At 67.4% G+C, this 108,142-nt stretch carries 126 protein-coding genes (1 of these 126 cut by a window edge); 54 read left to right on the top strand and 72 right to left on the bottom strand.

Annotated features, from left to right (window positions below; genetic code table 11):
• From HRJ34_RS00620 to pbpC, 5 genes are all read left to right on the top strand, one after another.
• On the top strand, nt 1-75 hold the end of the coding sequence (locus HRJ34_RS00620) for a response regulator transcription factor (RefSeq protein WP_208633076.1). The gene continues 555 nt to the left of window position 1, outside the view; the window shows 75 of its 630 coding nt (coding positions 556-630); its start codon lies beyond the left edge, outside the window; the stop codon is at nt 73-75.
• Complete coding sequence (locus HRJ34_RS00615; RefSeq protein WP_208633075.1) at nt 72-2,561, top strand: CHASE3 domain-containing protein; 2,490 nt, start codon at nt 72-74, stop codon at nt 2,559-2,561. The genes HRJ34_RS00620 and HRJ34_RS00615 overlap by 4 nt, the downstream gene beginning before the upstream one ends.
• Entirely contained in the window at nt 2,558-2,938 is a 381-nt protein-coding gene (locus tag HRJ34_RS00610; protein ID WP_011952005.1) for a response regulator, read from the top strand. The genes HRJ34_RS00615 and HRJ34_RS00610 overlap by 4 nt, the downstream gene beginning before the upstream one ends.
• A 193-nt stretch (nt 2,939-3,131) precedes the next feature.
• Nucleotides 3,132-8,864, top strand: coding sequence for an alpha-2-macroglobulin family protein (locus tag HRJ34_RS00605; RefSeq protein WP_208633074.1), 5,733 nt, complete (start codon nt 3,132-3,134; stop codon nt 8,862-8,864).
• Between the two features lie 10 nt (nt 8,865-8,874).
• Nucleotides 8,875-10,977 (top strand): penicillin-binding protein 1C, encoded by a 2,103-nt coding sequence (gene pbpC / locus HRJ34_RS00600; protein WP_208634437.1) that lies wholly within the window; start codon nt 8,875-8,877, stop codon nt 10,975-10,977.
• A gap of 38 nt (nt 10,978-11,015) precedes the next feature.
• Here pbpC and HRJ34_RS00595 read toward each other — a convergent pair whose 3' ends face one another.
• Together HRJ34_RS00595 and HRJ34_RS00590 are read right to left on the bottom strand one after the other, a co-directional pair.
• Nucleotides 11,016-11,822 carry a SirB1 family protein gene (locus tag HRJ34_RS00595; protein ID WP_208633073.1) on the bottom strand — a complete coding sequence of 269 codons (807 nt, stop codon included), beginning with the start codon at nt 11,820-11,822 and terminating at the stop codon, nt 11,016-11,018.
• Nucleotides 11,819-12,277 carry an Lrp/AsnC family transcriptional regulator gene (locus HRJ34_RS00590; protein ID WP_081435132.1) on the bottom strand — a complete coding sequence of 153 codons (459 nt, stop codon included), beginning with the start codon at nt 12,275-12,277 and terminating at the stop codon, nt 11,819-11,821. The genes HRJ34_RS00595 and HRJ34_RS00590 overlap by 4 nt, the downstream gene beginning before the upstream one ends.
• Nucleotides 12,278-12,445: 168 nt before the next feature.
• Between HRJ34_RS00590 and HRJ34_RS00585 the strand changes: the two genes are divergently transcribed.
• The 7 genes from HRJ34_RS00585 to HRJ34_RS00560 all read left to right on the top strand — a co-directional run bounded on the left by HRJ34_RS00585 (nt 12,446) and on the right by HRJ34_RS00560 (nt 21,755).
• Entirely contained in the window at nt 12,446-14,788 is a 2,343-nt protein-coding gene (locus HRJ34_RS00585; protein WP_208634298.1) for a transketolase family protein, read from the top strand.
• A gap of 159 nt (nt 14,789-14,947) precedes the next feature.
• Nucleotides 14,948-15,952, top strand: a complete 1,005-nt coding sequence (locus HRJ34_RS00580; protein WP_016745438.1) for an AraC family transcriptional regulator — start codon at nt 14,948-14,950, stop codon at nt 15,950-15,952.
• Between the two features lie 264 nt (nt 15,953-16,216).
• Nucleotides 16,217-17,317 carry an LLM class flavin-dependent oxidoreductase gene (locus tag HRJ34_RS00575; RefSeq protein WP_208633072.1) on the top strand — a complete coding sequence of 367 codons (1,101 nt, stop codon included), beginning with the start codon at nt 16,217-16,219 and terminating at the stop codon, nt 17,315-17,317.
• A gap of 360 nt (nt 17,318-17,677) precedes the next feature.
• Nucleotides 17,678-19,888, top strand: coding sequence for a TonB-dependent receptor (locus HRJ34_RS00570; RefSeq protein WP_226948991.1), 2,211 nt, complete (start codon nt 17,678-17,680; stop codon nt 19,886-19,888).
• 21 nt (nt 19,889-19,909) lie between these two features.
• Nucleotides 19,910-20,035 carry a hypothetical protein gene (locus tag HRJ34_RS29395; RefSeq protein WP_264319413.1) on the top strand — a complete coding sequence of 42 codons (126 nt, stop codon included), beginning with the start codon at nt 19,910-19,912 and terminating at the stop codon, nt 20,033-20,035.
• 89 nt (nt 20,036-20,124) lie between these two features.
• On the top strand, nt 20,125-21,354 hold the full coding sequence (locus HRJ34_RS00565; protein ID WP_226948990.1) for a carboxylesterase family protein: 1,230 nt from the start codon (nt 20,125-20,127) through the stop codon (nt 21,352-21,354).
• The gene (locus tag HRJ34_RS00560; RefSeq protein WP_208633070.1) at nt 21,351-21,755 is read left to right on the top strand and encodes a RidA family protein; all 405 of its coding nucleotides are present in this window, start codon (nt 21,351-21,353) and stop codon (nt 21,753-21,755) included. Before HRJ34_RS00565 ends, HRJ34_RS00560 begins: the two co-directional genes overlap by 4 nt.
• 125 nt (nt 21,756-21,880) lie before the next feature.
• Here HRJ34_RS00560 and HRJ34_RS00555 read toward each other — a convergent pair whose 3' ends face one another.
• The 4 genes from HRJ34_RS00555 to HRJ34_RS00540 all read right to left on the bottom strand — a co-directional run bounded on the left by HRJ34_RS00555 (nt 21,881) and on the right by HRJ34_RS00540 (nt 24,710).
• On the bottom strand, nt 21,881-22,183 hold the full coding sequence (locus tag HRJ34_RS00555; protein WP_208633069.1) for a hypothetical protein: 303 nt from the start codon (nt 22,181-22,183) through the stop codon (nt 21,881-21,883).
• Between the two features lie 381 nt (nt 22,184-22,564).
• Nucleotides 22,565-22,750 (bottom strand): hypothetical protein, encoded by a 186-nt coding sequence (locus tag HRJ34_RS00550; RefSeq protein WP_208633068.1) that lies wholly within the window; start codon nt 22,748-22,750, stop codon nt 22,565-22,567.
• Between the two features lie 419 nt (nt 22,751-23,169).
• Nucleotides 23,170-24,057: an OmpA family protein gene (locus HRJ34_RS00545; RefSeq protein WP_029993611.1), complete on the bottom strand. Its 888-nt coding sequence runs from the start codon at nt 24,055-24,057 to the stop codon at nt 23,170-23,172.
• A gap of 173 nt (nt 24,058-24,230) precedes the next feature.
• Nucleotides 24,231-24,710, bottom strand: coding sequence for an Lrp/AsnC family transcriptional regulator (locus HRJ34_RS00540; RefSeq protein ID WP_011952017.1), 480 nt, complete (start codon nt 24,708-24,710; stop codon nt 24,231-24,233).
• 86 nt (nt 24,711-24,796) lie between these two features.
• On the opposite strand from HRJ34_RS00540, the gene HRJ34_RS00535 reads away from it, so the two are divergent.
• Genes HRJ34_RS00535 through HRJ34_RS00525 form a run of 3 tightly spaced genes read left to right on the top strand, consistent with a single transcriptional unit; the run spans nt 24,797 to nt 29,768 of the window.
• The gene (locus tag HRJ34_RS00535; protein ID WP_226948989.1) at nt 24,797-28,300 is read left to right on the top strand and encodes an indolepyruvate ferredoxin oxidoreductase family protein; all 3,504 of its coding nucleotides are present in this window, start codon (nt 24,797-24,799) and stop codon (nt 28,298-28,300) included.
• 39 nt (nt 28,301-28,339) lie between these two features.
• Nucleotides 28,340-28,741 carry a YybH family protein gene (locus tag HRJ34_RS00530; RefSeq protein WP_208633067.1) on the top strand — a complete coding sequence of 134 codons (402 nt, stop codon included), beginning with the start codon at nt 28,340-28,342 and terminating at the stop codon, nt 28,739-28,741.
• 4 nt (nt 28,742-28,745) lie between these two features.
• On the top strand, nt 28,746-29,768 hold the full coding sequence (locus tag HRJ34_RS00525) for a threonine aldolase family protein (protein ID WP_208633066.1): 1,023 nt from the start codon (nt 28,746-28,748) through the stop codon (nt 29,766-29,768).
• 149 nt (nt 29,769-29,917) lie between these two features.
• Here the strand turns inward: HRJ34_RS00525 and fghA are convergent, their stop codons facing one another.
• The 3 genes from fghA to HRJ34_RS00510 form a co-directional block, all read right to left on the bottom strand.
• Nucleotides 29,918-30,769: an S-formylglutathione hydrolase gene (gene fghA, locus HRJ34_RS00520; protein WP_029548715.1), complete on the bottom strand. Its 852-nt coding sequence runs from the start codon at nt 30,767-30,769 to the stop codon at nt 29,918-29,920.
• Nucleotides 30,770-30,834: 65 nt separating this feature from the next.
• The gene (locus tag HRJ34_RS00515; RefSeq protein WP_011952022.1) at nt 30,835-31,233 is read right to left on the bottom strand and encodes a VOC family protein; all 399 of its coding nucleotides are present in this window, start codon (nt 31,231-31,233) and stop codon (nt 30,835-30,837) included.
• 28 nt (nt 31,234-31,261) lie between these two features.
• Nucleotides 31,262-32,374 carry an S-(hydroxymethyl)glutathione dehydrogenase/class III alcohol dehydrogenase gene (locus tag HRJ34_RS00510; RefSeq protein ID WP_011952023.1) on the bottom strand — a complete coding sequence of 371 codons (1,113 nt, stop codon included), beginning with the start codon at nt 32,372-32,374 and terminating at the stop codon, nt 31,262-31,264.
• A 95-nt stretch (nt 32,375-32,469) separates the two neighbouring features.
• On the opposite strand from HRJ34_RS00510, the gene HRJ34_RS00505 reads away from it, so the two are divergent.
• Nucleotides 32,470-33,450 (top strand): LysR substrate-binding domain-containing protein, encoded by a 981-nt coding sequence (locus tag HRJ34_RS00505; protein WP_208633065.1) that lies wholly within the window; start codon nt 32,470-32,472, stop codon nt 33,448-33,450.
• Between the two features lie 15 nt (nt 33,451-33,465).
• On the opposite strand, the gene HRJ34_RS00500 is transcribed toward HRJ34_RS00505, so the two are convergent.
• The 4 genes from HRJ34_RS00500 to HRJ34_RS00485 are packed head-to-tail and all read right to left on the bottom strand — an operon-like array spanning nt 33,466 to nt 36,501.
• Nucleotides 33,466-34,884 (bottom strand): NAD(P)(+) transhydrogenase (Re/Si-specific) subunit beta, encoded by a 1,419-nt coding sequence (locus HRJ34_RS00500; RefSeq protein ID WP_016745449.1) that lies wholly within the window; start codon nt 34,882-34,884, stop codon nt 33,466-33,468.
• Between the two features lie 22 nt (nt 34,885-34,906).
• On the bottom strand, nt 34,907-35,197 hold the full coding sequence (locus HRJ34_RS00495; protein WP_011952026.1) for a proton-translocating transhydrogenase family protein: 291 nt from the start codon (nt 35,195-35,197) through the stop codon (nt 34,907-34,909).
• 22 nt (nt 35,198-35,219) lie between these two features.
• On the bottom strand, nt 35,220-36,353 hold the full coding sequence (locus HRJ34_RS00490; protein ID WP_011952027.1) for an NAD(P) transhydrogenase subunit alpha: 1,134 nt from the start codon (nt 36,351-36,353) through the stop codon (nt 35,220-35,222).
• A gap of 4 nt (nt 36,354-36,357) precedes the next feature.
• The gene (locus tag HRJ34_RS00485; protein WP_016745451.1) at nt 36,358-36,501 is read right to left on the bottom strand and encodes an aa3-type cytochrome c oxidase subunit IV; all 144 of its coding nucleotides are present in this window, start codon (nt 36,499-36,501) and stop codon (nt 36,358-36,360) included.
• 156 nt (nt 36,502-36,657) lie between these two features.
• On the opposite strand from HRJ34_RS00485, the gene HRJ34_RS00480 reads away from it, so the two are divergent.
• The 4 genes from HRJ34_RS00480 to HRJ34_RS00465 all read left to right on the top strand — a co-directional run bounded on the left by HRJ34_RS00480 (nt 36,658) and on the right by HRJ34_RS00465 (nt 41,048).
• Nucleotides 36,658-38,100, top strand: a complete 1,443-nt coding sequence (locus tag HRJ34_RS00480) for a sigma-54-dependent transcriptional regulator (protein WP_208633064.1) — start codon at nt 36,658-36,660, stop codon at nt 38,098-38,100.
• A 67-nt stretch (nt 38,101-38,167) separates the two neighbouring features.
• The gene (locus HRJ34_RS00475) at nt 38,168-39,223 is read left to right on the top strand and encodes a type III polyketide synthase (RefSeq protein WP_030091375.1); all 1,056 of its coding nucleotides are present in this window, start codon (nt 38,168-38,170) and stop codon (nt 39,221-39,223) included.
• Nucleotides 39,223-39,933 (top strand): methyltransferase domain-containing protein, encoded by a 711-nt coding sequence (locus tag HRJ34_RS00470; protein WP_208633063.1) that lies wholly within the window; start codon nt 39,223-39,225, stop codon nt 39,931-39,933. The genes HRJ34_RS00475 and HRJ34_RS00470 overlap by 1 nt, the downstream gene beginning before the upstream one ends.
• Nucleotides 39,912-41,048: an NAD(P)/FAD-dependent oxidoreductase gene (locus HRJ34_RS00465; RefSeq protein ID WP_208633062.1), complete on the top strand. Its 1,137-nt coding sequence runs from the start codon at nt 39,912-39,914 to the stop codon at nt 41,046-41,048. Before HRJ34_RS00470 ends, HRJ34_RS00465 begins: the two co-directional genes overlap by 22 nt.
• On the opposite strand, the gene HRJ34_RS00460 is transcribed toward HRJ34_RS00465, so the two are convergent.
• The 3 genes from HRJ34_RS00460 to HRJ34_RS00450 form a co-directional block, all read right to left on the bottom strand.
• A complete protein-coding gene (locus tag HRJ34_RS00460; RefSeq protein WP_226948988.1) occupies nt 41,012-41,509 on the bottom strand; it encodes an SRPBCC family protein in 498 nt (165 codons plus the stop codon). The two genes, HRJ34_RS00465 and HRJ34_RS00460, sit on opposite strands and share 37 nt — an antisense overlap.
• Nucleotides 41,493-41,831 carry an ArsR/SmtB family transcription factor gene (locus tag HRJ34_RS00455; RefSeq protein ID WP_208633060.1) on the bottom strand — a complete coding sequence of 113 codons (339 nt, stop codon included), beginning with the start codon at nt 41,829-41,831 and terminating at the stop codon, nt 41,493-41,495. The genes HRJ34_RS00460 and HRJ34_RS00455 overlap by 17 nt, the downstream gene beginning before the upstream one ends.
• Nucleotides 41,832-41,913: 82 nt before the next feature.
• Nucleotides 41,914-44,031 (bottom strand): TonB-dependent receptor plug domain-containing protein, encoded by a 2,118-nt coding sequence (locus tag HRJ34_RS00450; protein WP_208633059.1) that lies wholly within the window; start codon nt 44,029-44,031, stop codon nt 41,914-41,916.
• Nucleotides 44,032-44,122: 91 nt separating this feature from the next.
• On the opposite strand from HRJ34_RS00450, the gene HRJ34_RS00445 reads away from it, so the two are divergent.
• From HRJ34_RS00445 to HRJ34_RS00435, 3 genes are read left to right on the top strand one after another with little or no spacing between them, the layout of a single operon-like run.
• Nucleotides 44,123-44,638 carry a homogentisate 1,2-dioxygenase gene (locus HRJ34_RS00445; protein ID WP_226949222.1) on the top strand — a complete coding sequence of 172 codons (516 nt, stop codon included), beginning with the start codon at nt 44,123-44,125 and terminating at the stop codon, nt 44,636-44,638.
• A 2-nt stretch (nt 44,639-44,640) separates the two neighbouring features.
• Nucleotides 44,641-45,642, top strand: coding sequence for a cytochrome-c peroxidase (locus HRJ34_RS00440; protein WP_011952037.1), 1,002 nt, complete (start codon nt 44,641-44,643; stop codon nt 45,640-45,642).
• Nucleotides 45,587-46,234: a dihydrofolate reductase family protein gene (locus HRJ34_RS00435; RefSeq protein WP_226948987.1), complete on the top strand. Its 648-nt coding sequence runs from the start codon at nt 45,587-45,589 to the stop codon at nt 46,232-46,234. Before HRJ34_RS00440 ends, HRJ34_RS00435 begins: the two co-directional genes overlap by 56 nt.
• Here the strand turns inward: HRJ34_RS00435 and HRJ34_RS00430 are convergent.
• From HRJ34_RS00430 to HRJ34_RS00415, 4 genes are read right to left on the bottom strand one after another with little or no spacing between them, the layout of a single operon-like run.
• A complete protein-coding gene (locus tag HRJ34_RS00430; protein WP_016747863.1) occupies nt 46,231-46,488 on the bottom strand; it encodes an aldo-keto reductase family protein in 258 nt (85 codons plus the stop codon). The genes HRJ34_RS00435 and HRJ34_RS00430 overlap by 4 nt on opposite strands.
• 30 nt (nt 46,489-46,518) lie before the next feature.
• The gene (locus HRJ34_RS00425; protein WP_011952040.1) at nt 46,519-47,304 is read right to left on the bottom strand and encodes a LysR family transcriptional regulator; all 786 of its coding nucleotides are present in this window, start codon (nt 47,302-47,304) and stop codon (nt 46,519-46,521) included.
• Nucleotides 47,305-47,319: 15 nt separating this feature from the next.
• On the bottom strand, nt 47,320-47,718 hold the full coding sequence (gene apaG / locus HRJ34_RS00420; protein WP_029549164.1) for a Co2+/Mg2+ efflux protein ApaG: 399 nt from the start codon (nt 47,716-47,718) through the stop codon (nt 47,320-47,322).
• A gap of 2 nt (nt 47,719-47,720) precedes the next feature.
• The gene (locus HRJ34_RS00415) at nt 47,721-48,929 is read right to left on the bottom strand and encodes a trans-sulfuration enzyme family protein (protein ID WP_208633057.1); all 1,209 of its coding nucleotides are present in this window, start codon (nt 48,927-48,929) and stop codon (nt 47,721-47,723) included.
• Nucleotides 48,930-49,087: 158 nt separating this feature from the next.
• On the opposite strand from HRJ34_RS00415, the gene HRJ34_RS00410 reads away from it, so the two are divergent.
• Entirely contained in the window at nt 49,088-49,636 is a 549-nt protein-coding gene (locus HRJ34_RS00410) for a glutathione peroxidase (RefSeq protein WP_011952043.1), read from the top strand.
• Nucleotides 49,637-49,642: 6 nt separating this feature from the next.
• Here HRJ34_RS00410 and HRJ34_RS00405 read toward each other — a convergent pair whose 3' ends face one another.
• The 3 genes from HRJ34_RS00405 to HRJ34_RS00395 form a co-directional block, all read right to left on the bottom strand.
• Nucleotides 49,643-50,056 carry a group II truncated hemoglobin gene (locus HRJ34_RS00405; RefSeq protein WP_011952044.1) on the bottom strand — a complete coding sequence of 138 codons (414 nt, stop codon included), beginning with the start codon at nt 50,054-50,056 and terminating at the stop codon, nt 49,643-49,645.
• Between the two features lie 83 nt (nt 50,057-50,139).
• Nucleotides 50,140-51,417, bottom strand: coding sequence for a nucleotide sugar dehydrogenase (locus HRJ34_RS00400; RefSeq protein WP_208633056.1), 1,278 nt, complete (start codon nt 51,415-51,417; stop codon nt 50,140-50,142).
• 27 nt (nt 51,418-51,444) lie between these two features.
• Nucleotides 51,445-52,473 (bottom strand): SDR family oxidoreductase, encoded by a 1,029-nt coding sequence (locus HRJ34_RS00395; RefSeq protein WP_037505991.1) that lies wholly within the window; start codon nt 52,471-52,473, stop codon nt 51,445-51,447.
• Between the two features lie 116 nt (nt 52,474-52,589).
• Between HRJ34_RS00395 and HRJ34_RS00390 the strand changes: the two genes are divergently transcribed.
• The 3 genes from HRJ34_RS00390 to HRJ34_RS00380 are packed head-to-tail and all read left to right on the top strand — an operon-like array spanning nt 52,590 to nt 54,755.
• Nucleotides 52,590-53,588 (top strand): agmatine deiminase family protein, encoded by a 999-nt coding sequence (locus HRJ34_RS00390; RefSeq protein ID WP_208633055.1) that lies wholly within the window; start codon nt 52,590-52,592, stop codon nt 53,586-53,588.
• A 13-nt stretch (nt 53,589-53,601) separates the two neighbouring features.
• The gene (gene aguB, locus HRJ34_RS00385) at nt 53,602-54,450 is read left to right on the top strand and encodes an N-carbamoylputrescine amidase (protein ID WP_208633054.1); all 849 of its coding nucleotides are present in this window, start codon (nt 53,602-53,604) and stop codon (nt 54,448-54,450) included.
• Nucleotides 54,451-54,461: 11 nt separating this feature from the next.
• On the top strand, nt 54,462-54,755 hold the full coding sequence (locus HRJ34_RS00380; RefSeq protein ID WP_208633053.1) for a putative quinol monooxygenase: 294 nt from the start codon (nt 54,462-54,464) through the stop codon (nt 54,753-54,755).
• 132 nt (nt 54,756-54,887) lie between these two features.
• On the opposite strand, the gene HRJ34_RS00375 is transcribed toward HRJ34_RS00380, so the two are convergent.
• Nucleotides 54,888-56,153, bottom strand: a complete 1,266-nt coding sequence (locus HRJ34_RS00375) for a dicarboxylate/amino acid:cation symporter (protein WP_208633052.1) — start codon at nt 56,151-56,153, stop codon at nt 54,888-54,890.
• 187 nt (nt 56,154-56,340) lie between these two features.
• Here HRJ34_RS00375 and HRJ34_RS00370 point away from each other — a divergent pair, with 187 nt between their 5' ends.
• From HRJ34_RS00370 to HRJ34_RS00360, 3 genes are read left to right on the top strand one after another with little or no spacing between them, the layout of a single operon-like run.
• Complete coding sequence (locus HRJ34_RS00370) at nt 56,341-56,925, top strand: hypothetical protein (protein WP_208633051.1); 585 nt, start codon at nt 56,341-56,343, stop codon at nt 56,923-56,925.
• Complete coding sequence (locus HRJ34_RS00365) at nt 56,922-57,341, top strand: hypothetical protein (protein ID WP_011952052.1); 420 nt, start codon at nt 56,922-56,924, stop codon at nt 57,339-57,341. The genes HRJ34_RS00370 and HRJ34_RS00365 overlap by 4 nt, the downstream gene beginning before the upstream one ends.
• A gap of 49 nt (nt 57,342-57,390) precedes the next feature.
• Nucleotides 57,391-58,734, top strand: coding sequence for an AmpG family muropeptide MFS transporter (locus HRJ34_RS00360; RefSeq protein ID WP_208633050.1), 1,344 nt, complete (start codon nt 57,391-57,393; stop codon nt 58,732-58,734).
• 114 nt (nt 58,735-58,848) lie between these two features.
• Here the strand turns inward: HRJ34_RS00360 and cysK are convergent, their stop codons facing one another.
• The 4 genes from cysK to HRJ34_RS00340 form a co-directional block, all read right to left on the bottom strand.
• The gene (gene cysK, locus HRJ34_RS00355; RefSeq protein ID WP_011952054.1) at nt 58,849-59,766 is read right to left on the bottom strand and encodes a cysteine synthase A; all 918 of its coding nucleotides are present in this window, start codon (nt 59,764-59,766) and stop codon (nt 58,849-58,851) included.
• Complete coding sequence (locus tag HRJ34_RS00350) at nt 59,763-61,052, bottom strand: MFS transporter (RefSeq protein WP_011952055.1); 1,290 nt, start codon at nt 61,050-61,052, stop codon at nt 59,763-59,765. Before HRJ34_RS00350 ends, cysK begins: the two co-directional genes overlap by 4 nt.
• Before the next feature lie 89 nt (nt 61,053-61,141).
• Nucleotides 61,142-63,421, bottom strand: coding sequence for an ATP-dependent helicase (locus HRJ34_RS00345; protein WP_029549161.1), 2,280 nt, complete (start codon nt 63,419-63,421; stop codon nt 61,142-61,144).
• 137 nt (nt 63,422-63,558) lie between these two features.
• Entirely contained in the window at nt 63,559-63,726 is a 168-nt protein-coding gene (locus tag HRJ34_RS00340) for a Flp family type IVb pilin (RefSeq protein ID WP_029549160.1), read from the bottom strand.
• Between the two features lie 681 nt (nt 63,727-64,407).
• Here HRJ34_RS00340 and HRJ34_RS00335 point away from each other — a divergent pair.
• Entirely contained in the window at nt 64,408-65,223 is an 816-nt protein-coding gene (locus tag HRJ34_RS00335; protein WP_208633049.1) for a DUF3800 domain-containing protein, read from the top strand.
• Between the two features lie 196 nt (nt 65,224-65,419).
• Here HRJ34_RS00335 and HRJ34_RS00330 read toward each other — a convergent pair whose 3' ends face one another.
• A complete protein-coding gene (locus HRJ34_RS00330; protein ID WP_208633048.1) occupies nt 65,420-65,812 on the bottom strand; it encodes an HIRAN domain-containing protein in 393 nt (130 codons plus the stop codon).
• Between the two features lie 111 nt (nt 65,813-65,923).
• On the opposite strand from HRJ34_RS00330, the gene HRJ34_RS00325 reads away from it, so the two are divergent.
• The 7 genes from HRJ34_RS00325 to HRJ34_RS00295 all read left to right on the top strand — a co-directional run bounded on the left by HRJ34_RS00325 (nt 65,924) and on the right by HRJ34_RS00295 (nt 68,414).
• Entirely contained in the window at nt 65,924-66,145 is a 222-nt protein-coding gene (locus tag HRJ34_RS00325) for a hypothetical protein (RefSeq protein WP_226948986.1), read from the top strand.
• Nucleotides 66,146-66,231: 86 nt separating this feature from the next.
• Entirely contained in the window at nt 66,232-66,387 is a 156-nt protein-coding gene (locus HRJ34_RS00320; RefSeq protein ID WP_208633046.1) for a hypothetical protein, read from the top strand.
• A complete protein-coding gene (locus HRJ34_RS00315) occupies nt 66,384-66,572 on the top strand; it encodes a DUF6961 family protein (RefSeq protein WP_208633045.1) in 189 nt (62 codons plus the stop codon). The genes HRJ34_RS00320 and HRJ34_RS00315 overlap by 4 nt, the downstream gene beginning before the upstream one ends.
• Before the next feature lie 153 nt (nt 66,573-66,725).
• Nucleotides 66,726-67,331, top strand: a complete 606-nt coding sequence (locus tag HRJ34_RS00310; RefSeq protein ID WP_208633044.1) for a hypothetical protein — start codon at nt 66,726-66,728, stop codon at nt 67,329-67,331.
• A 312-nt stretch (nt 67,332-67,643) separates the two neighbouring features.
• Complete coding sequence (locus HRJ34_RS00305) at nt 67,644-67,916, top strand: BrnT family toxin (protein WP_208633043.1); 273 nt, start codon at nt 67,644-67,646, stop codon at nt 67,914-67,916.
• Nucleotides 67,882-68,133: a BrnA antitoxin family protein gene (locus HRJ34_RS00300; protein WP_226948985.1), complete on the top strand. Its 252-nt coding sequence runs from the start codon at nt 67,882-67,884 to the stop codon at nt 68,131-68,133. The genes HRJ34_RS00305 and HRJ34_RS00300 overlap by 35 nt, the downstream gene beginning before the upstream one ends.
• Nucleotides 68,130-68,414, top strand: coding sequence for a hypothetical protein (locus HRJ34_RS00295; RefSeq protein WP_208633042.1), 285 nt, complete (start codon nt 68,130-68,132; stop codon nt 68,412-68,414). The genes HRJ34_RS00300 and HRJ34_RS00295 overlap by 4 nt, the downstream gene beginning before the upstream one ends.
• 155 nt (nt 68,415-68,569) lie before the next feature.
• On the opposite strand, the gene HRJ34_RS00290 is transcribed toward HRJ34_RS00295, so the two are convergent.
• The 12 genes from HRJ34_RS00290 to HRJ34_RS00235 all read right to left on the bottom strand — a co-directional run bounded on the left by HRJ34_RS00290 (nt 68,570) and on the right by HRJ34_RS00235 (nt 77,906).
• Nucleotides 68,570-69,106, bottom strand: a complete 537-nt coding sequence (locus HRJ34_RS00290) for a DUF1353 domain-containing protein (RefSeq protein ID WP_208633041.1) — start codon at nt 69,104-69,106, stop codon at nt 68,570-68,572.
• Nucleotides 69,103-69,354: a hypothetical protein gene (locus HRJ34_RS00285; RefSeq protein WP_208633040.1), complete on the bottom strand. Its 252-nt coding sequence runs from the start codon at nt 69,352-69,354 to the stop codon at nt 69,103-69,105. Before HRJ34_RS00285 ends, HRJ34_RS00290 begins: the two co-directional genes overlap by 4 nt.
• Nucleotides 69,351-69,716, bottom strand: a complete 366-nt coding sequence (locus HRJ34_RS00280; protein ID WP_208633039.1) for a hypothetical protein — start codon at nt 69,714-69,716, stop codon at nt 69,351-69,353. The genes HRJ34_RS00285 and HRJ34_RS00280 overlap by 4 nt, the downstream gene beginning before the upstream one ends.
• Nucleotides 69,717-69,733: 17 nt before the next feature.
• Complete coding sequence (locus HRJ34_RS00275; RefSeq protein ID WP_208633038.1) at nt 69,734-71,974, bottom strand: phage head spike fiber domain-containing protein; 2,241 nt, start codon at nt 71,972-71,974, stop codon at nt 69,734-69,736.
• 65 nt (nt 71,975-72,039) lie between these two features.
• On the bottom strand, nt 72,040-72,447 hold the full coding sequence (locus HRJ34_RS00270; protein WP_208633037.1) for a hypothetical protein: 408 nt from the start codon (nt 72,445-72,447) through the stop codon (nt 72,040-72,042).
• A gap of 19 nt (nt 72,448-72,466) precedes the next feature.
• Nucleotides 72,467-72,688, bottom strand: coding sequence for a hypothetical protein (locus tag HRJ34_RS00265; protein ID WP_208633036.1), 222 nt, complete (start codon nt 72,686-72,688; stop codon nt 72,467-72,469).
• Nucleotides 72,666-73,046: a hypothetical protein gene (locus HRJ34_RS00260; protein ID WP_208633035.1), complete on the bottom strand. Its 381-nt coding sequence runs from the start codon at nt 73,044-73,046 to the stop codon at nt 72,666-72,668. The genes HRJ34_RS00265 and HRJ34_RS00260 overlap by 23 nt, the downstream gene beginning before the upstream one ends.
• A complete protein-coding gene (locus HRJ34_RS00255; RefSeq protein WP_208633034.1) occupies nt 73,043-73,423 on the bottom strand; it encodes a hypothetical protein in 381 nt (126 codons plus the stop codon). Before HRJ34_RS00255 ends, HRJ34_RS00260 begins: the two co-directional genes overlap by 4 nt.
• Nucleotides 73,420-74,037 (bottom strand): TIGR02594 family protein, encoded by a 618-nt coding sequence (locus HRJ34_RS00250; RefSeq protein ID WP_208633033.1) that lies wholly within the window; start codon nt 74,035-74,037, stop codon nt 73,420-73,422. Before HRJ34_RS00250 ends, HRJ34_RS00255 begins: the two co-directional genes overlap by 4 nt.
• Nucleotides 74,034-74,258: a hypothetical protein gene (locus HRJ34_RS00245; protein WP_208633032.1), complete on the bottom strand. Its 225-nt coding sequence runs from the start codon at nt 74,256-74,258 to the stop codon at nt 74,034-74,036. The genes HRJ34_RS00250 and HRJ34_RS00245 overlap by 4 nt, the downstream gene beginning before the upstream one ends.
• 65 nt (nt 74,259-74,323) lie before the next feature.
• On the bottom strand, nt 74,324-74,830 hold the full coding sequence (locus HRJ34_RS00240; RefSeq protein ID WP_208633031.1) for a hypothetical protein: 507 nt from the start codon (nt 74,828-74,830) through the stop codon (nt 74,324-74,326).
• A 10-nt stretch (nt 74,831-74,840) separates the two neighbouring features.
• Entirely contained in the window at nt 74,841-77,906 is a 3,066-nt protein-coding gene (locus HRJ34_RS00235; RefSeq protein WP_208633030.1) for a phage tail protein, read from the bottom strand.
• On the opposite strand from HRJ34_RS00235, the gene HRJ34_RS00230 reads away from it, so the two are divergent.
• Nucleotides 77,881-78,267, top strand: a complete 387-nt coding sequence (locus HRJ34_RS00230) for a hypothetical protein (RefSeq protein WP_208633029.1) — start codon at nt 77,881-77,883, stop codon at nt 78,265-78,267. The genes HRJ34_RS00235 and HRJ34_RS00230 overlap by 26 nt on opposite strands.
• Nucleotides 78,268-78,285: 18 nt before the next feature.
• On the opposite strand, the gene HRJ34_RS00225 is transcribed toward HRJ34_RS00230, so the two are convergent.
• The 30 genes from HRJ34_RS00225 to HRJ34_RS00080 all read right to left on the bottom strand — a co-directional run bounded on the left by HRJ34_RS00225 (nt 78,286) and on the right by HRJ34_RS00080 (nt 99,716).
• Nucleotides 78,286-78,819, bottom strand: a complete 534-nt coding sequence (locus HRJ34_RS00225; RefSeq protein WP_208633028.1) for a hypothetical protein — start codon at nt 78,817-78,819, stop codon at nt 78,286-78,288.
• Entirely contained in the window at nt 78,789-79,238 is a 450-nt protein-coding gene (locus tag HRJ34_RS00220) for a DUF6950 family protein (protein ID WP_208633027.1), read from the bottom strand. The genes HRJ34_RS00225 and HRJ34_RS00220 overlap by 31 nt, the downstream gene beginning before the upstream one ends.
• Nucleotides 79,235-79,894, bottom strand: coding sequence for a hypothetical protein (locus HRJ34_RS00215; protein WP_208633026.1), 660 nt, complete (start codon nt 79,892-79,894; stop codon nt 79,235-79,237). The genes HRJ34_RS00220 and HRJ34_RS00215 overlap by 4 nt, the downstream gene beginning before the upstream one ends.
• Nucleotides 79,894-80,487 (bottom strand): hypothetical protein, encoded by a 594-nt coding sequence (locus tag HRJ34_RS00210; protein ID WP_208633025.1) that lies wholly within the window; start codon nt 80,485-80,487, stop codon nt 79,894-79,896. The genes HRJ34_RS00215 and HRJ34_RS00210 overlap by 1 nt, the downstream gene beginning before the upstream one ends.
• Nucleotides 80,487-83,687 (bottom strand): phage tail tape measure protein, encoded by a 3,201-nt coding sequence (locus tag HRJ34_RS00205; RefSeq protein WP_208633024.1) that lies wholly within the window; start codon nt 83,685-83,687, stop codon nt 80,487-80,489. The genes HRJ34_RS00210 and HRJ34_RS00205 overlap by 1 nt, the downstream gene beginning before the upstream one ends.
• Before the next feature lie 66 nt (nt 83,688-83,753).
• A complete protein-coding gene (locus HRJ34_RS00200; protein ID WP_208633023.1) occupies nt 83,754-84,095 on the bottom strand; it encodes a hypothetical protein in 342 nt (113 codons plus the stop codon).
• 47 nt (nt 84,096-84,142) lie between these two features.
• The gene (locus tag HRJ34_RS00195; protein ID WP_208633022.1) at nt 84,143-84,304 is read right to left on the bottom strand and encodes a hypothetical protein; all 162 of its coding nucleotides are present in this window, start codon (nt 84,302-84,304) and stop codon (nt 84,143-84,145) included.
• 41 nt (nt 84,305-84,345) lie between these two features.
• Entirely contained in the window at nt 84,346-84,801 is a 456-nt protein-coding gene (locus HRJ34_RS00190; RefSeq protein ID WP_208633021.1) for a hypothetical protein, read from the bottom strand.
• Nucleotides 84,801-85,232: a phage tail tube protein gene (locus HRJ34_RS00185; protein WP_208633020.1), complete on the bottom strand. Its 432-nt coding sequence runs from the start codon at nt 85,230-85,232 to the stop codon at nt 84,801-84,803. The genes HRJ34_RS00190 and HRJ34_RS00185 overlap by 1 nt, the downstream gene beginning before the upstream one ends.
• A gap of 14 nt (nt 85,233-85,246) precedes the next feature.
• Entirely contained in the window at nt 85,247-85,633 is a 387-nt protein-coding gene (gene gp17 / locus HRJ34_RS00180) for a tail completion protein gp17 (protein WP_208633019.1), read from the bottom strand.
• 2 nt (nt 85,634-85,635) lie between these two features.
• On the bottom strand, nt 85,636-85,818 hold the full coding sequence (locus tag HRJ34_RS00175) for a hypothetical protein (RefSeq protein WP_208633018.1): 183 nt from the start codon (nt 85,816-85,818) through the stop codon (nt 85,636-85,638).
• Between the two features lie 2 nt (nt 85,819-85,820).
• On the bottom strand, nt 85,821-86,276 hold the full coding sequence (locus HRJ34_RS00170) for an HK97 gp10 family phage protein (RefSeq protein WP_208633017.1): 456 nt from the start codon (nt 86,274-86,276) through the stop codon (nt 85,821-85,823).
• On the bottom strand, nt 86,273-86,620 hold the full coding sequence (locus tag HRJ34_RS00165; protein WP_208633016.1) for a phage head completion protein: 348 nt from the start codon (nt 86,618-86,620) through the stop codon (nt 86,273-86,275). Before HRJ34_RS00165 ends, HRJ34_RS00170 begins: the two co-directional genes overlap by 4 nt.
• On the bottom strand, nt 86,620-87,156 hold the full coding sequence (locus tag HRJ34_RS00160; RefSeq protein ID WP_208633015.1) for a head-tail connector protein: 537 nt from the start codon (nt 87,154-87,156) through the stop codon (nt 86,620-86,622). The genes HRJ34_RS00165 and HRJ34_RS00160 overlap by 1 nt, the downstream gene beginning before the upstream one ends.
• 1 nt (nt 87,157) lies before the next feature.
• On the bottom strand, nt 87,158-87,379 hold the full coding sequence (locus tag HRJ34_RS00155) for a hypothetical protein (protein WP_208633014.1): 222 nt from the start codon (nt 87,377-87,379) through the stop codon (nt 87,158-87,160).
• A gap of 88 nt (nt 87,380-87,467) precedes the next feature.
• A complete protein-coding gene (locus tag HRJ34_RS00150) occupies nt 87,468-87,836 on the bottom strand; it encodes a hypothetical protein (RefSeq protein ID WP_208633013.1) in 369 nt (122 codons plus the stop codon).
• 45 nt (nt 87,837-87,881) lie between these two features.
• On the bottom strand, nt 87,882-88,184 hold the full coding sequence (locus HRJ34_RS00145; protein ID WP_208633012.1) for a hypothetical protein: 303 nt from the start codon (nt 88,182-88,184) through the stop codon (nt 87,882-87,884).
• Nucleotides 88,185-88,254: 70 nt separating this feature from the next.
• Nucleotides 88,255-89,478: a phage major capsid protein gene (locus HRJ34_RS00140; protein ID WP_208633011.1), complete on the bottom strand. Its 1,224-nt coding sequence runs from the start codon at nt 89,476-89,478 to the stop codon at nt 88,255-88,257.
• Between the two features lie 12 nt (nt 89,479-89,490).
• The gene (locus tag HRJ34_RS00135; RefSeq protein ID WP_208633010.1) at nt 89,491-90,132 is read right to left on the bottom strand and encodes an HK97 family phage prohead protease; all 642 of its coding nucleotides are present in this window, start codon (nt 90,130-90,132) and stop codon (nt 89,491-89,493) included.
• A gap of 32 nt (nt 90,133-90,164) precedes the next feature.
• Nucleotides 90,165-91,418, bottom strand: a complete 1,254-nt coding sequence (locus HRJ34_RS00130; RefSeq protein ID WP_208633009.1) for a phage portal protein — start codon at nt 91,416-91,418, stop codon at nt 90,165-90,167.
• Complete coding sequence (locus HRJ34_RS00125; RefSeq protein ID WP_208633008.1) at nt 91,418-93,232, bottom strand: terminase large subunit; 1,815 nt, start codon at nt 93,230-93,232, stop codon at nt 91,418-91,420. The genes HRJ34_RS00130 and HRJ34_RS00125 overlap by 1 nt, the downstream gene beginning before the upstream one ends.
• Nucleotides 93,180-93,596: a hypothetical protein gene (locus tag HRJ34_RS00120; RefSeq protein ID WP_208633007.1), complete on the bottom strand. Its 417-nt coding sequence runs from the start codon at nt 93,594-93,596 to the stop codon at nt 93,180-93,182. Before HRJ34_RS00120 ends, HRJ34_RS00125 begins: the two co-directional genes overlap by 53 nt.
• 193 nt (nt 93,597-93,789) lie before the next feature.
• Nucleotides 93,790-94,086, bottom strand: coding sequence for an HNH endonuclease (locus tag HRJ34_RS00115; protein WP_226948983.1), 297 nt, complete (start codon nt 94,084-94,086; stop codon nt 93,790-93,792).
• Between the two features lie 1,066 nt (nt 94,087-95,152).
• Nucleotides 95,153-95,860 (bottom strand): hypothetical protein, encoded by a 708-nt coding sequence (locus HRJ34_RS00110; protein ID WP_208633005.1) that lies wholly within the window; start codon nt 95,858-95,860, stop codon nt 95,153-95,155.
• Entirely contained in the window at nt 95,847-96,053 is a 207-nt protein-coding gene (locus HRJ34_RS00105) for a hypothetical protein (RefSeq protein ID WP_208633004.1), read from the bottom strand. The genes HRJ34_RS00110 and HRJ34_RS00105 overlap by 14 nt, the downstream gene beginning before the upstream one ends.
• The gene (locus HRJ34_RS00100) at nt 96,053-96,214 is read right to left on the bottom strand and encodes a hypothetical protein (RefSeq protein ID WP_208633003.1); all 162 of its coding nucleotides are present in this window, start codon (nt 96,212-96,214) and stop codon (nt 96,053-96,055) included. Before HRJ34_RS00100 ends, HRJ34_RS00105 begins: the two co-directional genes overlap by 1 nt.
• Nucleotides 96,214-97,047, bottom strand: coding sequence for a hypothetical protein (locus tag HRJ34_RS00095; RefSeq protein ID WP_208633002.1), 834 nt, complete (start codon nt 97,045-97,047; stop codon nt 96,214-96,216). Before HRJ34_RS00095 ends, HRJ34_RS00100 begins: the two co-directional genes overlap by 1 nt.
• Nucleotides 97,048-97,078: 31 nt before the next feature.
• Nucleotides 97,079-98,479 carry a replicative DNA helicase gene (locus tag HRJ34_RS00090; protein WP_208633001.1) on the bottom strand — a complete coding sequence of 467 codons (1,401 nt, stop codon included), beginning with the start codon at nt 98,477-98,479 and terminating at the stop codon, nt 97,079-97,081.
• Nucleotides 98,476-99,480 (bottom strand): CHC2 zinc finger domain-containing protein, encoded by a 1,005-nt coding sequence (locus HRJ34_RS00085; RefSeq protein WP_208633000.1) that lies wholly within the window; start codon nt 99,478-99,480, stop codon nt 98,476-98,478. The genes HRJ34_RS00090 and HRJ34_RS00085 overlap by 4 nt, the downstream gene beginning before the upstream one ends.
• A gap of 5 nt (nt 99,481-99,485) precedes the next feature.
• Nucleotides 99,486-99,716 (bottom strand): helix-turn-helix domain-containing protein, encoded by a 231-nt coding sequence (locus HRJ34_RS00080; RefSeq protein WP_208632999.1) that lies wholly within the window; start codon nt 99,714-99,716, stop codon nt 99,486-99,488.
• Nucleotides 99,717-99,859: 143 nt separating this feature from the next.
• Between HRJ34_RS00080 and HRJ34_RS00075 the strand changes: the two genes are divergently transcribed.
• The 15 genes from HRJ34_RS00075 (at nt 99,860) to HRJ34_RS00010 (ending at nt 106,283) form a co-directional block, all read left to right on the top strand.
• Nucleotides 99,860-100,453, top strand: a complete 594-nt coding sequence (locus HRJ34_RS00075; RefSeq protein WP_208632998.1) for a LexA family protein — start codon at nt 99,860-99,862, stop codon at nt 100,451-100,453.
• A 175-nt stretch (nt 100,454-100,628) separates the two neighbouring features.
• Nucleotides 100,629-100,907 (top strand): hypothetical protein, encoded by a 279-nt coding sequence (locus HRJ34_RS00070; protein WP_208632997.1) that lies wholly within the window; start codon nt 100,629-100,631, stop codon nt 100,905-100,907.
• Nucleotides 100,904-101,314: a hypothetical protein gene (locus HRJ34_RS00065; RefSeq protein ID WP_208632996.1), complete on the top strand. Its 411-nt coding sequence runs from the start codon at nt 100,904-100,906 to the stop codon at nt 101,312-101,314. The genes HRJ34_RS00070 and HRJ34_RS00065 overlap by 4 nt, the downstream gene beginning before the upstream one ends.
• Nucleotides 101,311-101,715 (top strand): S24/S26 family peptidase, encoded by a 405-nt coding sequence (locus HRJ34_RS00060; protein ID WP_208632995.1) that lies wholly within the window; start codon nt 101,311-101,313, stop codon nt 101,713-101,715. The genes HRJ34_RS00065 and HRJ34_RS00060 overlap by 4 nt, the downstream gene beginning before the upstream one ends.
• Complete coding sequence (locus HRJ34_RS00055) at nt 101,712-102,290, top strand: hypothetical protein (RefSeq protein ID WP_208632994.1); 579 nt, start codon at nt 101,712-101,714, stop codon at nt 102,288-102,290. The genes HRJ34_RS00060 and HRJ34_RS00055 overlap by 4 nt, the downstream gene beginning before the upstream one ends.
• A complete protein-coding gene (locus tag HRJ34_RS00050) occupies nt 102,287-103,279 on the top strand; it encodes a hypothetical protein (protein WP_208632993.1) in 993 nt (330 codons plus the stop codon). Before HRJ34_RS00055 ends, HRJ34_RS00050 begins: the two co-directional genes overlap by 4 nt.
• A complete protein-coding gene (locus HRJ34_RS00045) occupies nt 103,272-103,568 on the top strand; it encodes a hypothetical protein (RefSeq protein WP_208632992.1) in 297 nt (98 codons plus the stop codon). Before HRJ34_RS00050 ends, HRJ34_RS00045 begins: the two co-directional genes overlap by 8 nt.
• Nucleotides 103,565-104,140: a hypothetical protein gene (locus tag HRJ34_RS00040; protein ID WP_208632991.1), complete on the top strand. Its 576-nt coding sequence runs from the start codon at nt 103,565-103,567 to the stop codon at nt 104,138-104,140. Before HRJ34_RS00045 ends, HRJ34_RS00040 begins: the two co-directional genes overlap by 4 nt.
• Complete coding sequence (locus HRJ34_RS29390) at nt 104,137-104,268, top strand: hypothetical protein (RefSeq protein WP_264319412.1); 132 nt, start codon at nt 104,137-104,139, stop codon at nt 104,266-104,268. Before HRJ34_RS00040 ends, HRJ34_RS29390 begins: the two co-directional genes overlap by 4 nt.
• Nucleotides 104,261-104,497, top strand: coding sequence for a hypothetical protein (locus HRJ34_RS00035; protein ID WP_208632990.1), 237 nt, complete (start codon nt 104,261-104,263; stop codon nt 104,495-104,497). Before HRJ34_RS29390 ends, HRJ34_RS00035 begins: the two co-directional genes overlap by 8 nt.
• The gene (locus HRJ34_RS00030) at nt 104,490-105,014 is read left to right on the top strand and encodes a hypothetical protein (protein WP_208632989.1); all 525 of its coding nucleotides are present in this window, start codon (nt 104,490-104,492) and stop codon (nt 105,012-105,014) included. The genes HRJ34_RS00035 and HRJ34_RS00030 overlap by 8 nt, the downstream gene beginning before the upstream one ends.
• Nucleotides 105,011-105,319 (top strand): hypothetical protein, encoded by a 309-nt coding sequence (locus tag HRJ34_RS00025; RefSeq protein WP_208632988.1) that lies wholly within the window; start codon nt 105,011-105,013, stop codon nt 105,317-105,319. The genes HRJ34_RS00030 and HRJ34_RS00025 overlap by 4 nt, the downstream gene beginning before the upstream one ends.
• Nucleotides 105,319-105,504 (top strand): helix-turn-helix transcriptional regulator, encoded by a 186-nt coding sequence (locus HRJ34_RS00020; RefSeq protein WP_208632987.1) that lies wholly within the window; start codon nt 105,319-105,321, stop codon nt 105,502-105,504. The genes HRJ34_RS00025 and HRJ34_RS00020 overlap by 1 nt, the downstream gene beginning before the upstream one ends.
• 153 nt (nt 105,505-105,657) lie before the next feature.
• Nucleotides 105,658-106,122, top strand: a complete 465-nt coding sequence (locus tag HRJ34_RS00015) for a hypothetical protein (protein WP_208632986.1) — start codon at nt 105,658-105,660, stop codon at nt 106,120-106,122.
• Nucleotides 106,119-106,283: a hypothetical protein gene (locus HRJ34_RS00010; protein WP_208632985.1), complete on the top strand. Its 165-nt coding sequence runs from the start codon at nt 106,119-106,121 to the stop codon at nt 106,281-106,283. Before HRJ34_RS00015 ends, HRJ34_RS00010 begins: the two co-directional genes overlap by 4 nt.
• Nucleotides 106,284-106,647: 364 nt before the next feature.
• Here HRJ34_RS00010 and HRJ34_RS00005 read toward each other — a convergent pair whose 3' ends face one another.
• Nucleotides 106,648-107,973 carry a tyrosine-type recombinase/integrase gene (locus tag HRJ34_RS00005; protein ID WP_226948982.1) on the bottom strand — a complete coding sequence of 442 codons (1,326 nt, stop codon included), beginning with the start codon at nt 107,971-107,973 and terminating at the stop codon, nt 106,648-106,650.
• Nucleotides 107,974-108,142 lie beyond the last annotated feature (169 nt).

The following is a 108,142-nucleotide window of genomic DNA, read 5'->3' as shown; positions in this document are numbered from 1 at the left end:
ATCTTCCGCAAATTGGGGGTGACCAACCGGACCCAGGCGATCCTGATGATGCGCCCGCTGTTGCAGCCTTCATGACGCTGACCCAGTCGCGCCAGCACAGGATCCGGCCGAGCTGGCTGCAGATCGGCCTGATCGCCGCGATCGGGCCCCTCCTGCTCGCCGCCATGGCGGTCTGGTTCGGGGGCGAGAGCCGCCGCAGCGAGGCCACGCGCCAAGCCCTGCAATCGAGCTTCGTCTACCAGCGCGAGGTCGAGCGGCTGTTCTCGCTGATCAAGGATGCGGAAACCGGGCAGCGCGGCTATCTGATCAGCGGGTCGCCCGCCTTCCTCGGCCCCTATGACGACGCCAGCGCGAAGATCGACGCTCAGGTCCGACAGGTCGAGCGGCTGCGCCCGGACTATGCCGACGACATGCAGTTCGCGCGGCTGAAGCAGCTCATCGCCGCCAAGTTCGCCGAGATGCGCCAGGTCATCGACATGCGCGACCGGACCGGACCGGAAGCCGCCGCCGTCCGGCTGCGGCAGGGGCTGGGCAAGCGCCAGATGGACAGCATCCGCTCGATCATCGGGGAGATGGAGGCGCAGGCCGACCGCGAAGTGGCGGAGCTGCAGCGCCACCAGGCGGAACGGCTCGCGCGCAACCGGACGATCATCTGGAGCGCGATCGGCTTCATTGCGGTGATCGCCGGCCTGCTCGGCTTCCTGCTCGGCCGCGGCCGGCGGACCAACAACCGCCTGGCCTTCGAGCATCACGAGGCCGCCGCGCGCCAGCGCGCGATCTTCGACAGCGCCACCGACGGCATCATCCTGATCAACCCGAGCGGCAGCATCGAGACGATCAACCACGCCGCCGAGCGCATGTTCGGCTATAGCGCGGAGCAGCTGCTGCGGCGCGACATCTCGACCCTGGTCGACATCGCGCCGGGCAACGGCGCCTTCCTCGAACGGCTCGGCATCCGCGACGGACAATTGCAGAAGACCGAGCTGATCGACCTGACCGGCCGCGACCGGCAGGGCGAACCGGTTCCGGTCGACGTCGTGGTCGGCACCATGCCGCTGCCCGACGGCATCCACATCGTCGCGGCGCTGCGCGACGCCGCCGGCCGCAAGGAGATCGACCGGCTCAAGGATGATTTCATCTCGACCGTCAGCCACGAGCTGCGCACCCCGCTGACCTCGGTCGTCGGCTCGCTGACCCTGCTGCGCAGCGGCGCCGCCGGGCAATTGCCGGCCGAGGCGCAACGGCTCGCCGAGATCGCCGAGACCAACAGCCAGCGGCTGATCCGCCTGATCAACGACATCCTCGACATCGACCAGATCCGCAAGGGCCGGATGGCGTTCGAATATGCCGTGATCGACCTGCGCGACGTGATGACCAAGGCGGCGCATGCGATGCAGGGCCTGGCCGACCGCCGCTCGATCCGGATAGAGACGCTGATGCCGTCGACCCCGGTGATGGCCTGCGCCGATGCCGACCGGCTGGTCCAGGTGGCGGGCAACCTGCTGTCCAACGCGGTCAAATTCTCGCCCGAGGAAGCGACCGTCAGGTTCGAGCTGATCGAGGGGCGCGACGATCACGTCATCCAGATCACCGACAGCGGGCCCGGGATTCCGGCGGAGTTCGCCAACAACATCTTCCACCGCTTCGCGCGCGGCAGCCAGCCGTCGCGGCAGATCATCGCCGGAACCGGCCTCGGCCTCGCCATCTCGCGGGAGATCGTCCGCAGCCATGGCGGCGAGATATCGTTCGAGAACCGCGCCGAGGGCGGCGCGCGCTTCGCGTTCAGCATCCCGCGCGACACCACCCAGGCGTCCGAAGCGATCGAGATCGGATCGGCGCGGCTGCTGATCTGCGAGGACGATGCCGATGCGGGACGGACCGTCCAGTCGATCCTGACTGCGCACGGCTATGCCAGCGACCATGTGACGACGATGCGCGAGGCGATCGCCCATGCCCGGTCGCAGCCCTATGCCGCGATCCTGCTCGACATGACCCTGGCCGACGCCGACGGCTCCGACGTGATCCGGGCGATCACCAACGACCCCGGCACCGGCAAGCCGCCGATCATCGTCATCTCCGGCATCGCCCCGCCCGCCGACATCGATCACCAGCCCTATGCCGGCTGGCTGCAGAAGCCGTTCGATCCGCGCCGGCTGATCCAGCTCATCCAGCGCGCGATCCGCCGCCAGGGGCAGAACAAGGCGGTGATCCTCCACATCGACGACGACGGCGACACGCGCGAGCTGTTCGCGGCGGCGCTCGCCGGGCGCGGGCTGCTGCTCAACGCGACCAGCCTGTCGTCGGCCCGCGCGATCCTCGACGAGCGCCGCCCCGACGCGATCGTGCTCGACCTCGGCTTGCCCGACGGATCGGGGCTGGCGCTGCTGTCCGAGATCAAGTCCTGGGACAAGCCCTTGCCCGTCATCGTCTATTCGGCCCAGGAGATGGACGAGGAAACCCGGCGGCTCGCCGATGCGGTGCTGGTCAAGTCGCGTCGCGCGCTGCCGAAGCTGACCTCGACGGTGCTCGACATCGTCGACCGTCACGGTGGACCGCAATGACCGAGCAGACCCGCATCCTCTATGTCGACGACGAACCCGACATCCGGCTGATCGTTGAGCTCGCCCTGCGCATCCGGCCCGGGATCGAGGTCCGTACCGCCGATTCGGGCGAGGCGGCCCTGGAGGTGCTGAGCGGCGGCGACTGGCGGCCCGACCTGACGATGGTCGACGTGATGATGCCGGGGCTGACCGGGCCCGACGTGCTCGCGGCGATGCTCGACGATCCGGAACTGGCGAAGATCCCGGTGGTGTTCGTCACCGCCCGCGCCCGCCCGCAGGACGTCCGGACCTATATCGATCAGGGCGCCAGGGGCGTGATCACCAAGCCGTTCGATCCGCTCACCCTGGCCGACCAGGTACTGGCGCTGATCGCCTAGGCCATTCCATCTTTTCGTCATTCCCGCGAAAGCGGGAATCCACGGTCACGGAGCATCCGGTCCCTTGCGGGCCGCCGTCCATGGATTCCCGCTTTCGCGGGAATGACGGGAAGGAGGCAAGCGTCAGGACAGTGACGAAAATCACTGGCCTTGTCCCCGCATCTGCCACAAGCTGGAGGCCAAGGGAGAGTATATGCGTGGCGTCCTGAAACGGCTTGCTCCGGTCCTCCTGCTGCTCGCCTCGGTCGCCTCCTCGCAGGGCGGCGGGCCGAGCGTGCTGTCCGCGGGGCCCGGCAACGACGTCGGCGGTTTCCGCAGCTTCCAGATCCGTTTCTCGGCGCCGATGGTCCCGCTCGGCGAGCCGCGCGCGCGCGGGCCGTTCGACGTCAACTGCTCGGTCGCGGGCAGCGGGCGCTGGTCCGACCAGCAGAGCTACAGCTATGAGTTCGCCGCCCCGCTGCCCGGCGGGTCGCGCTGCACGCTGACCTTGCGGTCCGGCCTCGCCGGGCTCGACGGCACGCCGCTGGTCGGCGAGCGCAGCGCCTATGTCCTCGACAGCGGCGGGCCCGACGCCCGCGCCGTCCTGCCCGCGCGCTACGGCGGCTCGATCCAGCAGGACCAGACCTTCCTGATCGCGACCAACGTCCCCGCCGATCGCGCCTCGATCGCCAGCGAGGCCTATTGCGCGGTCGACGGGATCGGCGAGAAGCTGCCGGTCGACGTGCTGCCCACCGACGTGCCGCGCAAGCTGATCGAGGGCCTGCCCAACAACTACCAGCTCAGCAACTTCCTCGAGGAAGCCGGCCTCACCCTCGAGCGCGCCCGCGCGCCCGGCGGCCTGCGCAACCTCGTCGCGCTGCGCTGCCGCCGGCCGCTGCCGCCAGGCCGCGACATGGCGCTGGTCTGGCCGAACACAATCAGCGGCGGCGGCCGCACCGCGATCGAGACGCGCCGCTTCGACTATCGCGTGATCGAGGAGTTCACCGCGCGCTTCGAATGCACCCGCACCAATCCGCGCGCCGGCTGCAACCCGGTCGAGCCGGCCTATGTCCGCTTCACCGCCCCGGTGCCGCGCGGCACGGCGGCGGCGGTGCGCATCCGCCTGCCCGACGGCACCAGCATCGCCCCGGCCGGCTTCGACGACGGCGACGAGGGCGCCACCCCCTCGCCCACCGTGCAGAGCGTGAAGTTCGAGATGGCGGCCGATCGCCCGGCGACCGCCGCGACGCTGCTGCTGCCGGCGCGGGTGCTCGACGAGAATGACCGGCCGCTCGCCAATGCCCGCCGCTTTCCGCTGCCGATCCGCTTCGACGCCGCGCCGCCGCTGGCGAAGTTCGCCGCGACCTTCGGCATCCTCGAAGCGAGCGAGGGCGGCATGCTGCCGCTCACCGTCCGCGCGATCGAGCCCAGGCTGTCGGCGAAATCGCTGCCGATCGACGGCAGGACGCTGCGGCTCGGCGCCTCGGACGGCGAGGTCGCGGCCTGGCTGCGCCGGCTCGACGACGCCGAGGACAGCAATTTCACCGACGAGAAGCGCGGCGACGAGACCGTCACCGTCAACCACACCCGCGATACGCCGCTGCTCGCCCGCCAGCCGGGCCTGAAGCCGACCAGCATCCCGCTGCCAGGCAAGGGCAAGGCGTTCGAGGTCGTCGGCATCCCGCTCGGCAAGCCCGGCTTCTACGTGGTCGAGGTGGCGAGCCCGACGCTCGGCCGCGCGCTGCTCGGCCGCAACGCGATCCGCTATGTCGCGACCGGCGCGCTCGTCACCGACATGGCGGTCCATTTCAAATGGGGCAATGCCAGCTCGCTCGCCTGGGTGACGCGCCTCGCCAGCGGCGATCCGGTCGCCGGCGCCGCGATCCAGGTCAGCGACAGCTGCACCGGCAAGCCGATCGCGCGCGGCACCACCGACGCCTCGGGCCGGCTGCTGATCCGCGACAAGCTGCCGCAGCCGCAAACCTATGGCTGGTGCGACGGCGATTCCCACCCGCTGATGGTGTCGGCGCGCAAGGATGGCGACTTCAGCTTCACGCTGACGAGCTGGAGCAAGGGCCTCAGCCCCTATGACTTCGACATGCCTTTCCAATATGAGGAACGGCCGCTGATCTTCCACACCCTGTTCGATCGCACGCTGATGCGCGCGGGCGAGACGGTGCACATGAAGCATCTGCTGCGCCGCCCGATCGCGACCGGCTTCGCGCCGATGGCCGCGACGGGCACGCTGACCCTGCGCCATCGCGGGTCCGACACCAAATATGAGATTCCGCTGACGATCGGCCGCGACGGCATCGCCCTGAGCGAATGGACCGCGCCCAGGGGCACGCCGCAGGGCGACTATGACCTGTCGCTCCAGATCGGCAAGGACGAGGTCACGACGAGCCAGTCGGTGCGGGTCGACGAATATCGCCTGCCGACGATGCGCGCGACCGTGACCGGGCCGAAGCAGGCGCTGGTGCGGCCCAAGACCGTGCCGGTGAACCTCTATGTCGGCTATCTGTCGGGCGGCGGGGCGGCCAACCTGCCGGTCGCCGTCCGCACCAGCTTCGACCAGGCGACGCCGAGCCCGAAGGGCTGGGACGGCTGGAGCTTCGGCGGCGCGCCGCTCAAGGAGGGCGTCACCCCGCTCGACGACGACAATCGCGACCTCGCGGCGCCGCTGCCGGGCGTCCAGCTGCTCGCGCTCAACCTCGACCGGCAGGGCGCGGGCCGGACCAGCATCGCCATCCCCGAGACGGCGCGCGACGGCGCGACGCTGACCGTCGAGATGGATTATCCCGACGCCAATGGAGAGACGCTGACCGCGACCCAGCGGATGGTGCTCAACCCCGCCTCGCTCCAGCTCGGCATCCGCACCGACGGCTGGCTGATGAAGAAGGACGACCTGCGCCTCAAGCTGGTCGCGCTCGATCTCGACGGCAAGCCGGTCCAGGGACGCAGCGTCTCGGTCAAGCTCTACAGCCGCGAGATTCTCTCATCGCGGCGGCGGCTGGTCGGCGGCTTCTACGCCTATGAGAACAATGCGAAGGTCACCCGGCTGAAGCAGGGCTGCACCGTCTTCACCGACGCGCGCGGGCTCGCCTCGTGCCAGCTCGATCCGGGCATATCGGGCGAGGTCTATGCGGTCGCGACGGTGCGTGACGGATCGGGCAACGAGGCGCGGGCGGTGACCTCGGTCTGGCTGGCCGGCGGCGACTGGTGGTTCGGCGGCGACAATGGCGACCGCATGGACGTCATCCCCGAACAGCGCGAATATCGCGCGACCGACACCGCCCGTTTCCAGGTGCGGATGCCGTTCCGCTCGGCGACCGCGCTGGTGACGGTCGAGCGCGAGGGCGTGCTGTCGAGCTTCGTGACGAAGTTGTCGGGCAAGGACCCGGTCGTCGAGGTGCCATTGCAGGGCGCCTATGCGCCCGACGTCTACGTCTCGGTGCTGGCGGTGCGCGGGCGGGTCGCGGGCTGGCGGCTGTGGCTCGCCGATTTCGCGCGCCGCTGGCACCTGCCCTTCTTCCAGGACCTCGCCGCCAAGCCGACCGCTTTGGTCGACCTCGCCAAGCCGAGCTTCCGGCTCGGCGTGGCGAAGATCAACGTCGGCTGGGACCGCCACCGCCTCGCCGTCGACGTCCAGGCCGACCGCGCCAGATATCATGTCCGTGACCGGGCCCAGGTCGCGGTGCGGGTGACCGGTCCCGATGGCAAGCCGCCGCGCGCCGCCGAGATCGCCTTCGTCGCGGTCGACGAGGCGCTGCTCGCGCTGTCGCCCAACGAGAGCTGGAAGCTGCTCGACGCGATGATGGGCGAACGGCCGCTGGGCGTGCTCACCTCGACCGCGCAGATGCAGGTCGTCGGCAAGCGCCATTACGGCCGCAAGGCGGTGGCGGCCGGCGGTGGCGGCGGCGGCGACCTGACCCAGGTCAACCGCGAGGACTTCCGTCCCGTGCTGCTGTGGAAGGGCCGCGTCCCGCTCGACGCGTCCGGCATGGCCCGCGTCGCGGTGCCGCTGTCCGACGCGCTCTCCTCCTTCCGGCTCGTCGCGATCGCCAATGCCGGCGCCGACGGCTTCGGCACCGGCAGCACGACCGTCCGCACCCAGCAGGACCTGAGCATCTATTCGAGCATCGCGCCGCTGGTGCGCTCGGGCGACCGCTACGGCGCCAGCTTCGTGCTGCGCAACGGCTCCGAGAAGCCGATGACGGTGACCGCGCGGGTCGCCGCCAACCCGTCGATCGTCAAGGGCCCGCCGCTGACCGTGTCGCTGCCCGCCGGCGGGGCGAAGTCGGTCACCTGGTGGCTGACCGCGCCGACCGGGCTCGACAAGCTGGGCTGGACGGTGACGGCGCGCTCGGCCGACGGCCGCTCCAGCGACCGGCTGACCGTCGCCCAGACGATCGTTCCCGCCGTCCCCGTCGACGTGTGGGCGGCGACGCTGCTGCGCGTCGGCCCGCAATCGCTGGTACCGCTGACCCCGCCGATGGGCGCGCTGCCCGGCCGCGGCGGGATCGAGGTGCGGCTGAGCGACAGCATCGCGCCGCCGCTCGACGGGGTGCGGCGCTACATGCGCGACTATCTGTTCAACTGCTTCGAGCAGCGGCTGTCCAAGGCGATCATCGCGGGCGACATGGCGGCGTGGAACGGCCTCGCCGCCGACATGCCCGCCTATCTCGATCGCGACGGGCTGCTCCGCTACTTCCCCGACGACCGGATGGAGGGATCGGTCGCGCTGACCGCCTATGTCCTGTCGATCACCGCCGAGGCGGGGCTGGTGGTGCCCGAGGCCGAACGGACCCGGATGGTCGCGGCGATGCGCTCGGTGGTCGAGGGGCAGCTCAACCGCGACGTGCCCTGGTCCTACGACCCGCGCGCCGAGAAGCTGGCGGCGCTCGCCGCGCTCGCCCGCAACGGCGGATCGGAGCCGAGCCTGTTCGGCCAGATCGGCATGGCCGCGCACGACATGCAGACCTCGGCGCTGCTCGACTGGCTCGGCGCGCTGCTCCGCACCCCCGGCGCCGATCCGCGCGCGATCGCGGAGGCGGAGGCGGTGCTGCGCGGACGGATCGCCTATGAAGGCTCGCGGCTCGACTTCGTCGACAGCGGCACCGCGCCCTGGTGGATGATGAGCTCGGGCGACGAGATCGCCACCCGCGCGGTCGCGACCCTCGCCGGCCGGCCGGGCTGGCAGGACGAGCTGCCGCGCCTGCTGGTCGGCGCCGCGCTCCGCCAGCAGCGCGGCCATTGGGACACGACCACCGCCAATGCCTGGGGCGTGGTCGCGGTGCGGCGCTTCACCGGCCTCTATCCGCCCGCCGCGGTCGCCGGCACCACCCAGGTCGACCTGCTCGGCCTGTCGCGGATGGCGCGCTGGCCGTCCGCCGAGCCGGCGGTGCTGCGCTTCCCGCTGCCCGCGCAGCCGGCGCCGATCCGCCTCTCGCATCCCGGCGAGGCCGGTCCCTGGGCGCAGATCCAGGTGTCGGCGGCGGTGCCGATGCAGCAGCCCTTCTTCGCGGGCTATCGCGTCAGCCGGCAGGTCGAGTTCATCCAGCGCCGCGACCCGAAGAAGATGAGCAAGGGCGACGTGCTGCGCATCCGGTTGACCGTCGATGCCGGGGCCGAGCGCAACTGGGTGGTGGTCAGCGACCCGATCCCGGCTGGCGCGACGATCGTCGGCGACCTGGGCGGCCAGTCGGCGACGCTGGCGGCGCAGGCCTCGGGCGGCGACGGCGTCGGCCCCTCCTATGTCGAGCGCGGCCAGGATGCGTGGCGCGGCTATTATCAATGGGTGCCGCGCGGCCGCTTCACCGTCGAATATGCGGTGCGGCTCAACGCCCCCGGCCGTTTCCAGATGCCGCCGACCAAGGTGCAGGCGATGTATTCGCCCGAGATCCGCGCCGCGCTGCCCAACGCACGGATGTCGGTCTTCCCGCAGTGAGCCGACCGCGATGAGACTGCCGACGCGCCGAGCGTGGCGGCGGGCGGCGCTGTTCGGCCCGCTCGCGCTGCTGCTGGCGCTGTTCCTCCTCACCCTGCCGCCGGCGATGCCGGCGCCCGCCATGGTGAAGGCGGCGTGGCGACCGACCGAGAGCTGGCTCTACGACCGCGACGGCCGGCTGCTCGAAAGCATCCGGATCGACTTCACCCAGCGGCGGCTCGCCTGGGTGCCGCTCGACCGCATGGCCCCCGCTTTGCCCCGCGCGGTGATCGCGGCCGAGGATCGCCGCTTCGCCACCCATGGCGGGGTCGACTGGCTGGCGCTGGCCGGATCGATCCGCGACGGCCTGTCGGGCCGCCGCCCGCGCGGCGCCTCGACGATCACCATGCAGCTCGCCGGCTTCCTCGCCCCCGAGCTGGCCCGGCCGGGCGCCCGTTCGCTCCGCCAGAAGGCGCGGCAGATGCGGGCCGCGATGGCGCTGGAGAGAGACTGGTCGAAGGACGATATCCTCGAAGCCTATCTCAACCTCGCCGGCTTCCGGGGCGAGGCGCAGGGGGTGATGGCGGCGAGCCGGCAATTGTTCGGCAAGGCGCCCGACCGGCTGTCGGGCGACGAGGCGCTGTTGCTGACCGCGCTCCTGCCCGATCCGCAGGCCCCGCCCGAACGGGTCGCGCGCCGCGCCTGCGCGATGAAGCCCGCCGACTGCCCGGCGTTGACCGCGATCGCCGCCCGCTCGCTCGGCACCGCCCGCCGCCAGCGGATCGATCCCGGGCTCGCCCCGCACCTCGCCCGGCGGCTGATCGACCATGCGGGGATGCGGGTGACGACGACGCTCGACGGTGCGATCCAGCGCGCCGCGATCACCGCCCTCTCCCGCCAGCTCATCGGCCTGGGCGACCAGCGCGCCCGCGACGGCGCGGTGATCGTCCTCGACAACGCCACCGGCGACACGCTCGCCTATGTCGGCGGGGTCGGCGGCGCGTCGACGGCGGCGGCGGTCGACGGCGCCGGGGCGCCGCGCCAGGCCGGATCGACGCTCAAGCCCTTCCTCTACGCGTCGGCGATCGAGCGCGGCTACCTCACCGCCGGGTCGATCCTCGACGACAGCCCGGTCCAGCTCGACACCGCCTCGGGCCTCTATGTGCCCCAGAATTACGACCGCAGCTTCCGGGGCCCGGTCTCGGCCCGCTCGGCGCTGGCGGCGTCGCTCAATGTGCCGGCGGTGCGGACGCTGCTGCTGGTCGGCGTCAACGCGTTCCGCGACCGGCTGTGGGACCTCGGCTATCGCGGGCTGACCGAGGACGGCGACTATTACGGCTTCTCGCTCGCGCTCGGATCGGCCGAGGTGACGCTCGCCGAGCAGGCCAACGCCTTCCGCGCGCTCGCCAATGCCGGCCGCTGGTCGCCCGCCCGGCTGCGCGCCGAGGATCGCCGCGAGGCATCCCGCCCGGTGATCTCGCCCGCCGCCGCCTGGATCACCGCCGACATCCTGTCCGATCCGGGCGCGCGGGCGGGAACCTTCGGGCTCGACAGCGCGCTGCGCCTGCCCTTCTGGGCGGCGGTCAAGACCGGCACATCCAAGGCGATGCGCGACAATTGGTGCGTCGGCTTCTCGAGCCGCTACACCGTCGCCGTCTGGGTCGGGAACCTGGAGGGCGATTCGATGCGCGCCGTCTCCGGCACCAGCGGCGCGGCGCCGGTGTGGCGCGAGGTGATGCTGGAGCTCCACCGCCAGGCCCCGCCCCGCCCGCCCCGCCCGGCCGACGTCGAAACCGCGGTCGCTTCGCCGACGGGATCGAGCCGCCGCGCACCGAATATTTCCTGCGCGGCACCGGCACAGTCGGCCCGCCCCGCCCGAGGCCCGCCCGCCCGCATCGCCAGCCCGGTGTCGGGCAGCATCTACGCGCTCGACCCCGACATCCCCGGCGACCGCCAGCGCATCCGCATCCTCGTCGCCGGCGCGGTGGCGGGCCACCGCCTTGTCCTCGACCGCAGGGACATCGGCCCGGCCGACGCGCAGCCGCTCGTCCTGCCCGGCCCGGGCGCCCACCGGTTGCAACTGCGGCGCCCGGACGGCGGCGTCGCCGACCAGATATTGTTCACGGTGCGCTAGTCCCCGTCATCCCGGCGGAGGCCGGGATGACGGGAGTGTCAACGTCCCGACAACGCCTCCAAGGCCTCCAATATCGTCGCGCGGGCGTCGGCGTCGCGCGTGATCTCCAGCATCGCGCTCAGGCTGCCGCGCGCTTCCTCGCCCCGGCCGTCGGAGAGTTGGAGGCGGGCAAGGTCCCACCAGCCCTGCGCGTGGGAGGGCGCGACCTCGACGATGCGCTCGTAGATGGCGATCGCGCGGGCGGCGTCGCCGGCCTGTTCGGCGCGGGTCGCCTGGTTGAGCAGCAGCCGGACGAGCACCAGCCGGTTGGGCAGCGGCGCGACATGCTCGGGCTCGATCCGCGCGGCCGGCCCCAGCGATCGTCGCAGCAGCTTGTCGAGCGTCTCGTCGCCGACCGGCAGACCGTCGTGGAACGGATCGATCAGGATCGGCGAATCGAGCGGCCCGATCCGCACCAGCACGTGCGACGGCGTGTTGAGCGCCTCGGCGATCCAGCCCAGCCGGCGGGCGAGCGCGACGTAGAGGATCGACAGGCTGACCGGCAGGCCGCGCCGCCGGTCGAGCACGCGGATCATGTCGGCGTTGAGCGGCGCGTCATAGCTCGCATGGTCGCCCGCGAAGCCGTAGCGGCCCGCCAACAGCCGGGCCAGCGCGCCGGCCTGTTCCTCGCTGGTCTCCGCGTCGGCGCCCTCGTCGCGCAGTTCGGCTTCGAGCAGGTCGAGCTGATCATGATAGGGCCCGAGGTCGATGCCCGGATGGTCGAGCGCGCTCAGTTCGAGCGCGGCGATGTCGAGTTCGATCTCCTCGTCGTCGAGCAGGCCGAGATAGGCGATGGATGCGATCATGCGTCCGTCTTATCGACCGGGATCGCGGTGCGATAGACGACGGGACGCAGGGCGAAGCTCGAAACCACCTGCGACACGCCGGCGATCCGCGTCAGCTTCTGCCGCAGGAAATCCTCGAACGCGGCGAGCGAGGCGACCAGCACGCGGAGCTGATAGTCGCTCTCCCCCGTCATCAGATAGCATTCCATCACCTCGGGAAAGCGGGCGACCTCCTCTTCGAAGGCGGCAAGGTGGCGATCGTCCTGCCCGTCGAGCCGGACGCGGACGAAGGCCGTCACCGGCAGGCCGAGCGCGGCGGGATCGACCAGCCCGACATAGTTGCTGATCACCCCCGCCTCCTCGAGCTGGCGGACCCGCCGCAGGCAGGGGCTGGGCGACAGCCCGACCCGCGCCGCGAGATCGTGATTGGTGATCCGTCCGTCCGACTGGAGCTCGGCCAATATCCTGCGATCTATCGCATCCAGAGGATAATTTGAAATAATCCGCTCCCATGACAGGCAATGATGACAGTTTATGCCAATTCATCGTCAAACCGCCAGCCAATTCGCAAGGACCGGCGGCGGCCGATCGGCTATCAGGGCCGGACGCCGGACGGACCGGCGTTGTTGCCGGAGACGCCGTCGATGCTGCATGAGGTGAAGCCCCAGGACCCCGCCACCATCGCCGCGATCGAGGCGCTGGAGGTCCGGCTTCGCTGGCTGTCGTCGTGGACGATCCACAATGCCAACCATCTGCGCGAGAGCCGCGACGGCCTCAAGGTCGGCGGGCATCAGGCGAGCTGCGCGTCGATCACCGCGATCATGGCCGCGCTCTACTTCCACGCGCTGCGCCCCAACGACCGGGTGGCGGTCAAGCCGCATGCCGGGCCCGTGCTGCACGCGATCCACTATCTGCTCGGCAACCAGAGCCTCGACCAGCTCCAGCGCTTCCGCGGGCTGGGCGGCGCGCAAAGCTATCCGAGCCGCACCAAGGACAAGATCCCCGTCGACTTCTCGACAGGGTCGGTGGGCCTGGGCGTCGCGATCACCGCCTTCGCCAGTCTGGTGCAGGACTATCTGATCGCGCACCGCAACCTCGCCGAGGCCGACGCCGGCCGGATGATCGCGCTGATGGGCGATGCCGAGCTCGACGAGGGCAACATCTACGAGGCGCTGATCGAGGGCTACAAGCACGACATCCGCAACTGCTGGTGGATCGTCGACTATAACCGCCAGTCGTTGGACGCGACGACCGCCGACCGGATGTTCAACCGGTTCGACGACATCTTCCGCACCTGCGGCTGGCGGGTGCTGACGCTCAAGCACGGCAAGCGCCAGCGCGAGGCGTTCCGCAGGCCGGGCGGCAAGGCGATCGCCGCCTGGATCGACAACTGCCCCAACGCCGATTACGCCGCGCTCACCTATCAGGGCGGGGCGGCCTGGCGCGCGCGGCTGATCGCCGATCTCGCCGCCGACGCCAAGGCGCTCAAGCTGATCGCCGCGTTCGACGACGAGGGGCTGGCGGCGCTGATGACCAATCTGGGCGGCCATTGCATCGAGACGCTGCTCGACGCCTTCGCCCAGGCCGACGACGACAAGCCGACCATGTTCATCGCCTATACGGTGAAGGGCTATGGCCTGCCCTTCGCCGGCCACAAGGACAACCATGCCGGGCTGATGAACCCGACCCAGATCGACGGGCTGCGCCAGAGCCTGGGCATCGACCGGGGCGAGGAATGGGCGCCCTATGGCGGGCTGGGCGACAATAGCGCGACGATGCTGCGCCAGTTCGTCGCCGGATCGCCGCTCGCCCATGGACGCGGCGCGGCGGCGGTCGAACCGGTGCCGGTGCCCGCGACGCTGCCGGTGCCCGAGGGCGCCGAGCAGTCGACCCAGGCCGCCTTCGGCCGCATCCTGCTCGACCTCTCCAAGTCGGGGCATCCTCTGGCCGACCGGATCGTCACCACCTCGCCCGACGTGACGGTGTCGACCAATCTCGGCGCCTTCGTGAACCAGCGCGGGCTGTTCCGGCGGCAGGAGCTCAAGGACGTCTTCCAGGCCGCGAAGATCCCCTCGGCGCAGAAATGGTCGGGCCACGGCGCAGGGCAGCATATCGAGCTGGGCATCGCCGAGCACAACCTGTTCCTGATGCTGGCGGCGCTCGGCCTGTCGGCGCCGACCTTCGGGACGCGGCTGCTGCCGATCGGGACGGTCTACGACCCGTTCATCGCGCGCGGCCTCGATGCGCTCAACTATGGCTGCTACCAGAATGCCCGCTTCCTGCTGGTGGCGACGCCGTCGGGCGTGACGCTGGGGCCGGAGGGCGGCGCGCACCAGTCGATCAATTCGCCGCTGATCGGGATGGGCCAGCCCGGCCTGACCTATTTCGAGCCGGCCTTCGCCGACGAGCTGGCGCTGACGATGCGCTGGGCGTTCGAGCATATGCAGGCCGAGGACGGCGGCTCGGTCTATCTTCGCCTCACCACCCGCGCGATCGAGCAGGTCGAACGCACCGACGACGGGTGGCAGGAAGACGCGCTGAAGGGTGGGTATTGGTTGATGCGACCTGCCCCCGGCGCGGAGGCGGCGATCGTCTTCACCGGCGCGATCGCGCCCGAGGCGATCGCCGCCTGGCACGACCTGAAGGAGGACATTCCCGGGCTCGGCCTGCTCAACGTCACCTCGCCCGACCTGCTGCATCGCGGCTGGTCCGCCCGCCACGCCGCGCGCTGGCAGGGTGGCGACACGGGCCGCGCCCATGTCGAGACGCTGCTGCGCGAGCTGTCGCCGACGGCGGGGCTGGTGACGATCATCGACGGCAGCCCCTCGGCGCTCTCCTGGCTCGGCGGCGTGCGCGGCCAGAAGGTCGGCGCGCTGGGCCTCGACCGGTTCGGCCAGACCGGCGACCTGCCCGACCTCTACCGCACCTATCGCCTCGACAGCGACGCGATCGCCGACGCGGCGGCGGAGCTGTTCCTCGACCGCTGACCGGCGGCCCGCGCAACCCGATGTTCGATTATCCGAAAATCGCGAGAAATCGGCGAACCACTTCCTTTTGCGCTTGCGAAGGCGGAGGCCGCTCTTGTCAGCGATGACAATCTCGTGACTATTTACGGCGTCCGCACTCCTTAGAGGGACTCGACGCCCGTGACATCGGCCCTGAGCTACGCTGGTGCACCATCGCCGCCATATCGCGGCCATCATCCGCTAGCGGGCTTCGCGCCGACGACCTTGCGTTCCAACCGGGTTTTCGAGTCCAACGACGTCGAATATACGCGCGACCAGATCTCCATCATCCTGCAACCCCATCTGCTCTCGCCCAAGGGGCGCTGGCAGGGAACGCAATGCTATGTCGACCACTTCCCCATCGGACGAGTGGGGCTCGGCACGATCCACTTCGGCAACATGCAGGTTCATGTTCCTTCCTATGCCCATTATCTGGTCGCCCTGTGTTTAAGGGGCAGCGCGACGATCCGTGCCGACCGGAAGGAATATTCGATCGGAGGCAGCTCGGCCCATATCATGATCCCCGGCGAGGAGATGCTCGGCACATTCTCGTCCGACTGCGAACAATTCTTCGTCCGGATCAGCACGGAAGCGGTGCGCGCGCATACGGGCTTTCGCCATCTGGTCTTCCAAAAGGAACTGGACCTCACCTCGCCGGCCGTGATGCCGTGGCTGCAGCAGGTCGCATTGATCGCAGCCAATCCGCGCATGGCGCAGATGATCAGCAATCACCCCCTCCTCAGCAGCGACTATGAACGCCTGTTGCTCAACCTGCTGTTGGCCGGGCAAAGCCATTGCGAGCGGAACGATGCCCCCGGCCAGATCGCACCGGCCAGCGTACGCCGGGCGGAGGCCTATATTCACGCCAATGCCGGCGACCCCATCAGCCTGTCCGACATCGCCGTCGCCGCCGGCGTCCCTGCCAGGACCCTGCTGGATAGCTTCAAGCATTTCCGCCAGACCAGCCCGATCCGCTATCTGAAGGACGTCCGGCTGGACAATGCCAGGGAGAGGCTGCGGCACCGCGGGGCGGATACGATCGCGGAAGTCGCGCTGGAAGCCGGCTTCGCGCATCTGGGCCGATTTGCCGCCGACTATTTCAAGCGATTTGGCGAATTGCCGTCGGACACCCAACGCAGGCGCTAGAGCCTGATCGCCTGAGGTGGAAGCGCTTCGCGCTTCGGCCGATGACGTGAATCAGGCCCTCTTCAAATAGGTGAGACGGCGATCGGCCAGCCATTGCGCACGGCGACGCACGGCTCGGCAGCCGACCTCGAACCCATCAAAATAGTCTGCAATTTCTGGCTATGACGGCCGGCGGCTGCTCGAAGTGGATTTAGACTCTGCGCCGGGCACGCCAATCTATCCGAGACAGAAAGGTCAAACCCCCTCTACTCGGATAGGGATCATATGAAGAAAAACATAGAGGTTGGAGTATTCATTCCAACGGTTCGGAGCGGCTGGGTTCATTCATCCAATGTTCCCTACAGCCCCGGCTCCTTCAAGCACGCGCTGCTGGTCACGCAACTTGCCGAATTCCTGGGCTTCGACTTTGTCCTCAGCCCTCAGAACTGGCGCGGAGCGCAGGGGCCGTCCCGCTTTTGGGGGGACACCGTCGAATCGCTGACGACGACGGCCGCGTTGCTGCAAGCGACGGATCGGATCAAGGTTTGGGGCACGACCCACGCCAATGTGTATCCGCCCGCCGCGATCGCCAAGATGGTCGCGACCCTGTCCGAAATCGGCAACGGCCGCGTCGGGATGAATGTCGTCACCGGCGGCCACCGATCGAGCTTCGAGCCGCTGGGGCTCTGGGACGACAGCCTCTCCCATGATGAACGCTACGACTATGCGGAGGAGTGGCTTCAGGTCATCAAGAAATTGTGGACCGACGAGCGGGTGACGCACGAGGGGAAGTTCTTCCAGCTCAACGACGCGATCTTGAGTCCACGCCCGCGAAGCATGCCCACCTTGGTCAATGCCGGCGCTTCGGGGAGAGGATTGCGCTTCGCGGTGTCGAGCTGCGACGTCGCCTTTCTCCTGGGCGGCGGCGAGGCGGGCTACATCGAATCGGCGAAGCAGGCGAAGCAAATAGCCAAGGAGCTGAACAAGCCCGATTTCAAGGTCTATGGACTGGTCACGCTCGTCCCCGGCGACAGCGATCGTGACGCCCAAGCCCTGATGGACCATCTCGAGGAAGGCGTCGATCTCGCCGGCCTTGAAGACCTCGCGCGCGGCTATGAGAAAAACACCAAGGGCGTCAAGCAACTCAGCAGCTCTTCGCTTGCCCCATTGGGAGGACCAAAATACAAATCGGTCATGCCCGGGACGTTCATCGGCTCATATGAGAGCCTGGCCACCCAGCTATCCCAACAGATCATTAAAGCCGATCTGGACGGCCTGCTCGTCATAGTCCCGGATTACATAAACAATCTGAAGGAGGTGGCCATGAGAACCTTCCCCCTCCTGGAAGAGCACAATATATATTGCAATGTCGGCGCTGGTTTGTAGGGACCCCGGCCTCCTCCCCCAAGGGCAGGAGGCCGCGCCTGCCGACGCCGTCTCACGGGTTCACCGATATCGCCCGGTCTACATGAAAGCTGCGCGAATTGGATAGACGGCATCGCGGCCGCGATAATCGAGTTGGCTGCGCGCGAAGTCCACGACTTTAATGCGCCGTTGGCCGGACTGCTTAATGCGATGCCTGCCACCAGGTGCGCGCCGCGACGAGCAATAGATAAATGATATCGGCGACCGGAATGAGGGGTCTGGAAGTTGAATAGCTCAGGGAGAAAAGCAGTGACACATCGACTCCGTTCGAAAAAGGCCACGTCGAAGTTGCTTGTCTTGTTGGGAGCATCTTGCGCGTCATTGGCCCATGGACAGACGACCGCCACGCCCGCCGACGTGTCGACGGCCGAGGTCGAGGGCACGGAGATCGTCGTCACCGCCAACAAGCGCGAGCAGCGGATCACCGACGTCGGCCTGACGATCACCGCCTATTCCGGAAACACGCTGAAGACGCAGCAGATCGACTCTCTGGCGGAGATCGCGCAGATCGTACCCGGCCTGTCCTACACGCCGTCGCAGACCGCGACCCCCGTCTACACGCTGCGCGGGGTCGGCTTCTACGAGTCTTCCCTGGCGAATTATCCGACCACCAGCGTCTACGTCGATCAGGTTCCCCTGCCATTTCCGGTCCTGACCACCCACGCCGCCTATGATCTGGAGCGCGTCGAGGTGCTGAAGGGGCCTCAGGGAACGCTGTTCGGCCAGAATTCGACCGGGGGCGCCATCAATTTCATCCCGGCGAAACCCACCGCGACGTTCGCCACGGGCGGAGACATCAGCTACAGCCGCTTCAATCGCATCGATGCGAACGGCTATGTCAGCGGGCCGATCGCCGAGGGGCTGAAAGGCCGCCTATCCTTCAACGCCGCGCATGCCGACGACTGGCAGAAAAGCTATCTTCGCAACGACGAGCTCGGCGAGGTCGAATATTATGCCGGGCGACTGTTGCTCGACTGGACGCCGTCCGACCGGCTCACGCTCAATCTCAACGTCAATGCCTGGCAGGACAAGAGCGATCCTCAGGCACCCCAGTTCTTCGGCCTTCAGAGCCAGGCGCCGGCCACCTTGCCGCCGCTGATCGCCGCGCAGCCCTTCACGCCGCACGATGCCCGCCTGGCCGAATGGACGCCGGGCGCCAATCGCCCGCGCGCCAATAACCGGTTCGCGCAGGCCGCGCTGCGCTTCGATTGGGAATTTGCCGACGACATCATCTTCACCGGCATATCCAGCTATATGCACTACAAGCATTTTCAGGTCGTCGACCAGGACGGCACGGAATTGCGCGATTCCGACGTGGCCGAAGACAGCGGAACGATAAAATCCTTCAGCCAGGAGCTTCGCATCGCCAATGCGGAATCCAGCTCGCTTCGCTGGGTGCTGGGCGCCAATTACGAGCGCAGCACGGTCAACGAATATGCGCGCTACGACTTCCCCGATGAAAGCACCTCCGCACTGTTCGGCTTCACCGGCGATCAGAATACGTCCGACCAGAAGCTGCGCAACTACGCCCTGTTCGGGAATGCCGAATATGACATCTCGCCCGGGCTGACGATCAAGGCCGGCGCCCGTTATACCAAGGCGAAGCGCAGGGCCGTTCAGTGCACCTTCGACAATGGCGACGGCACATTTGCGCGGGCGATCGACACCGTCGTGCAGCTCATCCATCTCGGCATCATTCCGGTGCCGGGCTTCACGCCCTCGGGCGTCGTTCCGCCCTCGGTGGGATCGGGCTGCACGGCGCTCGACAATCTCACCAATGACGGCACGCCCGCCACCTACCTGCCCGGCGCCTACAAGCGCTCCCTGAACGAGGACAACCTCTCCTGGCGGGTGGGGCTGGATTACAAGGTCACGCCCGACCTCCTGCTCTACGCGAACATATCGAGAGGCTATAAGGCAGGAAGCATGCCGATATCGTCGGCAGCGACGTTCGAGAACTATATCGAAGTCAAACAGGAATCGCTGCTCGCCTATGAGGCCGGCTATAAATTCACCAGCGATGGCGGACGTTTCCGGTTGAACGGCGCGGCCTTCTATTACGACTACAAGGACAAGCAGATCCGCGGGGCGATCGTCGATCCGGTCTTCGGGAATCTCCAGGCGCTGGACAATATCCCCAAGTCGCGGATCTACGGCGCCGAAGCGGAGGTCAGCTTCATACCGCTCGACGGGCTCACGCTCGGTGGGTCCGCCACCTATATAAACAGCAAGATCACCGAATATGTGAACTTCAGCGCATCCAACCAGGTCACGGATTTTGCCGGGTCGAGAATTCCGTTCACCCCCAAATGGTCGGGTTCCTTCACGGCCGACTATCGCTGGCACGTCGGATCCATTTCACCGTTCATCGGCGCGTCCCTTTCGGCGCGATCGGGCACGATCGCCAATATCGGCGGCGACCGGGGCTACGTCCCGCCGCCCGGCGCCGTCCGGCAGGAGGTGCCGCTCGGACGGACCTTCGACATCGACGGCTATCTGCTGGTCGACCTGCGCGCCGGCATCGCGGGCTAAAACGATCAATGGCGGGTCACGGTGTTCGGCAAGAACGTGTTCGACAAATATTATATCCTGAACACCTACAAGGACTTCGACACGGTCAACCGTCTGACGGGAATGCCGGCCACCTACGGCGTCACCGTGTCGTTCAACTTTCGCTAGTCGCGTCAACGCACATCCGCCGGCTCGCAACGCCGGCGGATGTGCGGGCGTGACGCGCCGACAATGTTCTCATGCGGAGGAGGCCAGGTTTGGATACGGCAAGTCGCTGCTTTCGCGGCATTCGCTACGCAACAGCCGATCGATTTCAGCCGGCCGAGCTTCTCGGGTTCGAAGGGTTGGACGGGGATCGCGGGCGCGGACCCGTATCGCCGCAAGACCCGTCCCGCCTCGACATGATCATGGGGCCGGCCGCCCAGCTCGCCCAGAGCGAACATTGTCAGGTCCTGTCCGTCTTCACGCCGTCGCTCGACGGGCGACGTCCGGTGATGGTCTGGCTTCACGGCGGGGCCTTCGTCTCCGGTGGCGGCGAATTGCCATGGTATGATGCCGCCCGCCTTTCCGCCGAACAGGACGTCGTCGTCGTCACGGTCACCTACCGCCTGGGCGCCTTCGGCTTCCTCCAGTTCGCGGACACGGCCGGCCCCAGTCCCGGCACGAGCGACCAGGTCGCCGCGCTGCAATGGGTCCATCGCCATATCGGACAGTTCGGCGGCGACCCCGACAATGTGACGCTGTTCGGGCACTCCGCCGGCGGAGCCTCGATCGAAGCGATCCTGCAATGGGGTCACGCATCGCTCGTCCGCCGCGCGATCCTGCAGAGCGGCAATGCCCGCACGCACAGGCGCACGCGCGAGGAAGCCGACAAAGTGGCGCAGATGTTCGTCGGCCTGGCCGGCACCGACCCGCGCCTGCTGGCCGAGGACGAGATATTGCCGATCCAGCGTGAACTTTCCCGTGGGCGCCATTTTGCCTTCGACTGGTGGCCGACGTCGCCCGACGTGCCCGCCGAATTCGCGGTCGACCTCATGGCCGGCTGGACCCGGGACGACGGCCTGCCCTTCCTGATGCTCGCCGATCAGGCGCGCCCGGGACCGGACACGCTCTCATCCTATTCGGATCGTATCGGCCCGGCGAACGCCATGTTCAGCGTCGGCAGCCATGCCGCGGCGCAGGCCGCCGTCGCGGCGGGCCGACGGGCCTGGCTCTATCGCTTCGACTGGGAAGCACCGGCCTCCCATCTGGGCGCCCCGCACTGCATCGAGTTGCCCTTCCTGCTGGGTGAACCCGAAGCATGGGCCGCGGCGCCGATGCTGGCCGGGGCATCCTGGCATGAGATCGACTCGCTGGGGGCAGGCCTTCGCGCCGCGTGGGCATCCTTCGCGCGAGGCGATGGCCCCGGGGACGCCTGGCGAGCCTGTTCCGATGCCGATCAACCGCTCAACATCCTGCCGATGCGGGATAAAGGGAGAAACCCATGAAGCCGCCCATCACGCCGATCCCCCTCCACTGGGATTGGGAACGAGACATCCCGCCCGCGCCGGGCCTGGTCGTCGGCCAGATGATCTATCTGTCCGGCCAGTGCGCCTTCGATCCCGGCGGCAAGGTCGTGGCGCCCCGCGACATGATCGCCCAGGCCGATCGATGCTTCGCGAACATCCAGGACATCCTGGGCCGCGTCGGCGCCTCGATGACCGACATCGTGAAGCTCACCACCTATTTCACCGAACCGCTCTCGAGGGAGCGGGCAGAGCAATATTGGGACGTCCGCCGTCGATATTTCGGCGATTACCGCCCCGCGAGCACGGGCGTGCAGGTCGCTTCGCTCATATTGCCCGAGCTTGTGGTGGAGATCGAGGCGATCGCCTGTCTGCCCGGGTAAGGGGAATGGCTGGGTGATGCGTTGGCGTGGCGCCGGTGGTTGGTGCAGCGCCGCCAGGATCACGATCACCGCCCTTCAATCCGATCGGGTGCAAAGCGTCCGAAAGGAGGAGGCGGTCCCGCCGATCAGATCCCACCGGTGTAGAAAATGATGTACGGGAAGAAAGCGAGCAACGCGATTATCGCTGCCGTCAGTTGGAAACCTGCCCAACGCTTGCCAGAAGCGCAGATTATCGTGACGATCAGAAGCAACATCGTCATCTTCGTCGGAAAGCCAAGGTAATAAGCGAGCTGGCCGGCGTTGGGGAGACCGGGAACCCGTCTATTGGCCGCCTCGGATGCGAGGCTGCTTCCGAGGAGGTATAGCCCGCCCCAAACGAACAGGGCGAACCCCATCGCGATGTTGGCCACGTTCAATCGTTCGCGCATGCCTATATCTTGCACCGGCTATCAATATTCACAACTGGCGCTATCTGCCGTTCGCTCCAATTCGGTGCAGATGTCCGAAACGGGTGGATTGCAGTCGTTGATCCGGCCAATATGCATCGATGGACGATCTTTTCGCTCTTAAATTGGCGATCGAGGCCGCACACGCCTTTCATCGTGGCGAACACAGTCCGCTTCAAACCGCACGTACGATGGTCGGCATCGTCAATCCCTAGCGATCTTGGTGGCACCGGCTGAGCGGCGTATTTAGTATAGTGTCCCCGAAACTTCACGGTGCAGGCCGAAGGAAATGCCTCCACCCCATCCGGCCCGATCGCGGCGCAGGTCGAAGCGGGCATTCTCTGCAAATCATATATTTAAACACTACTCACCTTCGCCGCGAAAAAGAGCATCGACATCTTCGGGTCGCATCCGCTTTAGTTTTTCGTCAAGTTTGCGATCATATCCGCGATCGTTCGGCTCGACACCTTTTTGAGCCTTTCGCCCGATCTGCCGCAGATAATGGGCAGCCGCTTCGGTCAGGCGTCGCTTCTTCTCACGGGCTTTCATGAAAAGAGATTATCGCGAGAATAAATGTCCGCAAGGAGGTTGCTGTCTGCCGTTCCATCTAACGCAGCGCATGTCGCTTCTCTAGCCCGGAAGGAAGAAATGAATATTAGGAGCCGCATCCGCCGAAGTACCAACACTCGCAAGCGCCCCAGCCTATAAATAAGCCAAACGTGACAACCCAACCAAGCATACACTTTCAGCCGCTGGAACGCCTCCGCTGCACCTGATAGAAGCCCAATCACGGCAAGAGCGCTGTCATCGCAGCGGCGGGAAATACTCCCTACCGATGCATCGGAGCTATCGTGTTCAATCTCCAGCGGTCAGGCGTCCAAAAGGTCATCGTGACGGTCGATGGGAAGCCGTTACCGAAGGCACCATGATCTTAAGACGGCGGGGCGGGCGAACCCGCCCCGCATGGATCAGAGATTGTCGAGGCTCTTGCTGACCAGGATGTTCACCGCGACGCGGCGGTTCTGGGCCTTGCCTTCGGGGGTATCGTTGCTCGCCGCCGGGTCGGCCTTGGCCATGCCGGTCGGGGTCAGCATGCGATAGGGCTTCCAGCCGCAGGCCTGCTGCAGATAGTTGATGACGCGGTTGGCGCGCTTCTCGCTAAGTTCCTGGTTGAAATCGTCGCTGCCGGTCGAATCGGTATAGCCGACCACCAGCATCAGCGCGTTCTCGGTCGCCTCGGCCGTGCTCGCCGTGCTGCAGAGATGGGCCTTGTCCTCCGCGGAGAGTTCCGTCTTGCCGGTATCGAAGTGCACGTTGGTCGTGCTCTTGATGTTGTACTTGTCGATATCGCCGAGGGCGCCGCGCAGCGATTCGGTCGCCGCGGTCTGCTCCTCGAAGCGCTGGTCGGTCGCGTTGCGGATCATCGTCGCGGTCTTGAGGTCGCTGTTGCGGAAATTGACCTGGCTCGCCACCAGCGCGCTATACTGGCCCTCGGCCGGCTGCAGCGTCTTGACCGTGACCGGCAACCCGTTGAGCAGCGCGTCGGCGGTCAGCTTGCCGCGATTGCTGCCGAACAGGCCCGCGGCGGACGTGATCCGCGTGGCATCGCTGATGCCGATGATCGTGCTGGTGCCGTCGGCGGCCGTGACCTTGATCCGGTTGCCGGTGCGGGCGGAGATGACGCCCTTGATTTCGGGCCCCTTGGTCATCGTCGACGGATCGGGAATGGGCACGCCTTCCACGACGATGTTGGGATCGTTCAGATTCTGCTGCTGCGCCGGCAGGCTTCCCGCAGCGGACACCGCCAGCATCGCCAGCAGGAAGCGGATTTTCGGGCTCTTGGAAATAACACGCATCGTGCGACTCCTTATATCCTCCCCCCCATTTTCCTCCCCCAGAGCTCCTGCCTGTTCAGATCGACCTGTCTGCCAGATGAACGCCGACGGCCGGCCCATCGGCCGAGCCGGTGATTTGAGCGCGGCGTGCGACGAACCGATGCGAGAGGCGCGCGCGAGCGCGATCCGCCCCGCTACACGGCCGCCCGGACGATCGGCGCCGGGCGGTTGATGAAGGATTTGAGCGCGAAACTGCTCTGGATGTGCGCGACGCCCGGAATCCGGGTGAGGTCGTCGAGCAGGTGGCGATAATGGTCGAGGTCGCGGACGACGGCGCGGAGCAGATAATCGGCGCCACCGGTCATCAGGAAGCCGCTCATGATCTCGGGCAGCGCGCTCACCCGTTCCTCGAAGCTCTCCAATATGTCGCGCACCTGCCGTTCGAGCGTGACCGAGATGAACACGATCATCGCGCCGGCCAGCCGCCGCTCGTCGAGCCCCGCGAAATAGCCGGTGATGTAGCCCGCCTCCTCGAGCAGGCGAACGCGCCGCAGGGTCGGCGTCAGCGACAGGCCGATCTCGGCCGCCAGGTCCCGCCAGGTGATGCGCCCGTCCTCGGTCAGCCGCCGCAGGATGCGGACATCATAGGAGTCGAGCGAGCCATCCGCGTTCATATGCACCACCAATCAGGATAATCATGGTGATATGAACCAATATCACCGCATCGCAAAGCTCAGATTGGTGACCTTTCCTAGAGGGCTTGGACTATTCTTCGCGCGGGAGGATCGCCATGCACCACGACCGGATCGTCAGCCTCGACAGCATCTACGGCGCCGAGGAGGGACCGAGCTTCATGACCGGCATCCAGGCGCTGGTGCGGCTGCCGATGATGCAGCGGCGGCTCGATCGCCGGAACGGGCTGAACACCGCCGGGCTCGTTACCGGCTATCGCGGCTCGCCGCTCGGCGCCTATGACCAGCAGCTCTGGAAGGCCTCCAAATATCTCGACGCGCACGACATCGTCTTCCAACCGGGATTGAACGAGGACCTCGCCGCGACCGCGCTGTGGGGCGCGCAGATGCACAGAGCGTTCGGCAGGACCCGCGCCGACGGCGTGTTCGGCATCTGGTACGGCAAGGGCAACGGCGTCGACCGCACCGGCGATGTGTTCCGCAACGCCAATGTGCTGGGCACCTCCCCGCTCGGCGGGGTGCTGGCGATCGGCGGCGACGACCATGCCGCCCAGTCGTCGATGTTCCCGCACCAGACCGACGGCATCTTCCAGTCGGTGATGATGCCGGTGATCCAGCCCGCGACGGTCGGCGAGATCTTGTCGCTCGGCCTCGCCGGCTTCGCGCTGTCGCGTTTCTCCGGCCTGTGGGTGGCGATGAAGACGATCGCCGAGGTGGTCGAGAGCGCCGCCTCGTTCGAGCTGCCCGACAGCTATCCGCGCTTCATTTCCCCGGCGGAGGCGGTCCCCGCGCACGGGCTCAACTGGGACCCGCGCGTCGCCTGGCCGGCGCAGCGCACCGAGCTCGAACGGCGCATGATCGAGGAGCGGCTGCCCGCGGTCACCGCCTGGGCGCGCGCCAACGGGATCGACCGGCCGGTGCTCCAGGGCGGCGGGCGGCGGCTGTGCGTCGTCACCGTCGGCAAGGCGCACCAGGACGTGATGCAGGCGCTCGCCAATCTCGGTATCGACGAAGGCGGCGCGCGGGCGATCGGCCTGTCGGTCTACAAGGTAGCGATGAGCTGGCCGCTCGACAGCGCGAGCCTGCTCGCCTTCGCCGACGGCTTCGAGGAGATACTGGTCGTCGAGGAGAAGCGTCCGGTCGTCGAGGAACAGGTCAAGGTCGCGCTGTTCAACCGCAACGGCGCCCGGCCGCGCGTCACCGGCAAGACCGACGCCGAGGGCCGCGCCCTGCTGCCGCAGACGCTGGAGTTCGACCCGCTGATGGTCGCGCGGGCGATCGTCGGCCGGCTGCCGGGCACCGCCGATCTCGCCGCGCGGCTGGCGGCGATCGAGGCGCGCGTGCCGACGGGCGAGGTCGTCCCCTTCCCCGCGCGCAAGCCCTTCTTCTGCTCGGGCTGCCCGCACAACAGCTCGACGAAAACGCCCGAGGGGTCGATCGCGGGCGGCGGCATCGGCTGCCACGTCATGGCGGTGTCGCAACCCAAGCTCAAGACCGCGACCTTCAGCCAGATGGGCGGCGAGGGCCTGCAATGGGTCGGCGCCGCGCCCTTCTCCGAGACCGGCCATATCTTCCAGAATCTGGGCGACGGCACCTATCAGCATTCGGGGCTGCTCGCGATCCGCGCGGCGGTGGCGGCGAAGGCCAACATCACCTTCAAGATCCTCTACAACGACGCGGTGGCGATGACCGGCGGCCAGCCGGCCGAGGGCGCGATCGACCCCGCCAGGATCAGCCGCCAGCTCGCCGCCGAGGGCGTCGGTCAAATCCACCTGGTCAGCGACGATCCCGACCGCTGGCGCGCCGCGCCCGACCTGGCCGAGGGCGTGACGATCGCGCATCGCGACGATCTCGACCGGGTGCAGCGCCGGCTGCGCAAGGTGCCCGGCGTCACCGCGATCATCTACGAACAGACCTGCGCCGCCGAGAAGCGCCGCCGCCGCAAGCGCGGCGAATTCCCCGATCCCGACAAGCGCATCTTCATCAACCCGCGCGTCTGCGAGGGCTGCGGCGACTGCTCGGTCCAGTCGAACTGCATCGCGGTCGAGCCGCTGGAGACCGGTTTCGGCCGCAAGCGGCGGATCAACCAGTCGAGCTGCAACAAGGATTTCTCCTGCATCAAGGGCTTCTGCCCGAGCTTCGTCGAGGTCGAGGGCGCGGTGCTGCGCAAGCCCGACGGCGATCGGCTGAAGGCGTTCGAGGCGAGCCGCTTCGCCGCGCTGCCGGAGCCCGAGCGCCCCGCGCGGGACGGCGTCGCCAACATCTATATCGCCGGGATCGGCGGGCTGGGCGTGCTGACGATCGGCGCACTGCTCGGCACCGCCGCCCATCTCGACGGGCGCGGCGCGACCGTGCTCGACTTCACCGGACTCGCCCAGAAGAACGGCGCGGTGGTCAGCCAGGTGCGGATCGCGCCGCCGGGGGTGCCGATCCACGCCGTCCGCATCGGCGCGGGCGAGATCGACGTGCTGCTGGGCACCGACATGGTGGTCGCAGCCGGGCAGGACGTGCTGCGCCGGATCGCCGCCGACCGATCGGTGCTCGTCCTCAACGACGACGAGACGCCGACCGCCGACGTCGTCACCGACCGCGACTTCGCGCTGCCGGGCGCGGCGATGGCCGACACGCTCACGCGCCGCGCCCGGGCCGCGCATCGCCTGCGCGCGACGAGCATCGCCGAGGGACTGTTCGGCAACAATGTCGCCGCCAACACGCTGCTGCTCGGCCATGCGTGGCAGAAGGGGCTGATCCCGCTCGACGCCGAGGCGGTGCGCGGCGCGATCCGGGCAAACGGCGCGGCGGTGTCGCTCAACCTGCGCGCGTTCGACTGGGGCCGGCTCGCCGCGATCGACCTCGCGCTGGTCGAGGAGATGGCGGGGCTCGCCGCCCCCGCGCCGCAGACCGAGACGATCGACGCGCTGGCCGCGCGCCTCGCGGCCGAGCTGACCGCCTATCAGGACGCCCGCTATGCGGCGCGCTTCGCCGCGCTGGTCGCCGCCGCGCGCCGCGCCGCCGCCGGGCTCGGCCGGGAGGGCGAGGATTTCGCCGAGGCGGTCGCCCGCAACGCCTACAGGCTGATGGCGTACAAGGACGAATATGAGGTCGCGCGGCTCCATGCCGATCCGGCGTTCGCGGCGACGCTGGGCGAGCAATTCTCGGACCGCAGGCGCCTGTCGGTCTATCTGGCGCCGCCGCTGCTGTCGCGGATCGACCCGGCGACCGGCCGGCCGCGCAAGCGCCGGTTCGGGCCGTGGATCTTCACCGCCTTCCGCCTGCTCGCCCGGATGAAGGGGCTGCGCGGAAGCTGGGCCGATCCATTCGGCCATAGCCATGAACGCCGGACCGAGCGGCGGCTGATCGAGGACTATGTCGCGCTGGTCGGCGAACTTGCGGCGGACCTGTCGCCGACGACGCTGCCGATCGCCACCGAGCTCGCCCGCCTGCCCGACGCGATCCGCGGCTACGGCCCGGTCAAGGCGGCGGCGATCGCCGAGGCCGAGGCGCGCAAGGCGACGCTGCTGGAAGCGCTGACCGAGAGCCGCCGCCCGCCGGAGGCAAGGGCCGCCGCCTGAGCCTTGCCGGGTGCGGCATGGCCGATTAGGGCATCGCCCGTGATCATCGCCGCCGCCCCCGCCGAAACCGCCATCCGCCGCGCGCGCGAGCAGTCGAACCGGCGCATCGCGGCGCATGACGCGGACGGCGCGGTCGCGATGATGGCCGACGCGGTGCTGGTGATCCCGAGCGGCGGTGGCCCGATCAGCGGGCGGGCAGCGGTGCGCGCCGCCTTCGCGGCCGGCTTCGCCGATCCCGATTTCCTGACTTATGAACGGCTGCCCGACCGGATCGAAGTGACCGCCGACGGCAGCGGCGCGACCGAGACCGGCCGGTGGCGGGGCCTGTGGAAGCCCCGCAGCGGCCAGCCCGCGCTGTCGGGCCACTATGTGGCGCGCTGGCGGCAGGACGGCGGGCGCTGGATCACCCTGTCCGAAATCTTCGAACCCGAGCAGGCCTGACCCGATGCGCGAGCGCCACGACTTCTTCTCCGACAACACCGCCGGCATCTGCCCCGAGGCGCTGGCCGCCTTCACCGCCGCCAATGCGGGCTTCGTGCCGAGCTATGGCGCAGACCCGATCAGTGTGCAGGCGGCCGACGCGATCCGCGCGCTGCTCGACGCCGATGCCGACGTGCGCTTCGTCTCGACCGGCACCGTCGCCAACGCGATCGCCTGCGCGACCCTCTGCCCGCCCGCGGGCGCGGTGCTCGCCTATGAAGAGGCGCATATCCGCTTCCACGAGGCTGGCGCCCCCGGCTTCTTCGGCGGCGGGCTGGAGATCGAGCCGCTGGCGGGGATCGACGGCCGGATCGACCCGGCCGCGCTCGACCAGGCGCTCACCCGGCCGCGCGGCGCGGAGGAGCGGCGGCCGGCGGCGCTGTCGCTGACCAATGCGACCGAATATGGCACCATCTATGACGATGCGATGCTCGCCCGGCTGAGCGTGGTCGCGAAGGACGCCGGGCTCCGCATCCATCTCGACGGGGCCCGGCTCGCCAATGCGGTGGCGGCGGGGTTCGATCCCCGGACGCTGGCCCGCGCCGGCGTCGACATCGCCGTGCTCGGCGGGTCGAAGGCCGGCGCGCCCTTTTCCGAGGCGATCGTGCTGCTCGACAAGCGCCTGGCCGAGGGCTTCGACGAGCGGCTGAAGCGGAGCGGCCAGCTCACCTCGAAGATGCGGCTGCTCGCGGCGCCGTGGATCGGCCTGCTCGACGGCGCGGACGACAACCGCCCCTGGATCGCCCATGCCCGCCACGCCAATGCGATGGCGCGGCGGCTGGCCGACGGCCTCCCCTTCGCGACCGCCTATCCGGTCGAATCGAACGCGGTGTTCATGTCGATGGACGACGCGCAGGAAAGCGCGCTGGCGGCGCGGGGCTGGCGCTTCGCCCGGTTCGAGGACGGATCGGCGCGCTTCGTCTGCTCCTGGGCGACCAGCGCGGAAGCGGTCGACGCGCTGATCGCGGACGCCAGGGATATCGGGTAGAGCCCAGTCCGTTAGTTTATCTGAACCGCTCCTCCTGAGGAGCCATTGAGCGAAGGCGAAATGGCATCTCGAAGGATCCTTCGAGATGGGCCTTCACCACGGCTCAGTCCCTCCTCAGGAGGAGCGGATACGGGGTGCATCAAATTGCTTTAGCCTCTCCCCCGCAGCCGCGCGGCATGCCAGCGGAGGTGGTCCTCCATGAAGGTCGAGATGAAATAATAGCTGTGGTCGTAGCCCGGCCGCATGGTGAGCGTCAGGTCGATCCCCGCATCGGCGCAGGCGGCGGCGAGCAGGCTGGGCTTGAGCTGTTCGGCAAGGAAGCCGTCCGCCTCGCCCTGATCGACGAGCAATTCCTTGACCCGCGCGCCGTCCTCGATCAGCGCGACGGCGTCGTGGCGGCGCCACGCGGCTTGGTCGTCGCCGAGATAGCCGGGCAGCGCCTTGCGGCCCCACGGCACCTGCCCCGGCGCGACGATCGGCGCGAAGGCCGAGATCGAGCGGAAGCGATCGGGGAAGGTCAGGCCGATGGTCAGCGCGCCATGGCCGCCCATCGAATGGCCGGTGATCGCCTGGGCACCCATGTCGACAGGGAAATGCTCCGCGATCAGCGCGGGCAGCTCCTCGGTGACGTAGCTCCACATCCGATAGTGCGGCGCGAAGGGCGGTTGGGTGGCATCGACGTAGAAGCCCGCGCCCAGCCCGAAATCATAGGCGCCTTCTGGATCGTCGGCGACGCCCTCTCCGCGCGGCGAGGTGTCGGGGGCGACGAAGATCAGGCCCAGCTCGGCGCAGGCGCGGCGATACTCGCCCTTTTCGGTGACGTTGGCATGGGTGCAGGTGAGCCCCGACAGATACCAGACCACCGGCAGCTTCGCGCCGGCATCGTGCGGCGGGACATAGACCGAGAAGGTCATGTCGGTGCCGGTCGCCGACGAGGCGTGCTTGTAGACGCCCTGGACGCCGCCGAAGGAGAGGTTGCTGGAGACGGTTTCGAGGCTCATCGTCATTCCTTCAAGGCAAAGGGGCGCAGGCATCGCCCGCGCCCCCGTCAGTGCCCGCCGATCGATCAGGCGGCGGTGAAGTGGTAGCTGCAGACCTTGTTGCCGGCCGGATCGCGCAGATAGGCGGCATAGGCGCCCGGCAGATGGCCGCGCGGCCCCGGCGCGCCTTCGCAGCTGCCGCCGGCGGCGAGGCCCGCCGCGTGGAAGGCGTCGACGTCGGCCTGGCTGGCGGCGGCGAAGCCGATCGTCACGCCGTTGCCCGAGGGCGCCTCGCCATTGCCCGGCTTGAGCACCAGGAAGGCCGGCTTGTCCTTGCCGTAGAGCATCGCCGCGTCGCCGAACGCGCCGAGGTTGTTCACGCCGAGCGGCGCGAGCGCCGCGTCGTAGAACTTGGTCGACTGGGCCAGGTCGCTGGCGCCCACGCAGGCGTGCGAGAACACGCCGTCACCCGAAATCACTGCCATCTCGTCTCTCCTTCGATGAAAATCTTGTTCAGAACACCACGACCGAGCGGATCGACTTGCCCTGGTGCATCAGGTCGAACGCCGTGTTGATCTCCTCCAGCCCCATGACGTGGGTGATCATCGGGTCGATCTCGATCTTGCCGGTCATGTACATGTCGACGATCTTGGGAACGTCGGTGCGGCCCTTGGCGCCGCCGAACGCGGTGCCCCGCCAGTTGCGGCCGGTGACGAGCTGGAACGGGCGGGTGGATATCTCCTTGCCCGCCTCGGCCACGCCGATGATGATGCTGGTGCCCCAGCCGCGGTGGCAGGCCTCCAGCGCGGTGCGCATCACCTCGGTGTTGCCGGTCGCGTCGAAGGTGTAGTCGGCGCCGCCGTCGGTCATCAGCACGATCTTCGCGACGACGTCCTCGCGGCTCATCCCCTTGCTGTTGAGGAAGTCGGTCATGCCGAACCTGCGGCCCCATTCCTCGCGGTCGGGGTTGATGTCGACGCCGATGATCTTGTTCGCGCCAGCCAGCCGCGCGCCCTGGATGACGTTGAGGCCAATGCCGCCCAGGCCGAACACGACGACATTGTCGCCGACCTGCACCTTGGCGGTGTTGACCACCGCGCCGACACCGGTGGTGACGCCGCAGCCGATGTAGCAGCTCGTCTGGAACGGCGCGTCCTCGCGGATCTTGGCGACCGCGATCTCGGGCAGGACGGTGAAGTTCGAGAAGGTCGAGCAGCCCATATAGTGGAAGATCGGCTGGCCCTTGTAGCTGAAGCGGCTGGTGCCGTCGGGCATCAGGCCCTTGCCCTGGGTCGCGCGGATCGCGGTGCACAGGTTGGTCTTGCCGCTGAGGCAGCTTTTGCACTGGCGGCATTCGGGCGTGTAGAGCGGGATGACGTGATCGCCGGGAACGACGCTGGTGACGCCGGCGCCGACCTCGCGGACGATGCCCGCGCCCTCATGGCCCAGGATCGACGGGAAGATGCCCTCGCTGTCGAAGCCGTCGAGCGTATAGGCGTCGGTGTGGCAGATGCCGGTCGCCATGATCTCGACCAGCACTTCGCCCGCCTTCGGCCCTTCCAGGTCGACCTCGACGATCTCCAGCGGCTTCTTGGCTTCGAACGCAACGGCGGCGCGAGTCTTCATGGCGATGTGTCTCCTTTGCGGAGCGCCTTATCATTGGTGCAAATCCGGGATAAATAGCCAATAATGCAAGCAACTATTTCAACAGGGCAATAATCATGGCGGGTTGGGACGGGCTGGAGGAGATCGTCGCGATCGCCGATACGGGCAGCTTCGTCGGCGCGGCGCGGCGGCTGCGGGTGTCGGCGTCGCAGATCAGCCGCGCGGTGCAGCGGCTGGAGCATCGGCTGCGCGCCGAGCTGTTCATCCGCACCACCCGTTCGGTCCAGCTCACCGAGGCGGGGCGCACGCTGGTCGAGCAGTGCCGCCGCATCATCGACGAGCGCGACGAGGCGCTCCAGCTCGCGCGCGGCCAGGGCGAGATGCAGGGCGAGGTGCGGCTGACCTGCTCGACCGCGCTGGGCGAGCGCTTCGTCGCGCCGATCGTGCGCCGCTTCATCGAGACCCACCCGCGCCTCTCGGTCCGGCTGGAGCTCACCAATCGTCTCGTCGACCTGGTCAGCGAGGGGTTCGACGTGGCGATCCGCACCGGCCATCCGACCGACCATCGCCTCGCCGCGCGACAGATCGCCTCGCGCCCGGCCGAGGTCTGCGCCTCGCCCGCCTATCTCGCCCGCGCCGGCTACCCGCGCGGCCTCGCCGATCTCGACCGGCACGAATGCCTGATCGGGACGAGCGTGAACTGGCATTTCCTGGAGGACGGGCAGCGGCGCAGCTTCGTGCCCAGCGGCCGCTGGCGCTGCAACAGCGGCAATGCGGTGGTCGACGCGGCGCTGGCGGGAATGGGCATCTGCCAGCTCCCCAGCTTCTACGTCCGCGACCATATCGCCGCCGGGCGGCTGGTGGCGCTGCTGGAGGACTATCGCGACCGGCCCGAGCCGGTCTGGGCGGTCTATCCGCAGCGCCGCGCGCTGCTGCCCAAGATCCAGCAGGTCATCGCCGCGCTGGAGGCGGAGCTGGACGAGGCGATGAACGCGCCCTCGCCCCGTTCCGTCATGCCGGCGGAGGCCGGCATCTCGGCGGGCTCCTGCGACGACGTTGCCGCGACTCTCCCGAGATCCCGGCCTCCGCCGGGATGACGGGAGAGTGTGGACCTAGTGGTTGATCGCCTTGACGATTTCCTCGACCATCTTCTTGGCGTCGCCGAGGAGCATCATGGTGTTGTCCATGTAGAAGACGTCGTTGTCGACGCCGGCATAGCCGACACCGCCCATCGAGCGCTTCACGAACAGCACGGTCTTGGCCTTCTCGACGTCGAGGATCGGCATGCCGTAGATCGGCGACGACTTGTCGGTCTTGGCGGCCGGGTTGGTGACGTCGTTGGCGCCGATGACGAAGGCTACGTCGGTCTGCGAGAACTCGCTGTTGATGTCCTCCAGCTCGAACACCTCGTCATAGGGGACGTTCGCTTCGGCCAGCAGCACGTTCATGTGGCCCGGCATGCGGCCCGCGACCGGGTGGATCGCGTACTTCACCCGCACGCCGGCTTCCTTGAGCAGGTCGCCCATCTCGCGCAGCACGTGCTGCGCCTGGCTGACGGCCATGCCGTAGCCGGGGACGATGATCACCTGCTCGGCCTGGCCCATCAGGAAGGCGGCGTCCTCGGCCGAGCCGCGCTTCCACGGGCGATCGACCTTCTCGCCGCCGCCCGAGGCGCCGCCGCTGTCGCCGCCGAAGCCGCCCGCGATGACGCTGATGAAGCTGCGGTTCATCGCCTTGCACATGATGTAGCTGAGGATCGCGCCCGAGCTGCCCACCAGCGCGCCGGTGACGATCATCGCGGTGTTGTGCAGGGTGAAGCCCATCGCCGCCGCGGCCCAGCCCGAATAGCTGTTGAGCATCGACACGACGACCGGCATGTCGGCGCCGCCGATCGGGATGATCAGCAGGAAGCCGATGACGAAGCTGAGCGCGGTGATCGTGAAGAACACCCACTGCGCGTCGTCGGTCAGGAAATAGCCGATCAGGCCGATGATCGCCGCGAGCATGCCGAGGTTGATGACGTGCCGGCCGGGCAGCATGATCGGCGCGCCCGACATGTTGCCGTTGAGCTTCAGGAAGGCGATGACCGATCCCGAGAAGGTGATCGCGCCGATCGCGACGCCGAGGCCCATCTCGATCCGGCTGACCTGGTGGATATGGCCGGTGACGAGATCGAGGATGCCGAAGGCGCCCGGATTGAGGAAGGCGGCGCCCGCCACCAGCACCGCCGCGAGGCCGACCAGCGAGTGGAAGGCGGCGACGAGCTGCGGCATCGCGGTCATCGCGATGCGCCGCGCGGTGACGAAACCGATCGCACCGCCGATCGCGATGGCGATGGCGATCTCGACCAGGCCGGTGCCGTGCAGGACCAGCGTGGTCGCGACCGCGATCAGCATGCCGATCATGCCGAAGCGGTTGCCCCGGCGCGAGCTGGCCGGGCTGGACAGCCCGCGCAGCGCCAGGATGAAGAGGATGCCCGAGATCAGATAGGCGAGCGATGCCCAGGCGGGCGTGGCAGCGAGTTCATGCATGTTCTTTCCCCCTGCCCCGGCCTCAGCCCTTGCGGTCTTTCTTCTTGTACATGGCGAGCATCCGTTCGGTGACCGCGAAGCCGCCGAAGATGTTGATGCTGGCGAAGACGACGGCGACGAGGCCCAGATATTTGCCGAGCACGCTGCCGCCCGCCGTCGCGCTGGCGATCAGCGCGCCGACGATGATCACCGACGAGATCGCGTTGGTCACCGCCATCAGCGGCGTGTGCAGCGCGGGCGTGACCGACCAGACGACATAATAGCCGACGAAGCAGGCCAGCACGAAGATCGACAGGATCGAGATGAAATCCATGGCTTCTATCCTTTTCCCGTGATCAGCCGAGCAGGCGCTGGTTGACGACCTTGCCGCCCTGGGTCAGCCGGACCGCCGTGCCGATCTCCTCGTCGAGGATCGGCTTGTTGGCGTCCTTGTCCCAGAAGGCGCTGAGGAAATTGTAGAGGTTGCGCGAGAAGAGCGCCGAAGCGTCCGCCGCGAGCGTCCCCGCCATGTTCTTCGCGCCGATGATCTTGACGCCGTGCTTGACCACGGTCTCGCCCGAGACGGCGCCCTCGACATTGCCGCCGCTTTCGGCCGCGAGGTCGACGATCACCGAACCGGCCCGCATCGACGCGATCTGCGCGTCGGAGATCAGCCGCGGCGCGGGGCGCCCCGGGATCAGCGCGGTGGTGATGACGATGTCCTGCTTGGCGATGTGGCTGGACACCAGTTCGGCCTGGGCCTTCTGATACTCCTCCGACATCTCGGTGGCGTAGCCGCCAGACCCCTCGCCCTCGATCCCGGCGACCGATTCGACGAAGATCGGTTTGGCGCCGAGCGACTGGATCTGCTCCTTGGTGGCCGAGCGCACGTCGGTCGCGGAAACCTGCGCGCCCAGGCGGCGCGCGGTGGCGATCGCCTGGAGCCCGGCCACGCCGACGCCCATGATGAAGGCGCGCGCCGCGGACACGGTGCCCGCCGCCGTCATCATCATCGGGAAGGCGCGGCCATATTCGGCCGCCGCCAGCAGCACCGCCTTGTAGCCGGCGAGGTTCGACTGCGACGACAGTATGTCCATCGACTGCGCGCGCGTGATGCGCGGCATGAACTCCATCGCCAGCGCCTCGAAGCCCTTGGCGGCATAGGCGTCGACCCGCGCGCGCCCATCCGATCCGGCCCCGAACGGGTTGAGCCCGGCGACGATCCACGCGCCCGGCTTCGCGCCGGCCAGCGCCTCGGGGTCGGGCCCCTGCACGCCGAATATGATGTCGGCATTCTCGAGAGTCGCGGTGCGGTCGCCGACCTTGGCCCCTGCGGCCTCATAGTCGCCGTCCGCGATCGAAGCGCCTTCGCCGGCCCCCCGCTCGACCCCCAGTTCGGCGCCCAGAGCGATGAACTTCTTCACCGTCTCGGGCGTGGCAGACACGCGGCTTTCCCCTGCCGCGGCCTCCCTCAGCACCGCGATCTTCAAGCGATCAGCCCTTGGGCGCGATCAGGAAGATGACGAGCAGGCCGGTGAGCGCGCTGGCGATCGTTCCCACCTTCAGCAGGGTGATGAAGCCCGAATAGGTCTGGTTGTGGCCCTTATAGTCCATCGGCGCGCCATGATCGTCGGACATATATCTTCCCCGCTAATGACAGAATTTTCGGGCGCACTTCTAGACGGAGCCCCCGCACGTCTCAAGGACAAATGGCCACGCATCGCCCGACGACCGCACCGATTTAAATTTGCTTAGCTTTTCAAGGCTAAACCCGCGGACGAAAGGGAGCAGCGAATGCGTCGCGACACCCCGCCGGGGCTCTTGCTGATCGATGCCGAACCGGCGCAGGCCGGGCTGATGAGCGCGCTGGCGCAGCGGGCCGGATGGCGCGTGCTCCGCGCCGCCGACGTCGCCGAGGCGGTCGAACGGTCGGGCAATGCCGATATCCGGCTCGACGCGGCGCTGATCGACCTGTGGTCGCCCGACGAGGCGTCGGTGCGATCGGTCGCCCGGCTGCGCGAGAGCCTGCCCGCGCTTCCGATCATCGTCGTCACCGCCCAGGATTCGGTCGATCTCGCGGTGCGCGCCGTCCGCGCGGGGGCGCACGACGTGCTCGTCAAGCCGATCGCCCGCCACCGGCTGCTCGCCGCGCTCGACCATGTCGTTGCCGACGACCCGCCCGCCGGCGAACTCCGGCCGCTGGTCGAGAAATGGTCCGAGGCGCTCGATTTCGCGGAGATCGTCGGGTCGGCCCCATCCTTCCGCCGCGCGCTCGACGTGGCGATGCGCGCCGCCGCGACCCCCGCGACGATCCTGATCGAGGGCGAGAGCGGCGTCGGCAAGGAACTGCTCGCCCAGGCGATCCACCGCGCCTCGGCCCGCCAGGCCGGCCCGCTGATCACCGTCAACTGCGCGGCGATCCCCGCCAACCTCGTCGAATCCGAACTGTTCGGCCATGAGCGCGGCGCCTTCACCGGCGCCTTCGAGCGCCGGCCGGGGCTGTTCGCCGACGCCGACGGCGGGACGATCTTCCTCGACGAGATCGGCGACCTGCCGGGCGACGCGCAGGCGAAGCTGCTGCGCGTGCTCCAGTCGGGCGAGATCCGGCCGATCGGCGCGACCCGGCCGCGCCAGGTGTCGGTGCGCGTCATCGCCGCGACCAATCGCCGCCTGTCCGACGACGTCGTGCGCGGACGCTTCCGCGAGGACCTGTTCTACCGGCTCGCGGTGGTGCCGCTGACCCTGCCCCCGCTGCGCGACCGGATCGGCGACATCGCCCCGCTCGCCGCGCATCTGCTCGACCGGATCGCCCGCCAGCTCGGCCTGCCGGGGCTCGCCGTCGATGCCTCCGCGATCGCGCTGCTCGAAACCCATGACTGGCCGGGCAATGTCCGCCAGCTCCACAACGTCCTGTTCCGCGCGGCGATCTTCCGCGATGGCGGCACCCTGACCGCGTCCGACTTCCCGCAGTTGCGCGCCGCCCATGCCGGCCCGCAGCCGGCGGCGAACGACGACGCTCCGGTGCCGGCGGACGCCGCCGCCCCGCCCACCGGGAGCCTCGCGCTGTTCGGCGCCGACGGCCATGTCCGCCCGATCGACGAGATCGAGGCCGACCTGATCCGCCTGGCGATCGGCCATTATCGCGGCCGGATGACCGAAGTCGCCCGCCGCCTGCGGATCGGCCGATCGACGCTCTACCGCAAGCTCGGCGAACTGGGGATCGAGCAGGCGGGGTGACGCTTATTCCGATTGCTCCCTCCCCTCCTCCATGAGACAATCGCGCGATGTCGAGCGTTACGCCGTCATGACCGCCCATATCCACGCCATCGGCACCGCCGTGCCCGACCACGACATCCACCGGACCTTCATCGACTGGGCGGCGGAGCGGCTGGAAGGGCGCGAGCGGGCACTGTTCGAGCGGATGGCGGGGCGGTCGGGGATCGAGCATCGCTTCACCGTCCTGCCGCCCGTGCCTGGCGGAAGCCAGATCGATCCGGGCGGCTTCTACGGCGGCGCGATGCCGCCGACCTCGGCGCGGATGAAGGCCTATGCGCGCGAGGCGCCCGAGCTGGCGCTGAAGGCGATCGACGACCTGTCCGCCCGCGCGCCGCTCGACGGGATCAGCCATCTGGTGGTGGCGAGCTGCACCGGCTTCGTGGCCCCCGGCATCGACCAGGTCATCGCCCGCCGGCTCGGCCTCGACGGGTCGGTCGAGCGGACGCTGGTCGGGTTCATGGGCTGCTATGCGGCGGTCGCGGCGCTGCGCGTCGCGCACCATATCGCCCGATCCGATCCGCAGGCCCGCATCCTCGTCGTCACGGTCGAGCTCTGCTCGCTCCACATGCAGGACACGCCCGCGATCGACTCGCTGCTCGCCCAGCTCCAGTTCGCCGACGGCGCCGCCGCCGCGATCGTCGCCACCGCGCCCGGCGGGATCGCGATCGACCGCTTCTTCGCCGCCACCCTGCCCGACAGCGCCGAGCTGATCCGCTGGGACATCGGCGACGAGGGCTTCGTCATGCAGCTGGCGGGCGAGGTGCCGGGGCGGATCGCGGCGGCGCTCGCCACGCCCGAGCTGCGCGGCGCGATCCTGGGCAACCGCGCCGCCGACGAGATGCCGCACTGGGCGGTCCATGCCGGCGGCCGGTCGATCCTCGACGCGGTCGAGCATGGCCTCGGCCTCGGGGCGGCCGCGCTGGCGGCGTCGCGGTCGGTGCTGCGGCGCCATGGCAACATGTCGTCGTCGACGCTGATGTTCGTGCTCGCCGCGCTGATGGCGGAGCCGGCGGCGATCGACGGCGTCGCGGTCGCCTTCGGACCCGGCCTCGCCGCCGAGGGCTTCACGATCGCGAGCCCGTGATGCGCGCGCTCGACCGGCCCGCGCAGCAGCAGGAGCAGATGGATGCGGTCGACCTCGATCGCGCGACCTATAGCCGCATCCTGACCGACCTCGCCCAGGTCAACCGCTGGACCTTCGCGGCGCGGCCGACGCTCGACTTCGTCGCCCGCGCGGTGAAGGGGCGCGACCGCTTCACCCTGCTCGACGTCGGCTTCGGCGACGGCGACCTGCTTCGCGCGATCGCGCGCTGGGCACGGAAACGCGGTATCCATGCGACCTTGACCGGCATCGACCTCAACCCCCGCAGCGCCGCGATCGCCGCCGCCGCAACGCCCCGCCATCTGCCGATCGACTATCTGACCGGCGACTATCGCGCGCATGTCGAGGCGGCCGAACCGCGTGGCGGCTTCGACCTGATCGTCAGCAGCCTGGTCGCCCATCATATGTCGCCGGCAGAGCTGCACGACTTCCTCCGCGTGATGGAGCAGCGTGCCCGGATCGGCTGGCACATCAACGACCTGCATCGCCACCGCTTCGCCTATCTCGGCTTCCCGCTGCTCGCCCGGCTGATGCGCTGGCACCGCATCGTCCGCGAGGACGGCCAGCTTTCGATCGCGCGCGCCTTCCGCCCGCGCGAATGGCCGCCGGTGCTGGCCGAGGCGGGGATCGGAGCCGAGGCGCGGGTGCGGCGCCGCTTCCCGTTCCGGATATGCGTCGAACGGCTGCGCTGATCGCGGGCGGCGGACCGGCAGGGGCCGCCGCCGCCATCCTCCTCGCCCATGGCGGGGCGATGCCGGTGCTGATCGAACGCCAGGCCGAGCCGCACGACGTGGTGTGCGGCGGCTTCCTCGCCGCCGACGCGATCGCCATGCTGGCGCGGATCGGCATCGACGTCTTCGCGCTGGGCGCGCACCCGATCGGGCGCACCCGCATCATCGCCGGCCGCCGCCGCGCCGAGGCCGCGCTGCCCTTCGCCGCCGCCGGCCTGTCGCGCAACCGGCTCGACGCCGCCCTGCTCCAGGCGGCGACCGACCAGGGGGCGGCGATCGAGCGCGGCGTCGCGATCCGGCGGGTCGATCCGGCGACGCGCTGCCTCGATCTCGCCGATGGCGCGCGGATCGGCGGCGAGGCGCTGTTCCTCGCCACCGGCAAGCACGACCTGCGCGGCCATCCCCGCGCCGCGCCGCTCGACGCCGACCCGGCGCTGGGGCTGCGCGTACGGCTGCGCCCTTCCCCGGCGCTCGCCGCCGCGCTGGCCGATACGATCGAGCTCCACCTGTTCCGGGGTGGCTATGCGGGCCTGCTGGTGCAGGAGGACGGCGGCGCGAACCTCTGCCTGTCGGTCGCGCAGTCGCGGCTCAAGGCGGCGGGCGGCCAGCCCGACCGGCTGATCGCGCTGCTGGAACGCGAAGCGCCGCTGCTCGCCGAGCGGTTCGGCGCGGCGGCGGAGACGGGCCCCTGGAGCAGCATCGCGCGGGTTCCCTATGGCTGGCGCGCGACGCAGGCGGCACCCGGCCTGTTCCGGCTCGGCGACCAGGCGGCGGTGATCGCCAGCCTGGCCGGCGACGGCATCGCCATCGCGCTGGCGAGCGCGGTCCGCGCCACGCACGCCTTCCTCCACGACGGCCCGGACGCCGCCGCCGCCTTCCAGGCCGACATCGCGCGCCGCACCCGCCGCCCGATCGCGCTCGCCAACCTGCTGCGCCATTGGGGCGAGACGCCATGGATCGCCGGGCCCCTCGCCGGCCTGCTCGGCCATGTGCCGGGCCTGCTGCGGCAGGCGGCGGCGATGACGCGGGTGGGGGCAGGTCAGTCCTGTGCCAGCAACCGGTCGAGCGCCTCGTAGCTGCCGGCCCAGCCGTCGTCGAAGGAAGGGATCGCATCGCGATATTCGCGCAGTTCCTCCGCGCTCGCGTCGATCGGCACCCAGCTCAGGCGGACGCGGGTGTCGGCGCCGGCCTCCTCGAACAACACCGTCGTCAGCAGGCGCTTCGGCCAATGCTCGGAGAAAGGCGAGCCGACGATATTGCCGTCGCGATCGGCGAAGCTGTGCTCCCAGACGATCCGCTCCGGCGCCGCGATCTCGCGATAGACGAGCTTGGCCCAGAGCGTGCCGCCGCCATCGGCCATGTCCATCCGGCAATGGAAGAAGCCGCCCGGCCGGATGTCGGCCGCCACCAGGGTGGTGGTCACGCCCCTGGGGCCGAACCATCGGGCAAGCTGCTCGGGCCGGGTCCAGGCGGCCCAGACGCGGTCGCGCGGCGCCTTGAAGAGGCGGGACATCACGAATTCATCGGGGTTCGACATCGTCATTCTCCGTTTCCATCAGCAGCGTATCGAGCCGGTCGAAGCTGTCGCGCCAGAGGTCGGCGACCTGATCGAACCAGGCCCCGGTCGCGCGCAGCGCCTCGACCCGCAGGCGACGCGGGCGCGACTGGCCGATGCGGCCCTGTTCGATCAGCCCGGCCCGTTCGAGGACCTTGAGATGCTTGGAGATCGCCGGCTGGCTGATGCCGAACGGCCTTTGCAGTTCGGCCACGCTCGCTTCCCCGCGCGCGAGCCGGGCGACGATCGCGCGGCGCGTGGGGTCGGCGAGCGCCGCCAGCTTGAGACTCAGCGAATCTTCCATAGCCGTTTAGATATATAACTTTTAGGTTATATAAAAGGATGAAAAGTACCCCGGCGGACGCGCGGCCCGCCGGGGTGATCGATCAGTAGCGGGCGCGGATGCTCGCGAAGAAGCTGCGCCCCGGCTCCGGGAAGCCGTCGGTCAGGACATAATATTTGTCGAAGATGTTGCGGGCGCCGACACCGATCTCGACATTGTCGAAGACCTCGTAATCGACCCGCAGATTGGCCTGCACATAGCCGCCGGTGCGATAATAGCGGACCGTGCCGACCGGCGCGCCCGGCACGAAGGTGTCGAGCGTCGTCCGCTTCGAGGCGAAGTCGAGGTTCGGATAGATGCTCAGCCGCTCGACCGGCGACCAGCGCGCATAGGCGAAGCCCTTGTGGGTCGGCACGTCGGTCAGCGCGAACACCGGCACCGTCTCCGCCGCTTGCGGGGTGATGTCGAACTCGCGGCGGATATAGGTGTAGTTGACGCCCAGTTCGAGCGTGCTGGCCGGCTGCCAGCTCAACGCGATCTCGCCACCATAATATTTGCCGTCGCCGAGGTTGCGGCGCTGCGTGGTGTTGGCGGGGAAGCCGACCGGGCGGACCGCGACGATCGCGTCCTGCACGTCGCTGTAGAAGGCCGCCGCCTCGACGCGGAAGGCGCCGATCCGGCGCGAACCGCCGATCTCGTAGTTCACCGCCCGCTCGGGCTTCAGGCCGGGGTTGGAGGCGGCGGTGCCGAACTGGGTGCTGAACCGCTCGAAGATGGTCGGGAAGCGCGCGCGGCGCGAGACGCCGGCATGGAGGCTGGTGGCCTCGTCGGGCCGCCAGTCGAGCCGCGCCTGCCAGTTGAAGGCCGAGGCGTCGGCGCGCGGATATTCGAAGATGCGCGGCGCCAGTTCGCCCGGCGGAGTCGCATATTCCTCGGCCTTGCGCAGTTCGCGCCAATCGTAGCTGATGCCGGCGGTCAGGCTGAGCGTGGGCGAGAAGGCGGCGCGATATTCGGCGGCGGCGCTGTAGGTGTCCTCCTCGTTGGTCTGCGGCGGCTCGGTGGCGCCGCTCGGAAAGCCCTGCTGGAACTCGACATGCTTGTCGCGGCGATAGTGGAAGGCAAGGCTCAGCGCGTTGGCGTCGGTGATCGCGAGGTCGAGCTGCGCCGAGCCGCCATAGGCCTTGTCCTCATAATAGCTGTTGAACGAGCGGCCGAGCGTCTGCGTCGCCTGGGTCGCATTGTCGAAAGAGCTCAGCAGATTGTCGAAGCTGTTGCGATAGACGCGGGTCTTGAAGGTCGCGCGCTCGCCGAGCTGGGTGGTCGAGAGGAAATAGATGCTCTCGATGTTCCAATAGGGCCAGCTCCAGAAGCGCGGATTGGGCGCGCCGGGCGGCAGCGGGTTCGACACCGGATCGGTGACGTGGAGCGGCGCGTTCTTGCTGCCCTCCTGCCGGGTGTAGCTGATCGAATATTCGTCGGTGTCGTTCGGGGTGAAGCCGAGCTTCGCGTTGACGCGCCAGTCGCGCGTCCGCGAATATTCGCGCGCGCCGCCGTCCTCCGCAGATCCGGCGACCGGCGCATAGTCGCCCGGCAGGTCCCAATGATCGGTGAAGCTGCGGGCGTAGGAGCCCTGTGCATACCACCGGTCATGCTTCGTGCCGAGCAGCGCGAAGACATTGTAGCCGGCATAGTCGACGCCGCGGTCGAGGTTGAGCGTGCCGCGCACCTCCGCCTCGATCTCCTTGGTGGGCTTGCGGGTGACGAGGTTGATCGCGCCGCCCATCGCGCCCGGCCCGTCGAGCACCGACGCATAGCCCTTGGCGACCTGGATCTCGGCGATGTCGGGGGTCAGGAAGCGGCCATAGTCGAGCCGGTTGTCGGCGGGCAGGTAGACGCGGATGCCGTCGATCGAGATCGGCACCTGGAACCGGTCGAAGCCGCGCACGAAGACGAGCCGCTCGTTGCGCGATCCGCCGCTGTTGCCCGACGCGACGCCGGGGATCAGGTTCGCCGCCTCGTCGAGCGTGGTGCGGTTGAAGGCGTAGATCGCCTCCGAGGTCAGCGTCGATCCGCCGACCTCGACGCCCGCCGGGCGGACGCCGGTGACGATGATCTGGCCCAGCGAAAAGGCGTTGCCGGCGGAGTCGCCGGCGGTCTCGGCATGCGCCGGCGCCATCGCCGCGACCGCCGCGGTGGCGAGGAGGATCGTCTTCAACTGCATCAGGCTTCCCTTTTTGTGCCGGCTTGTGCCGTTTCGAATCACTATATATGGCCATATATAGTCTCGACGAAAAAGGGGAAGCCCGGTGCGGATGCTGATGGGAATGGGCCTTGCCATGATGATCGGAGCGCCGGCCCTGGCGCAGATGGAGCCGGCGGCACCGGCCGACTGCGCCGCGACGGCCGCGCCGCCGGCCGAGATGGCGGGCTGGGCCGGACGGACGCCGCTGGCCGCGGCGGACGGCGCCAAGGGCCTCTCCAAGGCCACCCTCGCCGTCGGACAGGGAATCGACGCCGCGCTGCGCCCGACCGGCGAGGTGCGCTATGTCCTGCGTCCGGAGAAGCCCGGCGGGTCGGTCAGCCATGGCGGACTGTTCGGCTTCGCGATCGCCGAGCCGGGCACCTACCGGGTCGCGATCGGATCGGGCGCGTGGATCGACGTGCTCAAGGACGGCAAGGCGGTGACGTCCTCGGCGCATGGTCACGGCCCGGCCTGCACCGGCATCCGCAAGATGGTCGACTTCCCGCTGGCGCCGGGCCGCTACGTCCTGCAGATCGCCGCCAACGGCGAGCCCACCCTGCCGCTGCTGCTGACCCGCCTGCCCTGACCATGCGCCGCTGGATCGGCCCGGCGGTCGCCGCCGCGCTGCTGCTGGCCGGCGGCGCGGGATCGGCGGGACCGTGGCGCTGGGCGCTGCCGGCCGGGATCGCGCCGCCCGCCACGCCCACCGACAACCCGATGAGCGCGGCGAAGGTGGAGCTGGGCCGGCGACTGTTCCACGACGCCGACCTGTCGATCGACGGGACGATGGCCTGCGCGACCTGCCACGAGCAGCGGCGCGGCTTCGCCGACGGCAACCGCACCCGCCCCGGCGTCCATGGCGATCCCGGCCGCCGCAACGTGCCCGGCCTCGCCAATGTCGGCTGGCTGGGGCCGCTGACCTGGGCCGATCCGGCGCTGACCACCCTGGAGAAACAGGCGCTGGTGCCGATCGCCGGCGACCGTCCGGTCGAGATGGGGATGAAGGGCAAGGAGGCGGAGATCCCCGCGCGGCTGGGCCGCGACCGCTGCTACCGCCGCATGTTCGCCAGGGCCTTCCCCGAGACGCGCGGGCGCATCGACCTCGCCGCCGTCGCCAAGGCGCTGGCGGCGTTCGAGCGGACGCTGATCTCCTTCGACAGCCCCTATGACCGCCGGGGCGCGACTCCCCTGCCGCCCGCCGCCGCGCGCGGCCTGGCGCTGTTCGAGGCGCGCTGCGCGAGCTGTCATGCCGGCCCCCATTTCAGCGACGGCCGCTTCCACGCGATCGAGACGCGGGCCGACGATGCCGACGGCGGGCTGGCCGAGAAGAGCGGCGATCCCGCCGACCGGGGCCGCTTCCGCACGCCGGCGCTGCGCAACGTCGCGCTGGCCGCGCCCTATCTCCACGACGGATCGGCGGCGACGCTCGGCGACGCGATCCGCCGCCACGACCGGCTGCCGGCCGTCGTCACATCGAGCCCGGCGCAGGTCGACGATCTCACCGCGTTCATCGGGGCGCTGAACGACGAGCGCTTTGTCACCGATCCGCGCTTCGCCTATCCCGACAAGGCGTGCGGTCGAAAGCTTTAGGCGATCGCTCAGAACAAGGAAGAGCAAGCCAATGGCGCGGATTCTCGGCTATATCGCAACCAGTCTCGACGGCTTCATAGCAACCGAGGACGATGATCTCGGCTGGCTATTCAAATATGACGGCCTCGATCTGGGCGAATATGACTACGCCCGCTTCCTCCAGCGAATCCGGACCGTCGTCATGGGCCGGGGCACCTATGATTTCATAGCCGCCGAGGATGTGCCCTGGGCCTATGGCGATCAGCGCGTCCTGGTCGTCACGTCGCGGCCGATCCCCGCGCCGAAAGGCCCTTTGGAAACGCGAAGCGACGTCGATGCGCTGATCGCCGAGTTGCGATCGCTCGATGATGGCGACGTCTGGATGCTCGGCGGCGGCCAGTTGCAGATGGCGTTTCTCGAGCGGGGGGCGCTCGACGAGATCGAAATCTATGTGATCCCCGAGATGATCGGCGGCGGTCGGCCGCTATTCCCCGCAACCGGCTTCCAGTCCAGCCCCCGCCTGATCAGTGCCCTGCCTCTGGATCGCGGCTGCGTGCGCCTCCACTATGCCTTCGATCGTGAAGCTGGCGCTTCGGATCGCAACCCGTCCTAGTCGTCCCGCTGCTGCTGGCGGCGCGCTTCCTTCTCGGCGCGCTTGCGCTCCTTGCGGTCGCGTTCCTCCTGCTTGCGCATCTCGCGGCCGCGGTTGCGGTCAGCCTCTTCCTGGCTGGTCGTCGCCCAGTCGACGCCCTGGCCGACCGCCTTGAACGGCGCGGTCACCACCGTCTTGGCGGTGCTGACGCAGCCTGCCAGCGACAGGGCGCCGGCAAGGATCGCTGTGGCGCGGAGGGTGGGATGGAGAATCATCGGCCCTTGCTCGCACAGCCCGTATGAACGTCAGATGTCGGTCAGCGTCGCGACCAGCGCGCGGACCTTCTTCTGACGCCATTGCGGGGTCGGCGCGACCAGCCAATAGGCCTTGGGCGTCGGCACCGGATCGCCATGGGCGCGGACACGCCCCTCGGCGATGTCGCGCTCGACCAGCAGCCCGGGGACGTGGGCGGTGCCGAAGCCCGCCGCCGCCGCGTCGATCGCCAGCCCGGCGTCGGCGACCATCAGCGCAGCGTCCTTGTCGGCGGTGGGCGCGCCCGGCCAGCCGATCGGGGCGCCATCGGCGAGCCCGACCGTCACCAGCGCGCCGTCCGCAAGCCGGACGCCCTCATGCTCGCCCGGTCCCTCGGCATAGCAGATGGCGAGGTCGAGATTGGCCTGGGTGAAGTCGAGCCCCTCGTCCGACGACAGCAGGACGAAGCGCAGCTCGGAATCGTTGCGGCCGAAATCGGCGAGGCGCGGCGCCAGCCATTTGGCGGTGAAGTCGCGCGGCGCGGCGATCGTCAGCGTCTTCGACGACTGGCCCGCCTGCATCGCGCGCACCGCCTCCTCGAACTGGAGGAAGCCGGCGCGCAGCGCGTCGAGCCCCGCCTCGCCCTCGGGCGTCAGTTCCAGCCCCTTGGCGGTGCGGCGGAACAGGACGACGCCCAGCGTATCCTCCAGCGCGCGAATCTGCTGGCCGACCGCGGCCGGCGTCACCGCCAGCTCGTCGGCCGCGCGGGTGAAGGACAGGTGGCGCGCGGCGGCGTCGAGGACGCGCAGGCCGTTGAGCGGCAGATGGGTTCTCTTCACGCCCCGATCCCTTCGTTACAAGGCCACCGCCGGGCCGATCAGCGGGAAGCGCGGGATCGCCGCCTCGAAGGTCGATCCGTCTTCCGCGACCATGTGGTAGCTGCCCTCCATCGAGCCCGTAGGGGTCTGGAGCGGGCAGCCCGAGACATAGTCATAGGCCTGGCCCGGCTCGATCACCGGCTGCTCGCCGACCACGCCCTCGCCGCGCACGTCGTGCTTGACGCCGCGCCCGTCGGTGATCAGCCAGTGGCGGGTGAGGAGCTGGACAGCCTGCTTCCCCTCATTCTCGATGCGGATATGGTAGGACCAGAACCAGCGGCCGCGCGCCGGTTCCGACTGTTCGGGCATGAAGGACACCGCCACCCGCACGACCACGCTGCGGGTCTGCGCGACATGCGGGAAGAGGGCCTGCATGATCACAGGCCGACGGCCCTCAGCGCCCTGTCGAAATCCTCGATGACGTCGAGCGGGTCTTCCAGACCGACATTGAGCCTGAGCATGCCTTCCTCGACTCCCATTTCCGCGCGCACCTCGGCCGACAGCCCGGCATGGGTGGTCGACGCGGGGTGCGTCATGAGCGAGCGAGAGTCGCCGATATTGTTCGAAATGTCGACCAGTTCGAGCGCGTCGAGCAGGCCGTGCGCCTGCGGGCGCCCGCCGTCGAGATAGATCGATATGATCGTGCCGCCGGCCGACATCTGCTTCATCGCCAGCGCATGCTGCGGATGGCTGGGCAGCGCCGGGAACAGGACGCGCGGCACGCGCCCCTCCAGGAAGCGGGCGACCTGCAGCGCATTCTCGCTCTGCCGGCGGATGCGCAGGTCGAGCGTCTCCAGCCCCTTGAGCACCACCCAGGCGTTGAACGGCGACAGCGTCGGTCCGGTGTTGCGGGTGAAGGACAGCAGCGTGGTGTTGATGAACGCCTCCGTGCCGCACACCGCGCCGGCGAGGACACGGCCCTGCCCGTCCATCATCTTGGTCGCCGAATAGGCGACGACGTCGGCGCCATAGTCGAGCGGCCGCTGGAGCAGCGGGGTGGCGAAGGCATTGTCGACGACGGTGACGATCCCGGCATCGCGGGCGATGCGGCAGACCGCCTCCATGTCGACGATGTCGAGCGTCGGATTGGCCGGCGTCTCGAAGAAGAACAGCTTGGTGTTGGGCCGGATCGCCGCCTTCCACGCATCGTTGTCGCGGCCGTCGACGATCGTCGATTCGACGCCGAAGCGCGGCAGCAGCGTGTCGGTCAGCCAGCGGCACGAGCCGAACGCCGCGCGGCCCGCGACGAGATGGTCCCCCGCCGAGAGCTGGCAGAGCAGGGCCGCCGTCATCGCCGCCATGCCCGACGCCATCGAGCGCGCCGCCTCGGCCCCCTCCATCAGCGCGATCCGCTCCTCGAGCATCTCGACCGTGGGATTCTGGAGGCGCGAATAGGTCATCCCCTTCTGCTCGCCCGCGAAGCGCGCGGCGGCGTCGCCCGCGCAGTCATAGGCATAGCCCGAGGTGAGGAAGAGCGCCTCGCTGGTCTCGCCATAATGCGAGCGGGCGGTGCCGCCGCGGATCGCCTGGGTGGCGGGCCTCCAGCGGGTGGTGATCGAACGGTCCTGGCCAGTCAGCTTTTTCATCGCGCCCGCTTTGCCGCCCCAGCCGAGCCCCGTCAATCGAGTCCCGTCAATCCGTCGCCACCAGAAGTGCGGGCGACGCGATCGGGCGCAAAACCGCCCCTTGCGCCGTTCCGCGCGCCATCCGATACCGGCGCCGTCCACCAAGAGGAGAGTCGATCATGGCCACCGATATCCAGCAGATTCCGCTCAAGACGATCGGCGGCGCCGACGCCACCCTCGGCGACTATGCCGGCAAGGTGCTGCTGGCGGTCAACGTCGCGTCGAAATGCGGCCTGACCCCGCAATATACCGCGCTCGAGGCGCTGTACGGCCAGTACAAGGACAAGGGCTTCGCCGTGCTCGGCTTCCCCGCCAATAATTTCGGCGCGCAGGAGCCCGGCACCGAGAGCGAGATCCAGGAATTCTGCACGACCAACTATGGCGTCGACTTCCCGATGTTCGCCAAGCTCTCGGTCAAGGGCGACGACCAGCATCCGCTCTACGCCAAGCTCGTCGCGGCGCAGCCCGACAAGACCTTCAAGGACGGCAGCTTCAAGGAGAAGCTGGCCGGCTACGGCATCGTGCCGGAGAAGGACACCGACGTGCTGTGGAACTTCGAGAAATTCCTGATCGCCAAGGACGGCACCGTCGCCGGCCGCTTCGCGCCCGACATCGCCCCCGACGATCCCATCATCACCGGCGCGATCGAGGCCGAACTGGCCAAGTAAGAACGGTTAGCCTCCCACGGGCTCGACCCGGGCCATCGCCAGCGCCATGCCCTCCAGGGCATCGGCCATCCGCGCGGCGAGGTCCGGGTCGCTCGTCCGTTCGACGATCGCCAGCCGCATCGCGTCGGCCCATTGCCGGGCGGTGTCGGCGCCAATCGCGATCCCGCCATGGACCGACATCACGCATTTGCCGGGATTGTCCACGAACCAGTCGCGCGGCCCGCCGAGCCAGGCGGTGAGGAAGCCAGCGAGCGAGCGGCGCATCGGCGCGAGATCGTCGGCATGCAGCGCGCGCAGCGCGGCGAAGCGCGGCTCCGCATCCATCAGGTCGTAGAAGCGGTCGACGATCGCCCGCACCACCGGCGCGCCGCCGATCCGCTCATAGGGCGTCGTCCCCGCCTCGATCCCGCCATCGGCCATGCGATCCTCCCATCTGTCGGAGGATGCTTCCTGCCGGGACCGGCGGCATCGCCGCATTGACCCCGGTCAAAAGGGCGCGCGGATCAGAGCGTCCAGCGCCGGACGCCGGACAGGTCGAGCCCGCCCCACATGCCCTTGAGATCGGCGACCAGCCCGTCCGGCTTGACCAGCGCGGCGAGCCGGTCGGCCGGCAGCGCGGCATAGTCGCCGTGCGAGACCGCGCCGATCACCACGTCATAGCGCCCGTCGAGAGCGTCGGCGGCGAGGTCGACGCCATATTCGTGGCGCGCCTCGGCCGGGTCGGCGAGCGGATCGTGGATCACCACCTCGTGCCGCAGCCATTCGAGCCGGCGGACGACGTCGATCACCCGCGAATTGCGCAGGTCGGGGACGTTCTCCTTGAAGGTCAGCCCGAGCATCAGGACGCGCGATCCGCTGGCGATCCGTTCGTGGATCTGGTCGGCGATCCAGGCGCCCATGCCGTCGTTCGTGCCGCGCCCCGCCAGGATGACGCGCGGATCATGACCGAGCTGCTGGGCGAGATAGCTGAGATAATAAGGGTCGACGCCGATGCAGTGGCCGCCGACCAGCCCCGGCACGAAGCGCAGGAAGTTCCACTTTGTCCCCGCCGCCGCCAGCACGTCCCAGATCGAGATGCCGACCTTGCCGAAGATCTGGGTGATCTCGTTGACGAAGGCGATGTTGATGTCGCGCTGGGCGTTCTCGATCACCTTCGCCGCCTCGGCCACCTTGATCGACGCGGCGCGGAAGGTGCCGCCGGTCGTGACCGCGCCATAGATCGCGCAGAGCTTGTCGAGCACCTCCGGATTCTCGCCCGCCACCACCTTGGTGATGCGGTCGACGGTATGCTCGCGGTCGCCCGGGTTGATCCGCTCGGGGCTGTAGCCGAGGAAGAAGTCGGTGCCGCGCCTGAGGCCCGACAGCTTCTCCAGCTCGGGCCCGCACAGGTCCTCGGTCACGCCCGGATAGACGGTGCTCTCATAGACGATGATCGTCCCCCGGCCGGGTTTCAGCACCGACGCGACGCTGCGGGTCGCCGACATGACCGGGCCGAGATCGGGGCGGTTGGCATGGTCGACCGGGGTCGGCACGGTGACGATGACGACGTCGGCGTCGGCCGCCTCGCCGATCGCCGTGGTCAGCGCCAGCGTCGAGGCGGCGAGCGCCTCGGCGGTCAGCTCGTTGGTCCGGTCATGGCCGCGCTTCAGTTCGTCGACGCGGCCCTGGTCGATATCGATGCCGACGGTCGGAAAATGCTTCGCCAGCGCCACCGCCAGCGGCAGGCCGACATATCCCAGACCGATCACCGCGATCCGGCTCGTTCCTCGTTCAACGCTCACGCATACCCCCTAGTCGACAGGTTCAGACTAAAGTGCCTCCGTCTTGGCGAGGTGCCGATACCAGGGCAATGCCTCGTCCAATCCTTCGGCGATCCGGTGGGTCGGCGCATAGCCGACCAGTTCGGCCGCGGCGCCGATGTCCGCCAGCGAATGGCGCACGTCGCCGACCCGGAAATCTCCATGCTCGGCCGGGCGGTCATAGACCACCCCGTCGCGGCGCAGCGCGTCGCGGAGCAGCGCGAACAGCTCGGACAAGGTGGTCCGGTCGCCGACCGCAACGTTGAGCAGATGCGCCTCCCCGGCCGGCGCGAACAGCGCGGCGCGCAGATTGGCCTGCACCGCATTGGCGACGTAGCAGAAGTCGCGGCTTGTCTCGCCGTCGCCGTTGATCAGGACGGGCTCGCCCGCGATCATCGCCGCGGTCCAGCGCGGGATCACCGCCGCATAGGCGCCGTTCGGGTCCTGGCGCGGGCCGAAGACGTTGAAATAGCGCAGGCCGACCGATCCGAAACCGTAGTTGCGGCGATAGACCTCGGCGACCAGTTCGTTGTGGAGCTTGGTCAGCGCATAGGGCGACAACACCCGGCCGATCCGGCCCTCGACCTTGGGAAGATTAGGCTCGTCGCCATAGACCGAGCTCGACGAAGCGTAGACGAAGCTGCCGACGCCGGCGAGCCGGGCGGCGTCGATGATGTTGGCGAAGCCGGTGGCATTGGTGTCGTGCGAGGACAGCGGATCGGCGATCGAGCGCGGCACCGAACCCAGCGCCGCCTGGTGCAGCACATGATCGATCCCGGCGACCGCCGCCGCGCAGTCCGCCCGGTCGCGGATGTCGCCCTCGATGAAGTCGAAGCGCGCCCAGGCATCCTCGCCCACCTGCTCGCGCACATTCTCCAGGTTGCTGCGATGGCCGGTCGCGAAGTTGTCGAGACCGCGCACCGACTGCCCCGCCGCGAGCAGCGTCTGGACGAGGTGCGAACCGATGAATCCGGCGGCTCCGGTGACCAGCCAGCGGGCCTGGCGGGAGCGGAGCATGCGGTCGAGATCCATGGTCATGGATGGGACGCCTAGCCGATCTTCGTTACGGCGGGAATTGGCAATGTCGCGCGATCGCTCGTTTCGTACGCAATTCATCCTTTGAACCGTCACGTCCCATCGCTATCTGGCGCGGCATGACCGATTATCGCCAGCCCGCCGAATGGGCCCCGCACGACGCCGTCTGGATCGGCTTTCCGAGCCACCCCGACCTATGGGAGGACGACCTCGAGCCCGCGCGGGCCGAGGTGGTCGCCTTCGCCCGCGCCGTCCATGCCGGCGGCAAGGGCGAGCGGGTGATCCTGGTCGCGGCCGACGAGGCCTCGGCCGATCGCGCCGTCGAACTGGCGGGCGACGCCGCGCAGGTGATCGTCGAACCGTTCGGCGACATCTGGCTGCGCGACAGCGCGCCGATCATCGTGCGCGGGCGGGACGGCCTGGCCGCGACCGATTTCGGCTTCAACTGGTGGGGCGGCAAATATGAGCTGCCCGGCGACGAGAGCATCGGCGCGCGGCTCGCCGCCCGCACCGGCCACCCCGTCCGCACCCGCGACTGGATCTTCGAGGGCGGCGCGATCGACGTCGACGGCGCCGGCATCGGCGTGACCACCGAGCAATGCCTGCTCAACCCCAACCGCAACCCCGACCTCGACCGCGCGGCGATCGAGGAGCGGCTCGCCGAGGGCCTCGGCGTCGAGCGGCTGCTGTGGCTGGGCGACGGCCTCGCCAACGACCATACCGACGGGCATGTCGACAACCTCGCCCGCTTCGTCGCGCCGGGGGTGATCGCGATCCCCGAGCCGGCCGGCGCGGACGATCCCAACGCGGCGGCCTATGCCGACGCCAGGGCGCGCGCGCTGGCCTTCGGGTTGCAGGTGGTGGGTATCCCCTCCCCCGGCGCGGTCGAGAGCGAAGGCGAGGAGGGGGCGGAGATCATCCCAGCCTCCTACATGAACTTCTACATCGGCAACGCCGCGGTGGTGGTGCCGCTCTACGGCGCGCCCAACGACGAGGCGGCGGTGGCGGCGATCGGCGCGCTGTTCCCCGGCCGCGCGGTTGTCGGCTTCCGCGCCGACCATATATTGACCGGCGGCGGCAGCTTCCATTGCATCAGCCAGCAGATACCGGCCGCGTGAGGACCCAGACGAGATGACCCAGATCAGCGTGGCGGCGCTCCAGCTCGCCTTCGGCGACGACATCGACGCCAACATCGCCGAGGTCTCGAAGCTCGTCCGCGAGGCGGCAGGCAAGGGCGCGCAGGTGGTGCTGCCGCCCGAACTGTTCGAGGGCCATTATTTCTGCCAGGTCGAGGACGAGGGCATGTTCGCCCGCGCCCGGCCGGTCGGCGAGCACAAGGCCGTCCGCGCGATGCAGGCGCTCGCCGCCGAGCTCAAGGTCCACATCCCGACCAGCTTCTTCGAGGCGGACGGGCCGCACCATTACAACAGCCTGGCGATGATCGATCCCGACGGCCGGGTGCAGGGCGTCTATCGCAAGAGCCACATCCCAGACGGGCCGGGCTATGAGGAGAAATTCTACTTCCGCCCCGGCAATACCGGCTTCAAGGTGTGGCCGGCCGAAGGCACCACGGTCGGCGTCGGCATCTGCTGGGACCAATGGTATCCCGAGACCGCGCGGGCGATGATGCTGATGGGCGCGCAGATCCTGTTCTACCCGACCGCGATCGGCAACGAGCCGCACGATCCCGACCTCGACACCAGCCGGCTGTGGCGCCGCGCGATGATCGGCCATGCCGTGTCGAACGTCGTGCCGGTGGTCGCCGCCAACCGGATCGGCACCGAGAACGGCCAGACCTTCTACGGCCACAGCTTCATCTGCGACCAGCGCGGCGACCTGATCGCCGAATTCGGCGCGACCGAGACGGGCGTGCTGGTGGCGACCCTCGACATCGACCTCGCCAAGCGGCATCGTGCCGCCTTCGGCTTCTTCCGCGACCGGCGGCCCGAGCTTTACGGACGGCTGGCCGAGGACATCTGAGAGGAGAACCCATGACGACCGCACGGCTCTACATCATGCACGCCAAGGAAGGCCGCGACGCCGAGCTCGAGACCGCGCTGCGCGACCTCGCCGCGGCGGTCGCCGGCTTCGCCGGGTCCGAGGGCGCCGAGGTGCTGCGCGACGCCGGCAACGAGCGCCGCTTCGTCCTGATCGAGAAATGGGAAAGCATCGAAGCCCATGAGGCGACCAAGGAGCCGTTCAGGAAGCTGCCGATGATGGGCGCGCTGATGGAAGCGCTCGACGGCCCGCCGGACGGTTCCTATTACGACTATCTGGTGCGCTGAACCGCGCATATTCCGTCATTCCAGCGAAAGCTGGAATCTCCCTGCCTTTATTCCGCCCGGACGACCGGCAGGCAGAAGATAAGGGAGATTCCGGCTTTCGCCGGAATGACGCAGGAATAAGGCCCCCCGCCGTCAGGGCGCGTGGCGCGGCTCGATCTCGGCGGGCTCGATCTCGTCGAGCCGCCCGCCTTCCCATTTCGCGACGATCACGCTCGCCACCGCATTGCCGACGACGTTGGTCGCCGAGCGGCCCATGTCGAGGAAATGGTCGACCGCGAGGATCAGCAGCAGGCCGGCCTCGGGAATGTCGAAGAAGGCCAGCGTCGACGAGATGATCACCAGGCTGGCGCGCGGCACGCCGGCGATCCCCTTCGACGTCACCATCAGGATCAGCAGCATCGTCACCTGGTGCGCGAAGCTCAGCTCGATGCCGTAAGCCTGCGCGATGAACATCGTCGCGAAGGTGCAGTAGATCATCGAGCCGTCGAGGTTGAACGAATAGCCGAGCGGCAGCACGAAGCTGGCGATGCGCGGCGGCACGCCGAACCGGTCGAGCGCCTCCAGCGTGCGCGGGAAGGCCGCTTCGGAGGAAGCGGTGCTGAACGCCAGCAGGATCGGCTCGCGGATATAGCGGATCAGCAGCTTCGACCGGCCGCCGACGATCAGGTAGCAGAGCAGCAGCAGCAGCCCCCACAGCAGGAACATCGACAGGTAGAAGCTGCCCATGAACTTGCCGAAGCTGAGCAGGATGCCGGGGCCCTGCTCGGCGAGCGCGGTGGTGACCGCGGCGAACACCGCGAAGGGAGCGAAGCGCATCACATAGTCGGTGATCTGGAGCATCACCTGCACCAGCGCCTCGATGCCGCGCACCAGCGGCGCGGCGCGCTCGCCGACCGCGGTGATCGCGACCCCGGTGAACACCGAGAAGACGACGATCTGGAGGATCTCGTTGGTCGCCATCGCCTCGAAGAAGCTCTTCGGCACGAGATGGGTGACGAACTGCTTCAGCGAGAAATCGGCCTGCGAGACGCCCGCCGACGCGCCCTCGGGCGGCAGCACCAGATCGGCGCCGACGCCGGGCTGGAGCAGGTTGACCATGATCAGGCCGAGGGTCAGCGACATCAGGCTGGCGGTCAGGAACCAGGCGATCGAGCGGAAGCCGACCCGGCCGAGCGCGGCGGTGTCGCCCATATGGGCGATGCCGGTGACGAGCGTCGCGAACACCAGCGGCGCGATGATCATCTTGATCAGCCGCAGGAACAGTTCGGTGAGGATCGAGATATGGCCGGTGACGTCGGTCAGGGTGGCGGGGTCGGCGATCGTCCGGTTGAGCGTGATACCGACGACGATGCCGGCGATCATCGCGCCGAGGATGTAATAGGTGAGGCGCTTGGCCACGGGCGTCTCCGAAAAGGCTGTCGCCTCTGGTCGGGCCAAAGCCCGGCCGGGTCAACCCCGGACGCCGCCCAGCCGGCCGAAAGCCATGGCCGATCGATCGGCGACAGACTCTCGAATGTTCCTATTTTGTTCTTGACAAAAAGATACCCCCGCTCTATAGGAACGGCCCATTGATCGAGGCCTACAGATGCAAAAGCGCAGCCCTCAGCCGAACCGTCCCAAGCCCGGACCCAATCCCCTCACATCGCCGGTGGTGGCGAGAATTGTCGCCGACGTTCGCCGTCGGCAGGCTGAGGCCGAACAGGCCGCAGCGAACCGCCTGCTTTCCTCGAACCGCTTCACCGATGCCTTGGGGAAAGCCTATGCTGCGCCCCTTACGTTCGCCGGCGGCGTGGCCGGTCTGGCGAATGTCGCCGCCGCCCGACTGGCTGGCGACAGACGTGCCGGCATTTCCGTGCGGGACAACGGCATCCAGTTCGAAAGTGGTTATCTCGGCGAGAAGGACCGCGCGTTCACGCTCGGCAATGCCGTTCTGCACGGCCCGGGAAGCATGGCGGCAAAACCAGCCGGACGCTACGATCGACAGCCTACGCAGGCCGACACGGCAGAGCATGAAAGCGGCCATACTTATCAATATCAGAAATTCGGCTTCGTCCCTTTATATCTATTGAACGCATTGCACAGCGCATTGACTGGAACGCCCAACCCATATGAACGCGAGGCCGATGATTTCGCTAGCTGGGTACATCGCCAGAGAGGACCACAGCGGTGAAGCATTTCATCCCGCTTGGTCTTCTGGCACTGGCCGGCTGCGATGCTAGTCCGGTCAGGATATCCAACGACACCACTCAGGTCGTCTGGATGGATATCCTCGACCGGCGGTTCCCGAGATTTGCGGAACTTCAGGAGATCACTCCCGGGTCAGGAACCGCCACCCGATATTGTTGGGAGAAAAATGACGCCATCCTGTTGGCGACCCGGCAATATCTCAACCCCGTCGCCTTCGATCCCAAGGATTTCTGCGATCCTGACGAATGCGATTGCGAGATTCCCGTCAGCCGGATGGTGAAGCGCATGACTCCCGCTTTCGTGGCCGAGAATCGGCGACAGACCTGCGCGGGCCAGGGCGCCTTCCTCACAGCGGAAGTGCGTATGCAGCTCTGTGCGCCGCCGGCTCCATCGCAATAACCGCCGATAGCCGGCTTTCCTCCTGCGACGGCTCCGCTATGGTCGCCGCATGAACGACAGATCGGGGGCGGACGGCGCGGCCGTCGAAAGCAAGGGCATCATCGCGGCGATCCGGCCCTATACCGAGCCGGCGCCGCTGGCGGCGCTGTTCCTCGGCATCAGCTCGGGCTTTCCTTATGCGATGATCGGGGCGACGCTGACGACCCGGCTCGCGCAGGACGGGATCGACAAGAAGGCGGTGACCGCCTTCACCCTGGCCTTCCTCGTCTACAACCTCAAATTCCTCTGGGCCTGGGTCGTCGACGGCGTCCGCCTGCCGGTGATCGGCCGGCTCGGCCAGCGCGTGTCGTGGATGCTGGTGATCGGCGTGCTGGTGATCGCCTCGGTCGTCCATCTCGGCCTGGTCGATCCAAGGGCCGGCCTGATGGAGACCGCGATCGCCGCGATCCTGGTCGGCGCGGCCGGCGCGACCTTCGACATCATCATCGACGCCTATCGGATCGAACTGCTCGAGGCGCGCCAGCTCGGCGTCGGCGCGGGCATGTCGCAATATGGCTGGCGGATCGGATCGGCGACGGCGGGCGCGCTCGCGCTGGTCGTCGCGGGACGGATGGGCTGGGGCGCCGCCTATATCGCCTGCGCCGCCTTCGCGCTGCCGGCGATGATCGCGGCGCTGGTGATGGGCGAGCCCGAACGCCACCGCGAGCCGACGATGCGCCGCACCGGCAGCGAGGTCGTCGTCTCGATCGTCGGCCCCCTCGCCGAATTCTTCCGGCGGCGCGGCGCGCTGCTCGTGCTGCTGTTCATCCTGCTGCACAAGATTGGCGACACGCTCGCCAACCTGACCTTCCGCCTGCTGTTCGACAGCCTCGGCTACAGCAATGACGAGATCGCGATCTACGATGTCGGCTTCGGCTTCTGGGCCTATCTGATCGGCATCTTCATCGGCGGCATCCTCTATTCGCGGATGGGGATGAAGCGCTCGGTGCTGCTCAGCCTGGTGCTGATGGCCGTCTCCAATCTGAGCTTCGCCGGGCTCGCCGCCAGCGGCCACGACAATTGGGCGATGGCGGGCGCGATCGGGTTCGAGAACATCGCCAGCGGGATCGGCGGCGTCACCGTCGTCGCCTATTTCTCGGCACTGTGCGACCTGCGCTTCACCGCTGCCCAATATGCGCTGATCTCGGCCGCGGCGAGCATCGTCGGCCGGCTGCTGACCGGCACCAGCGCGGGCGCGATGCTCGACGCGATCGGCTATGTGAATTTCTACCTGCTCACCACCGTCGTCGCCCTGCCCGGCATCATCCTGTTCTGGCTGATGATGCGCGCCGGCCTGATCGACCAGTCGATCGGCAGCGCGGGCGAGGAGGATGGATCAAGACCACCCAATTGACCGTCACCCCTGCGTAGGCAGGGGTCCATGTCTTTCTTCACCCGAAACGGCATCTGAGAAGATGACAGACATGGATGCCTGCCTGCGCAGGCATGACGGTCAAATAGTGCTCATCTACTCCGGCAGGAAATCCGGCACCGAGAGGTAGCGCTCGCCGGTGTCGTAGTTGAAGCCGAGGAAGCGCTTGCCCGCGAATTCGGGGAGCTTCTGGGCGATCGCCGCGAGGGTCGCGCCCGAGCTGATGCCGACGAGCATCCCCTCCTCGCGCGCCGAGCGGCGGGCATAGTCCTTGGCGTCGCCTGCGTCGACCTGGATCGCGCCGTCGAGCAGTTGGGTGTGGAGGTTGGCGGGGATGAAGCCGGCGCCGAGGCCCTGGATCGGGTGCGGGCCGGGCTGGCCGCCCGAGATGACCGGCGACAGGGTCGGCTCGACCGCGAACACCTTGAGGTCCGGCCAGCGCGGCTTGAGCACCTGCGCGACGCCGGTGATGTGGCCGCCGGTGCCGACGCCGGTGATCAGCACGTCGATCGGAGCATCCTTGAAGTCGGCGTAGATCTCCTCGGCGGTGGTGCGGACATGGACGTCGATGTTCGCCGGATTCTCGAACTGCTGCGGAATCCATGCGCCCGGCGTCTGCGCCTGCAGTTCCAGCGCCCGCTCGATCGCACCCTTCATACCCCGCTCGCGCGGGGTGAGGTCGAAGGTCGCGCCATAGGCGAGCATCAGCCGGCGCCGCTCGACCGACATGCTCTCCGGCATGACGAGGATCAGCTTGTAGCCCTTGACCGCCGCGACCAGCGCCAGGCCGATGCCGGTGTTGCCGCTGGTCGGCTCGATGATCGTGCCGCCGGCCTTGAGCTTGCCCGAACGCTCGGCATCCTCGATCATCGCCAGCGCGATGCGGTCCTTGATCGATCCGCCCGGATTGTTGCGTTCCGACTTGATCCACACCTCGGCGTCGCCGAACAGACGGTTGACGCGCACGTGCGGCGTCCCGCCGATCGTCTCCAATATCGATGCGTATTTGGTCATGCTGCCTTCTCCTGACCTGGAACCGTTTCGAACGACGTGGGCGGATCGAAGGTCCTCGCCCGCAATATTTCCGGAAAGAGCCGCGCCCACAAGACCGCGACCATGATCGTGCCGATGCCGCCCGCGACGACCGCCGTGACGGGGCCGACCAGCGCCGCGAGGAAGCCCGACTCGGCCTCGCCCAGCTCGTTCGATCCCGAGATGAACAGGGTGGAGACCGCCCCCACCCGGCCGCGCATCTCGTCCGGCGTGTAGAGCTGGATCAGCGTCTGGCGGACATAGACCGAGACCATGTCGGCGCCGCCGAGCAGCGCGAGGCAGACCAGCGAGAGCGCCATCGGATCGGGAAAACGATAGGAGATGCCGAACAGGATCGTCGCCGCGCCGAACACGCCCACCGCGACGAGCAGCTTGAGCCCGACGTTGAAGTGCAACGGCCAGCGGCTCAGCCAGATCGCCACCGCCGCCGCGCCGATCGCCGGCGCCGCGCGAAGATGGCCGAGCCCCGACGTCCCGACATGGAGGATGTCGCGCGCATAGATGGGCAGCATCGCGGTCGCGCCGCCGAGCAGCACCGCGAACAGGTCGAGCGAGATCGCGCCGAGCACCAGCCGGTTGCGCTTGAGGTAGGAGATCCCCTCCAGCATCTGCCCCAGCGGGTGCTGCGATCCGGTGACGACGGCGCGCGGCACCGGCCCGATCCGCAGCAGCATGACGGTGGCGAGGGCGAGCAGGCCGGCGCTGACCGCATAAGCGAGCGGCGCGTGGATCGCGTACAGATAGCCGCCCAGCGGCGGCCCGGCGATCGCCCCGACCTGCCAGGCGAAGGAGCTGACCGCGATCGCGGCGGGGAGCACCGCCTTCGGCACCAGATTGGGCGCCAGCGCCTGGAGCGCCGGCCCGGCGAAGGCGCGCGCGACGCCGAGCAGCGCCGCGATCACGAACAGCGCCGGCAGGTTGATGAGGTCGAGCCAGGTCAACAGCGCCAGCGCGGCGGCGCACAGCATCTCCAGCGCGGCGGTGCTGCGCGCGATCCAGCGCCGGTCGATCCGGTCGGCCACCAGCCCCGTCACCAGGGTCAGCAGCATCAGCGGCAGGAACTGGACGAGGCCGATCAGGCCGAGCTGCAATGCCGCCTCGCGCGGGGGCATGGTCCGCCGGGCGACATCGTAGACCTGCCAGCCGATGATCACGACCATGCCGTTGAGCGCGAGGGTCGAGGCGAAACGGGCCAGCCAATAAGAACGATAGGCCGGGATCGAGAGGGGATGCGCACTCTTCGCCATGATGTTCCTCTAGGCGGTCGGCCGGGCCTCCCGCAACCGCCCATCGCAGGCGCGCGGACAATTTCTACCTAGGTGGTAGAAATATATTCTCAGGCCGGGCTGACGAAGCTGTCGAGCACCCGCTTGCGGCCGGCATGCTCGAAGTCGATCTCGAGCTTGTTGCCCTCGATCTCGGCCACCGCGCCATAGCCGAACTTGGTGTGGAAGACGCGCTGGCCGAGCGCGATGTCCTTGCGCGGCGGCTGGGCGAAGCTGACTGCCGAGGCGCGCGCCTCGACCACGCGCGACCCCGCCTGCGGGCTGCCGAGGCCGCCCGCCGCGGTGGCACGCTGCCAACCGGGGCCCCGTCCCTGCGACCGACCGACATGGGCGAAGGGATCGGCATGTTCGGACCATTGCGCACGCCACAGCGATTCGCCGCCCGACATGGTCGTCTCGGCCTCGACATGCTGGTCGGGCAGCTCGGCGACGAAGCGCGACGGGATCGACGAGGTCCACTGGCCGTAGATGCGGCGGTTGGCGGCGTGGATGATCGTGCAGCGCCGCCGCGCCCGCGTGATGGCGACATAGCCGAGCCGCCGTTCCTCCTCGAGGCTGGCGAGCCCGCCCTCGTCGAGCGACCGTTGCGACGGGAAGACGCCCTCCTCCCAGCCCGGCAGGAACACCGTGTCGAACTCCAGCCCCTTGGCGGCGTGGATCGTCATCACCGTCACCTTGGCGGTCTCCGCCTCGGCGTCGTTGTCCATCACCAGGCTGACATGTTCGAGGAAGTCGCCGAGCGTCGCATAGTCCTCCATCGCGCGGGCGAGCTCGTTGAGATTCTCCAGCCGGCCCTCGGCCTCGGTCGACTTCTCGTTCTGGAGCATCGCGACATAGCCCGACTCCTCCAGCACCTGCCGGGTCAGTTCGGGATGCGACAGTTGCGACAGCAGGTCGCGCCAGCGGGCGATGTCGCCGACGAGGTTGCCGAGCGCGCGGCGCGCCTGCGGGGTCAGCTCGTCGGTGCCGAGGATGCGCGCGGCGGCCAGCGCCAGCGGAATCCCCTCGGCGCGGGCGAGCTGGTGCAGCTTGGCGACCGCCTTGTCGCCCAGCCCGCGCTTGGGCGTGTTGACGATCCGTTCGAAGGCGAGGTCGTCGGCCGGCTGGCTGATAGTCCGCAGATAGGCGAGCGCGTCGCGGATCTCGGCGCGCTCGTAGAAGCGGAAGCCGCCGACGATGCGGTAGGGCATGCCGATCGCGATGAAGCGGTCCTCGAACTCGCGCGTCTGGAACTGGGCGCGGACCAGGATCGCGACGTCGTCGAGCTTGCCGCCGCCGCGCTCGTGGGCCTCGATCTCGTCGCCGACGCGGCGCGCCTCCTCGGGGCCGTCCCAGACGCCGACGATGCGGACCTTCTCGCCTTCGGCCGCCTCGGTCCACAGCGTCTTGCCGAGCCGGCCGCCATTATGCGCGATCAGCCCGCTCGCCGCCGCCAGGATGTGCGGGGTCGATCGGTAATTCTGTTCGAGCCGGATCACCGCCGCGCCGGGGAAATCGCGCTCGAAGCGCAGGATGTTCGCCACCTCGGCGCCGCGCCACGAATAGATCGACTGGTCGTCGTCGCCGACGCAGCAGATGTTCTTGCGCTCCTGCGCGATCAGGCGGAGCCAGAGATATTGGGAACTGTTGGTGTCCTGATATTCGTCGACCATCACATAGCGGAAGCGCTGCTGATAATCGGCCAGCACGTCGCGGTGCGTCTTCAATATGGTCAGCATGTGGAGCAGCAGGTCGCCGAAATCGCAGGCGTTCACCGCGCGCAGCCGATCCTGATATTGCTGGTAGAGCTCGCCGCCGCGGCCGTTGGCGAACTGTTCGGCCTCGCCCGCGTCGATCTCCGCCGGGGTCAGGCCGCGATTCTTCCAGCGGTCGATCAGCCCGGCGAGCTGGCGCGCGGGCCAGCGCTTCTCGTCGAGATCGGCGGCCGCGAGAAGCTGCTTGAGCAGGCGGAGCTGGTCGTCGGTGTCGAGGATGGTGAAGCTGGGGGTGAGGCCGACCAGCTCGGCATGGCGGCGCAGCATCCGCGCGGCGACCGAGTGGAAGGTGCCGAGCCACGGCATCCCCTCGACCGCCTGGCCGAGCAGCCGGCCGACCCGCTCGCGCATCTCGCGCGCCGCCTTGTTGGTGAAGGTGACGGCCAGTATCTCGGACGGCCAGGCCCGCCGCGTCGCGACGAGATGCGCCAGCCGCGCGGTCAGCGCCGCCGTCTTGCCGGTGCCGGCGCCGGCGAGGACGAGCACCGGCCCCTCGGTGGTGAGCACCGCCTCGCGCTGCGGCGGGTTGAGGCCGCGCAGATAGGCGGGTTCGGGAACGGGAGCATCCTGAGTCACTCGCGAACAGTTAGGGAACGGCGCGCCCCGGGGCAAGGCCCCGATCTGCGCGCCCGCCCCGCTCCCGACAGAAAAAACCCCGGCCGGGGACACACCGGCCGGGGCAGCGGAAGCGGGTTGGGAAGGAGCCTCCGGGCTTAGGAGGCCTTCATATTGTTGCTGACGTTGTTGAACGTCGTCGAAAGCTGATTGCCCAGCGCCGTCATCGCGGTGATCGCCGCGACCGCGATCAGCGCCGCGATGAGGCCATATTCGATGGCGGTCGCGCCGCGGCTGTCGCGAAGGAGCTTCGTGAACTTGTGCATTCGGACCATCCTTTTGCCGTCCCGTACGACTTTCGTCTAAACCGCCCCGCCTTAAAGGCGGGTAACCCGCAAGGGTTAAGCGGCCGAAAACCACGGTTTCCGTCGACACCCCCGATCACGCCCCGCTCCGCCGATTAGACTAAGATCGAAGGAAAGGATCACGCCGACCGGGCCCGACCGATTGAGCCGCATGACCGCCGGCCCTATCTGGCGGGCCGAAGCCAGTTGAGGATTTGCAGTCGATGGTCGAGCGTTTTCCCGGTCATGCCTATCTCGTCGCCGCGCTGATCGGCGCGGGCGCTCTGTGGCTCATGGCGAGCCAGATCATCAGCATCTTCGTTCCCTGAGGGTGGGCGGCCGATATGCCGTCCGGCTTGCATATCGTCCGTCCCTGTCGTCATTCCCGCGAAAGCGGGAAGCCACGGTCACGGGACATCCAGCCTCCTGCGATCCGCCGTCCATGGATTCCCGCTTTCGCGGGAATGACGGAAGGATGAGGAAATTGGCAGAGCGTCTGGTGGGTCCGCCGCCCATCACACTAAGCCGATTTAGTGGCGGAAATCCGCGATCTTGTTAGATCGCTGTTTTGAAGCTGCCCCCACAAATGCCCCCAGATTATTTTTCATCCATTATGATGGAGCCGATTCGACTCGGCGGCGCCCTGGATGATAACAGCGAGCGATGCCCGCGCTGACGGTTTTCATTGACGAGGCCGGAGACCCCGGTGTGCGCGACGGCTTGAGATATGCCGCCACACGCCACGAATGGTTATGCGTCTCGGCAGTTTGCGTAAGGACGAGCCGCGATAGCGACTTACCGGACTGGATCGACGCAATGCGCCTGGAGGCGAAAGCGCGGCAGGCCGGATCGCTCCATTACGCCAAGATCGGTCAAGAGCGGCGCGAAGCGGTATGCGCTTCGCTTGCAACGCGCCCCGTCAGGGCCTTCACGCTCGCCTCTCATAAGACGAACATGCGCGATTACGTCAATGAACGGATCGGTTCGATGGTCGAGGCCGGGAAGTTCTATAACTGGTGCATGCGACTCTTGCTTGAGCGCGTGACCGACTGGGCGGCGTGCTGGCAGCGTCAGGAGCTCGGCCAGCTTGAACCGCTTAAGGTGGTGTTTGCGAGGCGCGGCGGGCACGACTACCGACACTTCTTCGCCTACATCGATCTGCTGGCGATGCAGCGGCGGGCGAAGACGTTGTTCCTCAACAGCCGGGGCCTCGATCCCGCACTGCTCGACCGGTCGCACTGGTCGGTGGTGCCTGCGGAAAAGCTAGCCGGTCTGCAAATGGCTGACACCGTCGCCAGCGCCTTTTATCAGGCGGCAAATACGGTGTCGCCGAGTTGGGATCTGGGACCGGCCAAGGCGCTTTACCCGATCGTTGAGGGCGGCGCCGACAAGGGGTTGACCGTATTTCCGCTGCCGTCCCAGGCGCCTATCCCAGACGAGGCAAAGGCGATCTTCCGCTGGTACGGCTATAAATGGTGAAGGGTGGCGAGCCCTGGCCTTGTCTGCACCGATCTGGCTCGTAGGTCGCCACTGCTAGGACGGCCGTCCGATCGATTGCCGCTTCGACGTAGCTAACGGCCAAGGTGGTTCCAGCGTATCTCGCCGAGGCAAGAATAGCGATTTCCCGAGGAAAATCAAATTCTTGCCTAAGCCATTCAAGCGACTCGATATTTCATCAAGCCGCGATCGCCTCGGCCGGGTCGAACGGCTGGCTGGCTTCGCCGTCGAGCGTCGGGTCGTCGCCTTCCATGTTGATCAGAATGACCAGGCCGAGGGTCGCTCCCTCAAGGTGGGCACCCTTCACCCGCTCGACGATCGCGCGCACGTCATAGCCACGGTCGATCTTGCTGCCGATCCAGCCGGCATGGTCGGCCGCCAGATATCCCAACTGGATGCCACGACAGGAGAAGATCGCGACGGCGGCCGGATCGTATTCGTTGGTGGGCTCACGGATGAGGGCGACCCGCTCGCCGCGCGCGCAGCGGCGCAGTTCATCCTGCCGGCTGGACCCGTCAGCGTTGGGATAACGCTCGCCGCGCGCTGCCAGTCGGAAGTCGTTCCACCCCATCTCGTACCCCTCCAAATTTGAGAACAAAATCGGAACATCGTATGAAGGGGCACGATCGAGTCGGGCAAGACCGATTCCGTCCGATCCGGATAAACCCCTATGGAGGGCACCATGGCCGACCTATCATCCCGCCAGCCGTTCGGGGCTTGGCTGCTCAAGCAGCACGACCGCCCCGGCTTCATAGGCGCGCTCGCGAAAGGCATGCGCGCCGATCGCGCCTTTCCTCGCAACGGCAGCGTCGACGACGTCCGCAAGCACCTGTCGACCATCCGCGCCGAGGGCGACGCATTCGAGGCGCTCGACGACGCCGAGACGGACTGGCTGTGCCATTGAGCGCGGTCCCCTCCCCTAACACGGTGCGGAGGACGGTCGCGCGGCTGGTGCGCGATCGGGGCCTGGACCTCGCATCCGTCTCGCGGATGATCGGCCGTAATGACGCCTATCTCCAGCAGTTCGTGAAGCGCGGCACCCCGCGCCGCCTGCCCGAGCTGGAGCGCCTGCACCTGGCCATGGCGCTCAACGTCGACGAGCGCGAGCTGGGCGCGCGGGAACCATGGGCGCCGGCGCCGCGATGAGCCCCGACGAGGAACGTCTCGCGGAGGCGCTGGCGATCAAGCGGATGCATGGGGAAAGGGCAGCCGTCTTCGTCGCCGATCGGATTGGCGCGCTGGCGCTCGCGCGCGACCGGGCGGGGGTCGAACGCTTCATGGCGATCGCCGCGAAGCTGGACGAGATCAGCCGCGCCGCCGGCCGGGCATAACCGGTCTATGGGATTTCCCATGGATCCTGCCGCGACGGCCGGGTTTAGCGAGGCGCGCTGGACTCGCGGAGCCGCGGCCGACATGATCCCGACCGTCCGCTTAATTTTAAGCAGACGGTCGAGCATGGGGCGGCGGTGGTGCGGGGGCGTATGATGACGAAGGAAGATCCATTTCACGAACCGCTGCCGGCCGAGACCGAGCTGGAAATGCGGCATGCCGCCCTGAGGGAGATGGTCGAGCGCGATCGCCAGAGCGCCTGGCAGATTGCCCATTATGAGCGCAGCCAGCGCGACGAATATACGTCGAAGCTGCGATTTGGGCTGGCGACCCTCAACGCGGCATCGTTGGTGACCGTGCTCAATCTGTCCGCGGCGTTTGCTGGCATGTGGCCCGCCGCGCCCGTGATCGCGGCCGGCATCTACTTCCTCGGTACGCTGTCGGCTGGCAGTTCCCTATTCGCGCACCAGACACGCCTTATCGAGCTGGTCGGCGATACCAGCGCGCGGGCGATGATCTTGGATCGGGCGGCTTCGCTATGCGCTTTCCCCGTTGGCAGTGCGGAAAACGCACGGCTCGGGGAAGCGATGGAGCAAGCGCACGCTCACGCCCAGAAAACTTTCCCCCTAAGCATGAGCGCCATTTACATGCAGCATACGGCGGCCCTTTGTTGGGCAAGCGCATTCCTGCTCCTCGGCGTCGCCAAGATCGCATCGCTATTTCCGGCCCCAGCATGGGCGCCTTGGCTGGCGGTGGGTTGATCGCTCCCCCACCATCCCAGCGGTCGTGCTTGCTGCGCGGCCGGCCCCCCGCCGAGCGACAGAGCACCAGCCAAGGTGGTCAACGCATAAATCGAGGGCCTGTTCGCGTCACCGGCCTTGCCGTGCGGACGTGTCTTGAATGAGCAAACACCCGGTAAGGCCACCGAAACCGCCCGGTCCCGATGCGCCAAATTGATACCGTCACGCACAGCCGATTCCCGGCGACGCATCGACGGAGGCGACATGCTCGCAAATTTAAGTAACTACAAAAACCTCTTGACCACGCCTGTTTTCGTAACTACAAAAACAGACATGGACATCACCTTCGACCCGGCCAAGCGCGAAATCACCCTGCGGGAGCGGGGCCTCGATTTCGCCGATGCCGCCGAGGTGTTTGCCGGGCAGACCTTCCGTTTCGAAGACGATCGCGCCGATTATGGCGAGGTTCGGATGATCGCGGTGGGGACGCTTCGGGGCCGCATGGTCGTCGTGGTCTATACGGACCGCCCGACCGGTCGCCATATCATCTCGATGAGGAAGGCAAACGACCGTGAGCAAGCGCGATACAAAGAGCAGTTGGGTTGATCCCGACGAGGCGCCCGAGCTGACCGAGGAATGGTTCGCCAAGGCGCAGATGATGGAAGGCGAGAAGGTCGTCCGCCGGGGCGGGCGCCCGCGTGGCTCCAACAAGGATCAGGTGACGCTGCGCATCGATCACGACGCGCTGGAACGCTTCAAGGCAGGCGGGCCCGGCTGGCAGTCGCGCATCAACGATGCGCTACGCAAGGCGGTCGGGCTGTGAGCGCGGCCAGCCCGATCGAGCGAGGCGCGAGGGCGCTTTGCGAACTGGACGGCAACCCGCCGGGTGCGACAATGGATGCCAAGCCGCTGTGGCAGAACTATTTGCCTGAGGTCCGCGCTGTCCTTACCGCGATCCGGGAGCCTGACGCGGCGATGCAGGCCGCTGCCGCCGTGATTGGCGGGTTCCATGGCTACTACGGGGACGACCCTTTGTCGCGGCAGGACGCCGCCGATGTTTGGCGCGTGATGGTCGACGCCGCGCTGGCCGAGGAGACTCAATAGCCATATATTGGCTCGGCTGCGCGCTCGTTGTTGCTGAGTCCGGTCTAAGGCTGAACCCGAACAAGTAAGGGCATGACGTGCTAGTTTAGGTGGGTGGCGCACGATAGCCGATACCCATCCAACCGTGGGCTCGAATCCCATCCAACGGCGCGCAGCTACCTCCAGCCGACCACCCGGCCCCCGTCCATGACCGGCGCCAGCTCCGGCTGCTGCCACTGCACTCGCTGCCGGCGCAGGCGGACCCAGGCATATAGCGGCACCCGATAGATCGCGGCGACGCGGAGCGCCTTCATCGCTTCGGCGAACAGCCGATCGGCGTCCGCCTTGTCGGGGAACAGGAAAACCTGCTGGCAGGCCCAATCATGGACGAAGGCTGCGACCATAAGGCGCTGTCGTGGCCGGAGCAGCCAGAAAGCGCCCCACAGGGCCGCCCAGCCGCCGAGGGCGACAACGGCCCACCAAGGAGCCCCGAACAGCTGTGCGCCCACCGCAGCAGCCCCGGCGAGCGCAATCGCGGCCAGGAGCCAGACTGGCCAGCTGATGCCGTCGCTGCGCCAGCCGGTCGGCACCGTGTGGATCACGCCGCGCGCGTCGCTGAAGATGATCGGACCGGACGCCCGATATTCGGTCTTGCCATTCGGACGCTTGCCGACGGCCGGCGTCGGCGGGCTGGCGAGGAAGCGCGGCGTCATGCGCCCGCTTCCTCGAGGAACACGACCTCGATAAGGACCATGCCCGGGACGGTTGGGCTCTTGCCGATCTTGACCGCGCGCACCGGCTGGCCGTTGACCGTGCCGAGGCCGGGTTCGGCGCCGCGAACGTTCTCCCGGATCGCGATCGTCGCATCGCTCGCCCCCTCGCGCCGCGACACGCCGCCGATGCCGGAATAGAAGTCGAAGACGACCGGGACGCGCGCGCCGTTGTTGATCACGTTGGTCATTGCTGGGCCACCCTCACTGCAATGGTCCGCTGCCAGGTGCGGGCCGGGATCGAATTGGTTTCGATGGTGATCTCGATCGGCAGCAGCACGCCCGCGCCGTCGAACATAGGGTCGAGCTGCATCTCCTCGACGACGGAGAGCCATATCTGCACGGCCCTGCCATCGTCGACGACGACGGGCTCGCGCCCGGCATCTTCCATAATGACCAACCCGGCCGCGACCGCCTCGGCGCCGAGCACCAGCTCGATCGTGTCGATCCATTCGTCGGCCTCAAGAAGTCCGGTCGCGCTGATCCGCCAGTTGGCGACGTCGCGCGGGTCGGCATAGGGGCCGAAGATCGTCGTGTTCGGGGGGATTGTCATAGCGTCAGGGCTCCCGGTCAGATGGTGATGGTGCGCTCGGACAGTGCGCCGCCCGGGAGGACGATCGACCGGCCCGATAGCGGGGCGCCTTGCAAGACGATGGTCCGCCGATCGGTCGGGACGGCACGCGGGCCCGCATCCGCCGCGGACGCGAGCGTGTCCCCGGCCTCGCCGATCGTGACCGTCGCCCGGATGAGAGCCTTGGCGGCGGCCGACAGGGTGTCGCCTGCCTCGGTGCGCGCCAGCGCGCCCTTGATCCGCACCGTAGCGGCCGAGGACAGGGCGTCCGTCGCCTCGATCTTGTTGACCACCGCCTTGACGTAGACCTGGGCGGTCGCGGTCAGCGCGTCGGTCGCTTCGATCTTGTTGACGGCGGCCTTGATGTACGCCTTCGCGTCGGCGGCGAGCGTGTCGCCGGCTTCGACGACCGTTGCCCGGCCCTGAAGCGCGGTCAGCGCCTTGAGTTCGCTATCCCTTACACGGACGTCGTAGTAGCGCAGCCGGCGGATATGGCCGTTGAGCGGGCTTCCGAGGTGGCCCATGCCAATGAGCAATTGATTCACCGCCGGGACGGACCCGCTGGTATCAACCGCCGGTTCGCTGCCGTTCATGCTCGCGGCAAAGTCGTTGTCCGCAAACGCAAGCGCCATCTTCTGCGGCGCGCCAGCCGCCATCGCGCCCAGGTTGCTGAAATCGAAGGACGTTACGCTGCTCGCACGACCGAACGCGCGGCCGGTCGTCCGGACGTACATGTCCAGGCGATTGGTCGAGGTCCCATCGTCGATCTCGACGGCCATGCGATCGGTGCTGTCGAGCGGATCGAGGCGATCGAAGTCGACGATGACCGTCCCGGCGCTCCCGTTCCAGAACGCCGAGAAATCGCCGCCAGACACGATCGCCGATGGGGCTGAGCGCGTCACCTGCGTCGCTCCGGTCGGAATGTAAGAGGTCGGGCCTAGGCCAGCCTCGACCATGATCCCGCTGCATTTGAAGGTTCGGGGGCTATTGTCGTTGTATTTGATAACGCCGCAGTTCGAGTTGGGCGACGCTATGGTGGTCACCGCTAAGCTGACCCGGTAGAGCCCCCCTCCGTAGTCCTCTGTTTTTCCGCCGTTGGCGGTTGTCGGGGACAGTACCAGATTGCCTAGGTTGAACACGAAATCGTTGGCGGGGGTGTGGGTGCCATTGCTTCCGAAAGCGGGAGCGCCTCCGTCATCCATTCGGACAAATACGCTGATCACGCGGGGCGAGGATGCGGGCACCGCGTAATTGGTCACGTAGAAATAGGTGCTCGTCGTTCCGTCGTAGCCGAAGGCAAGGCCGGTTCCCGAGATCAGCCCGGCAAAGGTGGTCGTGCTAAGGAGGCCGCCACGCGAGGCCGGGAGGCCGTTCGCGAACTCGCTCTGGATGAGGTAGTTGGTCCGGGATTCCTCGGCCAATATCCCCTTCGGCTCGAGGGTGACGGGATTGTAATTATAGCGCGGCGCACTCGCGGCGACGATCTGGCCGGCCGAGTTGACCCTGGTCGCATTCGCCTCGCCCGAAAACACGATGCGCGGATCGGGCGTCTCGCTGGCCGTGAAATCCCAATCGATCAACGCCGTATAGCCGACCCGCGCATAGACGGTGTCGCCAGCCTCGGCGAGCGCGGCGGCGCCCTTGATCTTGACGGCGCTGGTTGCCCCGAGCGCGTCGGCGGCTTCCGTGACGTTCAGGGCCGCCGAGATCGTCGGCAGCTCCCAGGTGAGCCGCACCTGGAAATAATCCACGTTCGCCAGCCCGCCGACGGTGGTCGTCGCCTGGAAGTCGATGGCGAAGTTGGAGGATAGGACCTGCGCGCGCGTCAGCCCCGCGCTCCATGTATCGGACGAGGAGCCGTAGATGACAGCCGTATCGCTGGTCGGCCACTTCGTCGCGGTGTCGGCCTTGTTGTTGCCTGCGCGATCCGAAACGCTGCCAGCCGAACCATCCGGCACGATGAAGACGTGCGTGTCGTTGATGCGGTTGGCGTCGCTAGCGCTCCGCTCGATCTTCACCTCAATGCCGGTGATGAACGCGCCAGTCGGGATATCCGAGGAGGTGAAGCCGAAATTGGACCCGCGCAGCGTGCGGCTAGGTCCAAAGCCGGTGAGGATCACACCGGCGTAGCTGCCGTCGTCGGCGCCGATGTTGCCGGGATTCGACCAGTCATAGGAGCCGGTCTCGCCCGAAACGCTGTTGATGGCGGTGCCGGGAAATTTCCAAGCGGTCGTAGGCATCGGCGCTCCCCGTCCAGATAGAATGCGGCCGGCGAGCCCGCGCCCGCCGGCCGATCAGACCCGCGTCAGGAGTTGCCGGCGGTCAGGGTGAAGGCGGTAACGTCGACCTGCTGCCCCGCGGCGATCGACGTGTTGTCGAGCGTCATGTCGCCACCGCCGCCGGTGGCCGTGATGGTGCCCTGGGCGTGGCAGGTCACGCCATCCGAAGCATAGATGCGGAAATGCGCCGCGGTGCCGGCTGCATCGGCGGTCAGGTCCTGCCAGGTGCCCGACTTCGACTTGCTGCCGGCCGAGGCCGCCGCCATCCAGTCGGCCGGGAGATTGAGCGTCGCGAGGACGGTGCCGGCGTCGGCCGCCGCGCAGTTCGCCGGCGGGGCGCCGGTGCGGATCTTCAGAACAGCCGAGGCCCCGATAGCGGTCTCGACCGCGTCGAGCTTCGCGTTACGAACGGCAGCGGAATATTGCAGAGTCATTGGATCTTCCTTCCACAGGTCAACGGGTGGTGGGTGAGCGGGGAGCGCAGTCCGGCGTCGGCACGCCGAGATCGCGGAACCAGCGGCAGATGCGGGCGACCTGCGCCCAGCCGCGCCGGCCCCAGGAGGCGTGCGCGGTGTCGTAGTCGTCGAGGGCGGCGGCGCTGTCGTTGAGGACCGCGTCCATATCGAGCTGCGGCTCCGCCTCGACCGTCAGGTCAGCAGCCGGGGGCGCCTTCAAGCCCGCGCTCGCGGGCCTGTCGGAGCAGGATGGCGCAAGCACGCTGGCGCTGGCGATCAGACAAGCGAGCATCAGGAAGCGGCGCGACCGCCGCGCGTTCGGCATCTTCATCGGCTTGGTTCCTTTTCAGGTCGGAAAGGCGGGCGTCGGCCGCGTTGCCGTCGGCGCTGCGCACGGCGGGCGCGAGCTGCGCTTCCTGCGCGGCGTCGTGGCGCGCGATCAGGCTGCGGTCGTAGGCGCACTTGGTGACGGCGAGCAGGCCGGCGGCGGCCACGACAAAGCAGGCAATGGCAACGGCCTTTGCGAAGCGAGCGGGGATGCCGGCGCGCAGGGCCAGCGTGACGAGAGCCGCGATCATCGTTTCACCTCATCAGCGGGGGCTACGGGAACCGGGTTGTCCGCCTTGTTGTCGATCGTCACCGTCGCCGACGCTTCCTGCGCGGCGCGGATCGTGCGGAAAGCCTCGGCCGTGTTCGCAGTCGCCTGATCGTCTCGCGCATCGGCCCGGAACATCGCGCCGACGATCAGGCCGACCGGCGGCCCGAGCGTCAGCATCGCGTCGCGTATCAGGTCGAGATTGGCGGCGGGGACGGCGCGGTTCGCGAACTGCCAGGCCATCCAGTAATAGCCGGCCAGGAAGGCGAAGCCTATGAACTGGCGGATATCGCGCACCGGGCGCGCCGGTCGGTTGGCCCGGCGCTCGCCCATGCGGTCGAGGAACTCGAGCAGCGTCATGCCTCGCTCCCGATGCTGGTCTTCTTCTCCATGATCGGCATGGGAATGTGCAGCTCGGGCACGCCAGCCGGCCAACGGCAGGCGTAGGCGGCCGAAACGGGGAAAGGCGCGATCGAGACGCTGTCGCTCTGGTTGCCCCCCAGCGCGAGGTAGTACAGCCCATCCTTGGTGATGCCGATGATCTGGGCAACATGGTTGCCGCCGTCGCGCGCCTTGACGATAAACGCGCCCACCTGCGGCTTGCAGGCGATGCCCCACGTCGCCCAGGCGGCGGCGCGGGGGAAGTCCTTCGGATAGGGCAGGCCCGCCTTGTTCACGCACCATGCAGCGAAGCCGCCGCACCAGGGCCCGTCATTGTCGTCGGTGGTCAGCCAGGGCGCGCCGAGCGCCTTCCACATCTCCTCCGTGATGAACGGATTGTGCTGCGGGCCCTTGATCTCGCGCTCGCCAAGCTTCGTCATCCCGGCGGCGCTCCATGCGGGATAGGCGCTGCTCGCCGTGCCGAGAAGCGCCGCGATCGCCGCGTTGAAGCCGTCGACCTGCGCCTGGGTCAGCTTGCCGCCCATGATGGGGCGCACGGCGTCGAAGAACGCCTTGTGGTTGAGCTCGGTCATGCGCCGTGCCCTCCGAACAGCATCTTCCCGAGCGCCAGCAGCAGGCCGCCGAACGCCGTCACGATGAAAGCTGCCCCTGCGAAAAAGCCGAGGCCGCGGTCCTGCTTGCCGGTGATCCGGTCCAGCTTGACCGACACGTTGGCGAGGTCGTGCTTGACCGTGCGCATGTCGGCTTTCAGCTCGCCCACATCGCGCGCGATCTGGAGGTCGTTTTCGGTCACTGGCGTTCTCCGGGCATGAAAAGAGCCCGCGCGATGCGGGCCGCGAAAGGTGCGGGATCGGGCGGTCAGTCGCCCCAGTCGACCTCACCGGCGGCGATGATCGCGGGGATGGTCGCGGCGTCGCGCACCGCCTTCTTGGCGGCCTGGCGCTTCGCCTCGATTGCGACGGCGGCGGCGCGAAACGCATCCGACTTGGCGATCACCGCTTTGACGAGATCCTTTCTCGGTACGCCGGTCGCTTCAGCCTCGGCATCGAGGAAGGGAGACGACGTCGCGCCGCTGCGCGCCTCGTCCTCCTTCGCGGCATAGACCACGGCCCGCGCCGCGGTGGGCATGAGGGCCTGAAGCCGTGCCTCGGCCGCGTCGTCGATCGCGGCGATCAGGGGAATGCGGACCGCCTCGATATAGGTCGCCTTGCCCGGCTCGCCGTTCAGCATGGTCGGGCCGTCCGCTTCGACGACCGCGAGGTCGCGATGCCGCTCCTCCTGGAGGCGCATCTCGCCGCGCGTCACAGAATGGCCGGCCATGACGATGTCGCCGCTCTCGCGGTTGAACTTCACCCAATAAATCATCGGTCGATCCTCACTTGTTGAAGCGGCCCATCCCGAACATCGCGGCGTCCGAGAGGCCCAGGTCGGTCGTGTTCGCGCGCCATTGCAGCTTGACCGTGTGCGTGCCGGCGCTGAGCGAGTTGGTGATCCGCTGGATGCTGCCGGAGTCGGTGCCCCAGCCCGCCCCGCCCTTCGGCGTGCCGACCTGGCTCCCGTCGACGAGGAACCGGATCTGCCACGACATCGGGAGCGTGCCGCTCGCATAGGCCTGCTGGATATCGGCCCACAGCAGGATTTGCCCCGGCTCATCCATCAGGATCGTGTAGCTGAGCGCATCCTGCCAGGCGTAGGAGCCCGACCCGGTCAGCGTGCCGGCCGACGTCACGCCGAAGGTCTTCGACACGCTGTTGTCGATCATGGCCGTCGTGCCGACGCGCATCGGCTTGATCGTGCCGTCGGGGTTGAGGCCGTCGCCGATCCGCCCGTCATTCACCTCGGTCGGGATATTGGCGATGTTGGTCGCCCAATCGGCGCCGATCGTTGCCACCTGCACCCAGGACGAACCGCTCCAGCGGCGCAACTGGTTGGTGGAGCTGTTGTACCAGAGATCGCCGAGCGCGGTCGCGGTGGGGGTCGACGTGGAATAGAAGGTCGTGACCTTGCCGTCCGCCGTCGCCTGGGCACCCGCCGCCGCCGTGACCGCCGCGGCGACGCGGGTGTCGGCGGTCAGCGTCCAGACGCCGCTGCGAAAGGTATAGAGCTTGTTCGCATCGTCGATGTCGAACCAGAGGTCGCCCTCGCTGGCGCTCGCCGGCGGCGTCGTCTGGTAGAAGGTGTCGATCTTGCCGTCGGCGGTGTCCTGCGCGTTCGCCGCCGCCGCGATCGCGTTGACGGCCTGGTCGTAGGCGATCTTCGCGATCTCGTTCAGCACCGCCTGCCGGGCGACATAGACGTCGCGGAACTTGGCGATGAAGGTCGCCCGGTCGATCGCGGTGTCGGTCGCATAGTCGTCGAAGTCGGGCGACAGGCCGTTGAGGTAAGCGGTCAGCGCCGTGATGGCGGCGTCATAGGCCGTCTTCTGGGTCGTGACGCCCTGCGCGCTCGCCCGCGCGTCGATGCCCGCCTGCTCCGCCAGGATCACGGTATAGTCCTGGACGATGCGCGGCTTCTCGCTCCGATCGAGGATGCCGTCGGCGACGATGTTGGCGATAGCCTCCAGTTCGAACAGCGGCGTGGTGATCGGGCCCAGCAGCAGACGGTTGCCGATCACGCCCTGGCGCCGGTAGCGGACTGCCGCCTGATAGCTCGTCGCCGGCAGCACGCCGGGGATGACCTTCTGCGTCGTCTCGGGCGGCTCGATCCCCGCGCCGATCCAGCCGGCCTCGTCGCCGATGCCCGAGAACCATTCGCGATATTCGAAGACGATCGCGTCCGAGCTGCTGCTGTCGATGCTACCATCGATCACCAGCGCCGGCAGCGTGGTCGACCCGTCGCTGATCGAGGTCGCCGAGATCACCCAGACGCCCGGGCCCGGCACCGGGTTGATCGGCGGGCCGGTGACGCCGGGCGTCGGCGGCGCCGTCGTCGTCTGCCCCAAGGCGAACGGATGCTTCGCGTCCGTCTCCGACCGGGCCGAGAAGCGCGGGCATCCCGTCGCCGGGTCGATATCGCGATTGGTGAGCAGTATCTTCTGGTCGTTGAGCCCGACTTCCGGGATCGTGACCGTCACCGCGTCGCCCGGCTTGTAGCCGATCCAGCGTGGACGCAGCGGGATATCGATCGGGCCGAACTCGCGGCTGTTCTCGATGCCGTAGCGCGCCAGCGTCGCGACCTGCTTCAGGTCCTGGACGAAGACGTAATCGGCCTCCTTCGTCCGCTCGCCTCCGTCGAACGCGACATGCTCCGGCACGCGCACCGGCGCGGCCGAGATCACCTCCCAATTATGCGCCTCGCTGCGGTAGCGCGGGATGATGCCGTTGATGCGATCGCGGCGCGCCTGCGTCGCCTGGACGCGCACCGAGCCCGACAGGTCCTTGATGGTGATCGTGTCGAGCGACACCTTTGGCGAGTTGACGAAGCAACTGATCTTCGCGCCGAGCGGCATCGGCTCGCCGCAGCCGGCCTGCAACATGCTGACCAGCGTCTCGTACTTGTTGTCGGTCGAGTAGGCGACGCCGCCGATCTTCCAGCCGTTGAGGTCGGCGACGTTGGCACCTTCGACGAACGCGGGGACGTCGATCATCGCCAGCAGCGCGCCGATGCCCAGGATGCGAATGCCGTTCTGCCAGCGGCCGAGGCACCACGTCAGGCCGTGAAGGAACGGGTTCTCCGAATAGACATAGGTCGATTCGTCGAGCGCGCGACATGCCCCCGATCCGCCGGGATAGGTGCTGTCGAGGCGGGGGTCGTAGACCTTGACGCCCTTCGCGATCCAGCCGGGCTTGGGCGTGCCGTTCTGGAACTTCTTGCCCTTGGTGTCGAAGCGCATCCGCCACATCGCCGCGGCATAGCCGGACAGCTTGTGCGCGGCGGTCCAGCCGGGCACCGGCACCGGATCGGCGGGGATGGTCAGCGCGGCGGGCTCCGGCGTCAGGCCGAGCTGCGTCTTCTGCCACATAAAATCGTTGTAGAAGCCGAGGGCCGAGCCATTCGTGTCGAACGGAACGACGACCTGGTCGGACTTGAAAGCCTCGATCTCCTCGATCGGCCCAGCGCCCGAGATGATGACGACGAAGGTCTGGCGATCGTTGTCGCCCTTGTCGCTGGTGTCCGTTGTGTCCCAATAGACGATGTTGCCGGCGTTCCACGTCCGCCCCATCAGGTACGGGATGCCGGCGCTCGGGTCCGAGTTGAACGTCGTCGGCGAGCCGGTAAGCGGCGGGCGCTTGTAGGCAGCGGCGGCAGCGATCGACAGGCCGGCCGAGGCGACGCTGGCGATGGTGGCGATCGTTGCCAGCGAGGCGCCCACACCCGCGACCGTCGTCGCCATGGCCGCCGACAGCGTGATGCCCTGCGCCACGGCGATACCCGCACCAACGCCCGTAGCTATGAGTGCCACCGCACCAACGACCATGGCGGCGGTCCGCAGGGTTTTCATCTATAGTGGCTCCGGGTCGGCGGGCTGTTCGGCGCGCGAAAATCGTGGCAGGAAGGCCGTCGAGGTGACGTCGAACATGCGAAAACAGATTGCAGTGCTGCTGCCGGTCGCGGTGCTCTGGGCAACAGCCGGCCACGCCAGAAGCGTGACACATCATGTCGTCATCGATGGCGCCCGCTATCGCGTCACGGTGAAAGACGGCACCGCGATCGTCGCGCGAAAATCGCTGCTCGTTACCTACACATTGGAAGAGCGGGACCGGCAGCGCCGAGCTGCGGAACAGGTGACAGGTTGCCGCCTGGTCGATGAAATGCCGAACCAAGGGGGTATCACGATGGGCAAGCTAGACTGCCCTAAGTGATTAACGCTGGGGCGCTACTCAACCCTGAACCGCGAACAGCGCGGCGCCGCACCCAGCGGCAAAGGCGATCGTCGAGATCACGGCCAGGCCAATGCCGATCTTGTAGGCCCGCAAGCCTTGTGCATTGAAGCGCTCGAGTTCCTCGCCGGGGGCGCGAGGCCCTCCCACCAGCATGTTCTTCTGGGCGTCCCGGATTTCTATAATCGCCTGATTATAGAACCGGTCCTGCGATACGAACCCGGCGACGTGCGCCGCGAGTCCGAAGACCAGTCCGGCCACGAACAATGCGAACGCCGCGTGCAGCCATGGAAAATCGAAGCGGATCGCCGCCGATTTGCTGGCCGCGACGTTGCCGACGAAGGTGAACAATCCGATCAGGCCGCCGCCGTTGGCGATCAGAAGGGCTTGCAACATGCGATCGGCCAGGGCGTGCTGGATCTTCACGCGGTCGGCGGCATCGAGGACCGCGGCGTTGTAGTCCTGTTCGGCGATCTGCGCGTTTCCCCGCCGCTGTTCCTCGGTCATTTCCCGCTCCTTGGCTTCGCCCGCCATGCCGTCACATATTCGAGCGGTTGCAGCACTCCCGCCCCTACCAGGTCCTCATGATAAGCGACCGTCCGGCCATTGCCGAGCGCGACATGGAGCGCCGGCCCGAAATCATCTGTTCCGGGACAGGCGATGATATCGCCCACGACGGCGGCGGCCGGCGGGATGCGCTCCAAGCCGTGCGCGTCGACCGCCTCGCAGAGATCCGCGAAACCCCGGTCGGCGAGCGCCTTGCGCGCCGCGCGCACCGTGCGATAGCTGCCCTTCGGCGGTAGCTTCACCTGATAGCCCAGCCGGCGGAGATGCGCCGCCGCCATCCGCACGCAATCGCGCTCGCCCAGCCGGAACGGCTTGTCCTTGAACTCGTCGAGCGTCGCCTGCGCAGCCAGGCGCCGCAGTTCCGCCTCCGGGGTCTCCGTCGTCATTGCTGCAGCATCCACATGTCGCCGCCGAAGACGCCGCCGATCCCGCCGAATCCGATGCCGGTATTGGTGACCGGCCGCGGCGGGGCTTCAACGCCCCAGTACACCCCCTGCGGGACACCGGTCTGGAAGGCGAAGCCCTCCTCGCCCGGCCAGACGGACTGGTGGAAGCCATCGGACAGGCGCGCGCCCTCGTCGTCGGCGAAGAAGCGCTCGAAGATCGACGCGACCTCATATTCGAGCTCGCGTATATTCTCGCCAGCCGTCAGGAACGGCACGTCGAGCTCGCCGACGAACAGCAGATGCGGGTTCGGCACGACCTGTCCGGTCGTCCGCTCGACCGCGCCGAAATAGATGGTAACGATGGAGCCCTGCATATCCGGCCCGGCCAGGTCGGCGGCGGCGGCATCGCTCGCCGGCAATAGCGTGATCGACAGGCGGGGCGCCTCATTGCCCATGCCGTCCGTCAGGTTCGAGATCGCCGACAGCGTGCCATAGACCGGGTCGCGGCCCGTATAGTTCCGGCCGTTGAAGGTGAGGCTCGCGGCTCCGTCGAGCAGGTTGATCTGCCGGCCGGGCAGGTCGATCGAGACCGCGCCGAAGATCGTCGGCGCCGGGCTGCTCAAGGCCGCGTCGAGTTGAACGGTCAGGCTGGTCACTATTCCGCCTCCGTGATCCGGAACTGGAGGCCGATGTTCATCGCGACATCGATCGTCCAGTCGCGGCGATTACCCTCGAGGAAGCCCTCGATCTTCGGTTCGTCGATCTCGACCAGGGCGCCGTCCGAATAGGCGACGCGCAGCATGGGTTCGACCGCCAGCGAAACCTTGCCGGCGCTATTGGCCGTGGCGGCTGCCGCGATGATATGCAGATAGCGCCGGCCGCCGTGGATGACCGAGATGAACTGCCCTCGCAGGAAGGTGCGGCCGCTCGACAGGCCCCGAAGCTTCAGCGTCGTGCCCGCCTGCCCCGGCCCGTCGACGGCCGCGTCGCCGCTGCCGCTGACGGTAATCGCCTGCGGCCATGGGAAGATGCCGCCATCCTTCTGCGCTTGGATAAGCGCGGCGACCCAGGCGGTCGCATCCTCGGGCGTCGGCATCGTGTTCATGGTGACGTCGATGGTGAAGCGGTCGCCGAGCCGGTTCAGCTTCTGGTCGACGCCACCGAGCGGCGAACTGATGACGCCGCCCCAATCGAGGTAGCCGGGGACGGCGCTCGCGGGGCCGGGAAAGGAGGGGATGAGGATCGCCATCAGCTTCGCCCCAATCGCTGGCGCCCGCGGCGCCGCAGCTCCGTCTGCGCCATCGCGCTACCGCCGGCCGCGCCGCGCTGCGCCGCCACCATGTCGCCGCGGTTGATCATCGCCCACCACTCCGGCGTCAGCAGGTTGCCCTCGAAATGGTAGCTGTCCCCGCCGGGGCCGCGATCATTGCCGGGCTTGCGGATATCGACCATCTCGCCCTTGCTCGCGCGGAAGCTGACTACGTTTCGGTCGATGCCGGACATGCCGGCGACCTTGAACGACCCGCCATCCTTGAAGGCGTGGAGTTCGGTCTTGCCGATCGACGCCTGGATCGCGTCGGTGTCGATGTTGGGTCCGGTGAAGGTGCCGCCACCGAACAGGCTCGACGCCCCCTTGAAGACGCTGCCGAGCGCCCCGAAGATGCCGCCGCCGCCCTTGCCCCGGGTCAGGAACTTGAACAGGCCGTCGGCGAGGCTGTTGAGCGCGTTCTGCGCCGCGTCCATGATGGCGTTCTGCCAGAAATTCTTGACGAAGCCCTTCAGGTCGCCGGTCAGCGCCGCGCGGAATCCGTCCTTGAAGGTGTCGCGGAAAATCCCCTGCATCCGGGCCCGCTCGCCCTCGATCGCCTCGGTGGTCGCCTTCCCGACCCCCTCGCCCGGCGCGAGGTTCTGGTCGCGCTCGATGTCGCGCGCGCGGTCGCGAATCCAGATGGCTTGTTCCATGGCGCGGACGTCGTTCGGGTTGTCGCCCCGCGCGCGCGCGAGCTCCAACTGGCGGTTCTGCTCGGCATCGTCGAGCATGCGCTTCTGGATCGCGGCGCGGGCCTCGTCGACCTTGAGCTGGTCGGCCTTCGCCTGGATAGTGGCCTGGTCGATCGACAGGCCCTTTTCCTTGTAGAACTGGATGCGGCTTTCCAGTTCCTGCTGACGGCGCAGCGCATCCTCCAGCTTGGCGTTCTGCTGGATCTGGGCGACGTCGAGCGCGAGCGCGGTCTGCTCGTCGGCGATGGCCTTGGCGTTCGCCTTCGCCCGAGCTTCCTGCAACAGCTTCATGTCGCGCTCGGCAGCAACGCGGGCGTCGGCCTTCGACAGGCCGGTCTGCTCATAGTCGGCGATCTGCCGGGTGAGGTTCAGCTTGTCCTCGAGCGCCTGGGCCTCGGCGAGGTCGCCGCGCTCCTGGGCGGCCTGCATCTTGACCTGAAGCTCCATCTCCGCGCGGCGTGCGAGCAGGGCTTCGGTGCGGTCCTTCTTCTTTCGGCCGGAACCGCCGGTGTCGAGCGCGGGATTTTCGAGCGTCGCGGCCGGGGGTTCGCCGCCGCCCGCGATCGCCGCCTGGCGGGCCTTGGCGCGGGCGATCGCCTGGGCCTCGGCCTTGGCCTGGACGTCGTAATCCCTCTGGGCCTGGTCGACGATCGCCTGCGCCGAGCGGACGCGCGCCTTGTGATAAGCGCTCTGCCCCTGCTTCACGCCCATCATCTTGGCGAACATGGTGCGGTCGTCGTCGCCCTGCACCGCCTTGAGGTTCGCCTGCGCCTTCGCCAGCTCGATCTGCGCGAGGCCGCGGCCGGCCGCCGCCGCGCCGGCCTCAATGCCGTAGAGCGCGGCCGTGGCGTCCTTCAGGCGCTTGACCGCCTGCTCGACCCGGTCGCCGGTCGACTTCATCGTGTCGCCGACCTTCTCGATCGCGTCGGGAGCCTTGGCGGCAGCGTCGCGCATGTCGCGAATCCGCTTCGCGGCCTCGTCGACGGTCGGCGTAGCCTGCGCGGCGTTGATGGCGATGAGCCCGATCGCCGTCGCGATAGCGGCGATGGCGATCCCCCACGGCGACAGGAAGAAACCCATTGCAGCCTTCAGCGCCGTGACGCCGCCGACCGCACCAGCCGCGCCGGTGCCGACCGCGACCTCGGCGGCGGCCGTGCCGGCGAGCACCGCGATCAGGCGCGGGCCCATCTGCATGAGACTGCCCCAGACCATGATCAGCCGACCGCCGACCGCGACGACCGGGCCCGCGGCAGCGGCAAGACCGATCAGGGCGATGATGCCGGTCTGCACCGGCTCGGGCAGCGCGGCGAAGACCTGGAGCAGGTCGCCGAGCATGGCGATGACGCGCGTGCCGGCGGCGAGCAGCCCACTATCGCCGAACGCTATCGCGGCGGCCTCGGCCATCTTGCGCAGTTGGACGAGCATGCCGGAGAGGCCCTTCATCCGGGCATCCATCTGCTGCTGGGCCGATGCCTTGTTGATCTCGGCGTTGATCCGCGCGAGGCCGTCGGCGCCCTGGTTCATCAGGCCGACCGCCGTCCGCATCGCGTCGGTGCCGAAGATCGTCGTCAGCGCCTTCGTTTTCGCCTCGTCGGCGAGCCCGCCGAGCTGGTCCTTGAGGACCTGCGCGATCTCGGCGAGCGGCTTCATCTGGCCGTTGGCCTGGAAGAAGTTCAGACCGAGCTGCTTCATCAGCGTCGCGGCCTCCTTCGAGGCCGGGTTGAGCTTGGTCAGGAAAGTCTTGAAGCTGGTGCCGGCATCCGAGCCCGACGCGAACAGCGCGGCCGTGGCGGCGAGCGCGACGTTGGTGTCTTCGAAGGTCAGCCCGAGGCCGCCCGCGACGCCGCCGGCCTGACCCATGGCGAGCCGGTAATCGTCGAAGCCGAACTTGGAAACGAGCATGCCGCCGGTCAGCTTGTCGACGACCGTATTGAGGTCGGTCGCCTTCTTGCCGAACTGCTGCATGATGTCGGTCGACAGGTCGGCGGCGGGCGCGAACTCGGCATTGTTGGCGGCGGCGAGGCGCAGCGTCGCCTCGGTCGCACCGTCAAGGATCTGGGTCGTGTTGAGGCCGTTCTTCGCCAGCGCCTCCATGACGTCGGCGGTCTGAGCGGCGGTGGCGGTCACCCCCTTGTCCGCGCCGAACGCCTTCGCCTGATCGCGCAGCGCCTTGAGCTCCGCGCCGCTCGCGCCGGTGGCCGCCTCGACGCGGTTCATGGCGCTTTCGAAGTCGGCCGCCATCTTGAGCGCGCCGCCGCCGATCGCGGTGAGCGGCAGCGTCAGCGCGATCGACATGCTCTTGCCGATGCCCTCGACCCGCTGGCCCAGCCGCTCGAAATTGCGGCCGGCCTTGATCATCGACCGCTGGCTCTCGTCGAGCCCCTTGTCGAATTGGGCCGTGTCGATCCCGAGAATCACACGGAGCTGGCCGATGATCGACGATGCCATGCGGGCCTCCGCAACAACAAAAGGCCCCGAAATCAGGGCCGCACGAAAATAATATTTTGGGTAGGGCTACTTGAGGCCGAACTGCGCTTTTTGAACTAGGCGCCCGTTCTGGAATATCGCGTTCATATTCGAACCGTCGGGATTGCTCCACTGATACATGACGGTTTTGATACCAGCGATTTCGTTAGACGATAGTTCCTCGCCGGATCGGGCGAGGCGTCCGCGCACCTCTTCGTAGGTCATTCCCTCGTGAACGCCGCTGTAGACAGACATATCGATAGGACCAAGATCGATCGGCCGTCCTTCACGGGCGGCGCGGATATTGGCTTGGGCGCGCTCAACTTCCGTCGGTTCGCGATCGCAGGACGTCAACAACATCAATGTCGCCGCAATAACCCCGTTCCGCATAGCAGCCCTCCGCGCCAATCGGTGGCGCGAATGCAGGCGGTTGTCTATCATTTTCGTGCGAGGGTCTTTTCCCAGGCGCCCAGCATCTGCTGCCAGGGCTTGGCCTTCCCTCGTTTAGCCTTCGGCTTCTTGGGGGCCAGCAGCTTGTCGAGCGCCGGCATCTTCTTCGCGCGCTGGAGCGCCGCCGTGTTCCAGGCCGCCCAAATCATGCGATCCTGTTCGACCTGCGCGGCGGTTGCGCGGGCGGCGACTACTTTCGCGAAGAGGCGCGGGGTTTGCCGCCAGAACGCTTCGGGGGCTTGGCCGATTTCGACCCAGATTTCGAAGCAGCGCCACCAGTCCCAGCCGGTGCCGCCGTCGTCCGAGGGTCCGCGGTGCCTCCCGGGGCCGCCTCCGGGAACGAAAGCGTGAAAGCCTTCAGGATCAGCTCGGCGGCGACATCGAGGCCGACCGCCTGGATGACGCGACCGGCCTCGATCTCGTCGACCGTCGGATGGTGCTGCTCGAGCGCGACGCGCATGACGGTGCGCATCATGCTCGGGCTTTCCAGCACGGCGGTTCCGATCTCATCGATCTTCTTGGCGAGCACGCCTTCCAGCGAACACAGCGCGTTGAAGTCCAGGACCATGACGCCGCCGGCCTCGAAACCGGCGACGTTCACGGGCGGCAGGGCGACCTCGCCCAGCAGCGGATTGGCGGTCGTCATTACGCGGCCGGGGTCAGAACGGGCTTGCCCGACACCTTGAAGGTGGCGGCGCCGGTCATGCGATCCTCGAGCGGCGTCGCGCGCGAATGCGCGGTGAAGAAGCCCTTGATGTCGAGCGTCGCGCCGTTGGGGAACTCGACCCGCCATTCCTCGACCACGTCGGAGGCGAAGCTGTCGGCGATCGTGTCGTCGTCGGCCTCGCCGGGGATCAGGTTGTACGTCAGCGTCGTGTCGCCGCCATCCTTCAGGCCCGGCTTGAACTCGCGCCAGCGCTCGGGCGACGACATGTGCGTATATTCGACCGCGTCCTTCGTCATCTCCGGCGGGTTGAATTCGACGACCTCGGCGAGGGTCGTATAGGTCGTCGGGGCGGTCTTCTTCTTGAACAGGGTCAGGTGACCGATGTCGGTATCAGCAGCGGTATCAGCCATGTCGGCCTCCTTGGTCAGACTTGGTACGAGATGCGCAAATCCACCTGCGCACGGTGAGCGATGCGGGCCGCATCGGGTTCGGTCTTGCCGTCCGCGTCGATGACGAAGACGCGATATTTCTTGCCGTCGACGGTCTCGCGGAGTCCCTCGAACTGATCCTCGATGGCGCGGCCGAGGCGGATCGCCTCGCCCGGCGTCGTGGCCCAGCAATCGGCCTGGACGCGCGCGTCACGCCATGTCGGCTTGCCCGTCATGCGCCGCGCGAGCGGGTTGCTGATCACGGTCAGGCCGATGCCGGGCATCTGATCACCGGCGGGGCGCAGACCCCAATCGACATGGTTGCCAGCGATGGCGGTGATGCCCGCCGAGGCGAGCATCTTCGCGCGCAGCCATTCCTCCATGATCAGCCCTTTCGGCGGCGAGCGGCGCGCTCCTGCGCCTCACGAACGAGATCGGCCGCCTCGGCATCGCTCATGGGCTTGCCGGTCATAGCTTCGAACAGCCATTGCGCGACCTTCCGGCCGTCATAGGTCTGGCCGTCCGCGTTGCGCGCGAACTCTTCGAGGGTCTTGTTCCCGATCGTCATGGTCAGCCCTTTCGAGCCCGGCGCTTCGCAACGCGCTTGGCGGCGGCGGCGATCTGGCCGGAAAGGTCTTCCGCGATGCCGTCGAGCAGCTGGTCGCTATGCTCGTCCCACGCCTTTCGCATGTAGCCCTGCGGGGCATTATTCGGCCCGCCGAACTCCTGCGGCAGCGCCTGCGGATAGCCGTCGGCGGTCGGCCCCATATAGACCTCGACCGTCGCTTTGTCGGCGAACCGCTTGCGGCGCTGGCCCGGCGAACCCTGGCGGGTGCCGACGATGATGCTGCGCTTCAGCTTGCCCTCGTCTTCCGGCGCGTTCTCGCGCGCGGAGGCGGCCATCGGCTCCAGTCGCTTCTTACCGAAACGGACCAGCGTCGCCTTGCCGACATGGCGCGGCAACTGGCCGAGCGCCGAGTTGCACTCCTTCAGGCCCTCGACGCGGGAACGACGATAGCGGCTCATAGGTCCGGCCGCGCCGCGGCGGCGATCTCGCGCGTGCTGCGTCGATCGTAGCCGCGGGCCTCCTTGTTCCCGGTCACCTCGAAGCTCTCGCCCTCGCATTCCAGGACGTCGCCGAGCTTGATGGTGATCGTCAGGCTGTCCCAACGCATCAGGAAGCGGGTCGTCAGGTCCTGCGCCTGCTGGCCGGCGCGCAGGCGCTCGCCGTCCGCGACATCGTCCTTCTTCGCATAGCGCCGGCCGATCTCGGCGGGGACGCCACGGTTGCGCGAAAACCCATCGTCGACGATCGGCGCACGCTTGATGACGACGAGGCGATCCAGGTCGCCGGCTGCGAGCGTCGCCATCAGGCCCAGACCCTCAGCGGCTCCAGCAGCCGCTCGGCGGCGATCGACAGCTCGGGCGCCGAATCGCGGTGCCGGTACTGGTCGCCCGTCATCAGGAGTATCGCGGATTTGATGTTGGCTGGGACGACCTCGTAACCGGCGTCATAGCGGATGCGCACCGCCTCGGGCTGGTTGCGCGGCGACGGCCACGCCTTGCCGGGGAGCGGGGTCAGCTTGCGGCCGGCCAGGACATAGTCGTTCGACGGCACGGTCTGCTCGATCCCAGCGGCATCGATATATTTGACGCTGACGATGGTCGCGATCGGCGGATAGGGAAGATCGATCGACGCGCAGAACGCATCCAGTCGAGCCTCGAGGATCTGTTCGCCGATCGCGCGGCCGAGCCATCCGCCCGGACCGTCGATCAGCGCGGTCGCTGCGGCGATCATCATCTCGACGTCGCCCTGCTCGTCGGCGCCGCCGGCCAGCCGAAGGCGGACTACCGCCTCGGCATAGCTGACGACCGGCGTCGGGGGCGTGACGACGACGACGCGCATATCAGGCGGCCTTGCCTTCCGCCTTGCCGCCGTTGCCCTTGGGCGCGTCTTCCGCCTTCGCAGCGGCCTCGGCCTTGGGGCCGTGCGTGACCTCGTCCGTCGTCTCGACGAACTTGCCCGCCTCGACCAGCGCCTTTCCGCGCTTCGCGGTCTCCTCGACCACCGCGCCGCGCGGCAGCGCGCCAATCTCATGGTTGTAGGCGATCTTGGCCTTGATGCGCATGGCAGGCTCCTATGGTTGACACGAAAGGGTGCGGGACGGCGCAAAGGGGAACGCCGCCCCGCGGTTCACGCCTGGAGGGGCGTTCGGATCAATCGTTGTCGACGATGATGTGGAAGGTGCCGGTCTTGGCGTTGCCGCCCTGCGCAATCACGATCTTCACCCGATCGCTGGCGAGCGCGATCTTGTCCGCGACCGCGGTGCCGCCCGCTGCATAGAGCAGTCCCGCACCTACCTGGGAGTGCGCAGGCTGGCGGGGAGCGCGGACGGTGGACGCGTTGACGTTCGACTCGCTCCACAGGCCGACGCCCGTTGCCTCGCCGGTGATGGTGAAATCGACGCCGTCGTCGAAATTGCCCTTCACATACTCGATCTGATGGACAGTGCCGGCGACGCGAGGGGTGTAGGCCGTGGCGGAGCCGTCGGCGGCGGTCGTGACGGTGACTTTGTAGCGGCGCATGTACGTTCTCCTGAGATCGGCGCGCGCGGCGCCTGGTGCGGGCGGTCAGCCCTTGGGTTTCGCCTTGGCGGCCGGAGCGCCGGCCTTGGCCTTGTTGACCGGCGCAGCAGGCACGGCCTTGTTCTCGGGCGCGGAACCGGCGTCCTTGGTCGGGTGGGCTGTCTGCACAGCGTCCTTCTCCTGCTCGGGCGGCTCCTGTTCCGAGGCGCTGACGAATGCGACTGCGTCCGGCCGCTTGTTCAGCAGCTCCTCGCCCATCGCGTCTGACACGTCGAACTCGGTGCCGGGCTTCAGCGTGTCGGATGAGACCGCGCTGATATGAATCTGGTCGGTGGCCTTGAGCTTCATGGCCTGTCTCCTGAAAGGTCAGCGCCGCCCCGGAGAGAGGCGGCGCTGTAGTTTCGCGGGGAGCCTCCGCTTAGGCTGCGAGCGCGTCCGAGAAGTCGCCCTTCACGAAAGCCTCCGGGCGATACACGGCGAGAGCGAGACGCTCTTCGGCGCGGATCGTGACCAGGTTCTTTCGGAAGTTGTCGCTATCCTCGGTCGAGATTTCGACATTGGCGTCTTCGCGGTCGAAGATCTGCGCGCCGAGCTTGAAGGCGCCGGTCAGGAACTTGTCCACCGTCATCGCCTGGGTCTCGACGACCGGGAGGCGCCACAGGCGGGGATCGGCCCCGTTCTGCGGATTGGCGAACAGGTAGGCGTTGTCGTCGGTCTTGGTCAGCTCGATATCGGCCCAATCCGACGGATGCAGGACGATGCCGGTCGACGGCAACTCGGCGAGGAACGCCTGCAGCATCGCCAGGCGGATGACATCGATCTTCGTGAGATTGCCCGCGCTGGTGGGCGTGATCGGCGGCGCATAGGCGGTGGCCTGGGTGTAGATGCCGTTCAGGTCGGTGCCGGTGCCGCCGCCGTTGAGCAACTGCCCCTCCTCCGCATACTGGAGGCCGTAGCGAAGCCGGCCATCGATATACGACCGCAGCTGCGGGACGTCGTCGAGGATCTGCTTCGTCGCCAGCACCCAATGGGCGATGGTGGTCACCGCCGAATTGACGATGTCGAACTTCAGTTCCGACTGCGGCTTGGTGGAGCCCGCGGTCTCGGACACGGTGGCCGCGCTGTTCGTGAAGCCGGTTTCCTTCACGTACTGGATCGCATTCGATCCGGTGTTGCCTGGGGTGAGCAGGTCACGGATGGTCATGCGGCGCTCGACCGGCATGATGAGGCCGCGGCGATCGGGTACGATCAGGTCGCCAGCCGAGCCGTCGGCGTCGGTGGTGAGCGCCGAGATGATCGCCTTCACCTGCATGGAGAAGGTGCCCTTGCGGGAGCCGCCCAGCCAGTCCTTCAGCTCCTGGCTGTCGGTGACGATGCGGCCGACGGACTTACGCGCCTCGGCGCGTTCGTCGTCGCCCTGGGCGCGGCGGTCCAGCTTCTGCTCGATCTCGGTGATGCGCGCCGAGATTTCGTTGTGCTTGACCATCGCCTCGTCGGCGGTCTTCTTCGTCTCCTCGGTCACCTTGCCCAGGTTCTTGACCTCGGCGTTGGTGGTTTCGGCAACGCCCTTCACCTCGTCGGCAGCCTTCTTCAGGTCGATGGCGAGCTGCTTCAGGTCGGTTTCGTTCGTTTCGTCTGCCATGGGGATTCTCCTTTAGGCGGCAGGTTTCAGGAAGCCGTCGACTGCGGCGCGGAGCGCCTTGACGGCATCGGGGGTACTGCCGGGCTCACCCCGGAGCAGCGGCGCCAGGCCCTTCGACGCAATCGCCGTGGCCTGGCTTTTCGAGAATCCGGCCTCGCGCAGGAAATCCTCGAATTCGGGCAGCGTGGGCAGGTGGTCGGCCCCCGCGATGGATTTGATATGGGTGATCTGGGCGGCCCGGTTTGCCGGAAAATTGACCGGCGAGACTTCCCAGAGGTCGAGCTCCTTCAGGAAGTTCACGCCCGGCTTCTTCGGGTCTCGCTCGCGAAGGATGGTGTCATAGCCGATCGACAGCCCGCGCACCGATTTCCGTTTCATGGCGCGATGCACGCGCGCCGCGACAGGGTCGTCGAGGTCGAGTTGCCCCTTGGCCCAGAGGCCCTTGCGGTCCTCTTTCATGTCGACCCAATCGCCGATCGGCAGTTCGCCCGACTGGTGCCCCCACAGCATCAGGGGCATCGTGCCGTCGCGCTTGTGCTTGTTCAGCGTGTTGGTGAAGGCCCCCGGCAGGACAACGTCGCCATAGGCGTCGGGCGATCCGCCGAAGACGCTGGCATAGCCCTCGATGACGCCGGTATCGGTGATGTCCTTCACCTCCAGCGCAAACTGCTTGTGAAACATGGAGGCTACTCCTCGATCGGCTCGCCTGGCGCGGGCTGGACCTTGCGCGGCGGGACCTTGCCGAGCATGTCGAGCGGGACGAGATTGGACTGGACGGTGAGCACGTCGCCGCCGGGAAGCGGCGGCAGGTTTTCCTTTGACCGCATCTCATTGCGGGTCATGACGCCGTTCTGGCCGAGCGATGCGTAAAGCTGGGACCGAGCGGCGCTGTCGGTTGCCAGCATCGCCTCGCGGTTGAATTCGGCCTTGATGATCGTGCGCTCGGCCGGTGGAAGCAGCTGCTTGCGCATCGCCTGCTCGATGCTGACGAGAAGCGGGTTCAGGCCCATCGTCAGCCAGCCGATGACGACCTGTTCGACGCCAGTACCCCACATCGTTTGCCCCTGGGCGGCATGCCCGACGAGGATCGGCGGGGTATCGTACCAGCGGCAGACTTCCTCAATGTTGAAGCCGCGCGTCTCAAGCAGCTGCGCCTCCTGCGGGTTCATCCGCAGCGGCGCGAACTTGAAGTCCTTCTCCAGCGGCATGATCTTGCCGGCGGCGTCCGAGCCGGTGAAGGCATCGAATATGTCGATCAGGTCCGCCCGTTGCTCCGGGCTTAGCTTACTCTGCCCCGTCTCCATGAAGCCTGCGACCTGCAAGCCCTGGCGCACGATATTCGTCGCGGTCCGGTCGGCCGAGATCGCGCCCGAAAGCGATCGGCAACCGGCCTGCACGGCGGACAGGCCGACGTCGCCCCCGAGCGTCAGCCCGCGTAGATGCAGCACCTTGTCCTCGGGCAGGGTTTCACCCTTACCGCGATCGTTGAAGGTGTAGGCTTTCGACCCATCCGGCTTGCGCCAGACGCGCATCGTGTCGGACGGCAGGGGCGTCAGCGACGTCGTCCAGCCGAGCGAGTTGACCGACTTTTCGGAATAGCCGTTGCCCCAAAGGTCTATATTGCCGATCTGTCCGGACAGCCATTCAAACGGGGATTGGTCCGCGTTCGGGCTGTCGTGCAGCAGCGTGTACAGCCAATGATCCTGGCGCTCCCGCCGCGCCGCAGTGGCCGTTTTCTCGAAGACGCTGACCGGCAGCGATCCCACCACACGAGAGCGAAGCCGGACGCATGCCCAGGCTGTCGCAAGGCCGAGAACGGTCTTCGGCGTCGCCTGCCCGGTGCGCGGGTCGCCGTTCGGCCAATAGCGGCCATTCTGGCCGTCCCGGCCGGATATCTTCGTCCGGCCGAATCCCAGCCAGTCAAGCAAGCCCCACGACATCAGGCGCTCGCCTTCATCGCGGCGATGAAGTCGTCGACGGAGGTATCTTCCTCCTCGGGTAGCAGCATCGGAGCGGTCGCGTTGATCATGGCGTCGACTCCGTCGATCTTGTTCGGGCTGTTGGCGGTCTCCTTCTTCGGAAGAAGACTGCCGTCGGTTCGGCGATCGACCACGGCGTTGCCGACCATCCACTTCATCACCGGATTGCCGTCATGCCGCAGGCGCCGCGGACCGGACTTCACGCGCGCCTCGATGGCCTTGGCCGGGTCGGTATGGTTCTTGGCGTTCTTCGCCAGCTGGACGGCGAACGGGTTGTCCGGCTCGCCGAAGTCCTCGTTCAGGCGGGAGGCCATGGCGAGGCCGCTGTTCCACTGGTCGAAGACCGCCTTCTTGATCGTGAAGCGCTCCTTGAGAGCGCGGATCTGATCCTCGATGACGCGATGGTCGATGAAGTCGCCGGCGGTCGTTGTCAGATGACCATCGTCCGCCCAGCGCTGATACAGCTCCGTGATCTGCTTCGTTGCCGTGTCCTGGCTCTTCAGCCGGTCCTCGGGAACATAGAACCAGACCTTCACCAGCAGGCGCCCGTTGGCGTCGACCGCAGCGAGCACCAGCGCGGAGAGGTCGTCGACGTTGGAAAGGTCGCCGCCCAGATAGCATTCGAGGCCGTCGAAATCGTCGAGCGTCAGGCTGGCGTCGGCGCAGGCTTCCCACTGCGTTACGTTCAGCCAGGCCGATAGCGCGCCGATCCAGATATTGAGGCGCTTGGTCTTGAACTCGCCCTCGGCCGCCGGATTGTTCTTCGCCTCGATCGCGAACTGGCGCAGCTCATCGAGTTGGACCGCGGCGCCGAGCAGCGGGTTCGCCTTGATCCACTTCGATTCGTCGAACGGGTCGTCGCCCTCTTTCCGATCGTCGCCATAATCCTCGGCTCGATCGAGCGTGAAGATGATCGCGAAATAGTGCTCGGCGATGACGGTGCGGTTGAGCACCTTGGCGGCGAACGCCCGCTCCTCGTAGCAGGGTCCATTGATGTCCGAGCCGGCCGTCGTGATGATCCACATCAGCGGTTGCTTGCGGGCGCCGAACGCCGACCGCATGACGTTGAAGAGGCTGCGATCCTTGTGCGCGTGGAATTCGTCGAGTGTGACGAGGTGCGGGTTGTGGCCGTCCTGCGATTTCGATTTCGCGTGGAGCGGCTGCATATAGCCGCCATTCTCCGCGCAGGTGATCGACTTCGCCCAGGGGATGACGCCGAACGCCTCCTGGAGGGCCGGCGTTTTCTCGACCATCCGCTTGGCCGGATGGAAAACCTTCTTCGCCTGGTCGAACGTCGTGGCGACGGTCAGCACCTGGGGGCCGACCTCGTTCTCGCAGCACAGGCAATAGAGCGAGATGCCGGCCGTCTTGGTCGACTTCGCGTTCTTTCGCGCGACCTCCTCATAGACCATCGTGAAGCGGCGAAGGCCGGTCTTCTTCACGCGCCAGCCGAACACGCAGGCGATGACGAATATCTGCGCGGGCTCGAGCCGGATCTCCGGCGTGTCCCAGACGCCCTCGATGTGGGGCAGCTTCTCAATGAAGTCGCAGGCATCGTTGGCGTGCCAGGCCGAGAAGCTGTAGCCGAACGCCCCTGTCTTCGATCGCTTCAGGTCGTCGAGGTGGCGCTGCGCCGCCTGCCGGACGAACTTGCAATGCTTCCGCTGTTTCTTGTCGGCGACGGCGGCCTTCGCATAGGCCAGCGCGATCGCCGCATAATCCCTAGCGTGCTCGGTGTCCGTTGCGCGCGAACGGGTTGCTCGGCTTGGCGCCATCCGCTTTGCCTCCCTCGCCGACGCGGCTCTTCGGCCCGGCGATCCGCAACAGCTCCTCATGCTGACGGAGGACTGTCAGATATGCCGCGGGCGGCGGGCCGCCGGCCTTGAACGCGGCGCGGACCAGCGCCTCCAGGGAGCAGTACCGCGCGAACATGGCGCTATCGATCTCGGTCACGCCCGCCGCCATCACGCGGCCAAGCACCTCGTCCCAGACGTCGATCGCTTCCGGTGTCAGGTAGTCCGGCATGATCGGCGGATCGCCGGGGACGACGACCTCTGTTTTCACGCCATCGCGGACGGGCTGGATCGTGTTGCGATCCCACTTCGCGCCGACCGGCTCAGGCTTGCGACCTCGCTTCATGGCGGCCCCGCAACATTGTTTCCCGGCGGCGCCAGAAATTTATATGGCCCCGAAAGTTTAATTCGCACGCGCGAAAAAAGACCCCCACGCGCGGTCCCAGAGCCCTCGGGCCCTGACTTTCGACCCGCCCCCGGTCTGGGGCGGGCGCTCGACGGGCCGCGAGGGCTCAAAAATGGCTGATTTCAGCCGTTTTTTAATGGTTCGCAGGGCGGCGGCGCAGACGCGCTCGCGCGGCCTCGCGGGCGGTCTTGGCCTTGTGGCAGTCGCCGCACAGGCCTTGATAGTTCGATCGGTCGCCAGTGCCGCCCTCGGCCAGCGGCACGATGTGGTCGGCGGTCGAGGTTGCCGTGACCAGCCCGGCGGCCTCGCACACCCGGCAGAGCGGCTCCTCGCGCAGCACGCGCTCGCGCATCAGGTCGTGCTCGCGGCCATAACCGCGCTGGTGGCGAGACGCTCGGCGCGTCCAGTTGGATGCCTTGGCCGGCCTCACAACGGAACGCCCGCGCAGCGACGGCGGGCGGCTAGGCACTAGCCCCGCCCTGGATCAAACGAAGCGCTGGCCCACGCTGCTGCGCACTCGTCACCATGCGTCTCTCGTATCTCATGCGCGCAGGCGAGCAGGGCGTCGAAGGCGGGCCGGAACTCCACGCGGAGGATCATGACGACATGGGCCATTGCTACCTCCGAGTGTGCACAAGACCCTATCAAACGCTCACGCGCCGATGCTAACCCATTGACCACTGGATAAATTCGATCGCGGAGTAATTATAGGGGCATGCTTGAGAAGCACATCGTAGACTTGATCCACTCCAAATATCCCGAAGCTATCTGCGACGCCTGCATCGCCAGGACGGTCCGTCGGGAGCGAACGGCTGTATCGCCAGCTACACGTGCCCTAGGCCTGACCTCCGACTTCACTCGGGAGGCGGGCCTGTGCGGGATATGTGGTGAGCAGCGTTTGGCAATTCGCTCCACTTCAGGACCTACGGCCAATCGGTAACCCGGCCCTGCGAGTAAACGTGGGCAGCACGTCAGACATTGAGGCCTTCACACACAGAACCAATATAAGCAAGGTAAACGGGTGCGATCCATGCTATATCGGCTAATGGATCGCGACTCGCGAAAATATCCTGCGCCCTGACAAGGCTCAAAACACAAAAACGGAGCCGAAAATGCGTAATAACCAGATCGCAAATCATTTGGAACGTGAAGAGCAATGCCGCGACAATGCGGCTGCTGCGACTGATGTTTACATCAAGAGGATTCACATTCGCCTAGCGGAATTGCATGCGGCAAGGCGTGTCGAACTCGAGCGGCGCATCCCTTATGTGAGCGCTACTCTCGTTTCGAATGGCCCCGCCCGGCGATCGATCCGGGCGGCCTAGCGAGCCAGGCCTTAAAGCCTGACGCCGAGGCAGAGCAGGAACAGGATGGCGGCATTACCCGCCGAGAACATGGGAGCCTCCAGAAACGACCGAGGCCGCAACCCTGTAGGGCGCGGCCTCTGCTGGTCAGACTTCTGACTATGTCTGAAATGCCATATCCACCCCCCAGCTTCAAGCCCCATCAGCGGCCAGCCGCGCTGTAGTGCTCGTCATGATCTTGAGCGCGTCCAGGAACTCCTGTCGGATGATGCCAGGATGAGCACTGGACTTTGGTACGATCTCCTTGGCGATCCGGGGCTTCTTCTTTCCCGACCCGATGACGATGCGCTGGCGATCGCGGCTCCCCCATCGCTCCATAGCGACCTGGGCAAAGCTCTTGTCATCCAACGCGACAGCCCGGAGCGTATGCACCAAGGCGCCCAGCCCCACCTCGCATTCCTTCACTCCTCGCGCCGACAACAGCGTGATCGGCAGGCCGATTGCCTCGCCGCTGCCCCGCTCCTGGTTCAGCGCGCAGCGCGTCTCCGAAACGACGGTCAGTTCGTGATTGGCACGATAGTACCGCAGAGCCCGCAACTGGTCTGGCGAGATGAGCCGGGGCCCCTTTTGGTCGGACAAGCGGAGGGGCATTTTCGCCAGCGTCTCGAAATATGGCTGGCGGCGGTACGCTCGGCCGATCACCTGCCCCTTCTCGGTTCGCACCGGGCCAAGGACGAAATGGCCGATCTGCTCCGGCGTGGGCTCCTCGGTCGCGCGCGTGCGCACAAGTGCGCGCGGTGGCTCGGGCGCGGGCTGGACGGGCTTCTCGCCCCGCAACATCGCCGCCGCATTAGCGGCACGGCTGGCGGCGCTGCGCTGGATGACGTTACCCTTGCCCATTATCGACCTTTCGCTTTCCAAACAGTTTCTCGGCCAGGATTTCGAGCTGTTTCCGGTCGGCCCAGCCGGTCAGCCATTCGGGGTTGATCAGGACGATGCCGTGCGCGTGATACGCTTCGTGCGCCGCCTTCCGGGCGTGCGCCGGGTCCGGCTCCTGGCCGAGGGTGGCGAAGCGGGCGAGCGGCGGCGGCATCAGCGAATGGCCTCAATGATGTCGTCAATCGATTCGCCCGCCTGCCGGCGCAGGTCACGCGCGGCGGTCGGCATGGCGTCCTTCATGCTCGCGATCATCACCTTCACGGCGACCAACCGGCGGATGACCTCGGCGCTGTCGGGTTTCCTGCGCCGGGGCATCAGTGCAGGCTCCCCTCTTCGGCGCGTGCTCGAGCGGCAAGCGCATCGAGTTCGGCGTAGTGAGCAACCAAATCGGGGTTCTTGCGCTCCCACTCGCGCCGACGGCTTTCCGCCTCAGCGGCGATGCGATAGGCCTCGGACTGGATGCGCTGCGCCGTGGCGGCGTTCTCCCGGTTGCGCTTATCGAGCATGCCGCTGGTCCGCGTGAACCAATTATCGCGCTTCTCTGGTGCCTGGCGCTCCCACCAAGCATCGATCCGCTCCAGCTCACCGCGCAAGTCGGCGATGTGGGGATAGGCGGCGACCCACCCGTTGAAGTGCTCGGCGGTCAGCCGGACCGTGTTCCCCATGAAGGCATATTCGGCCCCGCCTCGCGCACGCGCACGCGCGACCTTCCCCTTCTTTTCTTCTTCTATTCTTCTTGTGTGGTCCCCCGAACGGTCCCCGAGACGGTCCCCGGTCGGTCCCTTTGATGGGGGCACGGTCGGTCCCGCTTCGTCGCCGCGATCCTGATAAACCGCGTAATTCTGGATAGTTATGATGGTTCCCGAATGGTCCCGCTGTTGGTCCACCATTCGCGCTCCCTCCAGCCGATCCATGAACCGACGAACGGTTTTCTTGTCCCATTGCCATGCGGAGGCCAGCGAACGATCGGAGACGTGCAGTTGCCCGCGGGTGATGGGGATCGCGTCACCCTTGCCGCCGCGGCGGATGGTATCCTTCCATGCGGCGTTTCCGATCAGCCATTCCCAAGCCTCGCGCTCGGTAAAAGGCTGGTCGGCGAAAAAGTCGTGGGTCTGCCAGCCGCGACGCATACGATACCAGCCGCTCATAGGCTTTCTCCGGTGGGGTGGGATACGGCCATCAGCGCACCGCCTGGTAGGGCCGGAAGAACCGGCCGTGGATGACGCCCTCGGCGCCATGGCGGTGCTTGACGCAGATGAATTCGAGCACATCCTTGTAGCGGGCCATGTCGGCCTCCCACTTGCCGAACTGCTCGCTGTCGGAAGCCGGCTGCGCCTTCTTGAGGTAATATTCCTCGGCGTAGAGCATGACGATGAAGTCCGCGTCCTGCTCAAGCTGGCCGCTGCTCCGAAGGTCGGACATCATCGGGCGCTTGTCCTGCCGCTGTTCGACGGCGCGGCTGAGCTGCGACAGGCAGAGAATGGCGACATCTTCATCGCCAGCCATTTCGGCCAGCGCGCGGCTGACCTGGGTGACATCCTGAAACTCGTCGTCGCGCGAGCGGTCCGGCTTGAGCAACTGGATATAGTCGACCGCTACGAGGGAGAGCTTCTTGTCGTGCACTTCCAGCCGTCGTTTCTGCCGGCGGATCGCGCGCCGGAGCTGCGAGATCGTGTGCACCTTCTTGTCGACGATCGTGAGCGGCAGCTTCGCGACCTCGTTGCGAATATCGCGTATCTGGCGTTGCTGGTGGGGCTGGAGCTCGTTTTGCAGCAGCCGATCGAACAGGATGGGTTGGCCGATCGCGTAGCAATAGTCCGAGAGCAGCCGCAATGAGACCGTCGACCAATCCATTTCGAGGCTGGCGAGCAGCACATGATGCCCTTGCGCCGCGCATCCGCGAAGATAGCTGATGAGCGCGGCGGTCTTCCCCATGCCGGGGCGCCCAGCGATATAGCCGAGCCAGCCCGGTCGTATCGCACCGATCAAGAGGTCGATGCCCGAGACCACGCCGCTCTTCACGCCGGTGACGACCCGATCGAAGCCGGCGATGACCTCGTCGACCATGTCGCCCGCGTCGTACAGCACACCCGGGTCGCGCCGCTCGATGGCGGCCGTCAGCGCCGTATCCGCGTCCGCCACGATCAATTGAAGATCGGCGCCCGGCGTTGACGCGCCCTCGATTACGTTACGGAGGCTATCGACCAGCCGCCGCTGCACGGCGAGGTCGCGCACCCGCTCGGCATAGGCGGGGTCGTACACCTCAAACATCACGTCCTGCGCCAGCGCTTCGAGGAAGACCCGCCCGCCCGCGTCGATAAAGTCGTCGTCGTCCTTGAACATCGGCGCGAGCAGCACCGGATTGACCCGACGCCTGTCGCCGATCTCCCTTGCCATCACGGCGAAGATCCTCGCGTGGAGCGGATCGGCGAAATCGCGCTCGTCCAGCCGATCAGCGACCAGGTCGAGCGCCGAATTTTCATGGAGGAGGAAGCCGAGGACCTTCTTTTCGGCCTCGGGATTGCTGAGCACCAGATCGGCCGGCTTGGATTCGCGTACCGTGAAACGTCCGGTCGTCATTGCCGGATACCCCTGAGCTGATCGTTGAAATCCTTGAAGCCGCGGCGCGGGAACATCGTCCCGACCGCATAGCCCCGCCCTTCGAGCGCCAGCCCGGCCCGCTCGATCGCGGCCTGCCCCGCCGCATCGTTGTCGCCCGCCAGGGTGACCTTGGTAATGGGCAGCGGCAGCTCGATCGCCGGCATCATGTCCGTGCCGAGCGCGACCCAGACTGAGCGGCCCGGCAGCTCCTGCATCAGCGTCAAGCCGTCCTCCGGCCCTTCGCAGAGGATCACTTCACTGGCCGGCGGGCCGAGCCGCAGCGCCCCTCCCCGCACCCGCCCGAGCGAGCGCTTCGAGCGCTTGCCCCACAGCTTCGCCGAACCGTCATCCTTGATGAAGATGCGCTGCAGCCCGATCAGCGCCCCGGCAGCGTCGACGACCCCGCCGATCATCGCCGAATGGCTCGGACCAAGCTCGCCGGTGTCGCGATCACGCCAGGCATAGGTGCGGCCGAAGCGGATGGAGGGCGGCAGCGCGGCGACGATGCCGCGCGACCGGGCATATGCCTCGGCAGGGGTTCGGGCCGCCGGGCTGGCGCTGTTCCAGATCGCGCGGGCCTCGGCGATCGCCTCCTGCCGCTCCGCCTCATCCTCTGCGGCTGCGACGGCGCGCTGGGCCGGATCGACCTCGGGCAGGTCGGCGGCGCCCAGGAAGCGAAGCGCATCGAAAAAGCCCAGCCGCTCGGTCCGCATGACATAGTCGATGACATCGCCATCGGCTCCGCAGCCGAAGCAATGATATCGCCCCTGGCTATCGTAGAGGTGCATGCTCGGCGACCGCTCATGATGGAACGCACAGAGCGCCACATGCGCCCGCCCGGCTCGGCGCACAGCCCGGGTGCGCGCCACCAGGTCCGTGATGTTGTAGCGGCTGGCCGCGTCGTCGATCGCCCGACGACGCGCAGCCTCCTGCTCAGCGTTCCGTCGATATCGGCCGCTGTCCTGTCCCCGTTGCGACATTGCGATCAGGCCGCTTCGACCTGGTCCGTCGGCGCCTTGTCAGCGGGCGGGTCGAAGAAATCGTTCAACTGCACCGCGCCGCCGGTCACGAGCGTGATCCTCCGCAGGATCGAGGCGCGCGGGATGCGCGAACCGTCGATGTACTTCGCCACGACGCCGGCGTTGGCGACGCCAATCTGCTGCGCGAAATCCGCATAGGACACGCGCTGCTCGGTGAGGTAGGATTTCAGCTTCATGTTGTAGATTTATCCGGTGTGGATATTTTCTGCAAGCCAAGGTTCGATCCGTGACGGTCGTCACGGGATAAATCGGCGCGTTTTTCGCTACCACTTCATATCCGCTTCGGATAATGCGCGCGGGAACATTGGAGATAACTGCCATGAAATCGCTAACCAATGCGGTCGCGAGCCGGCTTCACAATGTGCGCAAAGCAAAGGGCATGACCCTCCAGCAGGTGGCCGACGGCGCGAAGACGACGTTGGGGCAAATCCACAAGCTGGAGCGATCGCAGCGCCCCCTGACCATGGAATGGATCGAGCGCTTGGCGGTCGCGCTCAACGTTTCTCCCGCCGAGCTGATGGTCGAACGGCCCGCCACTACGGTGTTTGAGATACCGCTGGTCGGACGCATTGCTGCGGGCAACTGGCGCGAGGCCGTCGAGGTTACCATTCGTCACGTGCAGGTCGCGGGCGTGTCGCACGACTCGTTCGCGCTGGAGCCCGAGGGCGACAGCATGAACGTCATCCTTCCGGATGGCGGCTATGTGGTGATCAACCCGAATGACGCAGACCTTCGCGAGGGTAAAATTTACGCCGTCATGAACTCCGAGGGCGAGACGACGCTGAAGCGCTACCGCAGCAACCCTGCCCGGCTGGAGCCGTGCTCCACCAATCCGGACCACCAGCCGATCAACCTTGGGCGCGAGAATTTTTCGGTGATCGGCCGAGCCACGAAAGCGATCAAAGACCTGTAATTATCCTGACCGGATAAATTCCGCTTGACGTTCGGATTATCCCGAGCGGATAATTCTGCGCATCAGCTGATCGCCGTTGGGCCGAAGACGCTGATGCGCAGGGATAAGCGAGAAACGGCCTCCGCTACGGCGAGATAACCGCGGATCGACCCTGCTACTCGAGCAGGAGGCCGCAATGGTCGAACGTACCCCCCGAATACCGGCGTCAGCCGACAGCATGGCCGCAAAGCTGGAAGGCGCGGACCACTTCTCCGACCTCATCGACGTGATCGACACCGCCACCGCGGCTTTGTGTGCTGCCCAGACCGTCTTGAACGCGATCGACGAGCTCAACCTTGGCCTCGGTGGAAGCCACTACGACACGCTGTGTACGCTGTGCAACATCGGCGAGCACCGCATCGCTGCGGCTTTGGCCGAGCTACGCGCAATCCCGACAGGGAGTGCGGCGGTATGACCGACGCCCAGCCGATTTCAGCCGTGCGCGCCGCCTTCATCGCGTGGCGCGATGCATTGCTCACCAGCTATTACGCTTTCCCCTGCCCCGCGACGCTGGCGGAAAAGCTCTACGACAACGCCATTGAGGCCGAGAAGGCGTTAGCGGCGGCGCCGGCCGAGACAGCGGCCGATGTCGTGCTCAAGCTGCTTCCGCTTCACCGATCGGTCAATGATCCGCCCGCCGCAGCCAATCCGCTGCGCCCAGTGGTCGAGCGCGAGCCCAACACGCATTACATCCCGGACGACTTCTGGGAATCGCTGATCGACGACATGGCCAGGGTCGAGCCGCTGATCGCCGATGCGTTCAAGGCCCATCCCTCGGATTTCTATATCCGCCGCGATGCCAAGACAGAGACCGCGCAATGACCGCGCTCCCGTTCATCCATCCCGACGACATGCCCGATGTCTATGCGCTCACCGGCGTCGGCACCTGCATGGAGCCGATGATCAGCGACGGCGCGAGCGTCGCCTTCAGCAAGCGCAAGGCGGTGACGGTCGGCGACATCGTCGGCGTGATCTTCCGCCGCGAGGCCGCGCCCCACTACGGCGCGCCGGGCATGATAAAGCGTCTGGCGGAGCCGCTGCCCCCTCCCGGGTTCGATGCGCCGATATTCCTCGAAACCCTCAACCCTATCCGCAAGGTGGCAGTTCGATCCTCGGACGTCCTGGCGATCCACGCCTTCATCGGCGTGGCGCAGCGGGCGGGCGATGGCCGAGCCGCGCTACCCGCCTCGGCGCTGGCGAACATCGAAAGGACCGATGCATGACCGAGCAGTGCAACCGCTGCCGCTTCTGGTTGGTCGACCCCGACTATTCCGATGGCGAGCCGACCTATGGGCGCTGCCGTTTCGCGCCGCCCGTGCTGGTCCAGCCGATGCTGGCGATCCTCATGCCCAAGCCCGCCTACGGCGACCAGGTTGACCCCGATATCAGCACGATGACGCTGCACGACGCATCGCAGCACCCGGTGACCGAGGACGACGATTGGTGCGGCAGCTTCCAGCCGACCGTCCAGCCGACATCGGCCATTCAAGAGCAGCTCGCACGGTGGACCGCCGCATACCAAGACTTGGACGCTCTCGACCTCGACGCTTCGGAGGAAGATCGGGCCCGGCTCTGGGCCATCGTGGACGACGCCGCCGAGCGGATCACGGAAACGCCGGCAGGATCACTCCGCGACGTCGCAGCCAAGCTGCGCGTGAACCTCATCCACACGATCAGCGGCACGAATGATCACAACATCGTCGCCGGTCTGGTCCCGGGCGACCGACTTTCCGACGTGGCCGACCTTGGCGAGCGCGGGATCTTCGCCGCCATCATCGAACTGGAGCGCGGGCTATGATCCAGCCGCTCAACTATACCGCAAAGGCGCGTGAGAGCCTCGCCGGGATTACGTCCACGGCTTCCCCCTTCTCGCGCCACGGCATCGCCTATCTGCTGGGAAAGCTGACCGACGCCGAAATATTCGTGCTGCCTGATCACGGCGAGCTGCTCGATCGGAGCAAGCCGCGCACCGAGGTTCCGAACATCGTGCTCCGGCCGCCCTTCCCCGTGACGGCGCTTGAATATCGCTCGCCCCCGGGCACAGCGCACGAGGTGCCGGGCTACACCGACGCGGCCTGCTCCCGCCGGGTCGCGCTGGCGTGGGATTGGAAGGACGACCTCCCTCACCCCATCGCCGCCGCGAGCAGCTTTCCTCCGCGCCTGCCGGCTGGCGTCGCCATCGCGGCAATATGTTACTTCGATCAGATGCAAGCATGGCTGCCGATCGCGGCGGGCATGCATATTGCCTACGATGATCCATGGCTTGAGTCCGACGTGCGATTACCATTCGCCGCAGCGGCCGTTGCAGCCGGGAGGATGACCGAGAAGCAGGCGGATGCTCGTCGGCCGAGGGCCCGGCCATTCCCGATCCTATGGGATGCGATCCTTGGGATCGCATCAGCGAGAGGGATCGATGGAGCACTGGACCTGCTCGCAGCGGACATGATGGACGAGGCCAACGCCTATATCGACCTCTGCTACGCGCTCGCCTGCCGCAACGTCTCTGCCGAGCGACATGTCGCACCAGCGAAGCTGAATCGCGCTCGCGAGAAGGCGGGCAAGATAGCCCTCCCAGATTTCCACACCCTAACGCTTGCCGGTAGCAGCGATGGCCAGCCGTTCGGTAGCGCAGATCGATCGGGGCCCCGATCTCATCTCCGACGCGGCCATATCCGAAGGCTCGGGCCCGATCGCATCACCTGGGTCAACCAGACAATGGTGAGGGGGCGCGGCGGCTTCGTCTCGAAGCAGTATGACCTGCGCCGCGCAGGAGGCGCCCGTGGCTGATCTCGGCACTTGCGCCGATTGCGTCCACTGGGATCGGGGCGGCGCATCTATAGCGACCGCTACGCGCGACCCGTCGGTGGGCCCGGATATCGGCACCTGCTGCGTCATGCCGCCGCAGCTGGCGCGCTCGGGCCCGTATTGGGCAACCGCGATCTATCCGCAGACCCATGCCAGCCGCTTCTGCGGAGAATGGGAGCCGATCCCCGACAACGGCGGTGGGGGCGAGCACGAGCCGCTGCCCGAAGCACAGCCCACGAACGTCGTCTCTTTCGACAGGAGCGCCGCATGACCGCCCCAGCTACCACCGATCAGTTCCGCGCCTGGATGACGGAGCGCGACGCGCACTATGCAGCCGCGAACGCCGCCGGAGCGACGGAGACTCAGGCGAGCAACGCGACAGACGGCTTGGTCGCCCGCGAAAACGAGCTGATCCAAACCCCCGCCGAGACGCTCGCGGGCAACTATTTCCGCTGCCTCGCCGTGGTGAAGCTTTCGGCCGATGGCCATTCCATCGACGACGATGCGGCCCCCGCGATCGAGGCCGAGGCGGACGCGTTCCGCGCCGAGCAGCTCGCCCTGCAGGCCGCTTTCGATGAGGCCCTCGCCGAGTACCGCCGCGTCCGCGCCATCAGCGACGCGATGCCGCTCGGCGCCGAGGGCGAAGACGCGGCCGTCGACGCCTTCTGCATCGCGATGGATCACCTGATCGAGGAAGTTCGCACCCCGAACCTTGCCGCTGTCGTGGTCAAGATCAACTTGGCCGAAGCCCGCGCCGAGGGTTTCTGCGGCTGGTTCGAGGATCACCGCAAGGCGATCATGGAGGATCTCGACTACCTCGCAGCGACGGCTTTCGCGGCATGAGCGGTAGCGGGATATTCTTCGGCGTCGTCGCCCTCCTGATCTTCGCGGCCGTCGCCCGTATCGCGCGCGACGTCAGCGTGATCGCCGACATGATGCACGACGAGCAGGAGCGCCATCGCCATGGCTGACACCTATGCGCGCGGCTTCCGATCGGCCGCCGCCGCCGGCAAGCGCCTGATCCACGACATGGCCGACCAGCTCGACCACCGCACCCAGGAGGATGCCTTCGCAGGCAAGCCGCCCTCGGTGACGGTCCAGAAACTGCGCCTCGCGGCCCAGCGTGTCGGCGCGCTCCAGCCGCCTGGCCGACAATCGGCCTCGGGTGTTCCCCTCACGAAAGGTCCAAACGATGGATGAAATGAAGTCGCCGCTTTTCAGCATTCATCCCTCCGAGCTAGTCTCGCTGCCCCCCGGCGACAGCTATAAGCAGGCCTCCCCCCTTGTCCTTCCGATCGCCGAAGCGCCAGCCGGTGACGGCTGGATCATGGCCCTCGTTCCCGATCGTCTCGACGGCACACGCCCTTGGGTGCCGGCAACGCGCTGCGATGGCGGCTGGTGCGACGAGGATGGCTATTCCGTGGAGCCGACGGGCTGGGTTCCGCTCCCCGATCCGCAGCCGGCGCCGACTGGCTGGCGCCCAGCCGAGGGCGTCATCAGGATCATCCGCGCCTCCAGCGCCGATATCCCCTGGCTGCGCTACTTGGTCGAGGTCGTCGGACTGGATGGTAAGGCGGACGACACACGCGAACCGGATATGGCGCGCGACATCGAGGATGCCGAGCGGCGGGCCGCATGGATGGCCGCCCAGCTCCGCCTGCCGATCATATGGGCTGACGACGCCAACGTGATCCCCTGCGGGGGACCGCGCAGATGAGGGCCGTGCCCGCGATCGCGGCGGCGTTGCTGCTCGCCGGTTGCCAGAAGCCCCTCTCGGCCGACCCCGACGCCAGCGCAAAGCTTGATGCTGGCCGCGTGGCGCGAGCGGCCGTGGCGCCCGATGGCACAACCCTATGGGTGACGCGGTGGGGTGGCCGGCTGGTCTTCTTCGCCGCGAGCGGGACGAGCTGGCAGACGCAGCGGACCCATAGGACCGGGAAGACCACCACCACGATCACCGAAGATCACGCCGTGCCGACCGGCGACGACATTGCGGCGGCCAGCCGCGCATGGAGCGAATGATGACCGACCCCCGCACCGACAATATTCTCCGCCGGCCTGAGGTGCTTCAGCGAACGGGCCTGTCCCGATCGACGTTGCAGCGCAAGATCGCCAACGGCACGTTCCCGGCGCAATTCAAGCTGAGCGAGCGCTGCTCGGGATGGTACGAATCTGCCGTCAATGAGTGGGTGGCAAACCCGCGATAGGGGCTTGTCAGAAACTGTCGGCATGACAAGACGATGCTCTCATGATGCCCCCCCTAGTATCGTGGGATTTCGTCACCATATCTAATCTATCGCGCCCTTACCCGCCGGGTCGACTGAGAGACAGATTCGTGCTCCCGCAACAAGGAGCAGGTCATGAGAAAGCCCCCTCACTTCGCCCACGCTTCACCAGCGGTGCAGGCCAGTTCGGCCGGTTTAACAACGGATCTAAACGCTCTTCTATCCGACGAGCAAAGCGCGATAATGCGAGCTGAAGCTGCTGGCGAAACCAAGGATCGCGACCAGCACCGCGATAACGCGCGCAGCGCTCGCGCGCTGATCGATCAAACGAAGTTCCCCAGGCGGGACCCTCATGATTTCGACGCCACAACGCCAGCGCAGCAGCGTTTGATTGACAATGAGGCACAGCTGGCTCTGCACGCCAGTCGGATCGCCCAGATGAGCAGCGCTTTGGGCGCCGGCTTTTCGGAAGGCCTCATCGGCCCGCGCGTCTACCAGCACCACGCCCGCGTCATCCGCCAGGCGCGCAGCGCCTGGAACATGCTTATGCGAAGTAGCGGAAGCGAACATCCAGCCGCACCCGAGGACGACGGGAGATGAACCAGGAAGGTGACAAAGAGCGGGCGGAAGTGATGAGCCGCCACGGAATCCGCGAAGTGCTGACGGCTCAATATCTCTACAAGGGATATCGCTATACCCATCTGAGCGATGCGGTCGCGCAGGCAACCCGCGATTCAACTCGCGACCCAGGCCGGCGCTAGGCAAAAAGCCGTCGGCAGTTGCCGGTGCCGATATTGCCGCCGTCGCAGGAGAGAGAAATGACAGCCCCCAAAAAATCTAGGATATTCTCCAATAAAGCTGCCGCGTCACGACGCGCTCGGGACGCGGCAGGTAGTCCGCACGAAGCGCATGTAGAAGACCTGACGGCGGACATCTATCAGAGCTTATCAGACAAAGCGCTCGCTATAGAGGAGCGAGCGCAAGGTGCTTCGGACGAGGGGCGGTGGGCGGACGACGGTGGTCCATCGAAAAAATCTCGCAAAACCTAACAGCAGTGCCAACTACAGTCTAAACCATCACCCCGTGGTTGCCGTCGCTCAGACGGCCAGGCGCACGACATGCAACTCATTTCGACGTGCGCATACCCGCCCTGACCAGCCGCTCCACCCGCCCATCGACAAGGTCGTTGGCCGGGCCAAGTCCATCCATCAGCATGTCGGCCCATATCTGGGATAGTTCGCGCCTGCGAGTCATGTGCTGTGATCGGTTATAAGCCGCCTCGGACGAAGAGAGTCCCTTCGGCACATGGGCGAGCATCAGGTCGATGACAGCGCGATCGCCTTCCCGGCCATGCTCGCGCGCCCATTCGTTCATGATGGTGGAGAAAGCCGCGCGCCAGCCATGCGGGACGTGACGGCCGCGAAAGCCGATCCGGTTGTACATGTAGCCGATCGCGTTCTCCGACATCGGCACGATCGAGCGGCGCGTCGACGGAAACAGGAGCTTGATCCGGCCGGACAGGCGGCGCACCGCGTGCAGCACCTCCACCGCCTGACGCGACAGCGGCATGACATGCTCGAAGGCGTCCTCGCCCTTCCGATCAAGCTCCAGCTTCATGCGGCTGGCGGGCACGCGCCATAGAGCTTCGGGGGCATCCTCACCGGGAGCATCCCAATCGATCCCCTCAAACTCGCTCCATAGCGCCGTGCGGATGATCCCCGGCCTGGCTGCCGTCAGCGCCAGCAGGCGCGAGGCGAGCAGCGTCAACGGCTGGGCCGTGTCCTCCTCGCTCTTGATCAGAACGCCCCGCGCCTGGTCGAGATCGGTGAACGCCGGCTGCTTTTTCTTCGGAGGGTTCGGCTTGAGAGCCTTGCCGACGATCGCGGCCGGGTCCGTCTCGGTCACTCCCTCCGAGATGCCGAAGCAGAAGACGGCCGAGCAGTAGGTCCGGATGCGCTTTGCCGTCTCGATAGCGCCGCGCCGCTCGATCTTGCGAAGCAGGTTGATCATCATCGGTGCCGTCACCTCGGCGATCGGCAGCGCGCCGATCTCGGGGAAGACGTCGCGAACCAGAGCACGCAGGACCAAATTGCCCTGATGCTCCGACCATTTGGCAAGGCTGGCCTGATGCCATGCGCGGGCCATCTTCTCGAAGGTCGACCCCGCGCTGGCGGCGCTCGCCGCCCGCTTTTTCGTCGCCTCGACGCCGGGATCTTTGTCATCGCGCAGCAGCCGGCGCGCATCGTCGCGGCGGTCGCGGGCCTCGGTCAGCGAGACCTCCGGGTAGGGGCCGAAGATCAGCCGCTTCTCCTTTCCGGCGAAGCGATATTTCAGTCGCCAGGACTTGAAGCCCTTCGTCGTGACGAACAGGTATAGTCCGCCAGAATCGGACAGCTTATAGTCCTTCTCCTGCGGTGCGGCCTTCCGGCACTGGATATCCGTCAGCGGCACGATGCCCCCAGCTCTTTTCAAATGCCCCCATGCCTGCCCCCAAATGGGCGGGCAATAGTGGGTCATCCTGAGTGGATGATGAAATCGAAGGTGATGGCGAAAGCCCCGAAAATCAAGGCCCTCGGGCCGTTATGGGCTGTTCTGCGTCGTGTCTTTGGTGGGTCCGCCG

The organism is Rhizorhabdus wittichii, from assembly GCF_017607425.1.
In the GTDB taxonomy this organism is placed as follows: Bacteria; Pseudomonadota; Alphaproteobacteria; order Sphingomonadales; family Sphingomonadaceae; genus Rhizorhabdus; species Rhizorhabdus wittichii.
Note: the sequence above shows the minus strand (reverse complement) of the source record. Positions and strands in the feature narration are given on the sequence as shown.

Excerpts from the sequence above, each read along its gene's own strand:
- HRJ34_RS00450 (WP_208633059.1), bottom strand. The coding sequence starts at position 44,031 with ATGCAGTTGAAGACGATCCTCCTCGCCACCGCGGCGGTCGCGGCGATG.
- HRJ34_RS00285 (WP_208633040.1), bottom strand. The coding sequence starts at position 69,354 with ATGACCAACGTGATCAACAACGGCGCGCGCGTCCCGGTCGTCTTCGAC.
- HRJ34_RS00230 (WP_208633029.1), top strand. The coding sequence starts at position 77,881 with ATGGCGGCGGTCCGCAGGGTTTTCATCTATAGTGGCTCCGGGTCGGCG.
- HRJ34_RS00410 (WP_011952043.1), top strand. The coding sequence starts at position 49,088 with ATGGCCACCGATATCCAGCAGATTCCGCTCAAGACGATCGGCGGCGCC.
- HRJ34_RS00415 (WP_208633057.1), bottom strand. The coding sequence starts at position 48,929 with ATGAAAAAGCTGACTGGCCAGGACCGTTCGATCACCACCCGCTGGAGG.
- pbpC (WP_208634437.1), top strand. The coding sequence starts at position 8,875 with ATGAGACTGCCGACGCGCCGAGCGTGGCGGCGGGCGGCGCTGTTCGGC.
- fghA (WP_029548715.1), bottom strand. The coding sequence starts at position 30,769 with ATGAGCCTCGAAACCGTCTCCAGCAACCTCTCCTTCGGCGGCGTCCAG.
- HRJ34_RS00070 (WP_208632997.1), top strand. The coding sequence starts at position 100,629 with ATGGTCGAACGTACCCCCCGAATACCGGCGTCAGCCGACAGCATGGCC.
- HRJ34_RS00390 (WP_208633055.1), top strand. The coding sequence starts at position 52,590 with ATGACCGATTATCGCCAGCCCGCCGAATGGGCCCCGCACGACGCCGTC.
- HRJ34_RS00500 (WP_016745449.1), bottom strand. The coding sequence starts at position 34,884 with ATGCATGAACTCGCTGCCACGCCCGCCTGGGCATCGCTCGCCTATCTG.
- HRJ34_RS00320 (WP_208633046.1), top strand. The coding sequence starts at position 66,232 with ATGATCGGCCGTAATGACGCCTATCTCCAGCAGTTCGTGAAGCGCGGC.
- HRJ34_RS00445 (WP_226949222.1), top strand. The coding sequence starts at position 44,123 with ATGCTGATGGGAATGGGCCTTGCCATGATGATCGGAGCGCCGGCCCTG.
- HRJ34_RS00260 (WP_208633035.1), bottom strand. The coding sequence starts at position 73,046 with ATGATCGCGGCTCTCGTCACGCTGGCCCTGCGCGCCGGCATCCCCGCT.
- HRJ34_RS00305 (WP_208633043.1), top strand. The coding sequence starts at position 67,644 with ATGGACATCACCTTCGACCCGGCCAAGCGCGAAATCACCCTGCGGGAG.
- HRJ34_RS00310 (WP_208633044.1), top strand. The coding sequence starts at position 66,726 with ATGACGAAGGAAGATCCATTTCACGAACCGCTGCCGGCCGAGACCGAG.
- HRJ34_RS00440 (WP_011952037.1), top strand. The coding sequence starts at position 44,641 with ATGCGCCGCTGGATCGGCCCGGCGGTCGCCGCCGCGCTGCTGCTGGCC.
- HRJ34_RS00515 (WP_011952022.1), bottom strand. The coding sequence starts at position 31,233 with ATGGCAGTGATTTCGGGTGACGGCGTGTTCTCGCACGCCTGCGTGGGC.
- HRJ34_RS00125 (WP_208633008.1), bottom strand. The coding sequence starts at position 93,232 with ATGGCGCCAAGCCGAGCAACCCGTTCGCGCGCAACGGACACCGAGCAC.
- cysK (WP_011952054.1), bottom strand. The coding sequence starts at position 59,766 with ATGACCAAATACGCATCGATATTGGAGACGATCGGCGGGACGCCGCAC.
- HRJ34_RS00105 (WP_208633004.1), bottom strand. The coding sequence starts at position 96,053 with ATGCCGCCGCCGCTCGCCCGCTTCGCCACCCTCGGCCAGGAGCCGGAC.
- HRJ34_RS00040 (WP_208632991.1), top strand. The coding sequence starts at position 103,565 with ATGACCGCCCCAGCTACCACCGATCAGTTCCGCGCCTGGATGACGGAG.
- HRJ34_RS29390 (WP_264319412.1), top strand. The coding sequence starts at position 104,137 with ATGAGCGGTAGCGGGATATTCTTCGGCGTCGTCGCCCTCCTGATCTTC.
- HRJ34_RS00050 (WP_208632993.1), top strand. The coding sequence starts at position 102,287 with ATGATCCAGCCGCTCAACTATACCGCAAAGGCGCGTGAGAGCCTCGCC.
- HRJ34_RS00185 (WP_208633020.1), bottom strand. The coding sequence starts at position 85,232 with ATGGCTGATACCGCTGCTGATACCGACATCGGTCACCTGACCCTGTTC.
- HRJ34_RS00235 (WP_208633030.1), bottom strand. The coding sequence starts at position 77,906 with ATGAAAACCCTGCGGACCGCCGCCATGGTCGTTGGTGCGGTGGCACTC.
- HRJ34_RS00130 (WP_208633009.1), bottom strand. The coding sequence starts at position 91,418 with ATGTCGTGGGGCTTGCTTGACTGGCTGGGATTCGGCCGGACGAAGATA.
- HRJ34_RS00085 (WP_208633000.1), bottom strand. The coding sequence starts at position 99,480 with ATGTCGCAACGGGGACAGGACAGCGGCCGATATCGACGGAACGCTGAG.
- HRJ34_RS00465 (WP_208633062.1), top strand. The coding sequence starts at position 39,912 with ATGCGTCGAACGGCTGCGCTGATCGCGGGCGGCGGACCGGCAGGGGCC.
- HRJ34_RS00025 (WP_208632988.1), top strand. The coding sequence starts at position 105,011 with ATGAGGGCCGTGCCCGCGATCGCGGCGGCGTTGCTGCTCGCCGGTTGC.
- HRJ34_RS00505 (WP_208633065.1), top strand. The coding sequence starts at position 32,470 with ATGGCGGGTTGGGACGGGCTGGAGGAGATCGTCGCGATCGCCGATACG.
- HRJ34_RS00270 (WP_208633037.1), bottom strand. The coding sequence starts at position 72,447 with ATGACTCTGCAATATTCCGCTGCCGTTCGTAACGCGAAGCTCGACGCG.
- HRJ34_RS00470 (WP_208633063.1), top strand. The coding sequence starts at position 39,223 with ATGCGCGCGCTCGACCGGCCCGCGCAGCAGCAGGAGCAGATGGATGCG.
- HRJ34_RS00035 (WP_208632990.1), top strand. The coding sequence starts at position 104,261 with ATGGCTGACACCTATGCGCGCGGCTTCCGATCGGCCGCCGCCGCCGGC.
- HRJ34_RS00360 (WP_208633050.1), top strand. The coding sequence starts at position 57,391 with ATGAACGACAGATCGGGGGCGGACGGCGCGGCCGTCGAAAGCAAGGGC.
- HRJ34_RS00340 (WP_029549160.1), bottom strand. The coding sequence starts at position 63,726 with ATGCACAAGTTCACGAAGCTCCTTCGCGACAGCCGCGGCGCGACCGCC.
- HRJ34_RS00220 (WP_208633027.1), bottom strand. The coding sequence starts at position 79,238 with ATGACGACGGAGACCCCGGAGGCGGAACTGCGGCGCCTGGCTGCGCAG.
- HRJ34_RS00120 (WP_208633007.1), bottom strand. The coding sequence starts at position 93,596 with ATGAAGCGAGGTCGCAAGCCTGAGCCGGTCGGCGCGAAGTGGGATCGC.
- HRJ34_RS00525 (WP_208633066.1), top strand. The coding sequence starts at position 28,746 with ATGCGCGAGCGCCACGACTTCTTCTCCGACAACACCGCCGGCATCTGC.
- HRJ34_RS00200 (WP_208633023.1), bottom strand. The coding sequence starts at position 84,095 with ATGCGGAACGGGGTTATTGCGGCGACATTGATGTTGTTGACGTCCTGC.
- HRJ34_RS00455 (WP_208633060.1), bottom strand. The coding sequence starts at position 41,831 with ATGGAAGATTCGCTGAGTCTCAAGCTGGCGGCGCTCGCCGACCCCACG.
- HRJ34_RS00210 (WP_208633025.1), bottom strand. The coding sequence starts at position 80,487 with ATGGCGATCCTCATCCCCTCCTTTCCCGGCCCCGCGAGCGCCGTCCCC.
- HRJ34_RS00090 (WP_208633001.1), bottom strand. The coding sequence starts at position 98,479 with ATGACGACCGGACGTTTCACGGTACGCGAATCCAAGCCGGCCGATCTG.
- HRJ34_RS00325 (WP_226948986.1), top strand. The coding sequence starts at position 65,924 with ATGGCCGACCTATCATCCCGCCAGCCGTTCGGGGCTTGGCTGCTCAAG.
- HRJ34_RS00160 (WP_208633015.1), bottom strand. The coding sequence starts at position 87,156 with ATGCGCGTCGTCGTCGTCACGCCCCCGACGCCGGTCGTCAGCTATGCC.
- HRJ34_RS00510 (WP_011952023.1), bottom strand. The coding sequence starts at position 32,374 with ATGAAGACTCGCGCCGCCGTTGCGTTCGAAGCCAAGAAGCCGCTGGAG.
- HRJ34_RS00255 (WP_208633034.1), bottom strand. The coding sequence starts at position 73,423 with ATGACGCTGCTCGAGTTCCTCGACCGCATGGGCGAGCGCCGGGCCAAC.
- HRJ34_RS00330 (WP_208633048.1), bottom strand. The coding sequence starts at position 65,812 with ATGGGGTGGAACGACTTCCGACTGGCAGCGCGCGGCGAGCGTTATCCC.
- HRJ34_RS00100 (WP_208633003.1), bottom strand. The coding sequence starts at position 96,214 with ATGCCCCGGCGCAGGAAACCCGACAGCGCCGAGGTCATCCGCCGGTTG.
- HRJ34_RS00240 (WP_208633031.1), bottom strand. The coding sequence starts at position 74,830 with ATGATTTATTGGGTGAAGTTCAACCGCGAGAGCGGCGACATCGTCATG.
- HRJ34_RS00250 (WP_208633033.1), bottom strand. The coding sequence starts at position 74,037 with ATGACCGAGCTCAACCACAAGGCGTTCTTCGACGCCGTGCGCCCCATC.
- HRJ34_RS00150 (WP_208633013.1), bottom strand. The coding sequence starts at position 87,836 with ATGCGCCGCTACAAAGTCACCGTCACGACCGCCGCCGACGGCTCCGCC.
- HRJ34_RS00550 (WP_208633068.1), bottom strand. The coding sequence starts at position 22,750 with ATGAAAGCCCGTGAGAAGAAGCGACGCCTGACCGAAGCGGCTGCCCAT.
- HRJ34_RS00110 (WP_208633005.1), bottom strand. The coding sequence starts at position 95,860 with ATGGGCAAGGGTAACGTCATCCAGCGCAGCGCCGCCAGCCGTGCCGCT.
- HRJ34_RS00095 (WP_208633002.1), bottom strand. The coding sequence starts at position 97,047 with ATGAGCGGCTGGTATCGTATGCGTCGCGGCTGGCAGACCCACGACTTT.
- HRJ34_RS00350 (WP_011952055.1), bottom strand. The coding sequence starts at position 61,052 with ATGGCGAAGAGTGCGCATCCCCTCTCGATCCCGGCCTATCGTTCTTAT.
- HRJ34_RS00075 (WP_208632998.1), top strand. The coding sequence starts at position 99,860 with ATGAAATCGCTAACCAATGCGGTCGCGAGCCGGCTTCACAATGTGCGC.
- HRJ34_RS00020 (WP_208632987.1), top strand. The coding sequence starts at position 105,319 with ATGACCGACCCCCGCACCGACAATATTCTCCGCCGGCCTGAGGTGCTT.
- HRJ34_RS00280 (WP_208633039.1), bottom strand. The coding sequence starts at position 69,716 with ATGACAATCCCCCCGAACACGACGATCTTCGGCCCCTATGCCGACCCG.
- HRJ34_RS00015 (WP_208632986.1), top strand. The coding sequence starts at position 105,658 with ATGAGAAAGCCCCCTCACTTCGCCCACGCTTCACCAGCGGTGCAGGCC.
- HRJ34_RS00495 (WP_011952026.1), bottom strand. The coding sequence starts at position 35,197 with ATGGATTTCATCTCGATCCTGTCGATCTTCGTGCTGGCCTGCTTCGTC.
- HRJ34_RS00055 (WP_208632994.1), top strand. The coding sequence starts at position 101,712 with ATGACCGAGCAGTGCAACCGCTGCCGCTTCTGGTTGGTCGACCCCGAC.
- HRJ34_RS00430 (WP_016747863.1), bottom strand. The coding sequence starts at position 46,488 with ATGATTCTCCATCCCACCCTCCGCGCCACAGCGATCCTTGCCGGCGCC.
- HRJ34_RS00485 (WP_016745451.1), bottom strand. The coding sequence starts at position 36,501 with ATGTCCGACGATCATGGCGCGCCGATGGACTATAAGGGCCACAACCAG.
- HRJ34_RS00585 (WP_208634298.1), top strand. The coding sequence starts at position 12,446 with ATGCTGCATGAGGTGAAGCCCCAGGACCCCGCCACCATCGCCGCGATC.
- HRJ34_RS00225 (WP_208633028.1), bottom strand. The coding sequence starts at position 78,819 with ATGGCGGGCGAAGCCAAGGAGCGGGAAATGACCGAGGAACAGCGGCGG.
- HRJ34_RS00540 (WP_011952017.1), bottom strand. The coding sequence starts at position 24,710 with ATGAACGCGGATGGCTCGCTCGACTCCTATGATGTCCGCATCCTGCGG.
- HRJ34_RS00290 (WP_208633041.1), bottom strand. The coding sequence starts at position 69,106 with ATGACGCCGCGCTTCCTCGCCAGCCCGCCGACGCCGGCCGTCGGCAAG.
- HRJ34_RS00195 (WP_208633022.1), bottom strand. The coding sequence starts at position 84,304 with ATGATTTGGGCGGCCTGGAACACGGCGGCGCTCCAGCGCGCGAAGAAG.
- HRJ34_RS00140 (WP_208633011.1), bottom strand. The coding sequence starts at position 89,478 with ATGGCAGACGAAACGAACGAAACCGACCTGAAGCAGCTCGCCATCGAC.
- HRJ34_RS00480 (WP_208633064.1), top strand. The coding sequence starts at position 36,658 with ATGCGTCGCGACACCCCGCCGGGGCTCTTGCTGATCGATGCCGAACCG.
- HRJ34_RS00155 (WP_208633014.1), bottom strand. The coding sequence starts at position 87,379 with ATGCGCATCAAGGCCAAGATCGCCTACAACCATGAGATTGGCGCGCTG.
- HRJ34_RS00460 (WP_226948988.1), bottom strand. The coding sequence starts at position 41,509 with ATGTCGAACCCCGATGAATTCGTGATGTCCCGCCTCTTCAAGGCGCCG.
- HRJ34_RS00315 (WP_208633045.1), top strand. The coding sequence starts at position 66,384 with ATGAGCCCCGACGAGGAACGTCTCGCGGAGGCGCTGGCGATCAAGCGG.
- HRJ34_RS00170 (WP_208633017.1), bottom strand. The coding sequence starts at position 86,276 with ATGAGCCGCTATCGTCGTTCCCGCGTCGAGGGCCTGAAGGAGTGCAAC.
- gp17 (WP_208633019.1), bottom strand. The coding sequence starts at position 85,633 with ATGGAGGAATGGCTGCGCGCGAAGATGCTCGCCTCGGCGGGCATCACC.
- HRJ34_RS00395 (WP_037505991.1), bottom strand. The coding sequence starts at position 52,473 with ATGACCATGGATCTCGACCGCATGCTCCGCTCCCGCCAGGCCCGCTGG.
- HRJ34_RS00275 (WP_208633038.1), bottom strand. The coding sequence starts at position 71,974 with ATGCCTACGACCGCTTGGAAATTTCCCGGCACCGCCATCAACAGCGTT.
- HRJ34_RS00610 (WP_011952005.1), top strand. The coding sequence starts at position 2,558 with ATGACCGAGCAGACCCGCATCCTCTATGTCGACGACGAACCCGACATC.
- HRJ34_RS00555 (WP_208633069.1), bottom strand. The coding sequence starts at position 22,183 with ATGCGCGAACGATTGAACGTGGCCAACATCGCGATGGGGTTCGCCCTG.
- HRJ34_RS00060 (WP_208632995.1), top strand. The coding sequence starts at position 101,311 with ATGACCGCGCTCCCGTTCATCCATCCCGACGACATGCCCGATGTCTAT.
- HRJ34_RS00370 (WP_208633051.1), top strand. The coding sequence starts at position 56,341 with ATGCAAAAGCGCAGCCCTCAGCCGAACCGTCCCAAGCCCGGACCCAAT.
- HRJ34_RS00065 (WP_208632996.1), top strand. The coding sequence starts at position 100,904 with ATGACCGACGCCCAGCCGATTTCAGCCGTGCGCGCCGCCTTCATCGCG.
- HRJ34_RS00615 (WP_208633075.1), top strand. The coding sequence starts at position 72 with ATGACGCTGACCCAGTCGCGCCAGCACAGGATCCGGCCGAGCTGGCTG.
- apaG (WP_029549164.1), bottom strand. The coding sequence starts at position 47,718 with ATGCAGGCCCTCTTCCCGCATGTCGCGCAGACCCGCAGCGTGGTCGTG.
- HRJ34_RS00175 (WP_208633018.1), bottom strand. The coding sequence starts at position 85,818 with ATGACGATCGGGAACAAGACCCTCGAAGAGTTCGCGCGCAACGCGGAC.
- HRJ34_RS00380 (WP_208633053.1), top strand. The coding sequence starts at position 54,462 with ATGACGACCGCACGGCTCTACATCATGCACGCCAAGGAAGGCCGCGAC.
- aguB (WP_208633054.1), top strand. The coding sequence starts at position 53,602 with ATGACCCAGATCAGCGTGGCGGCGCTCCAGCTCGCCTTCGGCGACGAC.
- HRJ34_RS00605 (WP_208633074.1), top strand. The coding sequence starts at position 3,132 with ATGCGTGGCGTCCTGAAACGGCTTGCTCCGGTCCTCCTGCTGCTCGCC.
- HRJ34_RS00560 (WP_208633070.1), top strand. The coding sequence starts at position 21,351 with ATGAAGCCGCCCATCACGCCGATCCCCCTCCACTGGGATTGGGAACGA.
- HRJ34_RS00335 (WP_208633049.1), top strand. The coding sequence starts at position 64,408 with ATGCCCGCGCTGACGGTTTTCATTGACGAGGCCGGAGACCCCGGTGTG.
- HRJ34_RS00205 (WP_208633024.1), bottom strand. The coding sequence starts at position 83,687 with ATGGCATCGTCGATCATCGGCCAGCTCCGTGTGATTCTCGGGATCGAC.
- HRJ34_RS00030 (WP_208632989.1), top strand. The coding sequence starts at position 104,490 with ATGGATGAAATGAAGTCGCCGCTTTTCAGCATTCATCCCTCCGAGCTA.
- HRJ34_RS00190 (WP_208633021.1), bottom strand. The coding sequence starts at position 84,801 with ATGACGACCGCCAATCCGCTGCTGGGCGAGGTCGCCCTGCCGCCCGTG.
- HRJ34_RS00080 (WP_208632999.1), bottom strand. The coding sequence starts at position 99,716 with ATGAAGCTGAAATCCTACCTCACCGAGCAGCGCGTGTCCTATGCGGAT.
- HRJ34_RS00545 (WP_029993611.1), bottom strand. The coding sequence starts at position 24,057 with ATGCGTGTTATTTCCAAGAGCCCGAAAATCCGCTTCCTGCTGGCGATG.
- HRJ34_RS00475 (WP_030091375.1), top strand. The coding sequence starts at position 38,168 with ATGACCGCCCATATCCACGCCATCGGCACCGCCGTGCCCGACCACGAC.
- HRJ34_RS00145 (WP_208633012.1), bottom strand. The coding sequence starts at position 88,184 with ATGAAGCTCAAGGCCACCGACCAGATTCATATCAGCGCGGTCTCATCC.
- HRJ34_RS00010 (WP_208632985.1), top strand. The coding sequence starts at position 106,119 with ATGAACCAGGAAGGTGACAAAGAGCGGGCGGAAGTGATGAGCCGCCAC.
- HRJ34_RS00405 (WP_011952044.1), bottom strand. The coding sequence starts at position 50,056 with ATGGCCGATGGCGGGATCGAGGCGGGGACGACGCCCTATGAGCGGATC.
- HRJ34_RS00575 (WP_208633072.1), top strand. The coding sequence starts at position 16,217 with ATGAAGAAAAACATAGAGGTTGGAGTATTCATTCCAACGGTTCGGAGC.
- HRJ34_RS00595 (WP_208633073.1), bottom strand. The coding sequence starts at position 11,822 with ATGATCGCATCCATCGCCTATCTCGGCCTGCTCGACGACGAGGAGATC.
- HRJ34_RS00165 (WP_208633016.1), bottom strand. The coding sequence starts at position 86,620 with ATGGCGACGCTCGCAGCCGGCGACCTGGATCGCCTCGTCGTCATCAAG.